Annotated in this window: 109 protein-coding genes and 13 tRNA genes (1 of these 122 running past the window's edge); 70 read left to right on the forward strand and 52 right to left on the reverse strand. The window is 64.1% G+C overall.

Features of this window, described 5'->3' with window-relative positions:
- Nucleotides 1–20: the 5' end (the start) of an endopeptidase La gene (lon, locus tag U8L64_RS03990; protein WP_138300302.1), read on the reverse strand. Its footprint begins 2,368 nt before the window's first position; the window shows 20 of its 2,388 coding nt (coding positions 1–20); the start codon lies at nt 18–20; its stop codon lies off the left edge, out of view.
- Between the two features lie 201 nt (nt 21–221).
- On the opposite strand from lon, the gene U8L64_RS03995 reads away from it, so the two are divergent.
- The 3 genes from U8L64_RS03995 to putP all read left to right on the forward strand — a co-directional run bounded on the left by U8L64_RS03995 (nt 222) and on the right by putP (nt 6,137).
- Nucleotides 222–977 carry an AraC family transcriptional regulator gene (locus tag U8L64_RS03995; RefSeq protein ID WP_003290113.1) on the forward strand — a complete coding sequence of 252 codons (756 nt, stop codon included), beginning with the start codon at nt 222–224 and terminating at the stop codon, nt 975–977.
- A gap of 261 nt (nt 978–1,238) precedes the next feature.
- Nucleotides 1,239–4,400, forward strand: coding sequence for a bifunctional proline dehydrogenase/L-glutamate gamma-semialdehyde dehydrogenase PutA (gene putA / locus U8L64_RS04000; protein ID WP_333394235.1), 3,162 nt, complete (start codon nt 1,239–1,241; stop codon nt 4,398–4,400).
- A gap of 252 nt (nt 4,401–4,652) precedes the next feature.
- Complete coding sequence (putP, locus tag U8L64_RS04005; RefSeq protein WP_333394237.1) at nt 4,653–6,137, forward strand: sodium/proline symporter PutP; 1,485 nt, start codon at nt 4,653–4,655, stop codon at nt 6,135–6,137.
- A 128-nt stretch (nt 6,138–6,265) separates the two neighbouring features.
- On the opposite strand, the gene guaD is transcribed toward putP, so the two are convergent.
- The 9 genes from guaD to arsC form a co-directional block, all read right to left on the reverse strand.
- Nucleotides 6,266–7,570 carry a guanine deaminase gene (gene guaD / locus U8L64_RS04010; RefSeq protein ID WP_333394239.1) on the reverse strand — a complete coding sequence of 435 codons (1,305 nt, stop codon included), beginning with the start codon at nt 7,568–7,570 and terminating at the stop codon, nt 6,266–6,268.
- A 106-nt stretch (nt 7,571–7,676) separates the two neighbouring features.
- Nucleotides 7,677–8,519 (reverse strand): xanthine dehydrogenase accessory protein XdhC, encoded by an 843-nt coding sequence (gene xdhC, locus U8L64_RS04015; protein WP_175415099.1) that lies wholly within the window; start codon nt 8,517–8,519, stop codon nt 7,677–7,679.
- A gap of 124 nt (nt 8,520–8,643) precedes the next feature.
- On the reverse strand, nt 8,644–11,043 hold the full coding sequence (gene xdhB / locus U8L64_RS04020) for a xanthine dehydrogenase molybdopterin binding subunit (protein WP_333394242.1): 2,400 nt from the start codon (nt 11,041–11,043) through the stop codon (nt 8,644–8,646).
- On the reverse strand, nt 11,036–12,484 hold the full coding sequence (xdhA, locus tag U8L64_RS04025; protein WP_077683779.1) for a xanthine dehydrogenase small subunit: 1,449 nt from the start codon (nt 12,482–12,484) through the stop codon (nt 11,036–11,038). The genes xdhB and xdhA overlap by 8 nt, the downstream gene beginning before the upstream one ends.
- A 267-nt stretch (nt 12,485–12,751) precedes the next feature.
- Nucleotides 12,752–14,107 carry an 8-oxoguanine deaminase gene (locus U8L64_RS04030; RefSeq protein WP_333394244.1) on the reverse strand — a complete coding sequence of 452 codons (1,356 nt, stop codon included), beginning with the start codon at nt 14,105–14,107 and terminating at the stop codon, nt 12,752–12,754.
- 185 nt (nt 14,108–14,292) lie between these two features.
- A complete protein-coding gene (locus U8L64_RS04035) occupies nt 14,293–14,973 on the reverse strand; it encodes an SDR family oxidoreductase (protein WP_333394246.1) in 681 nt (226 codons plus the stop codon).
- A gap of 104 nt (nt 14,974–15,077) precedes the next feature.
- Nucleotides 15,078–15,488: a DUF2069 domain-containing protein gene (locus U8L64_RS04040; RefSeq protein WP_054094993.1), complete on the reverse strand. Its 411-nt coding sequence runs from the start codon at nt 15,486–15,488 to the stop codon at nt 15,078–15,080.
- Nucleotides 15,481–16,086, reverse strand: coding sequence for an NAD(P)H:quinone oxidoreductase (gene wrbA / locus U8L64_RS04045; protein WP_333394250.1), 606 nt, complete (start codon nt 16,084–16,086; stop codon nt 15,481–15,483). Before wrbA ends, U8L64_RS04040 begins: the two co-directional genes overlap by 8 nt.
- Nucleotides 16,083–16,436, reverse strand: coding sequence for an arsenate reductase (glutaredoxin) (gene arsC / locus U8L64_RS04050; protein WP_043297776.1), 354 nt, complete (start codon nt 16,434–16,436; stop codon nt 16,083–16,085). Before arsC ends, wrbA begins: the two co-directional genes overlap by 4 nt.
- Before the next feature lie 86 nt (nt 16,437–16,522).
- On the opposite strand from arsC, the gene U8L64_RS04055 reads away from it, so the two are divergent.
- Together U8L64_RS04055 and U8L64_RS04060 are read left to right on the forward strand one after the other, a co-directional pair.
- Nucleotides 16,523–17,755 carry a virulence factor BrkB family protein gene (locus tag U8L64_RS04055; protein WP_043297567.1) on the forward strand — a complete coding sequence of 411 codons (1,233 nt, stop codon included), beginning with the start codon at nt 16,523–16,525 and terminating at the stop codon, nt 17,753–17,755.
- A gap of 144 nt (nt 17,756–17,899) precedes the next feature.
- On the forward strand, nt 17,900–18,082 hold the full coding sequence (locus U8L64_RS04060) for a hypothetical protein (RefSeq protein ID WP_138300295.1): 183 nt from the start codon (nt 17,900–17,902) through the stop codon (nt 18,080–18,082).
- Between the two features lie 2 nt (nt 18,083–18,084).
- Here the strand turns inward: U8L64_RS04060 and U8L64_RS04065 are convergent, their stop codons facing one another.
- On the reverse strand, nt 18,085–18,477 hold the full coding sequence (locus U8L64_RS04065) for a hypothetical protein (RefSeq protein ID WP_054094992.1): 393 nt from the start codon (nt 18,475–18,477) through the stop codon (nt 18,085–18,087).
- Between the two features lie 257 nt (nt 18,478–18,734).
- Here U8L64_RS04065 and U8L64_RS04070 point away from each other — a divergent pair, with 257 nt between their 5' ends.
- Nucleotides 18,735–19,166, forward strand: a complete 432-nt coding sequence (locus U8L64_RS04070) for a TlpA family protein disulfide reductase (RefSeq protein WP_043297777.1) — start codon at nt 18,735–18,737, stop codon at nt 19,164–19,166.
- A gap of 11 nt (nt 19,167–19,177) precedes the next feature.
- On the opposite strand, the gene U8L64_RS04075 is transcribed toward U8L64_RS04070, so the two are convergent.
- The 4 genes from U8L64_RS04075 to U8L64_RS04090 form a co-directional block, all read right to left on the reverse strand.
- Nucleotides 19,178–19,750, reverse strand: a complete 573-nt coding sequence (locus tag U8L64_RS04075; protein WP_043297571.1) for a lytic transglycosylase domain-containing protein — start codon at nt 19,748–19,750, stop codon at nt 19,178–19,180.
- A gap of 4 nt (nt 19,751–19,754) precedes the next feature.
- Nucleotides 19,755–20,705, reverse strand: coding sequence for a hypothetical protein (locus U8L64_RS04080; protein WP_043297573.1), 951 nt, complete (start codon nt 20,703–20,705; stop codon nt 19,755–19,757).
- 9 nt (nt 20,706–20,714) lie between these two features.
- Entirely contained in the window at nt 20,715–22,430 is a 1,716-nt protein-coding gene (locus tag U8L64_RS04085) for a proline--tRNA ligase (protein WP_043297574.1), read from the reverse strand.
- Between the two features lie 166 nt (nt 22,431–22,596).
- The gene (locus U8L64_RS04090) at nt 22,597–23,835 is read right to left on the reverse strand and encodes an OprD family porin (protein WP_043297576.1); all 1,239 of its coding nucleotides are present in this window, start codon (nt 23,833–23,835) and stop codon (nt 22,597–22,599) included.
- Nucleotides 23,836–24,242: 407 nt separating this feature from the next.
- On the opposite strand from U8L64_RS04090, the gene U8L64_RS04095 reads away from it, so the two are divergent.
- Together U8L64_RS04095 and U8L64_RS04100 are read left to right on the forward strand one after the other, a co-directional pair.
- A complete protein-coding gene (locus tag U8L64_RS04095; RefSeq protein WP_054094991.1) occupies nt 24,243–24,665 on the forward strand; it encodes an HIT family protein in 423 nt (140 codons plus the stop codon).
- A gap of 3 nt (nt 24,666–24,668) precedes the next feature.
- Entirely contained in the window at nt 24,669–24,875 is a 207-nt protein-coding gene (locus tag U8L64_RS04100) for a SlyX family protein (protein ID WP_054094990.1), read from the forward strand.
- A 49-nt stretch (nt 24,876–24,924) separates the two neighbouring features.
- Here U8L64_RS04100 and U8L64_RS04105 read toward each other — a convergent pair whose 3' ends face one another.
- Nucleotides 24,925–25,536: a cold shock domain-containing protein gene (locus U8L64_RS04105; RefSeq protein WP_102828758.1), complete on the reverse strand. Its 612-nt coding sequence runs from the start codon at nt 25,534–25,536 to the stop codon at nt 24,925–24,927.
- 245 nt (nt 25,537–25,781) lie between these two features.
- The gene (locus tag U8L64_RS04110) at nt 25,782–26,252 is read right to left on the reverse strand and encodes a Dps family protein (protein ID WP_008567659.1); all 471 of its coding nucleotides are present in this window, start codon (nt 26,250–26,252) and stop codon (nt 25,782–25,784) included.
- A 301-nt stretch (nt 26,253–26,553) separates the two neighbouring features.
- Here U8L64_RS04110 and aspS point away from each other — a divergent pair, with 301 nt between their 5' ends.
- From aspS to nadA, 16 genes are all read left to right on the forward strand, one after another.
- Nucleotides 26,554–28,329 (forward strand): aspartate--tRNA ligase, encoded by a 1,776-nt coding sequence (aspS, locus tag U8L64_RS04115; protein ID WP_333394265.1) that lies wholly within the window; start codon nt 26,554–26,556, stop codon nt 28,327–28,329.
- Nucleotides 28,330–28,458: 129 nt separating this feature from the next.
- Complete coding sequence (locus U8L64_RS04120) at nt 28,459–29,208, forward strand: YebC/PmpR family DNA-binding transcriptional regulator (protein WP_043297581.1); 750 nt, start codon at nt 28,459–28,461, stop codon at nt 29,206–29,208.
- 166 nt (nt 29,209–29,374) lie between these two features.
- Nucleotides 29,375–29,899, forward strand: a complete 525-nt coding sequence (gene ruvC / locus U8L64_RS04125) for a crossover junction endodeoxyribonuclease RuvC (RefSeq protein ID WP_003290080.1) — start codon at nt 29,375–29,377, stop codon at nt 29,897–29,899.
- A 71-nt stretch (nt 29,900–29,970) separates the two neighbouring features.
- On the forward strand, nt 29,971–30,576 hold the full coding sequence (gene ruvA, locus U8L64_RS04130) for a Holliday junction branch migration protein RuvA (RefSeq protein WP_054094987.1): 606 nt from the start codon (nt 29,971–29,973) through the stop codon (nt 30,574–30,576).
- A 4-nt stretch (nt 30,577–30,580) separates the two neighbouring features.
- Nucleotides 30,581–31,633, forward strand: a complete 1,053-nt coding sequence (gene ruvB, locus U8L64_RS04135; RefSeq protein WP_043297584.1) for a Holliday junction branch migration DNA helicase RuvB — start codon at nt 30,581–30,583, stop codon at nt 31,631–31,633.
- 51 nt (nt 31,634–31,684) lie between these two features.
- Nucleotides 31,685–32,128 carry a tol-pal system-associated acyl-CoA thioesterase gene (gene ybgC / locus U8L64_RS04140; RefSeq protein WP_054094986.1) on the forward strand — a complete coding sequence of 148 codons (444 nt, stop codon included), beginning with the start codon at nt 31,685–31,687 and terminating at the stop codon, nt 32,126–32,128.
- 2 nt (nt 32,129–32,130) lie between these two features.
- Entirely contained in the window at nt 32,131–32,823 is a 693-nt protein-coding gene (gene tolQ, locus U8L64_RS04145; protein WP_008567652.1) for a protein TolQ, read from the forward strand.
- A gap of 11 nt (nt 32,824–32,834) precedes the next feature.
- Entirely contained in the window at nt 32,835–33,287 is a 453-nt protein-coding gene (gene tolR, locus U8L64_RS04150) for a protein TolR (protein WP_054094985.1), read from the forward strand.
- Nucleotides 33,287–34,288: a cell envelope integrity protein TolA gene (gene tolA / locus U8L64_RS04155; RefSeq protein ID WP_043297587.1), complete on the forward strand. Its 1,002-nt coding sequence runs from the start codon at nt 33,287–33,289 to the stop codon at nt 34,286–34,288. Before tolR ends, tolA begins: the two co-directional genes overlap by 1 nt.
- Nucleotides 34,285–35,586, forward strand: coding sequence for a Tol-Pal system beta propeller repeat protein TolB (gene tolB, locus U8L64_RS04160; protein WP_054094983.1), 1,302 nt, complete (start codon nt 34,285–34,287; stop codon nt 35,584–35,586). The genes tolA and tolB overlap by 4 nt, the downstream gene beginning before the upstream one ends.
- Nucleotides 35,587–35,644: 58 nt before the next feature.
- Nucleotides 35,645–36,148: a peptidoglycan-associated lipoprotein Pal gene (gene pal / locus U8L64_RS04165; protein WP_008567647.1), complete on the forward strand. Its 504-nt coding sequence runs from the start codon at nt 35,645–35,647 to the stop codon at nt 36,146–36,148.
- 6 nt (nt 36,149–36,154) lie between these two features.
- Nucleotides 36,155–36,973 carry a tol-pal system protein YbgF gene (ybgF, locus tag U8L64_RS04170; RefSeq protein WP_333394275.1) on the forward strand — a complete coding sequence of 273 codons (819 nt, stop codon included), beginning with the start codon at nt 36,155–36,157 and terminating at the stop codon, nt 36,971–36,973.
- 113 nt (nt 36,974–37,086) lie between these two features.
- On the forward strand, nt 37,087–37,734 hold the full coding sequence (gene queE, locus U8L64_RS04175; protein ID WP_054094982.1) for a 7-carboxy-7-deazaguanine synthase QueE: 648 nt from the start codon (nt 37,087–37,089) through the stop codon (nt 37,732–37,734).
- A gap of 46 nt (nt 37,735–37,780) precedes the next feature.
- Nucleotides 37,781–38,455, forward strand: coding sequence for a 7-cyano-7-deazaguanine synthase QueC (queC, locus tag U8L64_RS04180; RefSeq protein ID WP_054094981.1), 675 nt, complete (start codon nt 37,781–37,783; stop codon nt 38,453–38,455).
- A 59-nt stretch (nt 38,456–38,514) separates the two neighbouring features.
- A tRNA-Lys gene (locus U8L64_RS04185) sits at nt 38,515–38,590 on the forward strand.
- A gap of 237 nt (nt 38,591–38,827) precedes the next feature.
- On the forward strand, nt 38,828–39,886 hold the full coding sequence (gene nadA, locus U8L64_RS04190; RefSeq protein ID WP_333394278.1) for a quinolinate synthase NadA: 1,059 nt from the start codon (nt 38,828–38,830) through the stop codon (nt 39,884–39,886).
- A gap of 84 nt (nt 39,887–39,970) precedes the next feature.
- Here the strand turns inward: nadA and U8L64_RS04195 are convergent, their stop codons facing one another.
- The gene (locus U8L64_RS04195; protein ID WP_054094979.1) at nt 39,971–41,401 is read right to left on the reverse strand and encodes a M48 family metalloprotease; all 1,431 of its coding nucleotides are present in this window, start codon (nt 41,399–41,401) and stop codon (nt 39,971–39,973) included.
- Nucleotides 41,402–41,508: 107 nt separating this feature from the next.
- Here U8L64_RS04195 and U8L64_RS04200 point away from each other — a divergent pair, with 107 nt between their 5' ends.
- Nucleotides 41,509–41,760 (forward strand): sulfurtransferase TusA family protein, encoded by a 252-nt coding sequence (locus U8L64_RS04200; RefSeq protein WP_043297597.1) that lies wholly within the window; start codon nt 41,509–41,511, stop codon nt 41,758–41,760.
- Nucleotides 41,761–41,808: 48 nt separating this feature from the next.
- Here U8L64_RS04200 and U8L64_RS04205 read toward each other — a convergent pair whose 3' ends face one another.
- Nucleotides 41,809–42,282, reverse strand: a complete 474-nt coding sequence (locus U8L64_RS04205; RefSeq protein WP_054094978.1) for a peroxiredoxin — start codon at nt 42,280–42,282, stop codon at nt 41,809–41,811.
- Nucleotides 42,283–42,293: 11 nt separating this feature from the next.
- On the reverse strand, nt 42,294–42,854 hold the full coding sequence (locus U8L64_RS04210) for a glycine cleavage system protein R (RefSeq protein ID WP_043297601.1): 561 nt from the start codon (nt 42,852–42,854) through the stop codon (nt 42,294–42,296).
- Between the two features lie 222 nt (nt 42,855–43,076).
- Here U8L64_RS04210 and dapA point away from each other — a divergent pair, with 222 nt between their 5' ends.
- The 4 genes from dapA to U8L64_RS04230 all read left to right on the forward strand — a co-directional run bounded on the left by dapA (nt 43,077) and on the right by U8L64_RS04230 (nt 46,229).
- Nucleotides 43,077–43,955, forward strand: a complete 879-nt coding sequence (dapA, locus tag U8L64_RS04215; RefSeq protein WP_054094977.1) for a 4-hydroxy-tetrahydrodipicolinate synthase — start codon at nt 43,077–43,079, stop codon at nt 43,953–43,955.
- 17 nt (nt 43,956–43,972) lie between these two features.
- On the forward strand, nt 43,973–45,070 hold the full coding sequence (gene bamC, locus U8L64_RS04220; protein WP_054094976.1) for an outer membrane protein assembly factor BamC: 1,098 nt from the start codon (nt 43,973–43,975) through the stop codon (nt 45,068–45,070).
- A gap of 91 nt (nt 45,071–45,161) precedes the next feature.
- The gene (locus U8L64_RS04225) at nt 45,162–46,031 is read left to right on the forward strand and encodes a phosphoribosylaminoimidazolesuccinocarboxamide synthase (protein WP_054094975.1); all 870 of its coding nucleotides are present in this window, start codon (nt 45,162–45,164) and stop codon (nt 46,029–46,031) included.
- 108 nt (nt 46,032–46,139) lie between these two features.
- Nucleotides 46,140–46,229 (forward strand) — tRNA-Ser (locus U8L64_RS04230).
- A 126-nt stretch (nt 46,230–46,355) separates the two neighbouring features.
- Here U8L64_RS04230 and U8L64_RS04235 read toward each other — a convergent pair.
- Nucleotides 46,356–46,904 carry a cysteine hydrolase family protein gene (locus U8L64_RS04235; RefSeq protein WP_077683802.1) on the reverse strand — a complete coding sequence of 183 codons (549 nt, stop codon included), beginning with the start codon at nt 46,902–46,904 and terminating at the stop codon, nt 46,356–46,358.
- 106 nt (nt 46,905–47,010) lie between these two features.
- On the opposite strand from U8L64_RS04235, the gene U8L64_RS04240 reads away from it, so the two are divergent.
- The gene (locus U8L64_RS04240; protein ID WP_273527032.1) at nt 47,011–47,982 is read left to right on the forward strand and encodes a GlxA family transcriptional regulator; all 972 of its coding nucleotides are present in this window, start codon (nt 47,011–47,013) and stop codon (nt 47,980–47,982) included.
- A 51-nt stretch (nt 47,983–48,033) separates the two neighbouring features.
- Nucleotides 48,034–50,400 (forward strand): DNA polymerase II, encoded by a 2,367-nt coding sequence (locus tag U8L64_RS04245; protein ID WP_333394293.1) that lies wholly within the window; start codon nt 48,034–48,036, stop codon nt 50,398–50,400.
- A 40-nt stretch (nt 50,401–50,440) separates the two neighbouring features.
- Here U8L64_RS04245 and U8L64_RS04250 read toward each other — a convergent pair whose 3' ends face one another.
- From U8L64_RS04250 to U8L64_RS04265, 4 genes are read right to left on the reverse strand one after another with little or no spacing between them, the layout of a single operon-like run.
- Entirely contained in the window at nt 50,441–51,985 is a 1,545-nt protein-coding gene (locus tag U8L64_RS04250; RefSeq protein ID WP_333394295.1) for a phospholipase D family protein, read from the reverse strand.
- 49 nt (nt 51,986–52,034) lie between these two features.
- Nucleotides 52,035–52,379 (reverse strand): YdbL family protein, encoded by a 345-nt coding sequence (locus tag U8L64_RS04255; protein ID WP_043297611.1) that lies wholly within the window; start codon nt 52,377–52,379, stop codon nt 52,035–52,037.
- A gap of 8 nt (nt 52,380–52,387) precedes the next feature.
- Nucleotides 52,388–52,579: a YnbE family lipoprotein gene (locus U8L64_RS04260; RefSeq protein ID WP_008567630.1), complete on the reverse strand. Its 192-nt coding sequence runs from the start codon at nt 52,577–52,579 to the stop codon at nt 52,388–52,390.
- 35 nt (nt 52,580–52,614) lie between these two features.
- Nucleotides 52,615–55,176: a YdbH domain-containing protein gene (locus tag U8L64_RS04265; protein ID WP_333394299.1), complete on the reverse strand. Its 2,562-nt coding sequence runs from the start codon at nt 55,174–55,176 to the stop codon at nt 52,615–52,617.
- Nucleotides 55,177–55,724: 548 nt separating this feature from the next.
- Here U8L64_RS04265 and U8L64_RS04270 point away from each other — a divergent pair.
- Together U8L64_RS04270 and rmuC are read left to right on the forward strand one after the other, a co-directional pair.
- Nucleotides 55,725–56,078, forward strand: coding sequence for a tetratricopeptide repeat protein (locus U8L64_RS04270; RefSeq protein WP_008567628.1), 354 nt, complete (start codon nt 55,725–55,727; stop codon nt 56,076–56,078).
- Nucleotides 56,079–56,234: 156 nt separating this feature from the next.
- A complete protein-coding gene (gene rmuC / locus U8L64_RS04275) occupies nt 56,235–57,587 on the forward strand; it encodes a DNA recombination protein RmuC (protein WP_442965265.1) in 1,353 nt (450 codons plus the stop codon).
- A 6-nt stretch (nt 57,588–57,593) separates the two neighbouring features.
- On the opposite strand, the gene U8L64_RS04280 is transcribed toward rmuC, so the two are convergent.
- On the reverse strand, nt 57,594–58,841 hold the full coding sequence (locus tag U8L64_RS04280) for an MgtC/SapB family protein (RefSeq protein WP_333394304.1): 1,248 nt from the start codon (nt 58,839–58,841) through the stop codon (nt 57,594–57,596).
- Nucleotides 58,842–58,914: 73 nt separating this feature from the next.
- Nucleotides 58,915–62,382, reverse strand: a complete 3,468-nt coding sequence (locus U8L64_RS04285) for a hybrid sensor histidine kinase/response regulator (RefSeq protein WP_054095164.1) — start codon at nt 62,380–62,382, stop codon at nt 58,915–58,917.
- A gap of 279 nt (nt 62,383–62,661) precedes the next feature.
- Between U8L64_RS04285 and U8L64_RS04290 the strand changes: the two genes are divergently transcribed.
- The 4 genes from U8L64_RS04290 (at nt 62,662) to U8L64_RS04305 (ending at nt 65,806) form a co-directional block, all read left to right on the forward strand.
- Entirely contained in the window at nt 62,662–63,222 is a 561-nt protein-coding gene (locus tag U8L64_RS04290) for a GNAT family N-acetyltransferase (RefSeq protein WP_043297616.1), read from the forward strand.
- Between the two features lie 175 nt (nt 63,223–63,397).
- Entirely contained in the window at nt 63,398–64,114 is a 717-nt protein-coding gene (locus tag U8L64_RS04295) for an AzlC family ABC transporter permease (protein ID WP_043297617.1), read from the forward strand.
- Complete coding sequence (locus U8L64_RS04300) at nt 64,111–64,437, forward strand: AzlD domain-containing protein (protein ID WP_008567622.1); 327 nt, start codon at nt 64,111–64,113, stop codon at nt 64,435–64,437. Before U8L64_RS04295 ends, U8L64_RS04300 begins: the two co-directional genes overlap by 4 nt.
- Nucleotides 64,438–64,444: 7 nt before the next feature.
- On the forward strand, nt 64,445–65,806 hold the full coding sequence (locus U8L64_RS04305) for an MFS transporter (protein ID WP_156715148.1): 1,362 nt from the start codon (nt 64,445–64,447) through the stop codon (nt 65,804–65,806).
- Nucleotides 65,807–65,860: 54 nt separating this feature from the next.
- Here U8L64_RS04305 and rdgC read toward each other — a convergent pair whose 3' ends face one another.
- The gene (rdgC, locus tag U8L64_RS04310; protein ID WP_008567620.1) at nt 65,861–66,781 is read right to left on the reverse strand and encodes a recombination-associated protein RdgC; all 921 of its coding nucleotides are present in this window, start codon (nt 66,779–66,781) and stop codon (nt 65,861–65,863) included.
- A gap of 211 nt (nt 66,782–66,992) precedes the next feature.
- Here rdgC and U8L64_RS04315 point away from each other — a divergent pair.
- The 4 genes from U8L64_RS04315 to U8L64_RS04330 all read left to right on the forward strand — a co-directional run bounded on the left by U8L64_RS04315 (nt 66,993) and on the right by U8L64_RS04330 (nt 68,738).
- Nucleotides 66,993–67,068: transfer RNA gene (locus tag U8L64_RS04315), tRNA-Val, on the forward strand.
- A gap of 13 nt (nt 67,069–67,081) precedes the next feature.
- Nucleotides 67,082–67,158: transfer RNA gene (locus tag U8L64_RS04320), tRNA-Asp, on the forward strand.
- A gap of 259 nt (nt 67,159–67,417) precedes the next feature.
- A complete protein-coding gene (locus U8L64_RS04325) occupies nt 67,418–68,176 on the forward strand; it encodes an FKBP-type peptidyl-prolyl cis-trans isomerase (protein WP_167137867.1) in 759 nt (252 codons plus the stop codon).
- Between the two features lie 199 nt (nt 68,177–68,375).
- The gene (locus tag U8L64_RS04330; RefSeq protein WP_333394315.1) at nt 68,376–68,738 is read left to right on the forward strand and encodes a VanZ family protein; all 363 of its coding nucleotides are present in this window, start codon (nt 68,376–68,378) and stop codon (nt 68,736–68,738) included.
- Nucleotides 68,739–68,997: 259 nt separating this feature from the next.
- Here U8L64_RS04330 and U8L64_RS04335 read toward each other — a convergent pair.
- A tRNA-Asn gene (locus U8L64_RS04335) sits at nt 68,998–69,073 on the reverse strand.
- A gap of 101 nt (nt 69,074–69,174) precedes the next feature.
- A complete protein-coding gene (locus tag U8L64_RS04340) occupies nt 69,175–70,371 on the reverse strand; it encodes an amino acid aminotransferase (protein ID WP_234302687.1) in 1,197 nt (398 codons plus the stop codon).
- Nucleotides 70,372–70,580: 209 nt separating this feature from the next.
- On the opposite strand from U8L64_RS04340, the gene uvrB reads away from it, so the two are divergent.
- The 8 genes from uvrB to dinB all read left to right on the forward strand — a co-directional run bounded on the left by uvrB (nt 70,581) and on the right by dinB (nt 76,624).
- Nucleotides 70,581–72,596: an excinuclease ABC subunit UvrB gene (uvrB, locus tag U8L64_RS04345; protein WP_043299175.1), complete on the forward strand. Its 2,016-nt coding sequence runs from the start codon at nt 70,581–70,583 to the stop codon at nt 72,594–72,596.
- A 102-nt stretch (nt 72,597–72,698) separates the two neighbouring features.
- A complete protein-coding gene (gene gltX, locus U8L64_RS04350; RefSeq protein WP_333394322.1) occupies nt 72,699–74,180 on the forward strand; it encodes a glutamate--tRNA ligase in 1,482 nt (493 codons plus the stop codon).
- A gap of 178 nt (nt 74,181–74,358) precedes the next feature.
- Nucleotides 74,359–74,434: transfer RNA gene (locus U8L64_RS04355), tRNA-Ala, on the forward strand.
- Nucleotides 74,435–74,484: 50 nt separating this feature from the next.
- Nucleotides 74,485–74,560, forward strand: a tRNA-Glu gene (locus U8L64_RS04360).
- Nucleotides 74,561–74,610: 50 nt separating this feature from the next.
- Nucleotides 74,611–74,686: transfer RNA gene (locus U8L64_RS04365), tRNA-Ala, on the forward strand.
- Nucleotides 74,687–74,731: 45 nt separating this feature from the next.
- Nucleotides 74,732–74,807, forward strand: a tRNA-Glu gene (locus U8L64_RS04370).
- A gap of 213 nt (nt 74,808–75,020) precedes the next feature.
- On the forward strand, nt 75,021–75,470 hold the full coding sequence (locus U8L64_RS04375; protein WP_043299178.1) for an acyl-CoA thioesterase: 450 nt from the start codon (nt 75,021–75,023) through the stop codon (nt 75,468–75,470).
- Nucleotides 75,471–75,559: 89 nt separating this feature from the next.
- A complete protein-coding gene (gene dinB / locus U8L64_RS04380; RefSeq protein ID WP_054095172.1) occupies nt 75,560–76,624 on the forward strand; it encodes a DNA polymerase IV in 1,065 nt (354 codons plus the stop codon).
- Nucleotides 76,625–76,830: 206 nt separating this feature from the next.
- Here dinB and U8L64_RS04385 read toward each other — a convergent pair whose 3' ends face one another.
- From U8L64_RS04385 to U8L64_RS04440, 12 genes are all read right to left on the reverse strand, one after another.
- A complete protein-coding gene (locus U8L64_RS04385) occupies nt 76,831–77,238 on the reverse strand; it encodes an META domain-containing protein (RefSeq protein ID WP_043299179.1) in 408 nt (135 codons plus the stop codon).
- On the reverse strand, nt 77,235–77,669 hold the full coding sequence (locus U8L64_RS04390; protein WP_054095158.1) for a hypothetical protein: 435 nt from the start codon (nt 77,667–77,669) through the stop codon (nt 77,235–77,237). The genes U8L64_RS04385 and U8L64_RS04390 overlap by 4 nt, the downstream gene beginning before the upstream one ends.
- 77 nt (nt 77,670–77,746) lie before the next feature.
- Nucleotides 77,747–78,553 carry a dienelactone hydrolase family protein gene (locus U8L64_RS04395; RefSeq protein ID WP_333394330.1) on the reverse strand — a complete coding sequence of 269 codons (807 nt, stop codon included), beginning with the start codon at nt 78,551–78,553 and terminating at the stop codon, nt 77,747–77,749.
- A gap of 131 nt (nt 78,554–78,684) precedes the next feature.
- The gene (locus U8L64_RS04400) at nt 78,685–79,281 is read right to left on the reverse strand and encodes a cytochrome c3 family protein (RefSeq protein WP_054095156.1); all 597 of its coding nucleotides are present in this window, start codon (nt 79,279–79,281) and stop codon (nt 78,685–78,687) included.
- A 10-nt stretch (nt 79,282–79,291) separates the two neighbouring features.
- Nucleotides 79,292–79,780 carry a nitrate reductase cytochrome c-type subunit gene (locus U8L64_RS04405; RefSeq protein ID WP_054095155.1) on the reverse strand — a complete coding sequence of 163 codons (489 nt, stop codon included), beginning with the start codon at nt 79,778–79,780 and terminating at the stop codon, nt 79,292–79,294.
- 11 nt (nt 79,781–79,791) lie between these two features.
- A complete protein-coding gene (gene napA, locus U8L64_RS04410) occupies nt 79,792–82,296 on the reverse strand; it encodes a nitrate reductase catalytic subunit NapA (RefSeq protein WP_138300269.1) in 2,505 nt (834 codons plus the stop codon).
- Nucleotides 82,296–82,556, reverse strand: coding sequence for a chaperone NapD (locus U8L64_RS04415; protein WP_333394335.1), 261 nt, complete (start codon nt 82,554–82,556; stop codon nt 82,296–82,298). The genes napA and U8L64_RS04415 overlap by 1 nt, the downstream gene beginning before the upstream one ends.
- 72 nt (nt 82,557–82,628) lie before the next feature.
- Nucleotides 82,629–82,805, reverse strand: a complete 177-nt coding sequence (gene napE / locus U8L64_RS04420; protein ID WP_008569939.1) for a periplasmic nitrate reductase, NapE protein — start codon at nt 82,803–82,805, stop codon at nt 82,629–82,631.
- 276 nt (nt 82,806–83,081) lie between these two features.
- A complete protein-coding gene (locus tag U8L64_RS04425) occupies nt 83,082–83,576 on the reverse strand; it encodes a SprT family zinc-dependent metalloprotease (RefSeq protein WP_043299191.1) in 495 nt (164 codons plus the stop codon).
- 41 nt (nt 83,577–83,617) lie between these two features.
- On the reverse strand, nt 83,618–84,289 hold the full coding sequence (locus U8L64_RS04430; RefSeq protein WP_138300266.1) for a Yip1 family protein: 672 nt from the start codon (nt 84,287–84,289) through the stop codon (nt 83,618–83,620).
- A 148-nt stretch (nt 84,290–84,437) separates the two neighbouring features.
- Complete coding sequence (locus tag U8L64_RS04435; protein ID WP_043299194.1) at nt 84,438–85,037, reverse strand: Yip1 family protein; 600 nt, start codon at nt 85,035–85,037, stop codon at nt 84,438–84,440.
- 140 nt (nt 85,038–85,177) lie between these two features.
- A complete protein-coding gene (locus tag U8L64_RS04440; protein WP_043299196.1) occupies nt 85,178–85,771 on the reverse strand; it encodes a DNA-J related domain-containing protein in 594 nt (197 codons plus the stop codon).
- Between the two features lie 133 nt (nt 85,772–85,904).
- Here U8L64_RS04440 and ttcA point away from each other — a divergent pair, with 133 nt between their 5' ends.
- Entirely contained in the window at nt 85,905–86,729 is an 825-nt protein-coding gene (ttcA, locus tag U8L64_RS04445; protein ID WP_008569930.1) for a tRNA 2-thiocytidine(32) synthetase TtcA, read from the forward strand.
- Between the two features lie 30 nt (nt 86,730–86,759).
- On the opposite strand, the gene U8L64_RS04450 is transcribed toward ttcA, so the two are convergent.
- On the reverse strand, nt 86,760–87,452 hold the full coding sequence (locus U8L64_RS04450; protein WP_138300264.1) for an MOSC domain-containing protein: 693 nt from the start codon (nt 87,450–87,452) through the stop codon (nt 86,760–86,762).
- 105 nt (nt 87,453–87,557) lie between these two features.
- Between U8L64_RS04450 and U8L64_RS04455 the strand changes: the two genes are divergently transcribed.
- From U8L64_RS04455 to U8L64_RS04470, 4 genes are all read left to right on the forward strand, one after another.
- On the forward strand, nt 87,558–88,001 hold the full coding sequence (locus tag U8L64_RS04455) for an HIT family protein (RefSeq protein WP_043299199.1): 444 nt from the start codon (nt 87,558–87,560) through the stop codon (nt 87,999–88,001).
- Between the two features lie 99 nt (nt 88,002–88,100).
- Nucleotides 88,101–89,066, forward strand: a complete 966-nt coding sequence (locus tag U8L64_RS04460) for an ABC transporter substrate-binding protein (protein WP_189328030.1) — start codon at nt 88,101–88,103, stop codon at nt 89,064–89,066.
- Nucleotides 89,063–89,824, forward strand: a complete 762-nt coding sequence (locus tag U8L64_RS04465; RefSeq protein ID WP_333394347.1) for an ABC transporter permease — start codon at nt 89,063–89,065, stop codon at nt 89,822–89,824. Before U8L64_RS04460 ends, U8L64_RS04465 begins: the two co-directional genes overlap by 4 nt.
- Nucleotides 89,817–90,470: an ABC transporter ATP-binding protein gene (locus tag U8L64_RS04470; RefSeq protein ID WP_054095146.1), complete on the forward strand. Its 654-nt coding sequence runs from the start codon at nt 89,817–89,819 to the stop codon at nt 90,468–90,470. The genes U8L64_RS04465 and U8L64_RS04470 overlap by 8 nt, the downstream gene beginning before the upstream one ends.
- Before the next feature lie 6 nt (nt 90,471–90,476).
- Here the strand turns inward: U8L64_RS04470 and U8L64_RS04475 are convergent, their stop codons facing one another.
- Both U8L64_RS04475 and U8L64_RS04480 read right to left on the reverse strand, forming a co-directional pair.
- Nucleotides 90,477–91,742, reverse strand: coding sequence for a DUF445 domain-containing protein (locus U8L64_RS04475; protein WP_138300263.1), 1,266 nt, complete (start codon nt 91,740–91,742; stop codon nt 90,477–90,479).
- A gap of 230 nt (nt 91,743–91,972) precedes the next feature.
- A complete protein-coding gene (locus U8L64_RS04480) occupies nt 91,973–92,371 on the reverse strand; it encodes a hypothetical protein (protein ID WP_043299208.1) in 399 nt (132 codons plus the stop codon).
- A 332-nt stretch (nt 92,372–92,703) separates the two neighbouring features.
- Here U8L64_RS04480 and U8L64_RS04485 point away from each other — a divergent pair, with 332 nt between their 5' ends.
- Together U8L64_RS04485 and U8L64_RS04490 are read left to right on the forward strand one after the other, a co-directional pair.
- A complete protein-coding gene (locus tag U8L64_RS04485; RefSeq protein ID WP_138300262.1) occupies nt 92,704–92,895 on the forward strand; it encodes a hypothetical protein in 192 nt (63 codons plus the stop codon).
- 110 nt (nt 92,896–93,005) lie between these two features.
- The gene (locus tag U8L64_RS04490) at nt 93,006–93,443 is read left to right on the forward strand and encodes a hypothetical protein (protein ID WP_043299212.1); all 438 of its coding nucleotides are present in this window, start codon (nt 93,006–93,008) and stop codon (nt 93,441–93,443) included.
- 50 nt (nt 93,444–93,493) lie between these two features.
- Here the strand turns inward: U8L64_RS04490 and U8L64_RS04495 are convergent, their stop codons facing one another.
- Nucleotides 93,494–93,865, reverse strand: coding sequence for a DUF6746 family protein (locus U8L64_RS04495; RefSeq protein ID WP_043299214.1), 372 nt, complete (start codon nt 93,863–93,865; stop codon nt 93,494–93,496).
- 212 nt (nt 93,866–94,077) lie between these two features.
- On the opposite strand from U8L64_RS04495, the gene U8L64_RS04500 reads away from it, so the two are divergent.
- Nucleotides 94,078–94,626, forward strand: a complete 549-nt coding sequence (locus U8L64_RS04500; RefSeq protein WP_043299216.1) for a glutathione peroxidase — start codon at nt 94,078–94,080, stop codon at nt 94,624–94,626.
- Between the two features lie 37 nt (nt 94,627–94,663).
- On the opposite strand, the gene U8L64_RS04505 is transcribed toward U8L64_RS04500, so the two are convergent.
- Together U8L64_RS04505 and U8L64_RS04510 are read right to left on the reverse strand one after the other, a co-directional pair.
- Nucleotides 94,664–95,962, reverse strand: coding sequence for an OmpP1/FadL family transporter (locus tag U8L64_RS04505; RefSeq protein WP_333394360.1), 1,299 nt, complete (start codon nt 95,960–95,962; stop codon nt 94,664–94,666).
- A gap of 171 nt (nt 95,963–96,133) precedes the next feature.
- Complete coding sequence (locus tag U8L64_RS04510; protein ID WP_333394363.1) at nt 96,134–96,976, reverse strand: sulfurtransferase; 843 nt, start codon at nt 96,974–96,976, stop codon at nt 96,134–96,136.
- Nucleotides 96,977–97,120: 144 nt separating this feature from the next.
- Between U8L64_RS04510 and rnd the strand changes: the two genes are divergently transcribed.
- From rnd to U8L64_RS04565, 11 genes are all read left to right on the forward strand, one after another.
- Nucleotides 97,121–98,248, forward strand: coding sequence for a ribonuclease D (gene rnd / locus U8L64_RS04515; protein ID WP_175415044.1), 1,128 nt, complete (start codon nt 97,121–97,123; stop codon nt 98,246–98,248).
- Complete coding sequence (locus U8L64_RS04520; RefSeq protein ID WP_054095139.1) at nt 98,245–98,538, forward strand: YcgL domain-containing protein; 294 nt, start codon at nt 98,245–98,247, stop codon at nt 98,536–98,538. Before rnd ends, U8L64_RS04520 begins: the two co-directional genes overlap by 4 nt.
- 89 nt (nt 98,539–98,627) lie before the next feature.
- On the forward strand, nt 98,628–99,023 hold the full coding sequence (locus U8L64_RS04525) for a hypothetical protein (protein ID WP_333394368.1): 396 nt from the start codon (nt 98,628–98,630) through the stop codon (nt 99,021–99,023).
- A 118-nt stretch (nt 99,024–99,141) separates the two neighbouring features.
- On the forward strand, nt 99,142–99,591 hold the full coding sequence (locus U8L64_RS04530; protein ID WP_054095138.1) for a YcgN family cysteine cluster protein: 450 nt from the start codon (nt 99,142–99,144) through the stop codon (nt 99,589–99,591).
- Nucleotides 99,592–99,647: 56 nt separating this feature from the next.
- Nucleotides 99,648–100,868, forward strand: a complete 1,221-nt coding sequence (locus U8L64_RS04535) for a hypothetical protein (RefSeq protein ID WP_054095137.1) — start codon at nt 99,648–99,650, stop codon at nt 100,866–100,868.
- Between the two features lie 199 nt (nt 100,869–101,067).
- Nucleotides 101,068–103,692 carry an alanine--tRNA ligase gene (gene alaS / locus U8L64_RS04540; protein WP_333394371.1) on the forward strand — a complete coding sequence of 875 codons (2,625 nt, stop codon included), beginning with the start codon at nt 101,068–101,070 and terminating at the stop codon, nt 103,690–103,692.
- Between the two features lie 52 nt (nt 103,693–103,744).
- The gene (locus tag U8L64_RS04545) at nt 103,745–104,983 is read left to right on the forward strand and encodes an aspartate kinase (RefSeq protein WP_054095135.1); all 1,239 of its coding nucleotides are present in this window, start codon (nt 103,745–103,747) and stop codon (nt 104,981–104,983) included.
- Nucleotides 104,984–105,163: 180 nt separating this feature from the next.
- Nucleotides 105,164–105,349 (forward strand): carbon storage regulator CsrA, encoded by a 186-nt coding sequence (gene csrA / locus U8L64_RS04550; protein WP_003283978.1) that lies wholly within the window; start codon nt 105,164–105,166, stop codon nt 105,347–105,349.
- A gap of 62 nt (nt 105,350–105,411) precedes the next feature.
- Nucleotides 105,412–105,502 (forward strand) — tRNA-Ser (locus U8L64_RS04555).
- A 107-nt stretch (nt 105,503–105,609) separates the two neighbouring features.
- Nucleotides 105,610–105,686, forward strand: a tRNA-Arg gene (locus U8L64_RS04560).
- A 70-nt stretch (nt 105,687–105,756) separates the two neighbouring features.
- Nucleotides 105,757–105,833, forward strand: a tRNA-Arg gene (locus U8L64_RS04565).
- A 51-nt stretch (nt 105,834–105,884) separates the two neighbouring features.
- On the opposite strand, the gene U8L64_RS04570 is transcribed toward U8L64_RS04565, so the two are convergent.
- Nucleotides 105,885–106,385: a DUF4124 domain-containing protein gene (locus U8L64_RS04570; protein ID WP_054095134.1), complete on the reverse strand. Its 501-nt coding sequence runs from the start codon at nt 106,383–106,385 to the stop codon at nt 105,885–105,887.
- Nucleotides 106,386–106,718: 333 nt separating this feature from the next.
- Here U8L64_RS04570 and mgtE point away from each other — a divergent pair, with 333 nt between their 5' ends.
- A complete protein-coding gene (mgtE, locus tag U8L64_RS04575) occupies nt 106,719–108,161 on the forward strand; it encodes a magnesium transporter (protein ID WP_333394414.1) in 1,443 nt (480 codons plus the stop codon).
- A 106-nt stretch (nt 108,162–108,267) separates the two neighbouring features.
- On the opposite strand, the gene U8L64_RS04580 is transcribed toward mgtE, so the two are convergent.
- The 3 genes from U8L64_RS04580 to U8L64_RS04590 form a co-directional block, all read right to left on the reverse strand.
- Nucleotides 108,268–108,594: an Arc family DNA-binding protein gene (locus U8L64_RS04580; RefSeq protein ID WP_003287433.1), complete on the reverse strand. Its 327-nt coding sequence runs from the start codon at nt 108,592–108,594 to the stop codon at nt 108,268–108,270.
- A gap of 226 nt (nt 108,595–108,820) precedes the next feature.
- Nucleotides 108,821–109,009, reverse strand: coding sequence for a PA3371 family protein (locus tag U8L64_RS04585; RefSeq protein WP_043299236.1), 189 nt, complete (start codon nt 109,007–109,009; stop codon nt 108,821–108,823).
- A gap of 37 nt (nt 109,010–109,046) precedes the next feature.
- The gene (locus U8L64_RS04590) at nt 109,047–109,253 is read right to left on the reverse strand and encodes a hypothetical protein (protein ID WP_156715116.1); all 207 of its coding nucleotides are present in this window, start codon (nt 109,251–109,253) and stop codon (nt 109,047–109,049) included.
- Between the two features lie 221 nt (nt 109,254–109,474).
- On the opposite strand from U8L64_RS04590, the gene U8L64_RS04595 reads away from it, so the two are divergent.
- A tRNA-Arg gene (locus tag U8L64_RS04595) sits at nt 109,475–109,551 on the forward strand.
- Nucleotides 109,552–109,600: the final 49 nt, after the last annotated feature.

Here is a 109,600-nt window from a genome sequence, read left to right on the forward strand (position 1 = left end):
TGATTGACGTCGTCGTTCATGCGGCACCCGTTGCGATTACTTGCGGGATACATGGTGGCCGTCCGGCCGATTTCAATCCCGCCGGCCGGGGCTGGGCGGCGTCCGCCGGCTTCGGGTAGAGTGCTGCATGCCGTTTGCGTCACCTTGCGGTCGCGAACGAGCGCGCCGGGCGCCCGACGCAACGGCGCCCGGCGCATCGGCGCCCGCTTCAGGTACTCGTCATGCTCAACGCCCGTTTGCTTCGCCTGGATGACCAGATTCACCAGCACGCCCACGACTATCACCAGCTGGTGCTGTCGCTGGCGGGCCGCGCCGAATTCGAGGTGGATGGTTCGGGCGGCGAGGTCTGCCGGATGCGCGCCTGCCTGGTGCCGGGCGACGCCGATCACGGCTTTGCCGGCATGGGCGACAACCGCATGCTGATCATCGATCTGGATGAGCAGGACGCCTGCCTAGATGACCCCGCGTTGCTCGCCCGGCTGTTCGAGGCGCCGCGCTACCCGGCGCTGGATGCCGATTTCCAGAATCTCCTGGCTTACGCCGGTGCCGAGCTGGCGCGCTATGGCAGCGATCCGTTGCTGGCACGAGCGCTTGGCGGCGTGCTGCTGCGCGCGCTGCACCTGCGCCTGTTCGGCGAAGCGCCGCAGCGCCCGAGCGGGCCGCTGGATTTGCAGCGGCTGGATGCGCACATCCAGGACAACCTGGCGCGACGCATCACGGTGGCCGAGCTGGCGCAGGTCGCCTGCCTGAGCCCCAGCCACTTCCACGTGCAGTTCAAGGACAGCGTCGGCCTCACGCCGCACCAGTATCTGCTCAAGAGCCGTCTCGACCGCGCCGCGCGGCTGCTGCGTGAATCGCCACTGCCGCTGGTGCGCATCGCCGAGGAGTGCGGTTTTTCCAGCCAGAGCGCACTGACCACCGCGACGCGCCGCTACCTCGGCCTGACCCCGCGCAAGCTGCGCCAGACCGACGACTGATCCCCACGCCGCGCCCGCTTTGCGCCCTTGCGGCCTGGCCGCTGGCGAAGCGCGCGCCAGTGTGCGGCGCCTTCGTGACGCTGCGGTTTCAGCGCGCCGCAATCGTAGCGTTTCGTAAAACTTCCGTAGTTTCCTGCAAGAAGTCGCGCCGGCGCTGCCCCTACATTCCGTCTCCGCCCCGACCCATCGTCGTGTATCGCGCCGAGGGCCGGGCCGTGAACTACACCTAATAAGCAGACACACCCTCAGAGGAGCGGCGCGATGTTCAAGGCCGGTCACGTGCTGGATGGCGCCTTTGCCAGCCAGAAAGCCGCAGAATTCTTTCCCACCATCAGCGCCAACTACAGCGTCGACGAAGCGGGCTATCTCACCGAACTGTTGCAGCTGGCCGATCCCGGCGAGGCGGGCATCGCCGCCATTCGTGAGCGCGCGCGCACGCTGATCGAGACCGTGCGCGGCCGCGAGAATGCCGTCGACACGCTCGATGCGCTGCTGCGCCAGTACAGCCTGGACACTCAGGAAGGGCTGATGCTGATGTGCCTGGCCGAAGCGCTGCTGCGCGTGCCGGACGCTGCCACGGCTGACGCGCTGATCCGCGACAAGCTCAATGCCGCCGAGTGGGAGCGCCACCTCGGCCAGAGCGACAACGTGCTGGTCAACTTCGCCGCCTGGGGGTTGGTGATGACCGGCAAGGTGGTCGATCCGGACACCGCCGACGGCCGCCCGAAAAATGTCATCGGCCGCCTGCTCAAGCGCTCCGGCGAGCCGGTGATCCGTGCCGCGATGAACCAGGCGATGAAGCTGATGGGCAAGCAGTTCGTGCTCGGCCGCACCATCGCCGAAGCGCTGAAGAACGGCCGGCCCGAGCGTGAGAAGGGCTACACCTATTCCTTCGACATGCTCGGCGAGGCGGCGCTGACCGCCGAGGACGCGGCCAAGTACATGGCCGATTACCGCCGCGCCGTGGAAACCGTCGGCGCCGAGCCGCAGGTCGGCCCCGGCCCGCGACCGTCGGTGTCGATCAAGCTGTCGGCGCTGCATCCGCGTTACGAAGTCGCCCAGCGCGAGCGCGTACTCAGCGAGCTGTTCGCCAACGTCCGTGAGCTGGCTGTGCTGGCGCGCCAGCGCGACGTCGGCATCACCATCGACGCCGAGGAGGCCGACCGCCTCGAACTGTCGCTGGAACTGTACGAAAAACTCCTGCGCGATCCGGCCATCGCCGGCTGGGGTGAGTTCGGTCTGGTGATCCAGGCCTATTCCAAGCGCTGCCTGCCGGTGCTGGTGTGGCTGACCCTGCTCGGCCGCGAGCTGGGCGCGCGCATCCCGCTGCGGTTGGTCAAGGGCGCCTACTGGGACAGCGAGATCAAGCAGTGTCAGGTGCAGGGTCTGGAGGGCTACCCGGTGTTCACCCGCAAGGAAGGTACCGACACCTCGTACCTCGCCTGCGCACGCTACCTGCTGTCCGAGCACACCCGCGGCGTGATCTACCCGCAGTTCGCCAGCCACAACGCACACACCGTCAGCTGCATCCTGGCGATGGCCGAGCAGACCGCCACGCCGCGCGAGTTCGAGTTCCAGCGCCTGCACGGCATGGGCGATGCGCTGTACGACACGGTGATCGAGAAGTACCGCAAGAACGTGCGCATCTACGCGCCGGTCGGTGCGCACAAGGACCTGCTGCCCTATCTGGTGCGGCGCCTGCTGGAGAACGGTGCCAACTCCTCGTTCGTCCACCAGCTGGTCGACCCGCGCGTGCCGGTGGATTCGCTGATCGATCACCCGGTGAGCCAGCTGCGCCAGTTTGCGGCGCTCGGCAACCCGCGCATTCCGCTGCCCCCGGCGCTGTATGGCAATCGCAAGAACTCCCAAGGGATCAACATGAATATCCAACAACAATGGAACGAACTGGCCAGCGCCTACCAACCCTTCCTCGACCGCCAGTGGCAGGCCATGCCGGTGATCGGCGGCCAGCGTCTGGGCGGTAGCGCCAGCGAAGTGCGTTGCCCCTACGACCTGAACAAGGTCGTCGGCACGGCGCAGTTCGCCAGCGCCGAGCAGGCGCGCCAGGCCATCGACGCGCTGGCGGCCTACTGGCCGACCTGGAACGCGACGCCGGTGGACAGCCGCGCGGCGATCCTCGAACGCCTGGCCGAGCTGCTGGAGCGCAACCGCGCCGAGCTGATGGCACTGTGCACCGTGGAAGCCGGCAAGTCGCTACAGGACGGCATCGACGAAGTGCGCGAGGCGGTGGACTTCTGCCGCTACTACGCGCAGCAGGCGCGCCTGAAACTGGGCCGCGAAGAGCTGAAAGGCCCGACTGGCGAGCGCAACGAGCTGTTCCATGAAGGCCGCGGCGTGTTCGTCTGCGTCAGCCCGTGGAACTTCCCGCTGGCCATCTACCTCGGCCAGATCAGCGCGGCGCTGGTCGCCGGCAACACCGTGCTGGCCAAGCCGGCCGAGCAGACCAGCCTGATCGCCGCGCGCGCGCTGGAGCTGATGTTCGAGGCCGGCCTGCCGAAGGACGCCATCGCGCTGCTGCCGGGCGACGGCGCCACGCTGGGCGGTGTGTTCTGCCGCGATCCGCGGGTGGTCGGCGTGTGCTTCACCGGCTCCACCGACACCGCGCGGATCATCAATCGCCAGCTGGCCGAAAAGGAAGGCCCGATCGCCACGCTGATCGCCGAAACCGGCGGACAGAACGCGATGATCGTCGACTCCACCGCGCTGCCCGAGCAGGTGATCAAGGATGCCGTCAGCTCCGCCTTCACCAGCGCCGGCCAGCGCTGCTCGGCCCTGCGCGTGCTCTACGTGCAGCGCGATATCGCCGACCGCGTCATCGAGCTGCTCAAGGGCGCGATGGCCGAGCTGAAGGTCGGCCCCACCCATCTGCGCGAAAACGATATCGGGCCGGTGATCGATGAGGAGGCGCGCGACGGCCTGCTGGCGCATATCCAGCAGCTGAAGAACGAAGGCCGGCTGATCGCCGAAGCGACCCTGCCGGCTGGCCTCAACGGCCATTTCGTAGCGCCGGTGGCCTTCGAGATCGAGGGCATCGAACAGCTCAAGAAAGAGCATTTCGGCCCGGTTCTGCATGTCGTGCGCTACGATGCCGCCGATCTGGAAAAGGTCGTCGCGGCGATCAACGGCACCGGCTACGGCCTGACCCTCGGCGTGCACAGCCGCAACGAGGAAACCGCCGAACGCATCGAGCAGCTGGCGCGGGTCGGCAACGTCTACGTCAACCGTAACCAGATCGGCGCGGTGGTCGGCGTACAGCCCTTCGGCGGCTGCGGGCTGTCCGGCACCGGGCCGAAGGCCGGCGGGCCGAGCTACCTGCTGCGTTTCACCAACGAGCGCACCACTTCGACCAACACCACGGCGGTGGGCGGTAACGCCTCGCTGCTGTCGCTCGGCGACGACTGAGCACGGTGAGCGCATGGCAATCGCCGCCGCAAACCGCACGGCGATTTTCCATGTGACGGGCACCAGCGGTACCCTCGGCGGCTTTGGCAGCCGGGGCACAACAATAACGGACAGATGGCGGACGCTCTTCCGCCACTGACGGGCCGGTTTCGGACCTGTCGCAGGTGATGGCGCCAGTGCCATCGCCCTCTGCCAAGGGCGCGACGCGATCTGCTCGCGGTGCGCCGGACAACAACTAACGAGGGATACACAATGAGCGCCAGTACACCCACCCTGATCACGTTCGTGGTCTACATCGCGGCGATGATCTTCATCGGTTTCGCCGCCTATCGCGCCACCAAGAACTTCGACGACTACATCCTCGGCGGCCGCAGCCTCGGCAGTTTCGTCACCGCCTTGTCGGCCGGCGCCTCGGACATGAGCGGCTGGCTGCTGATGGGCCTGCCGGGGGCGATCTTCGTCGCCGGCCTGTCGGAGAGCTGGATCGCCATCGGCCTGATCATCGGCGCCTGGCTCAACTGGCTGTTCGTCGCCGGGCGGCTGCGCGTGCACACCGAGCACAACCACAACGCGCTGACCCTGCCGGACTACTTCACCCACCGCTTCGAGGACACCAGCCGCCTGCTGCGCATCTTCTCGGCGCTGGTGATCCTGGTGTTCTTCACCATCTACTGCGCCTCCGGCGTGGTGGCCGGTGCGCGGCTGTTCGAGTCCACCTTCGGCGTGCCCTATGACCTGGCGCTGTGGATCGGGGCGGCGGCGACCATTCTCTATGTGTTCATCGGCGGCTTCCTCGCGGTGAGCTGGACCGACACCGTGCAGGCGACGCTGATGATCTTCGCGCTGCTGGTCACGCCGCTGTTCGTCATCCTGGCGCTGGGCGACATGGGTAGCGTGATGGCCACCATCGAGGCGCAGAATCCGGCCAACTTCGACATGTTCCGCGGGCTGTCCTTCGTTGCGATCATCTCGCTGCTGGCCTGGGGCCTGGGCTACTTCGGCCAGCCGCACATTCTGGTGCGCTTCATGGCGGCCGACTCGGTCAAGACCATCCCCAACGCCCGTCGTATCGGCATGGCCTGGATGATTCTGTGCCTGGGCGGCGCGGTGGCGGTGGGCTTCTTCGGTATCGCCTACTTCGCCGGGCACCCGGAGCTGGCCGGCCCGGTGAGCGAGAACGGCGAGCGGGTGTTCCTCGAGCTGGTGAAGATCCTGTTCAACCCGTGGGTCGCCGGCCTGATTCTCTCCGGCGTGCTGGCGGCGGTGATGAGCACTCTGAGCGCGCAGCTGCTGGTCAGCTCCAGCGCGCTGACCCAGGACTTCTACAAGGCGATGCTGCGCAAGAACGCCTCGCAGACCGAGTTGGTCTGGGTCGGCCGCGCCATGGTGCTGCTGATCGCGCTGGTCGCCATCGGCATCGCCTCCAACCCGGAGAGCAAGGTGCTGGGCCTGGTGTCCTACGCCTGGGCCGGATTCGGCGCGGCATTCGGTCCGGTGGTGCTGATCTCGCTGCTGTGGAAGCGCATGACCCGCAACGGCGCGCTGGCCGGCATGCTGGTCGGTGCCATCACCGTGGTGGTGTGGAAGGAGTTCATCGGTCTGGGGCTGTACGAGATCATCCCCGGCTTCATCCTCGCCAGCCTGGCGATCTTCGTGGTCAGCCTGATGGGCGCCGAGCCCGCGCCGAGCATCGTCAAGCGCTTCGAGGAAGCCGACGCGGATTACCACGCCGGTTGAACCAGCGGGTAGGGTGGATGGCCGCAGCCATCCACCTTCTGGCAAGTGCTGGTGGAAAATCGCTACGCGAGTTTTCCACCCTACGGATGAAAGGCCGCTCTTGCGCAATGCAGAGCGGCTTTTTCGCTTCAGGCTTTGCGGTGCACCGACACGCCGGCGGCGTAGGTTTCCTTCACGGCGCGGTCGTCGCCGAGCATCATCAGGGCGAAGAGTTTTTCTTCCAGCGTCTTGGCCTGGCGCAGGCGGTAGTCGATCAGCGGCGTGGCCTGGTAATCGAGCACCACGAAGTCGGCGTCCTTGCCCGGTTGCAGGTTGCCGATCTGGTCGTCCAGATACAGCGCCCGCGCGCCGCCGAGGGTGGCGAGATACAGGGACTTGAACGGATCGAGCTTCTTGCCCTGCAGCTGCATCACCTTGTAGGCCTCGTTCAGCGACTGCAGCTGCGAGAAGCTGGTGCCGGCGCCGACATCGGTGCCCAGGCCGACGCGCACGCCGAAGCCCTCGACCTTTTCCAGATCGAACAGGCCGCTGCCGAGGAACAGGTTGGAGGTCGGGCAGAACGCCACCGCCGAACCGGTTTCGCCCAGGCGCCGGCACTCGTCGTCGCACAGGTGCACGCCGTGGGCGAATACCGCGCGCGCGCCGATCAGCCCGTGGTGGTCGTAGACGTCCAGGTAGCCCTTGCGCGCCGGGAACAGCTCGCGCACCCATTCGATCTCCTTGCGGTTCTCGGAGAGGTGGGTGTGCATGTAGAGGCCCTGGTATTCCTTGAACAGCTGGCCGGCCAGCGCCAGTTGCTCCGGCGTGCTGGTCGGCGCGAAGCGCGGGGTGACGGCGTAGTGCAGGCGGCCCTTGCCGTGCCAGCGCTCGATCAGCTCGCGGCTGTCGGCATAGCCCGATTCGGCGGTGTCGGTCAGGTAGTCCGGGGCGTTGCGGTCCATCAGCACCTTGCCGGCGATCATCCGCAGGTTGCGCTTCTCGCAGGCCGCGAAGAAGGCATCCACCGACTGCTTGTGCACGCTGCCGAACACCAGCGCAGTGGTGGTGCCGTTGCGCAGCAGTTCGTTCAGGAAGACCTCGGCGACCTCGCCGGCGTGAGCCGGGTCGGCGAAGGCGCGTTCGGTGGGGAAGGTGTAGGTGTTGAGCCAGTCCAGCAGCTGCTCGCCGTAGGAGGCGATCATGCCGGTCTGCGGGTAGTGGATGTGGGTGTCGATGAAGCCCGGGGTGATCAGCGCGTTCGGGTATTCGATGACTTCGCTGCCCGCCGGCAGCGCCGGCAGCAGTTCGCTGGCGGCGCCGATGCGCGCGACCTTGCCGTCCTCGACGACCAGCAGGCCGTCCTCGAAGTATTCGTGGGATTGCTCGATGCCCACTTCGCGTGGGTCGGCGAGGCAGTGGAGCAGGGCGGCACGGTAGGCTTGGGTGCGGGACATGGTGTTCTCTTCGCTGTCGTTCTTCTGCACGCGCGGCAGCGTCCTGACGTGACGGGCGCCAGCCTGTTCACGCGCAAGTCCGCTGCCGCCGGTAGCGTTTGTGGATTCAGCCGCGGCGCGAGGCCGGGACCAGCATGGGGATGGGTTTTTCGCCGCCTTCGCGCTTCTCGCCGCGCTTTTCACCGAAATGCGCGTTGTAGGTGGCGATCACCTCGCCGGCGATGGACACGGCGATCTCCACCGGCAGCTTGCCCTTAACCTCGGCGATACCCATCGGGCAGCGCATGCGTTGCACGGTTTCCGGCTGGAAGCCGCGGTCGCGCAGGCGATGCTCGAACTTGGCGCGCTTGCTCTGCGAGCCGATCAGCCCGTAGTAGGTGAAATCGTTGCGTTCGAGGATGGCCGCGGTCAGCTCCAGATCGAGCTGGTGATTATGCGTCATGACGATGAAATAGCTGCCGGGAGGCATGTCGTCGACTTCCTCGACCACATCGTCGTTGACCACCTTTTCCACACCGCGCGGAATTTCGGCGGGGAATTCGTTCTCGCGCGAGTCGATCCAGCGCACCTTGCACGGCAGGCTGGCCAGCAACGGCACCAGCGCGCGGCCGACATGGCCGGCACCGAACACGGCAATGTGCGCCTGCGGCTGCCCCATCGGCTCGAACAGCACGACGGCCGCTCCGCCGCAGCACTGGCCGAGGCTGGCGCCGAGAGCGAAGCGCTCCAGGCGCGTCTCGCGACTGCGGCTTGCCAGCATCTCGCGGGCAATCTGCTGCACGCGGTATTCCAGGTGGCCGCCGCCGATGGTGTCGTACAGGCGCTCGCCGGTGACCACCATCTTCGAGCCGGCATTGCGCGGCGTCGAGCCGCGCTCCTCGACGATGGTGACCAGCACGCAGGGTTCGCCTTTTTGTTGCAGTTCGGCGAGTGCGTCGATCCAGGACAGGTTGCTCATTGCTTGGTCCTTCGTAGTGCAGGTGGCCGCCCCGTGGAAAACCGCGAAGCGTTTTCCACCGGAACATTCGTGTTGCGACCGTGGTGGACAAGCGGAGCGTTGTCCACCCTACGGGTCAGTGCGCGGCTTCCATTGCAGGCTCCGGTATGGACGCCGCCTGTTGCTTCAACTTGCGCATCTGCTCCACGCCCCAGAGCACGCGCTCGGGCGTCGCCGGGGCGTCGATCTGCGGCTGCGCCCGGTAGTCGGCCAGGCTCGCCACGGCATCCTTGATCGCGCACCAGACCGAGATGCCGAGCATGAACGGCGGCTCGCCGACGGCCTTGGAGTGGAACACGGTGTCTTCGGGGTTCTTGCGGTTCTCCACCAGCTTGACGCGCAGGTCCAGCGGCATGTCGGCGACCGCCGGGATCTTGTAGCTCGCCGGGCCGTTGGTCATCAGCTTGCCCTTGTCGTTCCACACCAGCTCTTCCATGGTCAGCCAACCCAGGCCCTGGACGAAGCCGCCTTCGACCTGGCCGATGTCGATGGCCGGGTTCAGCGAGGCGCCGACGTCATGCAGGATGTCGCTGCGCAGCATCTTGTATTCGCCGGTCAGGGTATCGACGATCACTTCCGAGCAGGCCGCACCATAGGCGAAGTAGTAGAACGGCCGCCCGCGCGCCTGGCTGCGGTCGTAGTAGATCTTCGGCGTGCGGTAGAAGCCGGTGGACGACAGCGAGACCTGGCCGAAATAGGCCTGCTGGATCAACTCCTCGAACGACACGTACTGGTCGCGGATGCGTACCTGGCCGTTACGGAATTCGACATCCTCCTCGGTGACGTTCCAGTGCCGCGCGGCGAACTCGACCAGCCGTTGCTTGATGGTCAGCGCCGCGTTCTGCGCCGCCTTGCCGTTGAGGTCGGCGCCGCTGGAGGCGGCCGTCGGCGAGGTGTTGGGCACCTTGTCGGTGTTGGTGGCGGTGATCTGGATGCGCTCGATGTCGACCTGGAACACCTCGGCCACCACCTGCGCGACCTTGGTGTTGAGGCCCTGGCCCATCTCGGTGCCGCCGTGGTTCAGGTGGATGCTGCCGTCGGTGTAGACGTGCACCAGCGCGCCGGCCTGGTTGAGGAAGCTCGCGGTGAAGCTGATTCCGAACTTCACCGGGGTCAGCGCCAGGCCCTTCTTCAGGATCGGGCTTGTGGCATTGAACGCGCGGATCTCTTCGCGGCGGCGGGTGTACTCGCTGCTGGCCTCCAGCTCGGCGGTCATCTCCTCGAGCATGTTGTGCTCGACGGTCTGGTAATAGGGCGTAACGTTGCGTTCGGTCTTGCCGTAGTAGTTGCGCTTGCGCACGTCGAGCGGGTCCTTGCCCAGCTCGCGGGCGATAGCGTCCATGATCTCCTCGATGGCTACCATCCCTTGCGGGCCGCCGAAGCCGCGGTAGGCGGTGTTCGAGGCGAGGTTGGTCTTGCAGCGGTGGCCGTGGATGGTGGCATCGCCCAGGTAATAGGCGTTGTCGGAGTGGAACATGGCGCGGTCGACGATCGAACCGGACAGATCCGGCGAGTAGCCGCAGTTGCCGGCAAGATCGATCTGGATGCCGTGCAGCAGGCCGTCGTCGTCGAAGCCGACGTCGTACTCGACATAGAACGGGTGGCGCTTGCCGGTCATGGTCATGTCTTCCATGCGCGGCAGGCGCATCTTGGTCGGCCGACCGGTGAGGTACGCGATCACCGCGCACAGGCAGGCCGGCATCGAGGCCTGGGTTTCCTTGCCGCCGAAGCCGCCGCCCATGCGGCGCATGTCGATGACGATCTTGTTCATCGGCACGCCGAGCACTTCGGCCACAAGCTTCTGCACCTCGGTGGGGTTCTGCGTCGAGGTGTAGACGATCATGCCGCCATCCTCGGTGGGCATCACCGAGGAAATCTGCGTCTCCAGGTAGAAGTGCTCCTGACCGCCGATGTGCAGCGTGCCCTGCAGCCGGCGCGGTGCGCTGGCCAGGGCGCTGGCCGAGTCGCCGCGCTGGTGGGTGTGACTATCCAGTACGAAGTGCTTCTTGCGCAGCGCCTCGACCACGTCGAGCACCGGCTCCAGATCCTCGTATTCGATGATTGCGGCCATGGCCGCCTTGCGCGCGGTTTCCAGGCTGTCGGCAGCCACGGCGATCACCGGCTGGCCGATGTACTCCACCTTGCCGTCGGCCAGCAGCGGGTCGCCGGCGACCACCGGGCCGATGTCCAGCTGACCGGGGACGTCCTCGGCGGTGATGGCGATGGCCACGCCCGGAATCTGGTAGCAGGGCGAAGTGTCGATGCGCACGATACGGGCATGGGCACGGTCGCTCATGCGGGCATAGACGTGCAGCTGGTTGGGGAACTCCAGGCGGTCGTCGACGTACACCGCTTCGCCGGAGACGTGCTTGGGTGCGCTGTCGTGCTTGACGCTGCGACCGACACCGGTGACCAGGTCCTGCTTGAACAGGGCGATGAGTTCTTCCTGGGTCTTGGCAAGGCTGTGGTTAGACATATGCGGTCACCCTCGTCTCGGTCTTGGACGCTTGTTGTTCGAGGAAACATTTGCGCAGCAGGTTCTGCGCCACCAGCAGGCGGTACTCGCGGCTGGCACGGAAGTCGGTCAGCGGGGTGAAGTCTTCGGCCAGCGCATCGCAGGCCGCCTCCACGGTCTGCTGGTTCCACGGTGCGCCCTTGAGCGTCGCCTCGCAGGCCGCAGCGCGTTTGGGAATCGCCGCCATGCCGCCGAAGGCGACGCGGGCATCGGCGATCACGCCGCCTTCGAGCTGCAGATCGAAGGCGGCGCAGACGGCGGAAATGTCGTCGTCCAGGCGCTTGGAGACCTTGTACGCGCGGAACAGCCGCTGCGGCGTCGCGCGCGGCACCCGCACCTTCTCGATGAACTCGCCGGGCTGACGCGCGGTGACCTTGTAGTCGAGGAAGAAATCCTGCAGCGGCAAGGTGCGCGTGTCGGCGCCGTGGCGCAGGACAATCTCGGCGCCGAGGGCGATCAGCAGCGGCGGCGAATCGCCGATGGGCGAGGCGTTGCCGATGTTGCCGCCCAGCGTACCCTGGTTGCGGATCTGCAGGGAGGCAAAGCGTTGCAGCAGCTCGCCGAAATCCGGGTAGTCGGCGGCCAGCGCGGCGTAGCAGTCGGTCAGCGGCGCGGCGGCGCCGATCTCGATATGGCGGTCGGTGATTACCACCTGCTTCATCTCGGCGACCTGACCGACGTGGATCAGCAGCGGCAGCGCGCGATGGAACTGGGTGACTTCCAGCGCCAGGTCGGTGCCTCCGGCAAGCAGTCGCGCGTCCGGGTTGGCGGCGTAGACCTCGGCCAATTCGGCGACGGTCAGTGGCGACAGGCAGCGCTTGTCGCCATCGCTGAGCTCGGCCATTTCACGCGGCGCGATGGCCTTGAGCTGAGCGATGGTCTCGGCTTCTTCTGCGTCGAACTGGTCCGCCTCGGGATGGGTGCAGGCCTGTTCGGCGGCGGCGAGGATCGGCCGGTAGCCGGTGCAGCGGCAAAGGTTGCCGGCCAGCGCTTCGTGGGTCTGGTGGGGGTCGTACTCGTTCACCGCGGCGGCATTCTTCTGCAAGGCGAACAGGCTCATGACGAAGCCCGGCGTGCAGAAGCCGCACTGCGAGCCGTGGCAGTCGACCATCGCCTGCTGCACGCTGTGCAGACGGCCCTGGTGCTTGAGATCCTCGACGCTGATCAGCTGCTTGCCGTGCAGCGCGGAGACGAAGGTCAGGCAGGAGTTGAGGGTGCGGTAGCGCAGGCGTTCACCGACCAGTTCGCCGACCACCACGGTGCAGGCGCCACAGTCGCCGGAGGCGCAGCCCTCCTTGGTACCGGTCTTGCCACGGTGCTCGCGCAGGTATTGCAGCACCGTGGTGTTGGGGTCGAGCGTGCGCTCGCTGCGCAGCTCGCGATTGAGCAGAAACTGGATCAAGGTAGACCTCCGCTTTCTTGTTCTTGGCTCTCGGATAGCGCCTGGAGCGAAAAATTAGTATTAACTGACTTTTCGGTCAAGAAAAATTGACTGAAAAGTCAATGTGACGGACGAGCGCACCTGGCGGCCAACAGCCATACAGCAGTGGACGAGCGTTACTAACAGCAAGTAAAGCCGTCTGCGCCACGTCGGTGACGGCTTTTGACAGCAGGTCCGCAACCGCGAGCGAACGCCATGCCGACGTCGTCCCGGTTGCGGAGTGCGTGGTCAGTCGGCGATCAGCTCGCGCGCCGCCTGGCGGTGATCGGCGATCAGCCCGGCGACATCCAGACCTTCGATCTGACCGTCGATCACCCGCCAGCGGCCGCCGACCATCACCCGGTCGGCGCGATCGGCCGCGCACAGCAGCAGCGCGGCGATGGGATCGTGGCTGCCGGAGAAGCGCAGTTCGTCGAGCTTGAACAGGGCGAGGTCGGCCTGCTTGCCGACCGCCAGCTCGCCGATGTCGTTGCGTCCGAGCAGCCGCGCCGAACCGCGCGTCGCCCAGCCGAGCACCTTCTCGGGCGTGATCTTCGCCGCACCGTAGCGCAGGCGTCCGATGAACAGCGCCTGGCGCGCTTCGAGCATCATGTTGGAGGCGTCGTTGGAGGCCGAGCCGTCGACGCCCAGGCCGATGATGGCGCCCTTGTCTTCCAGCTCCAGCGTGTGGCAGATGCCCGAGGCCAGGCGCATGTTGGAGCTCGGGCAATGACAGATGCCGACACCGGCCGCGCCCAGGCGATGGATTTCCACCTGGTTGAAATGGATGCCATGCGCCAGCCAGGTCCTCGGGCCGAGCCAGCCGACACTCTGCAGGTAGTCCACGGTGCGCATGCCGAAGCGCTGCGCGCAGAACTCCTGCTCGTCCAGCGTCTCGGCCAGGTGGGTATGCAGGCGCACGTCGCGGGCCTCTGCCAGCTCGGCGCAGGCGCGCATGATGTCGGTGGTCACCGAGAACGGCGAGCAGGGTGCCAGGGCAATCTGAATCTGCGCGCCGTCGCCGCGCTCGTGGTAGCGCTCGATCAGTCGCTCGCTGTCGGCGAGGATCGTTTCGGCATCCTGCACCACGCTCTTGCACGGCAGGCCGCCGTTCTCCTTGGACAGGTTCATCGAGCCGCGCGTCAGCATGGCGCGCATGCCCAGCTCGCGGACGGACTCGACCTGGATGTCGATCGCCTCCTCGAGCCCCGCCGGGAACAGGTAGTGGTGGTCGGCGGCGGTGGTGCAGCCGGACAACAGCAGTTCGGCCAGCGCCACCTTGCTTGCCAGCTCCAGCGCTCGCGGCGTGAGCCGGGCCCAGACCGGGTAGAGCGTCAGCAGCCAGTTGAACAGCGGCTCGTTGACCACCGGCCCCCAGGCACGGGTGAGCGTCTGGTAGAAGTGGTGATGGGTGTTGACCAGCCCCGGCAGCACGACGTGCTCGCGGGCATCGAAGGTCTCGCTCACCGGCTGCGCCGGCGAGGCCCCGGCGGCGAGCATTTCGACGATGACGCCGTTTTCGACCACCAGCCCGCCGGGGGCCTGGCTATCGTTGGCGGTGAACAGGGCGAGGGGATTCTTGATCCAGATACGGTCAGCAGGCATGGCCGGCTTTCTCCTGAAGGGTTGAGTTCAGAGTAGCCAGCTCAGTTATGCCCTGTCTGCTGATCCAGGGGGTGTCGCCGTGGCGAGCATCCGGGGGCGAACGATAGCCGCGGTGTACGGACTTGTCGACCGTCGGTGCCAGGGTAGGGGAGGCTGCGACCGGACCGCGTCCGGTCGCGAGCGAATCACCAGGGTAGCGGATTGCCCTGGAAGTCGAGGTAGCGATGACCGCCCTGGCCGATGGCGCGGATTACCTGCTCGGTCATGCCGCGCGTGCTGGTCTCGATATCCAGCGGCGCCTCGCTGCCGCCCATGTCGGTCTTCACCCAGCCCGGATGCATCGACAGCACCGTCAGCGTGCTTTCGCCCAGGCCGGCGACGAAGGAACGCGTCAGGTGGTTGAGTGCGGCCTTGCTGGCGCCGTACAGCGGCATGCCCATGCCGGGGCCGGTTTCGACGCTGCCGAGGATGGAACTCATGAAGACGATGACGCCCTGTTTCTGCTCCACCAGCGGCAGCAGCCGCTCGGCCAGGCGCACCGGCGCGACCGCATTGGTGAAGAACAGCTGGCCGACTTCCATCTGGCTGGCCGCGGTGGCGGGCTTGCCCTGCGGGCCGGCGATACCGGCGTTGACGTAGAGCACATCGAGCTGCGTGCCCGCCAGACGCTGTGCGAGTCGTTCGAGGCTGTCGGCATCGTCCAGCTCCAGCGCTTCGATCCGCACGCCGGCCAGCGCCTTGAGCGCATCGGCGCGTGCCGGATCGCGCACGGTGGCGATCACTTGCCAGCCCTGGCTGGAGAACTGCCGCGCCAGGCCGAGACCGAGGCCGCGCGAGGCGCCGACGATGAGAATGGTTCTGCTCATGGAATGCTCCGGGCGATTGAGGGAATTTGCAGTCTGGCGCGCCGCCGTGCCGATGGCGAGTGCCATGCGGCAGCCGCCCGCCGCAGCCGATGTTCAGCAGCCTGTCAGGGTTCGCCGGCCAGCTTGCGTTGGTACTGGTAGGCCCAGCGCGTATACAGCAGCGCCGAGGTGAACAGGGTCAGACTGAGCAGTGCCTCCAGCCAGCCGTAGAGCATGCGATGCGGATCGATTGCGGCGAGCACACCCTGGAGGAAGTAGATATTCACGATGAAGCAGGTCCAGGCGTGCGCCCGTGGGCTGCCGAGGATCATGCCCGGTGCGACCAGCAGCAGCGGGAGCAGCTGGATGCCGATCACCACCCAGGTGCGCGCGCCGTGCAGGTCGGCGAAGACGAGGTTCCAGATCGTCAGCAGCGCCGCGAGGGCGACAAAGCTGGCGAGACTGGCGACGCGGGCGAACTTCAGTCGTGGCGCCAGCCAATCGAGGGCCGGCAGGGGCTTGCGCGCTTTAGCCACGGGATGCCTCCAGACGCTGTGCAGTCTGCGCCAGGCGCTGGCCGAGTGCGCGGCAGAGGGCGGTTTCATGCGTATCGAGCGCCCGCTTGCCGTCGGCACCGGCATGGTGGCTGGCGCCATATGGCGTGCCGCCGCCACGGGTTTCCAGCAGGGCGTTCTCGCTGTAGGGCAGGCCCAGAACCAGCATGCCGTGATGCAGCAGCGGCAGCAGCATCGACAGCAGCGTGCTCTCCTGGCCGCCGTGCAGGCTGGCGGTGGAGGTGAACACTGCGGCGGGCTTGCCGACCAGCTCGCCGGTCAGCCACAGGCTGCTGGTGCCGTCGAGGAAGTACTTGAGCGGGGCGGCCATGTTGCCAAAGCGCGTCGGGCTGCCGAGCGCAACGCCGGCGCAGTGCTTCAGATCGTCCAGCGTGGCGTAGAGCGCGCCGTCGTGCGGAATGCTCGGCGCCACCGCTTCGCATTCGCTGGATATCGCCGGCACCGTGCGCAGACGCGCCTCGAGTCCGGTCATTTCGATACCGCGGGCGATCTGCCGAGCCATCTCGGCGGTGGCGCCGTGACGGCTGTAATAGAGCACGAGGATGTACGGCGCACTCACGGCAGGATCTCCAGCACGCGTTCCGGCGGGCGTCCGACCACGGCTTTGTCGCCGGCGATTAGGATCGGCCGCTCGATCAGTCGCGGATGGGCGACCATTGCCTCGATCAGCTGTGTGTCGCTGAGGTTCGGGTCGGCCAGGCCGAGGCTCTGGTATTCCTCTTCGCCGCTGCGCAGCAGTTGCCGCGCGCTCAGTCCGAGCTTGGCCAGCAGGGCCCGCAGTTCGGTGGCGCTGGGCGGGGTTTCCAGGTAGCGCACGATGTGCGGCTCGAGCCCGCGGGCTTCGAGCAATTCCAGCGCGCCGCGCGATTTCGAGCAGCGCGGGTTGTGATAGAGGGTAAGTTCGGTCATTTTGGGTTGCGCCTCGCCGATGAAGGCGGCCATTCTAACCCTCCCGGGGGGACGGTTCGAAACGACCGGTTGGCTAAGGAGCGGGGATGCAGCAGCGCATCGACAATCTGATGGAGTTCTGTCGCTTTCTGGTGCAGCGTTTCGTCGCCGACCGCGGCCCGAACAGTGCGGCGGCGCTGACCTACACCACCCTGTTCGCGGTGGTGCCGATGATGACCGTCACCTTCGCCATGCTTTCTGCGATTCCGGCGTTCCAGGGCGTCGGCGAACAGATCCAGCTGTATATCTTCAAGAACTTCATTCCCTCCACCGGAGCGACGATTCAGGAATACCTGATTGCGTTCACCAGCCAGGCGCGCCAGCTGACCTGGTTCGGCGTCGGATTCCTGATGGTGACCGCGCTGATGATGCTGCTCACCATCGAGAAGGCCTTCAACACCATCTGGCGCGTGCGCCAGCCGCGGCGCGGGGTGTCGAGCTTCCTGCTGTACTGGGCGATTCTCAGCCTCGGCCCGCTGCTCCTCGGTGCGGGGTTTGCGACCAGTACCTACATCGCCTCGCTGGCACTGATCTCGGGGCCGCATGCGTTGCTCGGCGCGGGCACGCTGCTGAAGGCGATGCCGCTGGTGCTCAGCATCCTGGCCTTCACCTTGCTCTACGCGGCGGTGCCCAATACCCGGGTGCCGCTGCGCCATGCGCTGGCGGGCGGGCTGTTCGCCGCGGTGCTGTTCGAGGCGGCCAAGCAACTGTTCGGCCTGTATGTCAGCTATTTCCCGAGTTACCAGCTGATCTATGGTGCTTTCGCGGCGGTGCCGTTGTTCCTGCTGTGGATTTACCTGTCGTGGATGATCGTGCTGTTCGGCGCCGAGCTGGTCTGCGGCCTCTCCTCGTCGCAGCAGTGGCGCCGCCGACGCCTGCCGCGTCTGCTGGTGATGTTGGTGCTGCTGCGGTTGCTCTATGACCGCCAGCAGGAAGGGCGCGAGCTCGCGCTGCGTGACATGCACCGCGCCGGCTGGCACCTGCCCGAAGACGAGTGGGACGAGCTGCTGGAATTCTTCGAGCGCGAACAGCTGGTCTGCCGCACGGGATCGGGCGGTTGGGTGCTGTGTCGCGACCTCAGTCATTACAGCCTCGACCAGCTGTTGCGCCACAACCCGTGGCCGTTGTCTGGGCTGGAGCGGCTGCCCGAGACGTTGTCGGAAGCCTGGTATCCGACTCTGCGGCGCTCTCTGGAGCTGCTGCAGCAGGAGCAGCTCAATCTGTTCGGTGGCAGTCTGGCCGACTGGCTGAGCGTCGGTGGTGACAAAAACGGTCAGTAGCTGAGCGATTCCGCCTTCGTGCCATAGCACTTTGGCATCTCGGTTGTGTTGAACGTTGCTAATGCACGGAGGTGGAGCACGGCAGAGCCAGGCTGGCACGTTTCTAGCTGAGGCTTGCACTGAGGCGAAGGAAGGAATGTGGCCGTGAAGACCGAACGCAATACTGTCATCCATCTGCACCAACGGGCTCCGGAGGTGGCGTTGCAGTCGCTCAACCGCCTGACTGGCCTGACCTTCAGCCACTGGCCCGAATCGCTCGTCCTCCTGTGCAAGCAGGACGAGCCCGTCGAGCGGGATTCGCCTGCGGCGGAAAAGCGGGCGCGCTAAACCTACGCTTGTATCAGCTGTGCTGGCGCTTCGATCCGTTCGGCGGCCTGCACGAAGAGTTCCTCGACCTTCATCTGCTCGATCTCCACGCCGGCGCGCAGGTACACCTGCAGATCTTCGATCCGGCTTCTGACGATCAGGCGCGCGACGCCAGACAGCAAGATCCTGCCGTTGCTATCGGTACGCCCGTGATCCACGGCGGCTTCGCGTCGCTGTTGGCCGTCGCGGTATTTCATCACCAGGGAAACGCTCAATCCGGCCTGCCCGTGCAGCTGCAGCCAGCTGGCGATGTTGAACTCGGCGACGCGGCCCTCATAGGCCGTGAGTGCGAGGGGCGCCTGGTCGACGATGTGAGAAGGCACAGGGCTAATCAGTTTGTCATGGAGCTGGGACATGGCTTCGCTGCAGGCAGGGAGGATGGTAGGTGCGAAATTATAGGCAGCACCTTGGCGGCAAAACTGTGCACGTTGCCGACGCCAGGCGTGACTAGGCTCCCAGTTCGGCGAAGACGCCGGTTCGCTGGCAGCAGTCGGCGGAGCCGACATAAAGGTGGCGCGCATGGTTGCCTTGCGGCGCTTGCATGGGTCAGGCTAGCGGCATCGAATATTCTGGCGGGGTACCGGACGTGGGCAAGTTCAGAGGCCTGTTGTTGATGCTGCTGGGCGGCCTGCTGGTCAGCGGCTGCGAGCAGGACTGGGGTGTGGATCAGCACGGGCAACTGGTGGCCGCCGAGCAATTGCAGGGGCGCTGGCTGCTGATCAATTACTGGGCGGAGTGGTGCGGCCCGTGTCGTACCGAAATTCCCGAGCTGAATCGTTTGGCCGAATCCCGCACGGACCTGCATGTGCTTGGCGTCAACTTCGACGAGCTGCGGGGAGAGGAGCTGGCGCAGGCGGCCGAGGCGCTGGGAATCCGTTTTCGCGTGCTCAGCGAGGATCCAGCCGAGCGGCTGCGACTGTCGCGCAGCGCGGTACTGCCGGTGACCTATCTGGTCGACGACACGGGCAAGGTGCGCGAGCAACTGGTTGGCGAGCAGACTGCTGACAAGCTGTTGGCCCGGCTCGAGCAACTGCGTGATGAGTAGAGCGCCGGCGCTCAGGGGCGCACGTACCAGAAGTCCTGCCAGAAACCAATCACTTTCGCCGGGTAGCGCTGCTGGCCGAGGCTGCCGTTGTAGCGGGCGAGCGCACGGCTGATGTCGCCCTTCTCCTTGCGCAGGTAGTAGCTAAGGATCGTGCAGCCGTAGCGCAGGTTGGTGGCGTTGTCGGTGAGGTTGTCCTGCGGGCGCCCGAGTTCGGCTTTCCAGAACGGCATCACCTGCATCATGCCCTGAGCGCCGACGCTGGAAATCGCGAAGCGGTCGAAGCGGCTCTCGGCGTGGATCAGCGCCATGACCAGATCGGGACGCAGCCCGGCCTTGGTCGCCTCGCGGTGTACCAGGCGCAGCAGGGTGAGGCGTTCCTCGGTGTCGGCGATGTAGCGCTTGAGGCGGGTGGACATGTCGAGCAGCCAGACCTCGGCCTCGAAACGGTCCTGAAAGCTGTCCGCCTCGGCGACCGTGCGCTGCATCAGCTCGCGCAGTTCGGGCTCCGGAGCCTGGCGGATGCTGGCCTGGAGCGGGCATGCCAGGAGCAGGAGCGCCGACAGCAGCCAGCAGCGCCATGGCATGGTGTCAGTTGTCCACCGACGAGGCGGTGCGCCCGGCGTCCTGCATCAGGCGCTGGAGAAACTCCTGCTGCAGTTCGGGATCATGCCGCGTCAGCTCGATCAGGCTCTGCTCCAGCTCGCTGGCTTCTTCCTCCAGCCCCAGCTCGGACAGGCGTTTGACGCGATGAACCCACTGCGCCACGTCGTCACCTTCGAGATCGTCGAAGATCAGGTCGTGGGCTTCCAGCAGCTTGCCGCGCAAGTTGTGGCTGACCAGCAATACGGCGTCGGCGCGCGTGCCGTCCTGCTCATCCTCGACGCTCAGCAGCAGCTTGCCGATGGGGCCGATGTCCTGCTCGGCAAACGGTCCGTCGAGCAGGTTGAGGTGCAACACGCCGTTGCGGTCGGTGTTCAGCTCGTGGAGCTGTTCGCCCGCGCTGACCCGCACCGGACGTTCGGCCCAGGGCAGGCTGGTGTATTCCAGGCGGGTATCACGGCGCTGTTCGTCGAGACTGGCGAGGTTCTGCTGCGAGCGCCCGTTGGACTCGACGTTGAGGAAGGGGTTGAGGCCGGCGAAACCGTAGCTGATCCAGCCGCGGGTGGCGCTCTCCGGCACGTTGCCCAACAGTACGACGTTGACCACGTTGGCGCCGATGCCGGCGACCACGGCGACCGCCCCGAGTGGTATCTCGTACAGCTCGCGCCAGGCTTGGTAGGGCGTGTAGCGATCGTAACGGCGGGTGACCTCGAAATCGGTAACCTCGAAGGTCCGCTGTTCCTGGATGCGGACGCGCCGTTGCGGCAACTCCAGCACCGGCGGCTCGCCGACCTCGATGCGCAGGCTGTGGTCGAGCGGTTTACGCTCGGTCCTGGCCTCGTGCTCGCTGCGCTGCGGCAGATGGTTGGCGCAGCCGCCAAGCAGTAGCGCCGCGCAGAGCGCGGCGCCGGTTGAAACTACAACACGTCGGTTGAGCATGGTTTCCGATCAGCGTGCGACACGCGAATTGATGAAAGACAGGATGTCAGCGGCAGCGACCGCCTGCGGTTCGGCATCGCGACGGTGCTTGTACTCCAGGGTGCCGTCGGCCAGGCCGCGATCGCCGATGACGATGCGATGCGGAATGCCGATCAGCTCCATGTCGGCGAATTTGACGCCCGGACTGGTCTTCTTGTCACGGTCGTCAAGCAGCACTTCGTAACCGGCGGCAGTCAGGTCGGCGTAGAGCTTGTCGGTCGCCTCGCGCACGGCCTCGTTCTCATACTTCATCGGCACGAGAGCGATCTGGAACGGCGCCAGGGCGTCCGGCCAGAGAATGCCGCGCTCGTCGTAGTTCTGCTCGATGGCCGCGGCGACGACGCGGGACACGCCGATGCCGTAGCAGCCCATGATCAGCGTGGCCGGCTTGCCGTTCTCGCCCATGACCTGGCAGTTCATGGCCTCGCTGTACTTGGTGCCCAGCTGGAAGATGTGACCGACCTCGATGCCGCGCTTGATCACCAGGCTGCCCTGGCCGTCCGGGCTCGGGTCGCCGGCAACCACATTGCGCAGATCAGCGACCTCAGGCAGCGGCAGATCGCGCTCCCAGTTCAGACCGAAGTAGTGCTTGTCGTCGACGTTAGCGCCGGCGCCGAAGTCGCTCATCAGCGCGACCGATCGGTCGATGACGCATGGAATCGGCAGGTTCAGCGGGCCCAGCGAGCCGGGGCCTGCACCGATGGCTGCGCGGATCTCGGCTTCCGAGGCGAACACCAGCGGGCTCGCGACCTGCGCCAGATTCGCGGCCTTGATCTCGTTGAGTTCGTGATCGCCACGCACGATCAGGGCGATCAGCTGGCCTTTCTCGAGACCATGTACGACCAGCGTCTTGACGGTCTTCTCGATGGCCAGACCGAACCGCTCGACCAGCTCGGCGATGGTCTTGGCATTCGGCGTGTCGACCAGCCGCAGCTCCTCGGTAGGTGCGGCGCGCTCGCTCTCGCGCGGGATGGCCTCGGCCTTCTCGATGTTAGCGGCGTAGTCGGAGGTGTCGCTGAAGGCGATATCGTCTTCGCCGGATTCGGCCAGCACGTGGAACTCGTGCGAGCCCGTGCCGCCGATGGAGCCGGTATCGGCCTGCACCGGGCGGAAGTTCAGGCCCAGACGGGTGAAGATGTTGCAGTATGCCTGGTGCATACGGTCATACGTTTCCTGCAGCGATTCCTGGCTCAGGTGGAAGGAGTAGGCGTCCTTCATCAGGAATTCGCGGCCACGCATCAGGCCGAAGCGTGGGCGGATTTCGTCGCGGAACTTGGTCTGGATCTGGAAGAAGTTGATCGGCAGCTGCTTGTAGCTGTTCAGCTCGTTGCGCGCCAGGTCGGTGATGACTTCTTCGTGGGTCGGGCCGACGCAGAACTCGCGCCCATGACGGTCCTTCAGGCGCAGCAGCTCGGGGCCGTACTGCTCCCAGCGCCCGGATTCCTGCCACAGCTCGGCTGGCTGGATCGCCGGCATCAGCACTTCCAGGGCCCCGGCCTTGTTCATCTCGTCACGCACGATAGCCTCGGCCTTGCGCAGCGCGCGCAGCCCCATCGGCATCCAGGTATAGAGCCCCGAAGCCAGCTTGCGGATCATCCCGGCGCGCAGCATCAGCTGGTGACTGATCACCACTGCATCGGACGGGGTTTCTTTGAGGGTCGAGAGCAGGAACTGACTGGTGCGCATGTGGCCGTTATGTCCTTGCAGAGGCTGGAATTTGGCCCGGCATTGTACGGCCGCGGCAAAGAAGCGTACAGAAGCCGGCCCGCGTGAGTGGACGCGTGGGGCTGCCGTATGAAAAAGAAGAGCCCGGCCAATTGGCCGGGCTCCGGGGTGTTGCGATGAATGCCGATTACAGGATGCTGATCGGATAGATGGCGTACAGGCGCCATTCGTTCACGTCGTTCCAGGCCGGGTTGTTGGTGCGCAGGATGGAGTTGCGTGCGCGCAGGGTCAGGTCCTTGGCCGCGCCATCCTGGAAGGTGTAGGAAACCTGGTTGAAGATTTCACGCTCGGTCGCCTCGCCTTCACCGCCGTAATAGGCAGCATCGATGTTATCGCCGCGCACATAGGCGGTCTTCCACTGCAGGCCGGCTACGCCATAGCTGCTGAAGTCCAACTCGTAGCTGGCTTGCCAGGAACGCTCGTCCTTGAAGTTGAAGTCGGAGAGGTAGGAGTTGGCTACCCAAATGGAGCCGCCGCCGTCGCCGTTGTCGTACAGGTAGCCGGTATCGCCGGAGACGCGCTGGTGCGCGAGGATGAACGCGTGGGCACCGACTGCATACTTGGCCGACAAACTCCAGATGGTGTTGTCATCGACTTTCGAGCCGTCTTCGCTGAAGTCTTGATTGATGTCGTCGGTCTTGTAGTAGTTGAGGTCGAAGGTCAGCGATTGATCATCTGCCAGCGGCATCACGTAATTAACGTTGGCGTACTTCTTGTCGTAAGTGTCTTCGACATCGGAGAAGTACAGCGAGGCGCTGAGATTATCGGTGAACGCATAAGTACCGCCGAAGACGTCGAGACTCTTCAGGCCGAAGTCGTCACGTGCGGGGGAGCCCATCGGGCTGTCAGCGGTGAAGTGACCGGCGTTCAGTTCAAGCCCTTCGATTTCGCTGCTGGTGATCATGGTGCCGGTGAAGGCTTCAGGCAGCAGGCGGGAGTCGTCGGAGGCGATGACCGGAAGATTGACGAACTGATTGCCGTACTTGAGCGTGGTGTTGGAAAGGCGGAATTTCACCGCCGCGCCCGCTTCGGAGAGATCGTCTTCCCAATTCTTAGGCTCTCCGGGGAACATGTCGCCCTGGCCGCCGTCGAGCTTGACACCCAGCAGCCCGTAGGCATCGATGCCTACGCCGATAGTGCCTTGGGTAAAGCCGGACTCGAACGTGGTGATGAAGCCCTGCGCCCAGGTGTTGCGGTCGTCTACCCCATCTTTGTGGTCACGGTTCCAATACGTGTTGCGCAGCAACAGATCCAGCTTGGCATCCTCGACGAAGCCTTTGGCTTCCGACTGCTGGCTGGCCAGCGCCATCTGGGATGTGCCCGCCGCAACGGCAAGGGCAATTACGCTCCACTTCATCACTTTCATCGTGATTTGCTCCATTGGTTCAAAACGGTGCTTGCTCTCGTGTCGACGCACGCAGAGATCGCTTCTTGTTATCCGAATCTGGCCCGATTTCGGCGTATTACGCTTCTTCGTATCGAGCCATTCGCAGAATGTACTGTTTAGCTGCGTCGATAGGCTAGAGCAAGTTTGCCAAGCCTGCTTTCGGCTTACGTGCAGGACTTAACCAATCACGGTCTAGCAAGAAGCGTACTCAAGTCGTGTCGGCCTGAAGCTGCGCGAATGCTCACCTGGGCAGGCGGTAGCATGTGCTGCATGGTGGGGCATGCGCGCTTGACTCTGCTCCGACAGGGCGCAGACCTGCGCGCAAGGGTATTCTTGGCGTCAGCGTGGGTTCGACCGCGCCTGACTTGTCATACAGGAGCGCCGTTATGTTCATTCTCGATTCGCGTCTGGAGCAGGACACATTGCCGATTGGCGACTTTCCGTTGTGTCGGCTACTGCTGATGAATGATGCACAGTATCCGTGGTTCATCCTGGTGCCGCGGCGTGAGGCGGTCAGCGAGCTGTTTCAGCTGGACGCGGCGGACCAGCAGAAGTTGTGGCATGAAACCACCGCGCTTGCAGAAATCGTCAAGGACAGTTTTGGCGCGGACAAGATGAATGTCGCGACGTTGGGCAACGTCGTCAGCCAGCTGCATATGCACGTCATTGCCCGCTCCCGCGATGATGCGGCGTGGCCGGCGCCGGTGTGGGGGCGGCATCAGCCCAAGCCGTATACGCAGGATCAGGCGGCGGCGATCAGGGCCCGCCTCAAGACTGTGTTGACCGATCAGTTTCGCTTCGGAGAGTGAGTTATGAACGTGGAATCGCGAATCGCCGATCTGGAGGCGCGACTGGCATTTCAGGACGATACGATCCAGACGTTGAACGATGTGCTGGTCGAGCAGCGGCGTCTGGTTGATCGAATGCAGCTGCAGTTGCAGGCATTGGCCAGGCGGCTGGAAGAAATGCAGAGCAGCATCGGGGGCGAGGGAGACGAGGCGCCGCCACCGCATTACTGACGGGTGGAGCGCAAGAGGCCGGCAGGGCCTGCGCCTGCCGGCATCGCACTTACAACGTGACCACGTCCTCGGCCTGTAGGCCCTTGTCACGCAACATGATGGTGAATTCGACGCGCTGTCCTTCGGTCAGCACGCGATGGCCCTCGCCGCGAATCGCGCGGAAATGCACGAACACGTCGTCGCCGCTATCGCGGGAAATGAAGCCGAAACCTTTGGACGTGTTGAACCACTTCACCGTACCGGTTTCCCGGCCGGCGCCGCTGACGCTGGCGGCGGGTGCGCGCTGCTGCCGCGGGCGTTCGCGCTGCGGCTGGCGCTGGGTGCGAGTAGCCGCCAGGTGCAGGAGCACGGCGACGAATACCAGCAGCAGGCTGGCGAGCGTGGCCGGTTGGCCGGCGATCTGCTCCAGCGGCAGTAGCAGGATGAGAGCCTGGGCTGCGGCGGCCAGCACCAGCAGCACTGATACGCCGAGCAGAACGGGACGGGCGCGCGGATCGGTGTTCGCGGTAATCGACGGAATGAACTGGATATTCAGCAGGCCGATCATCAGCAGGCAGAGTGCGGCTGGTTGCAGGAGAAGCGGCAGATCGCCGCGCAGGCTGGGGACGAATGACAGCAGTAAGGCGAGGACGCCGGTTAATACATGGACGATCTTGAGCATTCTTATGACTCGTAGTGGATACACGACAGGAAAAGGCGGCGGCAGGCGAGTGCCTGGGGAATGAGCTAGCAGACGTGCAGATGCCTGACTGGCGAAGAGACTCGGCGCCGCAGCGCGGCCGTATTTAACAGCAAAGGCCGGTGGCGCTCAAATGAGCCTTGGCCGGGCGCACACTGACGGTGCGCCCGGGGGAGGGAGCCTGCAGCCGAGGCGGGTGGCATGGCGACCGCCTCGGCGAGGATGACTCAGGCTGCCAGCAGGCTGCGCAGCATCCAGGCGGTCTTTTCGTGGATCTGCATGCGCTGGGTCAACAGGTCGGCAGTCGGCTCGTCGCTGACCTTATCCAGCAGCGGGAAGATGCCACGTGCGGTGCGCACGACCGCTTCCTGGCCTTCGACCAGCAGCTTGATCATCTGCTCGGCAGATGGCACGCCTTCGTCTTCCTTGATCGACGACAGGCGCGCATAGGCAGCGTAGGTTCCCGGCGCCGGGAAGCCGAGAGCGCGGATACGCTCGGCGATCTCATCCACGGCGAGCGCCAGTTCGGTGTACTGAGTCTCGAACATGGTATGCAGCGTGTTGAACATCGGCCCGGTGACGTTCCAGTGGAAGTTGTGGGTCTTCAAGTACAGCGTATAGGTGTCGGCGAGCAGACGAGACAGCCCTTCTGCGATGGCGGCACGGTCCTGTTCGGCGATGCCGATATCGATTTCCATGGTCGTTCTCCTTGGTGAGTGATCCGGTTGCAGTTATGCCAGAAAAACCGCGTCGTTTGTTGCTGATGTGGCGCCGCGGCAGGCCACCTGGCTTTGGAAGGGGCTCTTCGCCGTGGGTTCCCTGCGAGCGAATGCCCGGGCTCGGTTGCCGGGCAACGGCTGCGTCGGGACGATTATGCGGATATAATCCCGCGCTTGTGCCCGGCGGCTCGATAGCCAGGAGGCGGCGCCCGGCAATGGTGCGCCGGCACCGCGGCTCCAGCGACCTAACGAATCAAAGATACGAGAAGCGAACACCACCATGATGCGCAGCCACTATTGCGGCCAACTCAATGAAAGCCTGGATGGCCAGGAAATCACTCTCTGCGGCTGGGTACATCGCCGTCGCGACCATGGCGGGGTGATTTTCCTCGACATTCGTGATCGTGAAGGTCTGGCCCAGGTGGTATTCGATCCGGATCGCGCGGAAACCTTCGCCGTCGCCGACCGCGTGCGCAGCGAGTTCGTCGTATGCATTCGCGGCAAGGTGCGTCTGCGTCCGGCTGGTGCGGTTAACCCGAACATCGCCTCCGGCGCCATCGAGGTGCTGGGCTACGAGCTGGACGTGCTGAACGAGGCGGAAACCCCGCCGTTCCCGCTCAACGAATATAGCGACGTGGGTGAGGAAACTCGTCTGCGCTATCGTTTCATCGATCTGCGCCGCCCGGAGATGGCCGAGAAGCTCAAGCTGCGCTCGCGCATCACCGCCAGCATCCGTCGCTATCTCGACGAGAACGGCTTCCTCGACGTCGAGACGCCGATCCTCGGCCGCCCGACCCCCGAGGGCGCGCGCGACTACCTCGTGCCGAGCCGCACCCATGCGGGCAACTTCTTCGCTCTGCCGCAATCGCCGCAGCTGTTCAAGCAGCTGCTGATGGTGGCGGGATTCGATCGCTACTACCAGATCGCCAAGTGCTTCCGCGACGAAGACCTGCGCGCCGACCGCCAGCCGGAATTCACCCAGATCGACATCGAGACCAGCTTCCTCGAGGAGGCGGACATCATCGCCATCACCGAGGGCATGATCCGCAAGCTGTTCAAGGAAGTGCTGGGCGTGGAATTTGGCGAGTTCCCGCACATGCCGTTCGAGGAGGCCATGCGCCGCTATGGCTCGGACAAGCCCGATCTGCGCATCCCGCTGGAACTGGTGGACGTCGCCGATCAGCTCAACGCGGTCGAGTTCAAGGTCTTCTCCGGTCCGGCCAACGATCCGAAGGGCCGCGTCGCCGCGCTGCGCGTGCCGGGTGCGGCGAGCATGCCGCGCAGCCAGATCGACGACTACACCAAGTTCGTCGGCATCTACGGCGCCAAGGGCCTGGCCTACATCAAGGTCAACGAGCGTGCCAAGGGTGTCGAAGGTCTGCAGTCGCCGATCGTCAAGTTCATCCCGGAAGACAACCTCAACGTCATCCTCGATCGCGTCGGTGCGCAGGATGGCGACATCGTCTTCTTCGGCGCCGATAAGGCGAAAATCGTCTCCGAAGCGTTGGGCGCACTGCGCATCAAGCTCGGCCATGATCTCAAGCTGCTGACCTGCGAATGGGCGCCGCTGTGGGTGGTGGATTTCCCGATGTTCGAGGAGAACGACGACGGCTCGCTGAGCGCGCTGCACCACCCGTTCACGGCGCCGAAGTGCACGCCGCAGGAACTCGAGGCGAACCCCAGCGCTGCGCTGTCGCGCGCCTACGACATGGTGCTCAACGGTACCGAACTGGGCGGCGGTTCCATCCGTATCCATCGCAAGGAAATGCAGCAGGCGGTGTTCCGCATTCTCGGTATCGACGAGGCCGAGCAGGAAGAGAAGTTCGGCTTCCTGCTCGATGCACTGAAGTTCGGTGCACCGCCGCACGGCGGTCTGGCCTTCGGCCTGGACCGGCTGGTCATGCTGATGACCGGCGCGCAGTCGATCCGCGAAGTGATCGCCTTCCCGAAAACCCAGAGTGCTGCGGACGTGATGACCCAGGCGCCGGGTGCGGTGGACAACAAGGCGCTGCGCGATCTGCATATTCGCCTGCGCGAGCAGCCCAAGGCGGAATAAGCACCATCGGAAGCCTGGTTTTGCCAGGCTTCTTCGTCTTGGCAGTAGCGGTTTGCCAGGCGATTCGGCGAAGCCCGCTCGTGTCTGGGCTTTAGAACTTCTGATTCAGTTGAAGAAATGGAGTGAGTTATGGCTGGTCATTCCAAATGGGCCAACATCAAGCACCGCAAGGAGCGTCAGGACGCCAAGCGGGGCAAGATCTTCACCAAGCTGATCCGCGAACTGACCGTGGCGGCCAAGCACGGCGGTGGCGTACCCGCGGACAATCCGCGCCTGCGCCTGGCGGTGGACAAGGCGCTGACCGCCAACATGTCGCGCGACGTCATCGATCGCGCCATCGCCCGTGGTGCTGGTTCCAACGAAGCCGACAACATGACCGAGCTGACCTATGAGGGCTACGCACCGAGCGGCGTGGCTATCATCATCGAGGCTATGACCGATAACCGGAACCGTACTGCGGCCGAGGTGCGTCACGCTTTCAGCAAGAATGGCGGCAACCTCGGCACCGATGGTTCCGTGGCTTACATGTTCGATCGCAAAGGGCAGATCAGCTACGCGCCGGGTGTCGACGAGGACGCGCTGATGGAGGCAGCGCTGGAGGCGGGCGCCGATGACGTGGTCAGCCAGGAGGACGGCTCGGTAGAGATCTACACCAGCTTCGCCGACTTCCTGTCGGTCAACGAGGCGCTAACCCAAGCCGGCTTCAAGGGCGATGAGGCTGAAGTCGCGATGATCCCCTCGATCACCGCTCCGATCACCGATGTCGAGACTGCGCAGAAGGTGCTGCGCCTGATCGATGCGCTGGAGGATCTGGACGACGTGCAGAACGTCTACCACAACGCCGAGATCGCCGACGAGATCATGGAACAGCTCGGCTGACGGCGTCTGGAAGAAGCAGGCCGGAAGACGTCCAGCGGCGCTTCCGGCTTTTTTTTATGTGCGCCGATCTGACGAAATCGTGGGCATGAATGGGCTCTGCGGTGGCGCGTCGGGAGGCGCAGCCGTATACTCGCGCACTGGATAAATAGACAGCGCGACCACGGGCATGACGCTGATTTTGGGAATCGACCCCGGCTCGCGAATTACCGGCTATGGGGTGGTGCGTGACACCGGGCGCGGCTGCGAGTACGTCGCTTCAGGCTGCATTCGCACCGGCAGCGGCGAGCTGGCCGAGCGGCTGCGGGCTGTATTCAGCGGCGTCAGCGAGGTGATCCGAACCTACGGGCCGGTGACGATGGGCATCGAGCAGGTGTTCATGGCGCGCAACGCCGATTCGGCGCTCAAGCTCGGCCAGGCTCGCGGCGCGGCCATCGTCGCCGGCGCCGAGGCCGGCCTGCAAATCGCCGAGTACACGGCGACCCAGGTCAAGCAGGCAATCGCCGGAACCGGTGGGGCGGACAAGCAGCAGGTCCAGATGATGGTCATGCACCTGCTCAAGCTGCTGGAAAAGCCGCAGATCGATGCGTCCGATGCGTTGGCCATCGCGCTGTGCCATGCGCATCATCGGCAGAGCCTGATTCCGCACGGTTTGAGTGGCGCCAAGCGCCGGGGTGGACGTCTGCGCTTGTAGCCACGGTCGGAGCGGTAGGACAGTTTTGGCAGTCGCCGAGAGTGATCGGCGACGTTGGAGGAAGCGGAATCGTGATCGGACGTTTGCGTGGCACCCTGGCGGAAAAGCAGCCGCCTCATCTGCTTCTCGATGCGAACGGCGTCGGCTATGAGGTCGAGGTGCCGATGACCACGCTCTATCGCCTGCCCGGCGTTGGCGAAAGCGTCACGCTGCACACCCATCTGGTGGTGCGCGAAGACGCCCAGCTGCTCTACGGTTTCTTCGAGAAACGTGAGCGCGAGCTGTTCCGCGAACTGATTCGTCTCAATGGCGTAGGGCCGAAGCTGGCGCTGGCGCTAATGTCCGGACTGGAGGTGGACGAGCTGGTGCGTTGCGTGCAGGCGCAGGACACGTCGACCCTGGTGAGAATCCCCGGAGTCGGCAAGAAGACCGCCGAGCGTCTGCTGGTCGAGCTCAAGGATCGCTTCAAGGCTTGGGAAACCATGCCCTCGATCGCCACGCTGGTGGTTGAACCTCGCGGCGCCGGGGCAGTCACAAGCGCCGAGAACGATGCGGTCAGCGCCCTCATTTCGTTGGGGTTCAAGCCGCAGGAAGCCAGTCGGGCAGTCGGCGCCATACAGGAAGACGGTTTGAGCAGTGAAGAATTGATTCGCCGTGCCCTCAAGGGCATGGTGTAGCGCCATGATCGAAGCCGACCGCCTGATCACCGCCAGCAGTCGTGACCGCGACGAGCAGCTGGACCGCGCCATCCGCCCGTTACGGCTTGCCGAATACATCGGCCAGCCGGTGGTGCGCGAGCAGATGGACCTGTTCATCCGCGCCGCCAAGGGCCGCGGCGAAGCGCTGGACCACACCCTGATTTTCGGCCCGCCGGGCCTTGGCAAGACCACCCTGGCGAACATCATTGCCGAAGAGATGGGTGTCTCGATCAAGAGTACGTCCGGCCCGGTCCTCGAGCGTCCGGGCGATCTGGCCGCGTTGCTGACCAATCTGGAGGCGGGCGATGTGCTGTTCGTCGACGAGATCCATCGTCTCTCCCCGATCGTCGAGGAAGTGCTGTATCCGGCAATGGAGGATTTTCAGCTCGACATCATGATCGGCGAGGGACCGGCTGCGCGCTCGATCAAGCTCGATCTGCCGCCCTTCACCCTGGTCGGTGCAACCACTCGCGCCGGCATGCTGACCAATCCGCTGCGCGACCGTTTCGGTATCGTGCAGCGCCTGGAGTTCTACTCGACCGAGGACCTGGCGACCATTGTCAGTCGCTCGGCAGGCATCCTCGGGTTGCCGACCGAGGCGGCGGGAGCTTTCGAGATCGCCCGTCGCGCGCGCGGCACTCCGCGCATCGCCAACCGCCTGCTGCGCCGTGTCCGCGATTTCGCGGAAGTACGCGGGCGTGGCGAGATCACCCGTGAGATTGCCGACCTGGCGTTGAATATGCTGGATGTCGACGAGCGTGGCTTCGATCACCAGGATCGTCGCCTGCTACTGGCGCTGATCGAGAAGTTCGACGGCGGGCCGGTTGGCGTCGACAGCCTGGCTGCGGCCATCAGTGAAGAGCGCCATACCATCGAGGATGTGCTCGAGCCCTACCTGATCCAGCAGGGTTACATCATGCGTACGCCTCGTGGGCGCGTGGTCACGCGACACGCTTATCTGCACTTTGGTCTGAATCTGCCGCGGCGTCTGGCCGAATCGCCCACGCCGGACCTGTTCAGCGGCGACACGGATTGATGAAAATATTGTTCACCCACCCAATTGGCATTTTCCAGGCCGGGCACTAGTATGCGCGCGCGAATCAACGCTGAGCCGTTCGTCCATCGCTGTCGGGTCTATTACGAGGACACCGACGCGGGCGGCATCGTCTACTACGTCAACTACCTCAAGTTCATGGAACGGGCTCGTACCGAACGCCTGCGCGATCTGGGTTTCGACCAGTCGCAGCTCGTCGGGGAGGACCTGCTATTCGTTGTGCATTCGTGCGAGGCGCGTTATCACGCCCCGGCGCGACTGGACGACGAGCTGCTGGTGAGTGCCGAGGTGGTTGAAATGAAGCGTGCCAGCCTGCGTTTCAATCAGCAGGTCAAGTGTGCCGCGGATGGGCGATTACTGTGTGAAGGTCAGGTCCTGGTGGCCTGCGTGCGTGCCGAAAGTCTGAAACCCCGAGTCATTCCCGAAGCGCTGCGCGAAGCCTTCGCCGGCTCGGGTCTATCCCCTGCAGGAGAGTAAGCGTGGAAGCCAACGTCGATCATATGTCCATGTGGAGCCTGATCAGCAACGCCAGCTTCGTGGTGCAGCTGGTCATGCTGATCCTTGTGGGGGCCTCGGTCACCTCATGGATCATGATTTTCCAGCGTGGCAATCTGCTGCGTGCCGCCAAGCGTTCATTGGATGCCTTCGAGGAGCGCTTCTGGTCGGGCATCGATCTGTCCAAGCTGTACCGCCAGGCCGGTAGCAATCCCGATCCGGACTCGGGCGTTGAGCAGATTTTTCGCGCCGGTTTCAAGGAGTTTTCCCGGCTGCGCCAGCAGCAGGGCGTTGATCCCGATGCGGTGATGGACGGCGTCAATCGTGCGATGCGCGTGGCCATTTCCCGTGAGGAAGAAAAGCTCGAGCAGAGCCTGCCGTTTCTCGCCACCGTCGGTTCGACCAGTCCCTACATCGGCCTGTTCGGTACCGTGTGGGGCATCATGAATTCTTTTCGTGGCCTGGCCCAAGTGCAGCAGGCCACCCTGGCGACCGTGGCCCCGGGTATCGCCGAGGCGCTGATCGCCACCGCTATCGGCTTGTTCGCCGCAATTCCGGCGGTTATCGCATATAACCGTTTCTCCGCTCGTGGCGAGATGCTGATCGGGCGCTACTACACCTTTGCCGACGAGTTCCAGGCGATCCTGCATCGCAAAGTTCACACCACCGAAGATTGAGGCCTCACGTAATGGCCAGAATTCGCAACAGACGCAAGCCCGTCGCCGAGATGAACGTGGTGCCCTACATCGACGTGATGCTGGTGCTGCTGGTGATCTTCATGGTGACCGCGCCCATGCTCAACCAGGGCGTGAAGGTCGATCTGCCCAAGGTCAGCAGCGAGGCGCTGCCGCAGGACAACAACGCCCAGGTGCTGACCATTTCGATCAAGGCCGACAAGACCTATTACTGGAATATGGGCAGCGAGGTGGACACCGATACCGTGCAGGATCGTGCGCTGACGCTTGACGAAATGACCAGGGCGGTCACGGCGATCATGAATCAGAACCGCAGCCAGGGTAAGCAGATCCAGGTATTCGTGCGCGGTGACAAGGCGGTCGATTACGGCTCGGTCATGGCCGCGATGGGTGGGCTGCAGGAAGCGGGCGTGGGCAACGTCGGCCTGATCACCGAGGCGCCCTGATGCAGCACGCTGAACGCTCTCCTGCGGAAAGCTACTTCTGGCCCGTCGTTCTGGCGGTAGGCCTGCATGTCATCATCTTCGGCCTGCTTTTCGTCAGCTTCGCCATGACGCCCGATTTGCCGCCATCCAAGCCCATCGTCCAGGCCACGCTGTATCAGCTGAAGTCGCAAAGCCAGGCAACGACCCAGACTAATCAAAAGATCGCTGGCGAAGCCAAGAAGACCGCTGCCAAGCAGTACGAGACCGAGCAGATGGAGCAGCGCAAGGTCGAGCAGCAGAAGCAGGCGGCGGCCAAGGCTGCGGAACAAAAGAAGGCCGAGCAGGCTCGAAAGGCCGAAGCGGAGAAAGCGGCTGCTGCCAAGAAGGCTGCCGAGGCGAAGAAGGCTGACGAAGCCAAGAAGGTCGAACAGCAGAAACAGGCCGATATCGCCAAGAAGAAGGCGGCCGAAGAGGCGAAGAAAAAAGCAGCTGAAGAGGCCAAGAAGAAGGCTGCCGAGGAAGCGAAGAAAAAGGCGGCGGCTGAGCAGGCGAAGAAGAAAGCGGCTGAAGACGCGAAGAAAAAGGCGGCGGCCGAAGCGGCGAAAAAGAAGGCTGCGGCAGAGGCTGCGCGTAAAGCGGCCGAGGAGAAGAAGGCGCAGGCATTGGCTGAGCTGCTATCGGACACGACTGAGCGCCAGCAGGCGTTGGCCGACAGTCAGGGTGATCAGGTGGCGGGCAACTTCGATGACCTGATTCGCCTGCGTGCTGCCGAAGGCTGGACGCGTCCGCCTTCGGCGCGTAACAACATGTCGGTGCAATTGCAGGTGAACATGTTGCCTGATGGCACCATTACCGGAGTCAGCGTGGCGAGGTCGAGCGGCGATGTGCCATTCGACAACTCCGCGGTCGCTGCAGTGAGGAATATTGGTCGGTTGACGGAGATGCAGGGGCTCAGCCCGCAGGATTTCCAACCCTACCGGTCGTTCAAAATGACGTTTACGCCAGAGGATCTAGCGTTGTGATCAACTCCCTTCGAGGTTTACTCGTCCTTCTCTGCTGCCTGCTGGGAACGGCGGTGGCGCAGGAGAAGAACATCGTCGTCACCAGCGGTACCGATCGCGCCATTCCGGTGGCAGTGGTTCCGTTCGGCTGGCAGGGTGGCACCGTGTTGCCCGAGGACATGGCCGATATCATCGGCAATGACTTGCGTAATTCCGGAATTTTCCAGCCGATCCCGCGGCAGAATATGATCAGCATGCCGACCCGCGGCAGCGAGATCATCTACCGTGACTGGAAGGCACTTGGCGCCCAGTATGTCGTGGTGGGTAATATCCAGCCGGCCGGTGGCCGTCTGCAGGTGCAGTTCGGTGTATTCAACGTGACCACCGAGCAGCAGGTCATGACCGGCAGTGTCGGTGGTTCTCCGGATCAGCTGCGCGACATGGCGCACTACGTCTCCGACCAGGCGTTCGAAAAGCTCACAGGCATCAAGGGCGCCTTTTCTACCCGTTTGTTGTACGTGACGGCGGAGCGTCTTGGTGGCGCAAACACCCGCTACACCCTGCAGCGCTCTGACTATGATGGCGCGCGCGCGGTGACGCTGCTGCAGTCGCGCGAACCGATCCTGTCGCCGCGCTACTCGCCTGACGGTCGGCGCATCGCCTATGTTTCGTTCGAGCAGAAGCGGCCGCGCATTTTCATCCAGCACATCGACACCGGTCGGCGCGAGCAAGTCACCGGTTTCGAAGGGTTGAACGGTGCCCCGGCATTCTCGCCGGACGGCAATCGCTTAGCATTTGTGCTGTCCAAAGACGGCAATCCGGAAATCTATGTGATGGATCTGGGTTCGCGGCAGCTGCAGCGGTTGACCAACCACTATTCGATCGACACCGAGCCGTTCTGGGGGGCTGATGGCCAGACCATCTATTTCACCTCCGACCGCGCTGGCAAGCCGCAGATCTACAAGCAGCGACTGGGCAGCGGTGCGGCTGAGCGGGTTACGTTCGTCGGTAACTACAACGCCAACCCGAAACTGTCGGCTGACGAAAAGACGCTGGTAATGATTCATCGGCAGGATGGTTACACCAACTTCAAAGTTGCCGCTCAGGACCTTCAGCGGGGCAGCCTGCGCCTGCTGTCGGAGACCACTCTGGACGAGTCGCCCACTGTTGCGCCTAATGGCACCATGCTAATCTACGCAACCCGCCAGCAGGGCCGGGGAGTCCTGATGCTCGTGTCCATCAATGGGCGAGTGAGGCTCCCGCTTCCTACTGCTCAAGGCGAAGTCCGAGAGCCATCCTGGTCCCCTTACCTGAACTGATGCGGTACCAACGCTTTTTTAACCAACAAACCAAAAACCACACCTGGGGTTGTTACAGATGGAAATGCTGAAATTCGGTAAGTTCACCGCGCTGGCTCTGGCCATGGCTGTCGCTGTTGGCTGTTCCTCCAAGGGCGGCGACGATTCCGGCGAAGGCTCGGGCGCTATCGATCCTAACGCTGGCTACGGTGCGGACGCTGGTTCCGTTGACGGCAGCATGAGCGAAGAAGCTGCTCTGCGCGCCATCACCACCTTCTACTTCGAATACGACAGCTCCGACCTCAAGCCGGAAGCCATGCGTGCCCTCGACGTACACGCCAAGGACCTGAAAGGCAACGGCGCTCGCGTCGTTCTGGAAGGCCACACCGACGAGCGCGGCACCCGTGAGTACAACATGGCTCTGGGCGAGCGTCGCTCCAAGGCCGTTCAGCGCTACCTGGTGCTGCAAGGTGTTTCCCCGGCTCAGCTGGAACTGGTTTCCTACGGCGAAGAGCGTCCGGTTGCCATGGGCAACGACGAGCAGTCCTGGGCTCAGAACCGCCGCGTCGAACTGCGTAAGTAATTTGTCATGCGCAAGTACCGCCACGCTCTGAGTTTCGCAGTATTCGGAATGCCGCTGATCGCGGTTGCCCAGGTGCCGGTAGTTGAGAGTGATTTGGGAGCCGCTTACGGCAACTCGGGTTATTCCACGGCCGCACCGGAGAGTGGTGGTGCCTATGTCGGGGGTGGAGCCGCTGCTCCAGCCTCGGCACAGGGCATGATCTTCCAGCAGCTGCAGCAGATGCAGGAAGAAATCGCGCAATTGCGCGGCATGCTCGAGGAGCAGCAGAACCAGATCCAGCGCCTGCAACAGGAAGGACTGGAACGTTACCAGGATCTCGATCGTCGCTTAGCCAGTGGTGCCGCTGGTAGTGCCGCGTCAGGTCAGAATTCCGTTGCCGATGCTGGTCAGAGCGCCAGCGGCGGCAGTGTTGCACCAAATGCCCCGGCGCCCTCGGGCGATTCGGCAGGCGATCCGGCGAAGGAGAAGCTGTACTACGACGCTGCCTTCGATCTGATCAAGGCCAAGGATTTCGACAAGGCCAGCCAGGCATTCGGTGCTTTTTTGCGCAAGTATCCGAACAGTCAGTATGCGGGCAATGCCCAGTACTGGTTGGGCGAGGTTAATCTTGCAAAAGGCGACCTGCAGGGAGCCGGGCAGGCTTTTGCCAAGGTCAGTCAGCTTTATCCGCAGCACAACAAAGTGCCTGATTCGCTGTACAAGCTCGCCGATGTCGAGTTGAGACTGGGCAACCGTGACAAGGCGCAGGGTATTCTGCGGCAGGTCATTGCTCAGTTTCCGAACAGCTCGGCGGCGCAGCTGGCGCAGCGACAGCTCAACCGCTGATTGCTCGATCAAACGAAACCCGCACGCAAGGCGGGTTTTTTCGTTAGAATCGGCGCCCCCTTTACCTGCAACGGAGGCGGATGGCCTGTTTAGCCGTCACGCCCGTGGCTGATATGCACCAGACCCTGCGAATTACCGAGATTTTTTACTCGCTGCAGGGGGAGACGCGCACCAGTGGCCTACCCACGGTGTTCGTTCGCCTGACCGGCTGTCCCCTGCGCTGTCAGTACTGCGATACCGCGTACGCCTTCAACGGTGGTGAGCTGATGACGCTCGAGGCGATCCTCGAGGGTGTCGCCGCCTACTCGCCGCGTTATGTCTGCGTCACTGGCGGCGAACCGCTAGCTCAACCCAATTGTCTGCCGCTGCTGCAACGACTGTGCGATGCCGGTTACGGCGTGTCGCTGGAAACCAGCGGAGCGCTGGACATCGCCGGCGTGGACGAACGGGTGAGTCGCGTGCTCGACCTGAAGACGCCGGGCTCCGCCGAAGTCGCGCGCAACCGCTACGAGAACATTGCGCTGCTTACCCCGAACGATCAGGTGAAGTTCGTTATCTGTTCGCGCGAAGACTATGACTGGGCGGTGTCGAAGCTGATCGAGTACCGGCTGGAGCGGCGTGCGGGCGAGGTGCTGTTCTCGCCCAGTCATGGGCAGGTCGATGTGCGTGCGTTGGCGGACTGGATCGTCAACGACAATCTGCCGGTGCGCCTGCAGCTACAGCTGCACAAGATCATCTGGAACGACGCGCCCGGACATTGAGTTCCGGCGCTGCTGCGGCCGACTATCAACCCTTTGAGGAATAGGCATGGGCGAGAAAAGAGCGGTCATTCTATTGTCGGGTGGCCTCGATTCGGCGACGGTCGTGGCAATCGCCCGCGACCAGGGCTATAGCTGTTACACGATGAGCTTCGACTATGGGCAGCGTCACCGCGCTGAGTTGCAGGCTGCCGAGCGAGTCGCGCACCAGCTTGGCGCGGTCGAGCACAAGGTTATCGGGCTGAATCTCGATGGCATCGGCGGTTCGGCGCTCACCGATAACCGCATCGAGGTGCCCGAGCTCCCCGGCGAGGGTATTCCGGTTACCTACGTGCCGGCACGCAACACAGTTTTCCTTTCACTAGCGCTCGGCTGGGCGGAAGTGCTGGATGCCCATGACATCTTCATCGGGGTCAATGCGATCGATTACTCGGGTTATCCGGACTGCCGGCCAGAGTTCGTCGAGGCATTCGAGCGGCTGGCCAATCTCGCGACCAAGGCTGGCGTCGAGGGCCGCGGGTTCCACATCCGGGCGCCATTGCAGCAGTTGAGCAAGGCGCAGATCGTGCAGGAAGGAGCGCGCCTGGGCGTGGACTATGCGATGACTGTGTCCTGCTATCAGGCAGATGATGATGGGCGCGCCTGCGGCAAATGTGACAGCTGTCGTTTGCGGGCAGCCGGATTTGCTGCCGCCGGAATCGCCGATCCGACGCGTTATCGGTGAAGAAAAAAATAAAAAAGTCGTTGATTTCATCAATCAAATCAGTATCATGCGCCCGCATCGGGTCGTTAGCTCAGTTGGTAGAGCAGTTGGCTTTTAACCAATTGGTCGTAGGTTCGAATCCTACACGACCCACCAGATTCTCTCTTAAGAGAGCCATGAAGCCGGAGACCGCTAGGGTCGCCGGCTTTTTTGTTTCTGCGTGACTCGATTAGCGCTTTTGCGGTGATTGGGTGGCCGAAGCGCATGACGGGGCGCGCGGCTGCTGCGCCAGCATCTGCTCGCTTAAGTGCTTTAATGGCGCCAACTGCCGAATCCGTTCGATGCCCGGGTATACTCGGCGCTTCACGCAAATGTGCACGCAGGACCCGCAACATGACGCAAATACCCGAACGCATTCTTGTGCAGGCTCATCTCGCGGCCAAGCAGCCCAAGCCGCTGTCGCCCGAGCAGGAGGCGCAACTACGCAGCGAGATCGCCGCCGAGCTGAAGAAGCAGAACGCGATCCTGGTTGCGCACTACTACACCGACCCGGTTATCCAGGCGTTGGCCGAGGAGACTGGCGGCTGTGTTTCCGACTCGCTGGAAATGGCGCGCTTCGGCAACGAGCATCCGGCGCAGACAGTGGTGGTCGCCGGTGTCAAATTCATGGGGGAGACGGCGAAGATTCTCAATCCCGAGAAGCGCGTGCTGATGCCGACGCTGGATGCCACCTGTTCGCTCGACCTTGGTTGTCCGGTCGAGGAGTTCGCGGCCTTCTGCGATCAGCACCCGGAGCGTACCGTGGTGGTTTATGCCAATACTTCAGCCGCGGTCAAGGCGCGTGCCGACTGGGTGGTCACCTCCAGCTGCGCGCTGGAGATCGTCGAAAGCCTGATGGATAACGGCGAGAAGATTATCTGGGCGCCGGACAAGCATCTGGGAAGCTACGTGCAGCGTGAAACCGGTGCGGACATGCTGCTGTGGGATGGCGCCTGTATCGTTCACGAGGAGTTCAAGGCGCGGCAGCTAGCAGACATGAAGGCGCTATATCCGGATGCGGCGATTCTCGTGCATCCCGAGTCGCCAGAAGCGGTAATCGAGCTGGCTGATGCCGTAGGCTCGACCAGTCAGCTGATCAAGGCGGCACAGACGCTGCCGAACACATCGTTTATCGTCGCGACCGACCGTGGCATCTTCTACAAGATGCAGCAGCTGTGTCCTGGCAAGACCTTCATCGAGGCGCCTACTGCCGGCCAAGGCGCGACCTGCCGCAGCTGCGCGCACTGTCCGTGGATGGCGATGAATACCCTTGAGCGCACGCTTGATTGCCTACGCCAAGGCAGCAACGAGATTCGCGTGGATCCGGCGCTGATTCCGCGTGCGGTCAGGCCGCTTAAACGCATGCTCGACTTCACCCAGGCGGCGCGCCTGCGCCAGGCTGGCAACGCCTAAGCGACCGTCGCGAAGAGGGTGCTAAGGCGCGAGTTGGAGGAGAGGCGAATTCGTCCAGTCGGCGAGTTCGCCCCGGTACGGCGATCAGCGCAGCATGTCCTCGACCATGCGTTTTTCTTCCATCAGCCGTTGCTGGCGGGCATCGATTCGAGAGGCGAGCTGGAAGTTGCTGGAGCGCCGCTTGGCGAAATCCAGCTGCTCGATAGCCTGGTCGTAATCGCCAACCAGCGCGAAATACTCGGCACGGGCTTCGTGAACGCCAACGATGTTGCCCGTCAGCCCGCGAATCTCGGCGACCTGATACCAGATGTCCGGGTCGGCGCTGCGTTGTGCAGCCAACTGATCGAGTTCCTTGGCTGCCTGGGTGGTCTGTCCCTGCTTGATCAGCAGATCGATGCGTGCCTGGCGCAACGGGTAGCTGCCCGGGTACTGGCGCAACATGCGCTGCAGGTATTGCTCCGCCTGAGGCAGACGGTTGGCGGTGATCTCCAGTTCGATCTGGGCGAGGTTGTAGATCAATTCGTCCGGTGCCTTGTTCAGCAACGGCGCGAGGGTGCTGCGCGCTTCATCCAGTTGCCCGCCCTTGATCTGTGCCAGCGCCAGGCCATAGCGCGCGGCGTCGAGGTCGGCATTCTCGTTGAGCTGTGCGCGGAAGCGTTTGGCGCCGAGGCCGGGCGTGGTTTCGAAACGCAGCTGTGTGCGCGCGCGGATCAGCTGGTAACGCAGGCTGTCCTCGATGCCGCCGTTGGCGAGCTGCTCGGCGCGGTTGGTGGTGTCGGCGATGCGCGATTCGGTAACCGGGTGCGTCAGCAGAAATTCCGGCGGTTTCTGGTCGTAGCGATACTGACGCATCAGGCGGGCGAACATTTGTGGCATGGCGCGTGGATCGTAGCCGGCCTTCTCAAGGTTGAGAATGCCGATGCGGTCTGCTTCCTGCTCGTTCTGCCGTGAAAAGCGGCGCTGTGCCTGGATCGCCGCAGCCTGGGTCGAGACGATCGCGGCGATGCCGGCATCGCCGGCTCCGGCCGCGGCAGCCACCACACCGGCAAGCATGGCAGCCATCATCGGTATTTGCATGCGTTGCTGCGCTTCCAGGCCGCGAGCGAAGTGTCGCTGCGACAGGTGCGCCAGTTCGTGTGCCATCACCGAGGCGTACTCGGCCTCCGTCTGTGCATGAATGAACAGGCCGCCGTTGACACCAATGATTCCACCCGGTGCGGCGAAAGCGTTGAGGTGCGGGCTCTCGAGCAGAACGAACTCGAGGCGGCGATCCTGCAGCTGGCTGGTTTCCGCCAGGCGGTAGACGCTGCTTTCCACATAATCCTTGAGCAACGGATCGGATAGCTGCCGGACCTGTCCGCGCAGCAGGCTGAGCCAGGCGCGGCCCAGGAGGTACTCCTGCTCGGGTGAAACGATGCTCGAGCTGGCATCGCCCAGCGACGGCAGATCGCTGGCGGGTAGCGGGGAGGCGAGCAGGCAGGCGAGCGTCAGCAGGGTCGGGCGCAGCAGATTCATCCAGGCGGGCTCATCGTAGTGGAGTGCTACTGTAGCCTTGTGTTCGGGCGGCTGGCCAGAGGGCGTCCGTGCTCGGTATTCTGCGTTCCTTTTGCGGAGGCTGGACCATGACCGAGGCGAACGAACCGACTCTTGCTTTCGACGCCGAGCTGGATGCGGTAGGGCTCGCCTGTCCGATGCCGTTGCTCAAGGCCAAGCTGGAGCTCAACGGCCTGCCCAGTGGTGCGGTGCTGAAGGTGATCGCCAGCGATCCGGGCTCGCAACGGGACTTTCGCAGTTTCGCCAGGCTGGCCGGGCACGCATTGCTGCACGAGGAGGAACAGGACGGTCTTTATCGCTACTGGCTGAGGAAGGCCTGAGGGCCGAGTGATCAACGTTGTGAGGGGCGAAAAATCGCCCCGTTCGGTTCAGGCGTCGTTCAGCGCCTGGGCAGCCTGCAGGACCGCCTCGGCATGTCCCGGAACCTTGACGCCGCGCCATTGCTGGCGCAGCACGCCGTTGCGGTCGATCAGAAAGGTGCTGCGATCGATGCCCAGATATTCCTTGCCGTAGAGCTTCTTCAGCTTGATCACTTCGAACAGTTGGCAGAGTTGCTCGTCCTGATCGCTGATCAGCTCGAAGGGGAAGCCCTGCTTGTTTTTAAAGTTCTCGTGAGTCTTCAGGCTGTCGCGCGAGACGCCGAACACCCGCGTGTTGACCGCGCGGAAGGCCTCATAGCGGTCTCGGAAATCCTGTCCTTCGGTGGTGCAGCCCGGCGTGTTGTCCTTGGGGTAGAAGTACAGCACGACCTGTTCGCCCTTCAGCGCGGCAAGATCGACCTGCAAGCCGCCAGTGGCTTGTGCCTGGAAGGTCGCGACGGGTTGGTCGAGTTCGATTGCCATATCGGAATTCCTTACGGGTTTTGCGGGCGCCACGGCTCGATCAGCGCATCGAGATTCAGCGCATCGGCGAAGTCGAGAAACTGATCCCGCAGCCAGCTGATCTGGGTGCCGGCGGGAAGGGTAACGGTCAGTGTCGCATTGAGCATGGTGCCGCCGGTCTGCGGTGCCTCGTAGGTATCGCAGGTCAGGTTTTCCAGCTCAACGCGGTGATCGATAAAGAACTGGCACAGTTCGTTGAGGATATCCGGTCGGTACACGGCGCTGACATAGGCGACGTACGGCAGCGCCTGCGGGCGGCTTTCCAGGGCCTCGCTACGCACTACGCTGGCGGTAAAGCCGTGCTTCTTGGCCAGGCTGGGCAGGGCGGTTTCCATGCGCGCAAGGGCGTCCCAGCTGCCGGTGATCTCCAGCACCAGCGCGCTGCAGGCGCCGTGGCGAGTCAGCCGCGTGCTGACGACGGCGCAACGGTTCTCGTTGCTGGCCCGGCAGAGCACATTGGTCAGCTCCATGGGACTTGCGCCCAGGGCGCTGATGACGAGGAACTGTTCGCGGGGTACTGGAGGGGTGGACATGCAACATTCCTGGCGGTGATGAATCGGGTCGGCCAGCCAAGCCGAAAACGGCTAAGAGTAGCGAAAAGCGCTGCGTGTGGGAATGTGTCCTGCCGTTGGTGGGCGTGGAAGCGCGGGCTGGCGAGTGCATCCGGTCATTGCGTTCGGACTACGCGGTGTGCTCGCAAAGCGCAATAGAGCCTTGTACCATTACGCCTCTCTTTTTCCGGCAGGAGCGGTTGCATGATTGCGGGCAGTATGGTGGCGCTGGTCACCCCCATGGACGCACAGGGTGGTCTGGATTGGGATAGCCTGAGCAAACTCGTCGACTTCCATTTGCAGGAAGGTACGAATGCAATCGTTGCCGTCGGAACGACCGGTGAATCGGCGACCCTCAGCGTGGCTGAGCATATCGAGGTAATACGTCGCGTCGTTGACCAGGTTGCCGGCCGTATTCCTGTCATCGCCGGCACTGGCGCCAACTCCACCAGCGAGGCCGTCGAGCTGACGGAAAACGCCCGTGCCGCCGGTGCCGATGCCTGCCTGCTGGTCACACCGTATTACAACAAGCCGACCCAGGAAGGCCTGTACCAGCATTTCAAGCACATCGCCGAAGCAGTAGCGATTCCGCAGATTCTCTACAACGTGCCGGGCCGCACCGTGTGCGACATGCTGCCGGAGACGGTCGAGCGTTTGTCCAAGGTGGCGAACATCATCGGCATCAAGGAAGCGACCGGCGATCTCAAGCGCGGCCAGGAAGTACTGGATCGGGTCGGCAAGGATTTTCTGGTGTATTCCGGCGACGATCCTACCGCCGTCGAGCTGATGCTGCTCGGTGGCAAGGGCAACATCTCGGTGACCGCCAACGTGGCACCTCGTGCTATGAGCGATCTCTGTGCCGCGGCGATGGCCGGCGATGCGGTGACGGCCCGCGCCATCAACGAGCGCCTGATGCCTCTGCACCGTGCGTTGTTCCTTGAGTCGAATCCGATTCCGGTGAAGTGGGCGCTGCATGAAATGGGTCTGATGGGCAATGGCATTCGCCTGCCACTGACCTGGCTGAGTGCGTGCTACCAGGAACCGCTACGCCAGGCAATGCGCCAGACCGGCGTGCTGGCTTGAACAACAAAGGAATACGCATGAAGCGACTGGCCGGACTCTCGACCCTAGCCCTGATCATCTCTGCTACCAGCGGCTGCGGCTGGCTGTGGGGCGAAGACGGATATTTCCGCGATCGCGGCAGCGATTATCTTTCAGCGCGCCAGGTCGCGCCGATGCAGGTGCCGGTAGAAGGCCAGATCCGCCCGCTCGATCCGCTGCTGCCGATCCCGAGCCAGGTCGCTGACTCCACGCATACCGGCGAATACGAAGTACCGCGTCCGCAGCGTCTGCAGGTGGCGGCACAGGTCAGCGATTTCAGCATCCAGAGCTCCGAGGACGCCCGCTGGCTGGTCGCCCAGCGCGCGCCAGCCCAGGTGTGGGCGGCGACGCGGCAGTTTTTCGTCCAAAACGGCTTCGACATCGCCGACGAACGTCCGCAGACCGGCGAATTCAGCACCGCTTGGCAACGTGGCGATCAGCTCGATCCAGCCGTCGCGCGCAATCTTGGCCTGCAGGACGATGAAGCGCGGGTGCGCGTGCGTGTCGAGCCCGGCGTGCAGCGCAACACCAGCGAAGTCTACCTGCTCAGCGTGAAGCGCCCACTCGGCAGCAGCGAGGAGATTGCCTGGCCGCAGACCGCCAGCAACCCGGAGCTTGATCGCGTACTGCTGGACGAACTGCATGCCAAGCTGGCCAGCAGCGCCGAGCAGGGCGGCTCCGTGTCGTTGCTCGCCGAACGCGACTTCGACGCGCCCAGCCGTGTCACGCTTAGCGACGACGGTGCAGGTATTCCGGTGCTGCAGCTGGAGACCGACTTCGACCGCGCCTGGTCAAGTGTCGGTCGTGCGCTGCAGGCTGGCGACGTGCGGGTCGATGACCTGGATCGCAGCCTGGGCGTCTATTACGTCAACCTCGCCGAAGGCGCGAAGGACCCACAGGAAAAGCCGGGCTTCTTCGGACGGTTGTTCGGCGGAGAAGACAAGGAAGAGATCGAGGCGCGTGCCGAGCGTTATCAGCTGCGTTTGACTCGCGCAGGCAACAAGGTGCTGGTGACGCTGGACAAGGGTATCGACGCCGTGGCTCCAGCCGATGTGGCGCGCCGCGTACTGTCGCTGATCAAGGACAACCTGGGCTAAAGGAAGCCGGCAGCCCTGTACCGATCCCAATAGGCGAAACTTCGGTTTCGCCTGTTTTGTTTTGACGACCTGCCAACAGCGGAATCTCCCTATGACCACTCCCTCCACCCTGAGCCTGAAGAAGATCTATTCGGGCAAGGTCCGTGATCTCTACGCGATCGATGACAAGCGCATGCTCATGGTCGCCACCGATCGTCTCTCGGCATTCGACGTGATTCTCGCCGAGCCGATTCCCGAAAAGGGCAAGATTCTCACGGCTATTTCCAACTTCTGGTTCGACAAGCTAAAAGACTTAGTGCCCAATCATTTCACCGGCGATCGCGTCGAGGATGTGGTTCCGCCCGCTGAGCTGCCGTTGGTGGAGGGCCGTGCGGTCGTGGCCAAACGCCTGAAGCCGGTTGCGGTGGAAGCCATTGTTCGCGGCTATATCGCCGGCTCCGGCTGGAAGGAATATCAGAAGAGCGGCACCGTCTGCGGTATCCCGCTGCCGACAGGACTCAAGGAGGCGGCCAAACTGCCGCAGCCGATCTTCACGCCTTCGACCAAGGCGGCCGTGGGCGATCATGACGAAAACATCTCCTTCGCCCAATGCGAAGCCATTATCGGCGCAGAGCTGGCCGCACAGGTGCGTGACGTTTCCATCGCGCTCTACAGCGCCGCCGTCGAGTATGCAGCCACCCGCGGCATCATCATCGCGGACACCAAGTTCGAGTTCGGCCTCGACGAAAACGGCACACTGACGCTGATGGACGAGGTACTGACGCCTGACTCCAGTCGCTTCTGGCCAGCCGACAGTTACGCTGAAGGTAGCAATCCGCCGAGCTTCGACAAGCAGTTCGTTCGCGACTGGTTGGAGTCCACCGGCTGGAACAAGGAGCCGCCGGCGCCGGCGCTGCCTGCTGAGGTCGCACGCAAGACCGCGGACAAATACCGCGAGGCCCTGACCCGCCTTACCGCCTGAACGCGTGGCGAATCGGGGTGGCGAATGCGCAAGATGCTGAAAAGTTGAAAAAAATGTCTCCAGCTGGGGTTCGCCAACGGGAACCGAGCTGCTATCATGCGCGCCGCTGGAGAGATGCCGGAGTGGCCGAACGGGACGGATTCGAAATCCGTTGTACCCTCGCGGGTACCTAGGGTTCAAATCCCTATCTCTCCGCCATTATATCGATGCACGAAACCCCTGATTTCTTTGAGGAATCAGGGGTTTCGTGTTTTTGCGTGCTCGATTTACAGTGACGAGATGCGAAGGTCGTCGCGTTCGGGGACGGTCTCTTCCTCGGTCATCTCAAACGAACAGGTATTCGTCGGTCGAGCGGATGGTGGCGTAGGCGAAGCCGAGCGCTGCCATCATAGCGGCGTGGACCTGTGCGGCCGGTACTGTTATGCCGCCGAATTCCAGATCGAGGGTGGCGCAGGCGTCGTGTAGCACGGTGACCGTGTAGCCGAGGTCTGCCGCGGCGCGTACCGCCGCATCGATGCACATGTGGGTCATGGCGCCGACAACGACCAGTTCCCGCACATTTTGCTCATCGAGCAGGCGCTGCAGCGGTGTCTCGCGGAAGGCATTGACATGGTTCTTGACGACGACCGGCTCGCCTTCGCGCGGTGCGACTTCAGGCTGTATCAGCACGCCATTGGTGCCGGGTGTGAACGCTGGTTTTTCGCCGTGGGCAAATTCGTGGCGGACGTGGATGACTGCGATGCCCTTGGCACGGGCATCGTCGATAACCCGCGCGGCGTTGGCGACGGCGGCCTCGATGCCCGTCAGAGGCAGCTTGCCCGTTGCGGTGTATTCGTTCTGCAGGTCGATGACGATAACGGCACGTGTGCTCATGCGGGAATTCCTTTGCGTTCGGGTGAAAAAGGGTTTGGCTATCCTTGGCCAGCGACGGCACGCTGCGAAGTGTCGTGATCGACAACTTGCGGGGTGATAGAGACATATGGCGCAGGAAAACAGCATCGAGATCGGGATATTGCTGTACCCCGGCGCGCAGATGGCGGCCGTGCTCGGGCTGAGCGATCTATTCGCGATTGCCCAGCGCATCGCCGACGAGCAGCCCCTGCCCGGCGCCTTGCTGCGTGTCAGTCATTGGCAGCGACAGGCCGGCGACGATGCGCCGGTGCGCATCCGCGATTCGTTGCCGGGCGGGTGCGGCGCGCCGAAAGTACTGATCCTGCCGCCCAGTCTGGAAGAGCCGCTTTCATCCGAGGCGGCAGCGCCTTACCGGGACTGGCTACGGGCGCAGCATGCGGCGGGCACGACGCTGGCATCGGTGTGCGCCGGCGCCTTCCTGCTTGGCGAAACCGGCTTGCTCGGCGGCCGCACCGTTACCACTCACTGGAACTACGCGCAGCGACTGCTGGCCCGTTTTGCGGACGTTCGGGTGGATGTCGACCAGCTCATCATCGATGCCGATGACATCATCACCGCCGGCGGCATCATGGCCTGGACCGACCTGGGACTGCGCCTGGTGGACCGCTATCTCGGCGCGGCGATCATGATCGACACCGCGCGGATGTTGCTGGTCGATCCGCCGGGGCGCCAGCAGCGCTATTACAGCGCTTTCGCGCCGCGGCTGACGCATGGCGACGACGCCGTGCTCGCCGTGCAGCACTGGCTTGCCGAAACCGACGCCAAGGACGTTGTGCTCGCCGACCTGGCACGCCGCGCCGGGCTGGAGGCCCGCACCTTCCTGCGGCGCTTCCAGAAGGCCACTGGCATGACCACCACCGAATACTGCCAGCGCCTGCGCGTCGGGCGAGCGCGGGAGATGCTGCAGGCCGGCCGCCTGCCCGTCGAGCGGGTCGCCTGGGAGGTCGGTTATGGCGACCCGGGGGCGTTTCGCAAGGTCTTCACGCGTATCGTCGGGCTGACCCCGGGCGAGTATCGCCAGCGCTTTCAGGCCGGCTGATCGCCACGCACTGACGTAGAATTCGCCTTTGCCTGAGCGACCGAGAGACTGATGCCGGATCTACCGCAGGGCTTCATTCTGACCCGGCACTGGCGCGACACCGCCGAGGGCTGCGAGATCAGCTTCTGGCTCGCCACCGATGCCGGCGCGCGACTGGTGCGTGTTCCCAGCCGGCCGGTGGTCGCCTTTATCCCGGCGCACGAGCGCGCACGCGCCGAGGCGCTGCTGCGGCGCGAAGCCGATGTCCAACTGAGCCCGCTGGCGCTGCGCGATTTCCACCAGCGGCCGGTGCTGGGCCTGTATTGCCGACAATACAGGCGCCTGCTCGATTGCGCGCGGCTGCTGCGCGATGCCGGTCTGGATGTGTACGAGGCCGACATCCGCCCGCCGGAGCGCTACCTGATGGAGCGTTTCATCACCGCGCCAGTGTGCTTCAGCGGCAAGCCTGCCGGCGATGAGGGCCTGACCGACGCGCGGCTCAAACCGGCCGCCGACTACCGGCCCCGCTTGCGGCTGGTCTCGCTGGACATCGAAACCAATGCCCGCGGCGATCTCTACTCCATCGCGCTGGAGGGCTGCGGCCAGCGGCAGGTCTACATGCTCGGGCCAGCGAACGGGCCGGACGCCGAAGTGGATTTTCGCCTCGACTACTGCCAGAGCCGCGCCGAGCTGCTCGAGCGCCTGAACGCCTGGCTGGCGACGCACGACCCGGATGCGATCATCGGCTGGAACCTCGTGCAGTTCGACCTGCGTGTGCTGCACGAGCACGCCCAGCGCCTGCAGATTCCGCTGCGCCTGGGCCGCGGCGGGGCGGAAATGGAGTGGCGCGAGCACGGCCAGCGGCGTAACCACTTCTTCGCCGCGGCGGCGGGGCGGCTGCTCATCGACGGCATCGAGGCGCTGCGTTCGGCGACCTGGAGCTTCCCCTCGTTCAGTCTGGAAAACGTCGCCCAGAGCCTGCTCGGCGAGGGCAAGGCGATCGACAACCCCTACCAGCGCATGGCCGAAATCGACCGCATGTTCGCCGAGGACAAGCCGGCCCTGGCCCGCTACAACCTCAAGGACTGCGAGCTGGTCACGCGCATCTTCGCCCATGCCGAACTGCTGGACTTCCTGCTCGAGCGGGCGAGCGTCACCGGCTTGGCGGCTGACCGCAGCGGTGGCTCGGTGGCTGCGTTCGAGCATCTGTACCTGCCGCTGATGCATCGCCAGGGCTTCGTCGCGCCGAACCTCGGCGAGCGCGAGCCGCAAGCCAGCCCGGGCGGCTTCGTGATGGATTCGCGGCCGGGGCTGTACGAATCGGTGCTGGTGCTCGATTACAAGAGCCTGTACCCCTCGATCATCCGCACCTTCCTGATCGATCCGGTCGGACTGATCGAGGGGCTGCGCCAGCCGGCCGACGAGACCTCGGTGCCGGGTTTTCGCGGCGCACGCTTCTCGCGTACCCGGCATTGCCTGCCGGCAATCGTCGAGCGCATCTGGCAGGGGCGCGAGGCGGCCAAGCGTGCGCGCAACAAGCCACTGGCGCAGGCGCTGAAGATCATCATGAACGCCTTCTACGGCGTGCTCGGCTCCAGCGGCTGCCGCTTCTTCGATCCGCGTCTGGCGTCGTCGATCACCCTGCGCGGGCACCAGATCATGCGGCGCACCCGCGAGCTGATCGAGGCGCAGGGCCACACGGTGATCTACGGCGACACCGACTCCACCTTCGTCTGGTTGCGCCGCGCGCATTCCGACGAGGAGGCCGCGCGCATCGGCCGCGCGCTGGTGCAGCAGATCAACGATGACTGGCGCGCCCAGCTGCGTGCGGAGTTCGGCCTGGAGAGCGCGCTGGAGCTGCAGTTCGAGACGCACTTCCGGCGCTTCCTGATGCCGACCATCCGCGGCGCCGAGGAGGGCAGCAAGAAGCGCTACGCCGGCCTCGTCACGCTGCCGGACGGCAGCGACGGTCTGGTCTTCAAGGGGCTGGAAACGGTGCGCACCGATTGGTCGCCGCTGGCCCAGCGTTTCCAGCAGGAGCTGTACCGACGCATCTTTCATCGCCAGCCGTATCGGGACTTCGTGCGCGATTACGTGCAGCGCACGCTGGCGGGCGAATTCGACGAGCTGCTGATCTACCGCAAGCGCCTGCGCCGCCGGCTTGCCGATTACCAGCGCAACGTGCCGCCACATGTGCGCGCGGCGCGCCTGGCCGACGAGTACAACGATCGCCTGGGCCGACCGCGGCAGTATCAGAACGGTGGCTGGATTCGATACGTGATTACCGTCGCCGGCCCCGAGCCGCTGGAAGTCCGCCGTGCCGTGATCGACTACGACCACTACCTGACGCGCCAGCTGCAGCCGGTGGCCGAGGCGATTCTGCCGTTCGTCGGCGATGATTTCTCCGCGCTGATCGACGGGCAGCTCGAGCTGTTCTGAGCGCGCCCGCGTTTGCGCAGGTCGAGCGAACCTCAGTGGTTCACAGCAGCCACTCGATCGGCAGCCAGGACAGCAGCGCCACCGAGGCGCGCCGCCAGAAGCCGGCTTGCGGCTCGCTGTCGTGGCGGACGGTGCTGCCGTTGCGGCGCTCCAGCCAGTAGAGTCGGCCGTCATCGGCCAGGCGCACCTCGTAGGCGCTGGCAGGAATCTGCCCGTCGAACATCGCTTCGATGCGTGCGGCGAGCTGCGGGCTGTCGATGACGAAGCCCAATTCCGTGTTCAAGTGCGCCGAGCGCGGATCGAAGTTGAACGAGCCGACGAAGACCCGCTCGCGATCCACGGCGAAGGTCTTGGCGTGCAGGCTGGAGCCGGAGCTGCCGAACGGGCCGGCCTTGTCTTTCGGCTCGTTGTCATCGGCCAGCCGACGCAGCTCGTAGAGCACGATGCCGGCCTGCAGCAGGTCCTTGCGGCGCTTGGCGTAGCCGGCATGCACGGCGGCGACGTCGGTGGCGTCCAGCGAGTTGGTCAGGATACGCACCTTCACGCCCATGCCCGCCAGCGCGGCGAAGGCCTCGGTACCGGTCGCGGTGGGTACGAAATAGGGCGAGACCAGCTCGACGTCACGGCGCGGCTCGCCGAGGATCTGGCCCAGCTGGTAGGTCAGCAGGCCCTCGCCATCGGCCAGGCCGAGGCCTTTGGCCGGATCGTCGCTGACCATGCGCGTGGTCGCCCATTCGAACGGCAGGTGGCCGGCGAGCAGGTCGCGGATGAACGCGGAATCGCGCAGCGCCTCGATGTAGCGGCCGGCGGCCGGGTCGCGCTCGATGATCGATGCCTGCGCGGACAGCTCGTCCAGGGCCGTCTCGCTTGCCGCGGACAGGATGCCGGTCACCGGGTAGGCGGAGTCGCTGGCCCAGTAGCGGTCGAAATCGCGCGAGACTTCATCGACCACCGGGCCGACCGCCAGTACGTCCAGATCGGCGAAGAGCATGCCCTCGCTGGCGGCGAAATATTCGTCGCCGATATTGCGGCCACCGACGATGGTGGCCTGGTTGTCGCTGGTGAACGACTTGTTGTGCATGCGCCGGTTGGCGCGGGAGAAATCGCTGAGGTAGCCGATGGCCTTCGGCTGGCGCAGCACGAAGGGATTGAACAGCCGCACCTCGATCAGCGGATGCGCATCGAGCGTCGCCAGTCGGTGGTCGAGGCCGCTGGTGCCGTTGTCGTCCAGCAGCAGGCGGACCCTGACGCCGCGGTCGGCGGCATCGTGCAGCGCTTCGAACAGCAGCGTGCCGGTGAGATCGTTGCGCCAGATGTAGTACTGCACGTCGAGCGTGCGCTCGGCGGCGTTGGCCAGCATCGCGCGCGCGGCGAACGCATCGCGCGGGTCGCTCAGCGGATGGATGCCGCTGCGCCCCGGATGTGCAGCGATCAGCGGAGCGAGTGCGCGGCCCAGTGGCGTGTCGGCGGTTTCGGCCGCGCTCGGCGCGCTGGAGTGGGTGCGCCCCTCCAGCGGCGGCAGCGTGCAGCCGGCCAGCAGCAGGCTGCAGAGCAGGGCGAGACGCAGATGCAGGCTGGACGTCATCGGTACGGGCGCCAGCCCCGCCCGCAGGCGGCAGCCCGTGGCCGACCGATCATTTGCGAACCCAGCTGCCGTTCAGCTGGATGATCTGCCCGGGCGGGGTTCTCTCGATGGCCTTCTTGCCGGCGATGGCTTCGACGTCACCAACGCTGACTCCGTTCTGCTTGGCCACGCGGTGGTATTCGGCCCGGCGTGCCTGGTTGATCTGGCTGGCGATCTCCTCGGCATCGCCGCGCGATTCGACCACGCCCAGATATCCGTCGGGCTTCTCGCCAAGCAGGCCGGCGGCCTTGGCGGTTCCCAGCGCCGACATGGCTTCGTTGAGCGTCATGGCGGCAGCCGGCAGCGCCAGACCGAGTGCGAGCAGCAGGCTGGCCAGTTTCAGGTAGGTTTTCATGGCTTTCCTCAGAACAGTCCGCTGTCTTCGTTGATGATCGAATCGAGCTGCTTGTCGACCTTGATGTAGATCTCGTGCTCGATCTTCACGTTCAGGTTGATGTTGATCGGCTCGTTCGGCACGGCCAGCTCCACACGGGGCGTGCAGGCACTGGCGAGCAGGACCAGTGTCAGGAGGATCGGCGGGTGGTGCGCGCGCATGGCGACTTCTCCTGTGGTATCGCGGCTGCCGCGCCTCACTGGAGGCGTTCACGCACCCGCCGTTGAATGGTTTCGCTGACCCGGTCGCTCAGTTGCAGGCTGGTCAGCAGCGCCGGGATGTCCTCTTCGAGATTGATCGAGAAGTTGATCGGCCGGCCGCCTTCCAGGCCCGGATTGCGGCCGTGCAGACGCAGCCCGAGGTTCAGCTTGCCGTTGGCATCATAGCGGACGTCGCTGGCCAACAGATCGTAATGGAAGTCGTGCAGGGCGTCGGCGACGATCTTCATCGCCGGATTGGCCTGGGCGAGGGCATCGATCTTCGGCGACCGGAAGCGCAGCACGCCACCGGGCGCCCGCGCGGCGAGCTGGCCATCGTCGATCACCAGCCCCGCAGGCAGGTAGCGCAGCTGCAGGCTGCCATCGAGGATGCCGCTGCCGCTCAGCCCTTCGGTCGGGTAGGCGGCCAGCAGCGTCGGCAGTTGCAGGCCTTCCAGTCGGGCCTGTAGTGGCTGCGGCTGGCCGGCGAGATCGAGGCTGCCGGGTTGCAGCCACAGGTGGCCATCGAACAGCCGGGTTTCCGCCGTTTGCCAACTGAGCCGGCCCTGCGCCGGTTGCGCGAGGTTGGCCTGGTAGTCGCCACGCAGGCGCAGCGGGCCGAAGTCGAAGCCGGGATTGGCGCGCTGCAGCTGCAGTTCGGGAAGTTCCAGGCGCAGCTGCTCGCGCGCCAGACTCAGGGTGAGCTGCAGATCCAGACCGCTCAGTTCGGTACGGTCGTAGATGCCTGCCAGCCCGTTGCCGCGCAGTGCCAGGCTGGCCGCAAGCGGCGCGTTGCCGGCGGGCACGGTCAGGCGGCCGTCCGCCTGCAGCCGGCCGCTGTCGAGCTGCAGCAGCGTGGGCCAGTCGGCCAGGGTGCCGGCGAGCGGATTGCCGGCGCGCAGAAATACCTCCGGCAGCTTGCCGTCGATCTGCAGCGCGCCGTTCCAGGCCTGCTCTAGCTCGATGTCGAGCGCCAGCCCGGCGGCATTGCCCAGCGCGCCGCTGGCGCGCAGGCGATTGGCGTCGAGGTCGAGCCGACCGTTCCATTGCCAGCCCTGGGCAACCAGCTGCGGCTGTTGCAGGCGTGCCAGTCGCAGACTGGCGGGGCCGTACAGACGTAGTTGCGGGATGGTGTCGGCAGTGGCGCCGAACTGCAGTTGCAGGCCGGCGAGTTCGGCGTCGAGCTGGTGCGCCAGCAGCGTACCGGCGGCCAGTCGCTCGATGTTCAGCCGTGAATTTGCTCCGAGGTTCAGCTCGCTGTGTGCGGCAGCGATGCGCCCGTGCAGGCGCAGGTCGGCCTGCAGGTTGCGCAGATCGAGCGCCGCCTGCGCGAGGTGCGGGCTGCGCAGTTGGAGACGGGCATCCTCTACGACGAGGCCGGGCTCCGCTACGCCGGTCTCGACCTGCAGTTGCGCCTGCAGGGTGGCCGGGCTGGCGCCTTCGCCTTCCAGCCGCAGCTGCAGCGTCAGTGGGGCGCCGGGCTGTGCGTTGCCGGCAGGCGTGATGGCCAGGCGCAGCAGGTCCGGCCGCAGCGTTTCCGGCAGCGTTTGCAGCAGCCGCGCGCCGGGGCGCATCTGCAGATCGGCGGTCAATGAAGTTGGCAGCCAGAGGCCAGCGCTGGCGCGTGCGCCGAGGTCGAGCCGGCCGCGCAGCTCGCCGAGGTCGAGCAGTGGCCAGAACAGTGGCAGATCGGTCGACAGCTGCAGCTCACCGCTCAGCTGGCGCCAGTCGTCCAGGGCAGCGCTCGCCGGTCGCGCCAGCGCCCAGCCGACACCGAGGCGCATGTCGCTGGGCAGCTCGCCGAACGCTGCGGGGTCGTACTCCAGCCAGGTTCCGAGCCATTCCAGCACCCAGGGCGCCTCGGGCAGGCCGCTCAGGGCCAGCGTGCCGCGCCAGTGCTGCTGTGTGTCGTCGCGCGTCGCCTGACTGTCGAGGCTCAGGCGTGGCTGATCGTCGAGCAGCAATCGTGCCTGCGCGCGGATCGCGACGCCCTCGGCCATGGCCTCGATCAGCAGGGTCGCCCGATGATCGCCACGCGACAGCGTCAGCTCGCCACTCAGCGGCAGCAGCTCGGCGCCGGTGCGCTGCAGGCGCAGGCGCGCCTGTTCCTGGCAGGTTCCGCTGGCACAGGGCAGGCGCAGCTGCAGGTCGTGAATGGTCAGCGTGTGCGGCAGCCAGGCGGCCCAGCGGCGCAGTTGCGCAGCGCTCGGCGCAGTGTTCGCTGTCGCCGGAGGGGGGGAGGCAGGCGCTTGCCAGTCCAGTTCGAGCTGGGCGACCTCCAGCGCTTGCGGGGGCAGGCCGCGCAGCAGACCGGCCAAACGCAGCGAAACGCCTTCAGCGTGCAGCGCGAGTCGGCCCCCGCCACTCGTCTGCTGGGCATAGCTCAGGCGTTGCAGCGACAATCCGTCGCGCGCGAGTGCCAGACCCTGCCAGTGCAGGGTTTCGATGCCCTGCGCCCGCGCCAGCTGCTGCCAGCGATGCTGGGCATAGATGAATGCCGCGCCGACCACCAGCAGCAGGCCCAATGACATCCAGAGCCAGCGCTTGCGCCTTCTGCTCATTGCTCCCGATCCGTGCTCGTTCCGACGGCACAGCATAGCCGCAAAAGATGTATGCAATCGTGCCGGCGACGTTGTGCGCCGAGGACCGGGAGGGCGCGGAAAAGTTCCCGCAGGGCGATCTGCCGGAGCCGCGCAAACCCTCGCGCCAAGGCTCTCGCAGCCCTTTACCGCAGACTTGTGCACATTCGCCGGGCAGCTTTGTCAAGCGCTTATGACAAACTGTCGCAAACCCGCGTGCTAGCTGGGATTCAGCGTAACCAATTGAATTTAAAGGATAATTTTTTGTGGTGAAAAAAACGCCAGTTTAACCGCAGGCCCCGAAACACCGGGCTTGCGGAGATTTGTTCGCCGATTGTCCACCGAGTTATCCACAGGTTCTGTGGATGAAAAACAGAATGTGACCTAGATCGTGTTTTGCCGCTTTTGGCAAGACTTCAACTCTTGGCAAAAAGGTGTAGAGTGCGCGCCCTCATCCTCTGCCGCGCCTTCGATCCATGACGATGCGTCCTACCACCGTTCCTTCCGCCGGCTCGCCGCTGCCGGTGCGCATGGCCGTCTGGCTGCTCGACAGCGAGCGTCTGGGGCGCGCCGTTGGCGTCAAACGGATCGCCGGGCGGCTGCTCAAGCAGCCGGCGCGCGAAGGCGTGATCGAGGCGCAGAGCCGCCTGGGGCAGTTGCTCTGCCGGGATTGCGATAGCCAGCGCGACCGACGCATCGGTTTCGAGCTGCTGCGCCAGGCCGCTCGCGCGGGCGACTGCCAGGCTCAGCTGGAGCTGGGACGGCTGTACTGCCAACCGCAGCACCGCGAGCCGGCCAAGGCGCGGCTCTGGCTGGAGCAGGCCGCGGCGCAGGGCTCGCAGGATGCTGCCCGCTGGCTTCAGCGCTTGTCGCAGCGCGCCTGACGGCCGCTCGCTATACTGCCCGGCATTTTGCCGGAGCCCTTCATGTCTCTCGATTCCGATTTCCTGCTGGCCGGGCTGGCGTTCGTTTGCGTCTGCGCGGTGGTCGCTGCGTTCTATCTGCAGCGCCGCTTGTCGGCGGCCGAGGCTGCGCGGGCACTGCTCGACGAGCGGCTGACCCAGGCCGCGCTGGCACAGGAAGGGCTGAGCGCGCAGCTGGAAAGCGTCCGCCTGGAACAGGCCGAGCTGCAGGAGATCAAGGCGGCGCAGCAGGCCGAACTTGCGGCCCTGCGGCGCGAGGCGCAGTGGCTGCAGAGCCGTCATGGCGACGACCGCGACCGGCTCGATGAACTGCAGGTCGAGCGCGACACCCAGCAGGCCGAACTGCTCCGCCTGAGCGCGGCGCATGCGGCGGTTACCGCGGAGCTGCGCGAGCAACAGGCGGCGCATCAGCAGCGCCTGCAGGCCCTGCAGGCGGCGCGCGATGAGCTGCGTTCGCAATTCGCCGAGCTGGCCGGGAAAATCTTCGACGAGCGCGAGCAGCGCTTCGCCGACACCAGCCATGAGCGCCTCGGCCAGTTGCTCGATCCGCTGAAGGAGCGCATCCAGGCGTTCGAGAAACGCGTCGAGGAGAGCTACCAGAGCGAGGCGCGCGAGCGCTTCTCGCTGGCACGCGAGCTGGAGCGTCTGCAACAGCTCAACCAGCGCCTCGGCGACGAGGCGACCAACCTCACCCGTGCGCTGCAAGGGCAGAAGACCCAGGGCAATTGGGGCGAGCTGGTGCTCGAGCGGGTGCTGGAGCACGCCGGGCTGGAGAAGGGCCGCGAATACCATACGCAGGTCAGCCTGAAGAGTGCCGATGGCGAGCGCTTCCAGCCGGACGTGCTGATCCGACTGCCCGGCGACAAGCAGGTGGTGGTCGACGCCAAGGTCAGTCTGACCGCCTACCAGGCGCTGACCTGTGCCGAAGACGAGAACAGCCGGGCGCTGGCGCTCAAGCAGCACGTGCTGTCGCTGCGTAATCACCTCAAGGGTCTTTCGCTCAAGGACTACCAGCGTCTGGAGGGTTTGCAGAGCCTGGATTTCGTGCTGCTGTTCGTGCCGATCGAAGCGGCGTTCGCTGCCGCGCTGCAGGCTGATCCCGACTTGTTCCAGGAAGCGTTCGGACGGCACGTGGTGATCGTCAGCCCGACCACGCTGCTGGCCACGCTGCGGGTCATCGACAGTCTCTGGCGGCAGGAGCGGCAGAATCAGAACGCGCGCGAGATCGCCGAGAAGGCCGGGGCGCTGTACGACAAGTTCACCGCCTTCCTGCAGGATCTGGACGAAGTCGGCAGCCGCCTGCAGCAGCTCGACCGGGCCTATCTCGCCGCGCGCGGCAAGCTCACCGAGGGGCGTGGCAACCTGGTCGGGCGCGCCGAGCAGCTGAAGGCGCTGGGCGCCCGGGCGAGCAAGCGCCTGCCTGGCGACTGGCTGGAGCGTGCCGGGGCTCTCGGCGAGACGGGCGAATAACGCCGCTCACACCAGCATCAGCACCGCCAGACCACAGAGCAGGCCGCCCAGCATCACCGGCACGGTGCGCAGGGCGAGTGCCCGACCGCCGACGAGGGCGATCAGCACGGCCTTGACCAGGCTGTTGCTCAGCGCCGCGAGGAAGATCCCGCGTACGGCGATATGCGCATCGAGGTCGGCCTGCGCGCTGTTGGCGAGGGACAGGGTGATCGCATCCACGTCGCTCATCCCGGAGAGCAGGGCGACCAGGTAGACGCCGATATCGCCCAGCCAACGGCGAGCCCCTTCGACCATCACCAGGATCGCCACCAGCAGCGCAGCGAAGCGCAGTGCCGGGCCGAGCTCGAAGGGGTTCTTCAGTGGCGGCTCGGTGTTGATGTCCGGTTGTTGAGCAGCGCGCAGGTAGTACACCAGCGCGCCGCCGGCATAAATGCCACCCGCCGCCAGCATCGGCGCCAGCAGGGACGGCAGCAACGCCGCGTTGACCACGCCGACCTCCAGCAGCACGCGCGGAAACATCAGCGCCGAGGTGGCCAGCAGCCCGGCCGCCAGCGCGCAGCGCAGCTTGGGGGTATCCAGCCGGGCCAGGGTCAGCGTCATCGCCGTGGACGACACCATACCGCCGAGTATCGCTGTGACCAGCAGGCCGTGGCGGGCGCCGAACAGGCGGATCGCCACGTAGGCGGCGAAGCCGATGCCGGTGATCAGCACCACCATCAGCCAGGTGGTGTACGGATTGAGCGCCTGCCAGGGACCATAGCCCTGGTTGGGCAGCGCCGGCAGCAGCACCACGGAGATGAAAAGCAGCTTCAGTGCGCCACCCAGCTCTGCCTCGTTGAGTTGCTGCAGGGCGCCGTGCAGGCGCGCCTTCAGGCTCAGCAGCAAAGCCACCACGATGGCGAACGAGGCCGCCAGCAGGCGGCTTTCGGCTACCGCCAGGCTGCCGAGCAGGAAGGTCACCAGCAGCGCCACTTCGGTGGTCATGCCGTGGTCGCCGCTGCGTTGCGCGTCGAGCAGGTAGCCGACGATCACCAGCAGGGCAAACATGACGAACAGGGCGATCCACACCGTCGCGCCGAAATGCGTCACGCCCAGCGCCGCTAGTCCGCCGAGCAGGCCGCCGAGGCCGAAGGTGCGCAGCCCGGCGACCAGTTCGCCACCAGCCTGCTGGCGATTGTTCCAGTCGCGTTCGGTGCCGATCAGCAGGCCGACACCCAGTGCGGTGGCGAGGTTGAGTAGAAGTTCGGAGTTCATGGCTACCTGGCCGTTGCAGCAAACGGCCATCAGTGTAACCGCGGCGGCCGGCGAGAGCTGCCCGCGCGCGGCCTCAGTTAAGCGTGAGGTGACGGCTCATCAGCGCACGCAGGGCAGCGGGCTTCACCGGTTTGGCGAGGAAATCCAGGCCGCTGGCGTGGATTTCCGCCACCAGTTCGGGGCGTGCGTCGGCGCTGATCACCACGCCCGGTATCGGCTCGCCGAGGCGGGTGCGCAGCCAGGCCATCAGCTCGGTGCCGGTCTGGCCGTGATCGAGGTGATAGTCGACCAGCACCAGCTGCGGACGCACATCCTCTGCCAGCAGGCTTTCGCATTCGGCGCGGTCACGCGCGGTCCAGACCTGGCAGCCCCAGCGCGTGAGCAGGCTGTTCATGCCGATCAGGATGCTGTCCTCGTTGTCGATGCACAACACCTGGGTGCCGGTCAGCGCGGTGTGCTGGACGTCGCGCGGTCCTTTCACCTGGCGTGGCTTGGCGTTCTGGGCGATCGGCACGGTCACGCTGAACACGCTGCCCACGCCCGGCCAAGAGCGGACCTCCAGCGGATGGTGCAGTACCTGGCACAGGCCGTCGGCGATCGCCAGCCCCAGGCCCAGGCCTTTCTCGGCGCGGGTCTGGTGGCTGTCCAGACGCTTGAACTCCTCGAAGATCACCTTCAGTTTGTCTTTCGGAATGCCCGGGCCGCGATCCCATACCTCCAGACGCAGGTGCTTGCCCTGGCGACGCACGCCGAGCACCACGCGGCCCTTGGCGTAGCGGAAGGCGTTGGTCAGGAAGTTCTGCAACACCCGGCGCAGCAGGCGGATGTCGCTGTCGATGCGCAGCCGGCTCCCGTGTACACGGAAATCCACGCCCTGTTCGCGCGCCAGCACCGTGAATTCGGTGGTCAGCGTGTCGAACAGCGAGGCGAGTGGGAACGCGTTGCGGTCCGGCATGATTCGCCCGCCTTCCAGACGCGAGATGTCCAGCAGGTCGGTGATCAGGTCCTCGGCCGAGCGCAGCGAGCTGTCGAGGTGGCGCACCAGCTCCTGAGCCTCTTCCGGCAGGGCGTTCTGCTGGTGGGAGAGGGCAGCGGAGAACAGTCGCGCGGCGTTGAGCGGCTGCATCAGGTCGTGGCTGACGGCGGCGAGGAAGCGCGTCTTCGATTGGTTGGCCGCCTCCGCGGTGCTCTTGGCCTCGATCAGCGCCTGGTTGAGCTGCGACAGCTCCTGCGTGCGCTCGCTGACGCGCTGTTCCAGACCCTCGTTGGCGTCCTTCAGCGCGCGCTCGGCCTCGCGGTAGGCGGTGATGTCCGAGAAGCTCATGACGAAACCGCCGCCGGGCATCGGGTTGCCGATCAGTTCGACCACCCGGCCGTTGGGGAACAGCCGTTCGGAGGTATGCGCGCGGCCCTGACGCATCCAGTACAGGCGCTTGGCGACATGGGTGTCGGGGTCGCCCGGGCCGCACAGGCCGCGTTCGGCGTTGTAGCGGATGATGTCGGCGATGGGCCGGCCGATGTACACCAGTCCGTCCGGATACTCGAACAGCTCGAGGTAGCGGTGGTTCCAGGCCACCAGTCGCAGCGACTGGTCGACCACGCTGATGCCCTGGGTGATGTTCTCGATCGCGCCCTGCAGCAGCGCGCGGTTGAACTGCAGCACTTCCGAGGCTTCGCCGACGATGCGCACCACGTCGTCGACCTGCATGTCGCGGCCTTCCAGCGCGGCTTTGACCACCGCGCGGGTGGAGGAGGCGCCGAGCACGCCGGCGAGCAGCCGCTCGGTGTGCGCGATCCACTGGCCGTCGGCCTGCTGGCGGCGCGAGAGGTCCTGGCCATGACGCCGGGCGAAGCGCTGAAAGCTGCTTTCGGCACGTTCAGCGCCGACGAAGCGCGAGGCGAGCGTCAGCAGGTCCTCGACCTGCACGGCGAGCAGGCGCCGGTTGCTGCTCGGCGAGGTGACCTCCTGGCCGATGAAGCGCCCCGCCTGCCAGTGCTCGGCGACGCGGGTCTGGGTGAGGATCGAGACCCAGAAGAACAGGGTCGCGTTACCCATCAGCGACAGCGTGACGCCCAGCGTCAGCGGGCTGATGTCGAAGCCGATGGAGCCGCTGTACATCCATACCAGCCCCGGGAACATCTCCAGCGGCCAGCCGAGCAGCGGCAGGATCAGCGTGTAGAACCAGATCGCCGCGCCCGCGGCGAGGCCGGCGAACACGCCGCGACGGTTGGCCTGTTTCCAGTACAGCGCGCCGACCATCGCCGGTGCCAGCTGGGTGATGGCGGCGAAGGCGATCTGGCCGATGGTGGCGAGGCTGGCGTTGGGGCCGAGCAGGCGATAGCTGACGTAAGCCAGCAGCAGGATGGCGACGATGCTGATGCGACGCACCGACAGCATCCAATGGCGGAAGGCCTCGAACGGCTGTTCGGTTTCCTGGCGGCGCAGCAGCCAGGGCAGCAGCATGTCGTTGGAGACCATCGTCGACAGGGCCACGCTGGCGACGATCACCATGCCGGTGGCGGCCGAGGCGCCACCGATGAAGGCCAGCAGGGCAAGCCCGGGATGCGCCTCGGCCAGCGGCAGACTGATGACGAAGGAATCCGGCGAGATGCCGGCGGGCAGCAGCACCTGTCCGGCCAGGGCGATCGGCACGACGAACACCGCTGCCAGTATCAGATAGATGGGAAACACCCAGCGCGCCAGTCGGAAGTCGCGCGGCTCGATGTTCTCCACCACCGCGACGTGAAACTGCCGCGGCAGGCAGACGATGGCCATCATCGCCACGGCGGTCTGCACCAGCATCGACGGCCAGTTGACCGTCTCGGCCCAGTAATCGGCCAGCTCGGCCGAGTCGTGGGCGTGGTTGAACAGGTCGCCGAAGCCGTTGAACAGGCCGAAGGTGACGAAGACGCCGACCGCCAGGAACGCCAGCAGTTTGACCAGCGATTCAAAGGCAATCGCCAGCACCATGCCGCGGTGATGCTCGGTGACGTCCAGGTTGCGCGTGCCGAAGAGGATGGTGAACAGCGCCAGCGCGATGGAAACGATCAGCGCCGTGTCGCTGGTACCGGTGCCGGTGGCATCGATGTTGGTGCCGATCAGCAGGTTGACGCCGAGCACGATGCCTTTGAGCTGCAGCGCAATGTAGGGCACCACGCCGACCAGGCAGAACAGCGTGACGACGACGGCCAGCAGCTGCGACTTGCCGTAGCGGGCGGCGATGAAATCGGCGATCGAGGTGATGTTCTCCTGCTTGCTGATCACGATCATCTTCTGAATCACGTGAGGGGCGAACAGCAGCAGCAGGATCGGGCCCAGGTAGATCGGCAGAAACGCCCACAGCTGCTCGGCGGCCTGGCCGACTGCGCCAAAGAAGGTCCAGCTGGTGCAGTACACCGCCAGCGAGAGGCTGTAGACCCAGGCGCGCAGACGCGGCGACATCGACGACTCGCGCTTGCGATCGCCGTAGAAGGCGATGGCGAACAGAATGGTCATGTAGATGAGGGCGACCAGTGCGATCAGCCCGCCAGACAGGGTCATGCCAGCTCCGAACGATGAAGTAGCGACAGGCCAGCGGGGCGGCGACGGCAATCGTGCCGAACGCTCAAGACCGGGGGCTGCCGGGTTGTCAGTATGATGAATCGGCGCAGTTTCGCAGCATTCGTGCAGCCCGTGTCGCAGCGTGCGACCAAGGTCGCATGGGGTTGGCACGGCCCTGGCGGCAGCATCGCCGGCGGCTCTGCGTGGTGCACTTGGCGTCGCGTCGCTGTCTGAATCTGGCTGGCATCGACCAGCCTGTCCACTACCGGGAGATCATGCATGTTCACGCCGCGTCCGCTCATGCTCCAACGCGGAGCCTTGCGCCTGGAGCCGATGGTCGAAGCCGACATCCCACAGCTGGTGTCGCTGGCCGAAGCGAATCGCGACGAGCTGATTTACATGAACGGGCCGTTGCGCCCGGATTGGTATCGCCTCGCGCTGGCCGAGCAGCGCGAGGAGCGCGCCGTGGTGTTCACCGTGCGGCTGGCCGAACGCATCGTCGGCACCACCCGCTTCGCCGACTTCATGCCCAGCCTGCCGGCCGCCGAACTCGGCTGGACCTGGCTCGACCGTGCCGAGCACGGTAGCGGCCTGAATGCTTCGGTCAAGGCGCTGCTGCTGCGTCACGCGTTCGAGGACTGGCAGCTGGTACGCCTGCAACTGAAGACGGCCGCGCGCAACCTGCGCTCGCAGCGTGCCATCGAGAAGCTCGGCGCGCAGCGCGAAGGGCTGCTGCGCAATCATCGGCGGCTAGCCGACGGCCGGCTCGACGACACGGTGCTGTACAGCATCACCGATCAGGAATGGCCGGCGCTCAAGGCGCAAATGACAGCCGGCTGATTTGCCTTCCGCGTGGCGCGTGCAGGCCGTCGCCCCTGCGGCGGACTTTGCGGTAAGGTTCGTCCTTTGCCGGGCCGTCGCTCCGGTCATTCAACTGTCCCGACTGTCCGTTACGCTCGCCCGACCGGCGCAGCGTCGCTGCAGTCGTTGTGCCTTGTCATCGTCAGGAGATTCGATGTCGCGTTCGCAAGAGTTCCTCCACGGTTGTCGCGATATCCTGCCGCTGGTGCTCGGTGCGATCCCCTTCGGCATCATCTTCGGCACCCTGTCCATCGCCGCGGGCCTGTCGTTCTGGCAGACGCTCGGCATGTCGGCGCTGGTGTTCGCCGGCTCGGCACAGTTCATCGCCGTGACCCTGATCAGCGGCGGCGTGGGCGCGGCGGTGGTGTTGCTGACCACCTTCGTGGTGAACCTGCGCCATGCACTCTACAGCGCGGCACTGCAGCCGTTCGTACGCCACCTGTCGGGCCGCTGGCGCGCGCCGCTGGCCTTCCTGCTGACCGATGAGGCGTTCGCCGTGGTGCAGCAGCGCTATGCCCGCGACGATGCCTCGCCGCACAAGCACTGGTTCTTCCTCGGCGCGGCGCTGACGATGTTCATCAACTGGCAGCTGTCGACCCTGGTCGGCGTACTGTTCGGCCAGGCGGTGCCGGATGTGGCGAGCTGGGGGCTGGATTTCGCGATGATCGCTACCTTCATCGGCATCGCTGTGCCGATGATGACCACCCGCCCGCAAGTGGCCTCGGCAGTGTGCGCCGGCATCGTCGCGCTGCTGACCTGGGAGCTGCCGTACAAGCTCGGGCTGATCGCCGCCGCGCTGGCGGGCATCGTCGTCGGCGTCTGGCTGGAGCAGCGCGCCGAAGCGGCCGCGCGTGCCCGGGGGGAACTATGAATACCTGGCTGCTCATCTTCGGCATGCTCGCCATCACCTTCCTGACGCGCTATGCCTTCTTCGCCTGGCCGAACCTGCGTTTCCCACGGCTGGTGGAGCAGGGGCTGCACTATGTGCCGGTGGCGGTGCTGACGGCCATCGTCGTGCCCGGCATGCTGCTGCCCGAAGGCGAGTGGGCGTTGCACTGGCGCAACGCCTACCTGCTGGCCGGTGTGCTGGCGATCGCGATTGCGGTGCTGACGCGCAACCTGTTGGCGACCATCGCCGGCGGGCTGCTGTGCTTCTTCCTGCTGCGCTGGGCTTTCGGCCAGCTGACCCTGTGAGCCGGCGATGAGCATGCATTCGCAATTCACTCTGCTCGGCAAGCGGCGTTTCCTGCCGTTCTTCCTGACGCAGCTGCTCGGCGCGTTCAACGACAACGTGTTCAAGCAGGCGCTGGTTCTGGCGATTCTGTTCCGCCTCGCCGGCGGCGCGGACAAGAGCTTGCTGGTCAATCTCTGCGCGTTGCTGTTCATCCTGCCGTTCTTTCTGTTCTCCGCGCTGGGCGGGCAGTTCGGCGAGAAGTTCGAGAAGGCCTGGCTGATTCGCCGCATCAAGTTCGCCGAGATTCCGATCATGCTCGCCGGCGCCTGCGGCCTGCTGCTGGGCAATCTGCCGTTGCTGCTGCTGGTGCTGTTCTGCATGGGCACGCAGTCGGCGCTGTTCGGTCCGGTGAAGTACTCGATCCTGCCGCAGCAGCTCGATGACGACGAGCTGGTGGGCGGCAACGCCCTGGTGGAGATGGGAACCTTCCTGGCGATTCTCGGCGGCACGCTCTGCGCAGGGCTGCTGATGGCCAACGAGCATTACGTCGCTCTGGTGTCGTTCAGTGTGGTGGCCCTGGCGCTGGCGGGCTATCTCGCCAGCCTCGGCATTCCGCGGACCGCGGCGGCGCTGCCGCAGTTGAAGCTCGACTGGAACGTGCTGCGCCAGTCATGGCGGGTGATGCGTCTGGGGCTCGGCCAGCAGCGCGCGGTTTCGCACGCCATGCTCGGCAATTCCTGGTTCTGGTTCCTCGGCGCGACCTATCTGACGCAGATTCCGGCGTTCGCCAAGGAGCTGCTGCACGGTGACGAAAGCGTGGTGACGCTGATCCTCACGCTGTTTTCGGTGGGCATCGCGCTGGGTTCGCTGTTGTGCGAGCGGCTGTCGCGGCATCACGTCGAGCTTGGCCTGGTGCCCTTCGGCGCGCTGGGTCTGAGCCTGTGCGGATTATTGCTGTGGTGGCACGCGGCGGCGTTTCCGGCGGTCGCTGGCACGCAGGATTGGCTGACGCTGTTGGACGAGCCGCTGGCCTGGCTGATCCTGGCGGACATTCTCGGGCTGGGCATGTTCGGCGGGCTGTACATCGTGCCGCTGTATGCGCTGATCCAGTCGCGCAGCGTGGCTCACGAGCGCTCTCGGGTGGTGGCGGCGAACAACATCCTCAATGCGCTGTTCATGGTCGCGTCGGCGCTGGTGGCCATCGTGCTGCTGGTGCTGTTGCAACTGACGATTCCGCAGCTGTTTCTCGTCGTTTCGCTGCTGAGCCTCGCGGTGACCGGCGCGCTGTTCCTGTCGGTGCCGGAGTTCATCGAGCGGTTTCTGCTATGGCTGCTGGGCACGCGCCGGGGTGGCGCGTTGGCGCTGCGCTTGCGCGTGCGCCGAGGCTAGAGCGGGCGGGAACTGCCGCTGTCGGCCAGCGGCGCCCCGTCCGCGCGGGGCGGTTCAGATGCCCTGCGGAATCTCTTCGCCGCCGAGTGCCTCGAACAGTGCCGGGAGGAACTCGCGGAAGGTCATCATCATCAGCAGGAAGCTGGCGTCCTGCTGGGCCAGGGCGTCGTCGCCGCCATCCTGTTCGGCCTGATCCTGCAGCAGTTCCTCGAAGCGCAGGCGCTTGATCACCGTCTTGTCGTCGAGCACGAAGGACAGCTTGTCCTGCCAGGCCAGCGCCAGCTGGGTCACCTGCTTGCCGGCCTCCAGGTGTTGCTGGATCTCGTCGCTGGTAAGGTCCTGACGCTTGCAGCGCACCGTGCCGCCATCCTCGTGGGTGTCGCGCAGCTCGCATTCGTCCAGCACGAAGAAGTCATCCGCAGCCTTCTGCGCTTTTACCCATTCGGTAAGCGTGGCGCTGGGCGCGATTTTCACCGTCAGCGGGCGCACCGGCAGCGAGCCGATGGCTTCGCGAAGGGTCGACAGCAGGTCCTCGGCTTTCTTCGGGCTTGCGGAGTTCACCAGGATCAAGCCGCGCTCGGCGTCGATCGCCGCGAAGGTGCCGGACTTGCGGATGAAGGCGCGCGGCAGGAAGGTTTGGATGATCTCGTCCTTTATCTGGTCGCGCTCCTTCTTGTAGACCTTGCGCATCTGCTCGGCTTCGATCTCGTCGACCTTCTCCTTCAGCGCGTCCTTGACCACGCTGCCCGGCAGGATGCGTTCCTCCTTACGCGTGGCGATCAGCAGGAAACCCTGGCTGGCATGCACCAGCGGGGCATCCTCGCCCTTGCCGAACGGCGCGACGAAGCCATAGGTACTCAGTTCCTGGCTGGCGCAGGGGCGGGCAGGCTTGGCGGCGAGTGCGGTTTCGAGTGTCTCGGGATCGAAAGGAACATTCTGGGTGAGACGGTAGACGAGCAGGTTGCGAAACCACATGGCAGGGTGACTCTCCGAAAGCAAAGCGCGCATTATTCCTCCCCGCGGATCACAGGCCAACCCTGTCGGTCGGCCCGGCCTGTACAAAAGAGAATTACGGCAGCAAACCTAGGCTTTTCCTAAGTCTTTGGAACGCCTGCAATTTTTTTTTCATAAGGGGCTTGCCAAGGATCGGATGCCTCTCTAGAATGCGCCCCACTTCGAGAGCAAAGGGTGATTAGCTCAGCCGGGAGAGCATCTGCCTTACAAGCAGAGGGTCGGCGGTTCGATCCCGTCATCACCCACCACTCGAGGTTAAGCGCAGCGGTAGTTCAGTCGGTTAGAATACCGGCCTGTCACGCCGGGGGTCGCGGGTTCGAGTCCCGTCCGCTGCGCCATATTCGCTTCATGGGTCCACTGAACGCCCGGAAGCATCGAAAGAAGCGGCCTTGATGGCCGCTTTTTTTATGTCCGCCGTTTGCTCAGCGAGCACAGCCCGCCGCCGTGATCTCTTCTGCATCGATGCTGATGCCCGCGTCTCTCTTTGCACTCTCTTTACTATCCCGGCCAGGGTGCGCGGTAGCCAGTGTTTGCGCGCGCCTGCTAAGCTCGACGTCTTTTCGGGGCCTGTCCCTGCCAGAGTAAAAAGGAAACAGCATGAGACTGAGACATCATCGTTTGGCATCAGCGGTCGCCCTGGTTGGCCTGGTATTGGCCGGCTGCGACTCGCAGACCAGTGTCAAGCTGGAAACTCCTGCGCAGAAGGCGTCCTACGGGATCGGCCTGAATATGGGCAAGAGCCTGGCGCAGGAGGGAATGGATGATCTCGACTCGCAGGCAGTGGCGCAGGGCATCGAAGATGCCATCGGCAAGCAGGAGCAGAAGCTGACCGACGAGCAGCTGATGGAGGCGTTTGCCTTCCTGCAGAAGCGTTCGGAAGAGCGCATGGCTGAAATGAACGCCAAGGCGGTCGAGTCCGGCAAGAAATTCCTCGAGGAAAATGCCAAGCGCGAAGGCGTGAAGACCACCGAGTCCGGCTTGCAGTACGAAGTGATCAAGGCTTCCGAGGGTGCGCAGCCGACGGCCGACGACATCGTCACCGTGCATTACGAGGGCAGCCTGACCGACGGCACCGTGTTCGATAGCTCGATCAAGCGTGGCAGCCCGATCGATCTGCCGGTCGGCGGCGTGATTCCGGGCTGGGTCGAAGGCCTGCAGCTGATGCACGTCGGCGAGAAGTACAAGCTCTACATCCCGAGCGAGCTGGCTTACGGCGAGCAGAGCCCCAGCCCGCTGATTCCGGCCAACTCGGTACTGGTCTTCGAGCTAGAACTGCTCGGGATCAAGGGTGATGACGCGGCATCGGCGGCCGAAGAGGCTCCCGCTGGTGCGGCGGATGCTGCCAGCAAAGAGTGATCGCAACAGCCATCCCTCTGGAACGCCCCCCTCGTGGGGCGTTTCTGTTTGTGCCGCATGCTTGCGTCGATCGAATGTCGTTCGGTTGATTGATCGATATGCAGATTCCGTGGTCTGTGTCCTGGTCGTCGCCGTTCCTGCGTTGATGGCAGGATGGACGAACCGACCACGGTCTTGATCAAGAGGGCTTCCCTGTTCCATGTCGTACTTGCGTGTGTTGCCTTTTTTGATTGTGCTGGCGGTGGTGCTGGCAAGTGGGTTGCGACCGGAACCGGTACCGCAGTTGTTTGACCAGCAGGACAAGCTGCATCACCTGCTCGGGTTTGCCGCGCTGGCCTTCACACTGCGCCTGGCGTTTGCCCGGCTTTCGTTTCTGTGGGGCTTCGGTTTCGCAGTCGCCGCGGCGTTGCTGATCGAGTTGGCGCAGAGCCTGCTTCCGCATCGCATGGCGTCACGCTGGGACATGCTGGCCAACGTGCTGGGCGTGCTGCTGGGGTGGGGGTGCTCGTTGCTAGTACAGGGCTGGCTGCGCCTGCGCGCTGAACAGCCGCTCATAGAGTGACGAGGGGCGGTTCGCGGCGGGTGTGCGGGAGTTTGCAGGGCCGCAGCCCGTGGTGCGATTTCGGCAGGCACAAAAAAGCCCGGTTTTAACCGAGGCTTTCGAACTTAGCTCCGCGACCTGGACTCGACTGCGCCAGCAGAACGCGCTTCAGCGCGGCCCCGAAGGGGTGAGGCCGTAGGCCGAATAACCTGGGACGCAGTCCCTGGTGAGAGTCCGGCGGCCACAAAAAAGCCCCGGTTCTAACCGAGGCTTTCGAATTTGGCTCCGCGACCTGGACTCGAACCAGGGACCCAATGATTAACAGTCATTTGCTCTACCGACTGAGCTATCGCGGAACAACGGTGCGTATCCTACTGTTTGGAAAGGAGAAGTCAACCCCTCCGGGTTGCCTCTCAACGCCATGGGCAGGCCAGGTGGTGCCTGCCCATGGCGACCTTCACAGAACCTGAACGATGGCGTCGGTGACGATATCCAGATTGTTGCGGTTCAGTGCGGCGGCGCAGATGCGGCCGGTGCTGATGGCGTAGACGCCGAAGTCGGCGCGCAGGCGTTCGACCTGCTCCGCCGTGAGTCCCGAATAGGAGAACATCCCGCGCTGGGCGGCGACGAAACTGAAGTCGATCTTCGCGCCCTTGGCAGCCAATTGCTTGACCATGCCGAGGCGCATCTCGCGGATACGCTCGCGCATCTCGGCCAGCTCGGCTTCCCACATGGCGCGCAGCTCCGGACTGTTGAGCACCGAGGCGACGATGGTTGCGCCGTGGGTTGGCGGGTTGGAGTAATTGGTGCGGATCACACGCTTGACCTGCGACAGCACACGCGCCGACTCCTCGCGGTTCTGGGTGACCATCGACAGCGCACCGACCCGCTCGCCATACAGCGAGAAGGATTTGGAGAACGAGCTGGACACGAAGAAGGTCATGCCCGAGGCGGCGAACAGGCGCACGGCCGCGGCATCTTCCTCGATGCTGTCGCCGAAGCCCTGATAGGCGATGTCGAGGAACGGGATGTGTCCGCGCGCCTGAAGCACGTCGAGAATCTGTTTCCAGTCCTCCAGCGTGAGATCGACGCCGGTCGGGTTGTGGCAGCAGGCGTGCAGCACCACGATGGAACGCGCCGGCAGGCTCTGCAGGTCGGCGAGCAGGCCGTCACGGTCGATACCGTGGGTGGCGGCGTCGTAGTAACGGTAGTTCTGCACCAGGAAACCAGCGGATTCGAACAGTGCGCGATGGTTTTCCCAGCTCGGATTGCTGATCGCCACGGTGGCGTCGGGCAGCAGTCGCTTGAGGAAGTCGGCGCCGACCTTCAGTGCGCCGGTGCCGCCCAGGGCTTGGGCCGTGACCACGCGACCCTCGGCGAGGAGTGCCGAATCGTTGCCGAACAGCAGTTTCTGTACTGCCGAGTCATAGGCGGCAATGCCTTCGATTGGCAGATAACCACGCGGTGCATGTGCGGCGATGCGTGCCTGTTCGGCCTCGGCGACGGCGCGCAGCAGCGGAATGCGGCCTTCTTCGTTGTAATAGACACCGACACCGAGGTTGACCTTGTTCTGCCGCGTGTCGGCATTGAAGGCTTCATTGAGGCCGAGGATGGGATCACGCGGCGCCATTTCGACAGCAGAGAACAAACTCATGGTGAGGGGGCTCGAAAGACAAGAGTGGCGGAAACATCGACCCCCGCGCTGGCGCGCAGGGGGATGCGCAAACGGGGCGGTAGTATAGCGGTCACTCCGGCAGCCTGCGATATGCTTAAGTGGTTTTCTGCCCCGCGCGGCTCGTGCTCCGACAGCCTGTTGGCGGGGTGCGAATCCTGGGATCACGCATGTTTTTTCAGAGGGGCGAGATGTCCAAGTTCGAGTTGGTCACGCGATTCAAGCCGGCTGGCGATCAGCCGGAGGCCATCCGCCTGATGGTCGAGGGTATCGAGGCTGGGCTGTCGCATCAGACGCTGCTGGGGGTGACCGGTTCGGGCAAGACCTTCAGCATCGCTAATGTCATCGCCCAGGTGCAGCGCCCGACGATGGTGCTGGCGCCAAACAAGACGCTGGCGGCCCAGCTGTATGGCGAATTCAAAGCGTTCTTCCCGAACAATGCGGTGGAGTACTTCGTTTCCTATTACGACTACTACCAGCCCGAAGCCTATGTGCCCTCGTCGGATACCTTCATCGAGAAAGACGCCTCGATCAACGACCATATCGAGCAGATGCGCCTGTCGGCGACCAAGGCGCTGCTGGAGCGACCGGACGCGATCATCGTCACTACCGTCTCCTGCATCTACGGCCTCGGCGATCCGCAGTCCTACCTGAAAATGGTGCTGCACGTCGATCGTGGCGATCGCCTCGACCAGCGCGAGCTGTTGCGCCGGCTGACTGGCTTGCAGTACACGCGCAACGACATGGATTTCGCCCGCGCGACTTTCCGTGTGCGCGGTGACGTGATCGACGTGTTTCCGGCCGAATCGGAGCTCGAGGCGGTGCGCATCGAGCTGTTCGACGACGAAGTGGAGAGCCTGTCGGCGTTCGATCCGCTGACCGGCGAGGTGATCCGCAAGCTGCCGCGCTTTACCTTCTACCCCAAGAGCCACTATGTGACCCCGCGCGAGACGCTGCTCGGTGCCATCGACAAGATCAAGGACGAGCTGCGCGAGCGGCTCGACTACCTGCGCGGACAGAACAAGCTGGTGGAGGCGCAGCGCCTGGAGCAGCGCACGCGCTTCGATCTGGAAATGATCATGGAGCTGGGCTACTGCAACGGCATCGAAAACTACTCGCGCTACCTCTCCGGGCGCGAGGCGGGCGAGCCGCCACCGACGCTGTTCGACTACCTGCCGCCCAATGCGCTGCTGGTGATCGACGAGTCGCACGTCTCGGTGCCGCAGGTCGGCGCGATGTACAAGGGCGACCGTTCGCGCAAGGAAACCCTGGTGGAGTACGGCTTCCGCCTGCCATCGGCGCTGGACAACCGACCGATGCGCTTCGACGAGTGGGAGGCGATCTGTCCGCAGACCATCTTCGTTTCCGCCACGCCTGGCCCATACGAGGCCGAGCATGCAGGCCGCGTGGTCGAGCAGGTGGTGCGGCCGACCGGTCTGGTCGATCCGCAGATCGAGGTGCGCCCGGCGCTGACCCAGGTCGACGACCTGCTGTCGGAAATCCGCAAGTGCGTCGCCAAGGAAGAGCGCGTGCTCGTCACCACGCTGACCAAGCGCATGGCCGAGGACCTCACCGATTACCTCGGCGACCATGACGTGCGCGTCCGCTATCTGCATTCGGACATCGATACCGTGGAGCGCGTAGAAATCATCCGCGACCTACGCCTGGGCACTTTCGATGTGCTGGTGGGTATCAACCTGCTGCGCGAGGGGCTGGATATGCCGGAAGTCTCGCTGGTGGCCGTGCTCGACGCCGACAAGGAAGGCTTCCTGCGCTCCGAGCGTTCGCTGATCCAGACCATCGGCCGCGCCGCGCGCAACCTCAACGGTCGCGCCATTCTCTACGCCGACAACATCACCGGCTCGATGCAGCGCGCCATCGACGAAACCGAGCGGCGCCGGGCCAAGCAGATCGCCTTCAACGAAGCTCACGGCATCGTGCCCAAGGGCGTGAAGAAGGATGTGCAGGACATTCTCGAAGGCGCCACCGTGCCCGGATCGCGCAGCCGCAAACGGCGCAGCGAGGCCAAGGCCGCGGAGGAAAGCGCGCGCTACGAGAACGAGCTGCGCTCGCCGAGCGAGATCACCAAGCGCATCCGCCAGCTGGAAGAAAAGATGCTGCTGCTGGCGCGCGATCTGGAATTCGAGGCTGCGGCGGAGGCCCGCGACGAGATTCACAAGTTGCGCGAGCGCCTGCTGCAGGTGTAGCCGCCGCGCCGTGCTGCCAGGGGCGAACTGGAGCAGCCGGCGCCGCGCCTGCTAACATTCGCGTCTTCGATTTTTCCGTCCGTCCTTCGTTCGAGAGCTTCCATGACCACGGTCCGCACCCGCATCGCGCCATCTCCGACCGGCGATCCCCACGTCGGCACTGCCTATATCGCGCTGTTCAACCTGTGCTTCGCGCGGCAGCACGGCGGCCAGTTCATCCTGCGCATCGAGGACACCGATCAGGTACGTTCGACCCGCGAGTCCGAGCAGCAGATCTATGACGCGCTGCGCTGGCTGGGTATCGAGTGGGACGAGGGGCCGGACGTCGGCGGTCCGCACGGTCCGTACCGGCAGAGCGAGCGGGGCGCGATCTACAAGCAGTATTCGGACGAGTTGGTCGCCAAGGGCCACGCCTTCCCGTGCTTCTGCTCCGCCGAGCGTCTGGATGCGGTGCGCGCCGAGCAGATGGCCAACAAGGAAACCCCGCGCTACGACGGTCACTGTATGCACATTGCGCCGGAAGAGGCGCAGCGTCGCGTGGCCGCCGGCGAATCGCACGTGGTTCGCATGAAGGTGCCGAGCGATGGCGTCTGCGTGGTCAAGGATATGCTGCGCGGCGAAGTGGAGATCGGCTGGGACCGCATCGACATGCAGGTGCTGATGAAGGCCGACGGCCTACCCACTTACTTTCTCGCCAACGTGGTGGATGACCATCTGATGGGCATCACCCACGTGCTGCGCGGCGAAGAGTGGCTACCGTCCGCGCCCAAGCTGCTCAAGCTGTACGAGTACTTCGGTTGGGAAGCGCCGGTGAACTGCTACATGCCGCTGCTGCGCAATCCGGACAAGAGCAAGCTTTCCAAGCGCAAGAACCCCACCTCGATCACCTTCTACCAGCGCATGGGTTTCCTGCCGCAGGCGATGCTCAACTACCTGGGCCGCATGGGCTGGTCGATGCCCGACGAGCGCGAGAAGTTCACCCTGCGGGAGATGATCGAGCACTTCGATATCCTGCGCGTATCCCTCGGCGGGCCGATCTTCGATTTGGAAAAACTCTCCTGGCTGAACGGCCAGTGGCTGCGCGAGCTGCCGGTGGAGCGCTTCGCCGAAGAAGTGCAGAAGTGGGCGTTCAATCCCGCGTATCTGATGAAGATCGCACCGCACGTGCAGCAGCGCGTGGAGACCTTCAGTCAGATCGCACCGCTGGCCGGTTTCTTCTTTTCCGGCGCGCTGAGCCTCGATAGCGCGTTGTTCGCGCATAAGAAACTGGATGAAGCCCAGGTGCGTCAGGTGCTGCAGTTGATCCTCTGGAAGCTGGAGGCGCTACGGCATTGGGAGAAGGAGCGCATCACCGGCTGTATCACGCAGGTCGCCGAGCACCTCGGTCTCAAGCTGCGCGATGTGATGCCGTTGATGTTCGCGGCGATTACCGGGCAGGCGAGTTCGGTGTCGGTGCTCGATGCCATGGAAATCATCGGGCCGGATCTGACCCGCTTCCGGCTGCGCAATGCGTTGGAGCTGCTTGGCGGCGCGTCGAAGAAAGAAGCCAAAGAGTGGGAGAAGCTGCTCGCGGTGATCGGCTGATCGCCCCGCAGATCGAGGCCGCGCCCCGTTACGCGGGCGCGGCATGCGAGGGCGGCGGCATGGCGCCATTCGTCGGCGTTAAGTATTTGTTCCTGTTGCCAAAAACTTCGAGGTCGCGGTCGAAAATAATGTTGACACTGCCTAGGTGCGCCCCTAATATGCGCCCCGTCCTCGAGATGGGGCTATAGCTCAGCTGGGAGAGCGCTTGCATGGCATGCAAGAGGTCGACGGTTCGATCCCGTCTAGCTCCACCAATCTCGATTGCCACGCCGGTCATTTGATCGGTCGCCTTTGAAGGGCTTGCGTCCCCTTCGTCTAGTGGCCTAGGACACCGCCCTTTCACGGCGGTAACAGGGGTTCGAGTCCCCTAGGGGACGCCATTTTTCAGCTGCTGCACGATGTGTAGCGCACGTCGCGAGACGCTAAATCCGGGGCTATAGCTCAGCTGGGAGAGCGCTTGCATGGCATGCAAGAGGTCGACGGTTCGATCCCGTCTAGCTCCACCAATTCCACGCGCTTCGGCAAATTTGCCGGATCGTATCGAAGGTTTCGTCCCCTTCGTCTAGTGGCCTAGGACACCGCCCTTTCACGGCGGTAACAGGGGTTCGAGTCCCCTAGGGGACGCCATTTTATTGCCCGTCTTGGGCTTCAAGGGGTCATTCCATCATGGAGTGGCCCTTTTGTTTTTTGGCGTCGAAAAAACTCCGTCCCGTCTCTGCGTCATTTTTCTGCATACTTCGGCGTTCTGAATGGCAGGGCATAGCGGTGCCTTGCTAGGGGTGACAGCGGGGCTCGGCTGGTTTTTCATGCACACTGCGGCGTTAACGCAAGGGGAACATCATGGGGTGGGATCTGGCGGATGCGTTCGTCATCGAGCTGGATGTCGGCGCCGAACATATCGACGAACTCGGTCATGCCAACAATGCGGTCTACGTGTCGTGGTTGGAAAGCTGCGCCTGGCAGCATTCGCGTAGCCTGGGGCTCGGCCTGGAAGACTACCGCCGGCTGAATCGCGCAATGGCGGTGCTGCGCCATGAGATTGATTATCTGGCCGCCGCGTATCAGGGCGATCATCTGTGCTTGGCAACCTGGATCGTCGAGTCCGATCAGCGGTTGAAGATGAAGCGGCATTTCCAGCTCGTACGGCTGGCGGACGGGGTGACGCTGCTGCGCGCGCAGACTACGTTCGTGTGCATCGAGATGTCCACTGGCAAGCCAAAGCGCATGCCGGCGGAGTTCATCCAAGGCTATGGCCGCGCGTTGATCGAACCCTATCCGCTCGGGCTCTGACCGGAAGCAGGCTCGCCCAGTCACGGTGTTGCTCGTATGATGCAGCGCCGACCGTGGTGGTCGCTTCCTTCGTCGGTAACTTCGCTGCCGTGAGCCAGAGCAAGTCCCGCAAGATCATCCATATCGATTGCGATTGCTTCTATGCCGCGATCGAGATGCGTGACGACCCGGCATTGGCCAATCGGCCGCTGGCGGTCGGCGGTGCCGCCGATCGGCGCGGAGTCATCGCGACGTGCAACTACGAGGCGCGCGCCTACGGCGTGCGCTCGGCGATGGCTTCGGCGCATGCGCTAAAGCTCTGTCCCGACCTGCTCATTCTGCGCCCGCGGATGGATGCCTACCGGGAGGCCTCGCGGGAAATCCATACGATCTTTCGTACCTATACCGACCTGATCGAGCCGCTGTCACTGGACGAGGCGTATCTAGACGTATCGGCCTGTGAGCATTTCTCCGGCAGTGCCACGCGCATTGCTCAGGACATTCGCCGTCGCGTCTGGCAGCAGCTGCGCATCACCGTCTCGGCCGGCGTGGCGCCGAACAAGTTCCTGGCCAAGATCGCCAGCGACTGGAACAAGCCTGATGGGCTGTTCGTGATCACGCCGGGCGAGGTGGAAGATTTCGTCAGGGAGCTGCCAGTCAATCGTCTGCACGGCGTCGGCCGGGTGACTGCCGAGAAGCTCGCCCGACTAGGCATTCGCAGCTGCGGCGATCTGCTTGCCTGGGACAAGCTGCAGCTGGTGCGTGAGTTCGGCGCCTTCGGCGAGCGGCTGTGGCACCTCGCTCGGGGGATCGATGAACGCCCCGTGCAGGTGGAAAGCCGACGGCAATCGGTCAGCGTCGAGCAGACCTACGATCAGGACCTGCCGGATCTCGCCGCCTGCCGTGCACAGCTGCCCGAACTGCTGGCGCAGCTCGAGCGACGGATGGCGCGGCTGGACAGCGGCTACCGGGCGGGTAAACCGTTCGTCAAACTTAAGTTCCACGACTTCACTCAAACCACCCTGGAGCAGGCCGGCGCCGGCCTGGCGCTGGAGGATTACGCCGATCTGCTTGCCGGCGCATTCGCCCGCGGGGCGCGGCCGGTTCGGCTGATCGGCGTCGGGGTGCGGCTGATCGATCTGCGCGCGGGCTTCGAACAGTTGAAACTGTTCTGACCGTCATTGCGGTCGCGGCGGCGAATTAAAGGGGGGATTGCCCGGCCTGCCTGTACCGAGGTCCCCGAAACTGTCTGAGGACGTTCTGCACAGTCTGTGCCAGCAGGTTGAGCGCGGCGTGGAGCGGGCGTTCAGGTCGACGCGAGCGCGTTGGCGCGCGCGAGGTTGGTGCGCAGACCGGCTGATCTGCGCGGTTTTGGCACAGCTCAGCCTTGTTCGGGCCAGAAACGTACCGCGGTGCCGTCACTGGGCCACAGGCGCAGCTGGTCGATGTTAGAGACATCCCAGCGTTCTACGCGCGAGAGGACGTCGAGGAAGTGCTGTTCCTGCTCCATGATCTCTTCGGCGCATAGCTTGCGCGTGCTGCCCAGATTGCTGAAGCGAATCCGCTGACCGTCGAGTTCATAGCTGCCGAACCAGTGGTTGCAGCCGGCATTGCCGTACGCGCGACCGTCGCTGAGCGTGAGTGAGACGGGCGTGCGTCCGATCACCGGGTCGTCGCCGATCCATTCGGCGATGTAGGTGACGTCCTTCTGCAGCTTCAAGGGCTCGACGGCGCAGCCCGCGAGACCCACGGCGAGCAGGGTAGCGGTAAGGGTGTGCGAAACGTTCATTTGGCCTCCTGGCAGTTCGAGCAAAAATGGCCGCCGTCCCGTTCGCGCCAACCGAGCTCGACGATGCGCGCCTGCGCCGCCGGTGCGCGCGCCGACTCGCCGAGCGCGGCGTCCACGGCGAATTCGAAGTCGAGACGTTTGCCGCAGCCGTCGCAATCGACCTGCCAGTTGAGGATCGCCAGCTCGCGGAACACTGGGCCGCGGCAGACCGCTACCCATTGCCCGGGCGGGCTGATCAGGTGGCGGACTTTGTCCACGGTCAGGCGTTGCGACAGATCGCGGCTGCCCTTGAGTGTGACGATCAGTACGTCGCCAGTGCGGATCGAGCCACCGTTGCCGGTGACCTGGTAGCGGCCCGGCGCCAGGGCGCGGCATTCAGTGAGGGTGTGCGCGGGATTGAGCAGGGTGTAGCGGAAGTCGTGTTCGGCCATGACTCGGGATCGGCAAGAGAATCAGGCGGCCATGCTACCACGTCGCCCCGCCGCGCCGGGCGGTGGGGCGAGCGGGGTCATTGCGCTGTGGCGGCTTGCGCGGTACCGAAGGTCTGCTCGAAGAAGCGCTGCATGTCCGCCCAGGAGCGTTCGTCCGCAGCCTTCTGGTAGGCCACGTCGAGGCCGTCTTTCTGGTGCGTGTCGGCAGCCGGGTTGCTGAAGCCGTGCTTCGCGCCGGGCAAGCTGACGAACTGGTAGTCGGCGCCGGCCTTGACCATTTCCACGTTCAGCGCGGCGATGTCATCGGTGCTGATCATGCTGTCCTCGCTGCCATGCTCGACCAGCACGCGCGCCTTGATGCTGCCCGGTACGGCGCGGGTCTCGGTGGCGAGCGCGCCGTGGAAGCTGACCACGCCTTCCAGCGGTACGCCCTGGCGTGCCATGTCCAACACCACCTTGCCGCCGAAGCAGTAGCCGATGGCGCCGAGCTTGGCGGTGTCGGTCTGCGGTTGCGCCTTGAGCAGGTCGAGCCCGGCGACGAAGCGGTTCCGGGCGACGTCGGCATCCTTCAGTGCGGCCTGCATGAAGGCCATCGCGTCCTTGGGGTGTTCGGTGTTCTTGCCCTCGCCGTACATGTCGATGGCCAGAGCGCTGTAGCCGAGTTCGGCGAGATCGCGCGCGCGGCGCTTGGCGTAGTCGTTGAGCCCCCACCATTCATGCACCACCACGATGCCCGGCCGCGGGCCGTCAATGGCGTCGTCATAGGCGAAGTAGCCCTTCATCTGCGTGCCGTCGGCGGCGGTGTAGGGGATTTCCTGGGTCTGGACCGCGGCGTTGGCGGTGAGGCTGGCGACCATGAGCAGGCCGAACAGGCTATGGCGCATCGGGGACTCCTTGACGGGCGAGCGGATGGGCAATGGGTGGTGTGTCACAAGAATAGCGGCTGTTGGACTGACTGCGGGCGCAACGGTTCGGCAGGCACCAGGCCGTAGCCTGGAACCTGCGCGTCGTGCGCTTACCAGCCCGGTACGCCGTGCATGTCCGGCAGTTTGTGGGCGATGCCCTTGTGGCAGTCGATGCAGGTGGCCTCGCCGCTGGCCAGCGCGGTGGAGTGGAACTTGGCGGCGCGCGGGCTCTGACGGGTGAAGTCCATGTAATCGAAGTCGTGGCAGTTGCGGCACTCCAGCGAATCGTTGGCCTTCAGCCGCGCCCACTCGTGCTCGGCCAGCTCGCGGCGCTTGTCGAGGAACTTCTCGCGGGTGCTGATGGTGCCGAAGATCTTGCCCCAGACCTCCTTGGACGCTTGCATCTTGCGCGCGATCTTGTCGGTCCATTCATGCGGCACGTGGCAGTCCGGACAGGTCGCGCGCACGCCGGAGCGGTTGCTGTAGTGGATGGTGTCCTTGATCTCCACGTAGACATTGTCTTCCATCTCGTGACAGGAGATGCAGAAGGCCTCGGTGTTGGTGGCTTCCAGCGCGGTGTTGAAGCCGCCCCAGAACACGATGCCGGCGATGAACCCGCCGAGCACCAGCGCGCCCAGGCTGTAATGCACGCTCGGGCGGCGCAGGACGGTCCAGTAGCGCTTGAGAAACGGCAGTATCGACTTCATCGGCGGGCCCTCACGGTGTGTTGCCGGGTTGCGAGGTTTCCCGGTACAGCAGTTCGTCGATGTTCTTGAACTCGTTCTCCACCAGCGGCTTCACGTCCTGCTGCGGTACGTGGCACTGCGTGCAGAAGTAGCGCCGTGGCGCCACGGCGGCCAGGGTCTGTGCGTCGCGGTCGGTGTAGTGGGTGATGCTGATCATCGGCGACTGAGTGCGCGCGCTGTTCTCCCGGCTGTGGCAGGACAGGCATTTGTTGGCGTTCTTGTCGACGTGATAGCCGCGAATGGTATGCGGGATGGTCGGTGGCTGCTCAGGGTAGTTGCGCTCGCGGCGCAGGTCCTTGTTCTCCTCGTCGTGCAAGGGCGGCGGGGTGAACTCCTGGGTCAGCGTCCCGCCGGGACGACGCCCGTCCGGCGCGGGGGCGTCCAGCGGATAATTGGTTTCGGCGGCGATGGCCAGGCCGAACACCGCGAGCAGGCTCAGCGGCAGAAAACGGAATTTCATGGCGGCTCTCCTCAGGCGATGCTGACCACTTCGATCTTGACGGCGCATTTCTTGTAATCGGTCTGCTTGGAGATCGGGTCGGTGGCGTCGAGAGTGACTTTATTGATCAGTTTGTTGGCGTCGAAGAACGGCACGAACACCAGACCCTGCGGTGGTTTATTGCGCCCGCGGGTTTCCACCCGTGCCTGCATTTCGCCGCGCCGGCTGATCACTTTCACCACGCTGCCGCGCCGCGCGTTGAGCTTGCGTGCGTCCTCGGGGTGCATGTAGACGAGCGCGTCGGGTACCGCACGGTGCAGTTCGTCGACCCGCTGGGTCATGCTGCCGGTGTGCCAGTGTTCCAAGACGCGGCCGGTGCTGAGCCAGAACGGGTAGTCGGCGTCGGGCACCTCGGCGGGCACCTCGTAGGGCAGGGCGAAGATGATCGCCTTCTTGTCCGGGTAGCCGTAGAACTGCACGCCGCTGCCTTTCTCGACGTAGGGATCGTGGCCTTCGCGATAGCGCCAGCGGGTTTCCTTGCCGTCGACCACCGGCCAGCGCAGGCCTCGCTCTTCGTGGTAGGTGTCGAACGGCGCCAGGTCGTGACCGTGGCCGCGACCGAACTCGGCGTATTCCTCGAACAGGCCCTTCTGCAGGTAGAAGCCGAAGGCCTCCGCCTCGCGGTTGCGAAAGCCGGTGGCGATATCAGCGGCGGGGAAGCGGTCGACCTTGCCGTTCTTGAACAGCACGTCGAACAGCGTCTTGCCCTTGAGTTCCGGTGCTTTGGCCAGCAGTTCTGCGGGCCAGACCTCGTCGACGCTGAAGCGTTTGGAGAATTCCACCAGCTGCCAGAGATCCGAGCGCGCCTCGCCGGGCGCATCGACCAGCTGATGCCAGAACTGCGTGCGGCGCTCGGCGTTGCCGTAGGCGCCTTCCTTTTCTACCCACATGGCGCTCGGCAGGATCAGGTCGGCGGCCTGCGCCGAGACGGTCGGATAGACGTCGGAGACGATGACGAAGGTCTCGGGATTGCGCCAGCCCGGCAGGGTTTCCTGCATCAGGTTGGGGCCGGCCTGGATGTTGTTGGTGACCTGCGTCCAGTACACCTTGAGCTTGCCGTCCTTGAGCATGCGGCTCTGCTCGACGGCGTGGAAGCCGGGCTTTTCCTGGATGGTGCCTTCGGGCAGCTTCCAGATCTTCTCGGCGGTGGCGCGGTGCTTGGGATTGGCCACCGCCATGTCCGCCGGCAGACGATGGGAGAATGTGCCGACTTCGCGCGCGGTGCCGCACGCCGATGGCTGGCCGGTGAGCGAGAAGGGGCTGTTGCCCGGCTCGCTGATCTTCCCGGTGAGCAGATGGATGTTGTAGATCATGTTGTTCGCCCAGACACCGCGGGTGTGCTGGTTGAAACCCATCGTCCAGAACGACATGACTTTGGTCTTCGGGTCGGCGTACAGCTCGGCCAGCGCGCGCAGGCGCTCGGCCGGTACGCCGGATTCCTGTGCCGCGTGTTCCAGGGTGTAGGGTTTGAGGAACTCGGCGTAGTCCTCGAAGCTGATGTCGCTCCAAGTGTTGGCGACCTTGGCGTTCTCCGCCTTCAGCTCGCGCGGGTCGGTGGGGCGCAGGCCGTAACCGATGTTCTGCGCTCCCTTGGCGAAGCGGGTGTGCTTATCGATGAAGTCCTTGTTAACCGCGCCGCTCTGAATGATGTGGTTGGCGATGTAGTTGAGGATCACCAGGTCGGTCTGCGGGTTGAACACCATCGGGATGTCGGCGAGCTCGAAGCTGCGATGCTCGAAGGTCGACATCACCGCGACTTTCACGTGCGGCGCGCTCAGGCGGCGGTCGGTCACGCGCGTCCACAGCACCGGGTGCATCTCGGCCATGTTCGAGCCCCAGAGCACGAAGGCGTCGGCCACTTCGATGTCGTCGTAGCAGCCCATCGGTTCGTCCATTCCGAAGGTGCGCATGAAGCCGAACGCCGCCGAGGCCATGCAGTGGCGGGCGTTGGGGTCGATGTTGTTAGAACGAAAGCCGGCCTTCATCAGCTTGTTGGCGGCGTAGCCTTCCCAGATCGTCCACTGACCGGAGCCGAACATGCCGATGGCTTCCGGGCCGCCGGCCTTGAGTGCGGCCTTGTATTTCTCTTCCATGATGTCGAACGCCTGCTCCCAGCTGATCGGCTGGAACTCGCCCTGCTTGTCGAACTGGCCGTCCTTCATGCGCAGCAGGGGCTGGGTCAGGCGGTCGCTGCCGTACATGATCTTCGACAGGAAGTAGCCCTTGACGCAGTTGATGCCGCGGTTGACCTCGGCCTTGACGTCGCCGTGGGTGGCCACCACGCGGTTCTCCCGGGTGGCCACCATCACACTGCAGCCGGTGCCGCAGAAACGGCAGGGCGCCTTGTTCCAGTTCAGGTTGGTGGCGTCCGCTTCGGTGACGAGGTTGGCCGCGCTGGTGGCGATCGGCATGCCGGCGACGGTAGCGGCGATGGCAGCCGCGTTGGCCTTGGCGAATTGACGACGGGTCATGCTCATCAGGCTTCTCCTTCGAGGCCGAGAAGTTCTTCGTGGTAGATCAGGGCGGCGTTGAGTACGCCTGGCAGCTGCTGGATCTGGTCGATGGCGTTCAGGATGTGGCGTTCATGCTCGGCTTCGAGCACCACCACCAGCTTGCCGGCAGTGCTTTCCTGGTGCAGTTCGAGGTTCGGCAGGCGGCGCAGGTTGGCCTTGACCGCCGGCAGCACTTCGGGGCGGCAATGCACCAGCAGGCTGGCGATATGCAGGGTGTGATCCATCGGTAATGTTCCGGCTGATCGATGAGTTCGGGACGCGAGCCCCGGCGAGAAACACGGATAGCGCGGCGCTTGTCAGGCCGGTCCCGGCGGACCGAAGAACATCTGCGAAATCCAGACGATGAAGCCGTACCCGCTGACCAGCGCGATGCTCAGCAAGGGGAACAGGAAGACGATGAGGAAGATGAACAGGCGGGTTTCATCGCGCTTCTGCGAGGGCGACGAGTCAGGCGTATCGGGTGTTGTTGTCATTTTCGTACTCCGAACCGACGTGCAAGGCAGTCTAGTCAGTGACCTCCGGATGGCAATCGGCGTTCATCCGATTAGCGCGCGTCGCACGCTCCGCCGCGTGAACAGCAGTGGGCGCGCAGATTAATCCTGACAGCGCAATGTTGCGACTTTTCGACGCAGGGGCGAGGGGTTTTATCGGATTCGCGCGACGTGGTGCCGCTTTGGTCACGGTTACATTCGGTAATGCATTCTCGGGCGCGACGGGCAGGGAACGGTCGCCGGAGCGGCGCTGCGCCGTTACTCGACGCGTTGCTGGCCGGTGAAGACCAGCGTCGTCCGGCAACTGCGGCAGATGTAGCGACGGCCCTTGCGCACCAGGGCATGGCGTTGTGCGGTGAAGGGGAAGTCGCGCTCCGTGCACGCGCAGCGATACAGGTACAGCGTGCGCTGGCGTCGGACGATCGTGTAGCTGTGGCAGCGCTCCGGCGGTAGTTCGTAGACCCCCTGCATGATCAGCCGCCACTCCGCGCCATGTGGCTGAATGTTCGGGCCGAAGACGCGGTGGGCAATCAGGTGGGCAACTTCGTGGGCAACGGTCTGCCGGAGAAAGTGCTCGCTGTTCTCCCGGTACAGCTGCGGATTGAAGCGCAGCAGATTTTCCTGCAGGTGCGCCACGCCGGCCTTCTGTCCGCGCAGGCGGAAGCTCACCTGCGGGCGTTCGAAGCGTTGCTTGAAAAAGGCCTCGGCTTGCTGGTAACAGGCTTCGACACGGGCGTTGAGTCGTTCGGGCATGGGGGCTCCACCGCGGGTGGGGCATTATGCCAAAGCCGGCTTCAGCGCTGCAGGCCCGGCGGCTCCTGGCGCGGACGCTCCTCCTGGGTGCCGTAGCTCTGATCCTGCACCAGATCGCGCTCGTAGTTCGGGTCGAGTACCAGCATCCAGAACAGGATCATCGGTATCTTGATGTTGACCAGCACCAGCAGGCCGACGCCCCAAGCGCTGGCGGCATAGAGAAAGCTGTTGCGGCTGTCGAGGCGCATGAACGTCGGCAGGCCGACCAGCAACAGATAAGTCGCATAGAGTCCGGCGGCAATCAGCACGACGAGCGCGAGCCAGCGCGTCGGATACAGCGCGCCCAGGCCGGCGAGGAAGAATGGCGTGATGACGTAGGCGGTGAAGCCGACGCATTGGTTGAATGTCGGTCGCGCCTCGAACGAGCGTGACATCCAGCGCAGAAACCAGCCCATGACAAAGGTGCCGAGGATGATGCTCAGGTAGATCACCACGCTCAGTTGCAGCGCGCTGCGTGTATCCAGGCGGATGCGCTCGTCCTCGACCAGGCTCCAGCCCACCAGACGTGTACCGATGAACATGCAGACCGCCGGCAGCAGGGCGAACAGCAGCAGATGCAGCAGATAGTTGGAACTGTTACTGGCCTCGTCGCGCCGGATGTCGGTCCACGCCTTGTCAGGGCGGGTCAGCAAGGTGAACAGGTGCGGGGTCATACCGAGTCTCCATCTGCGTGCGGGAGAGGCCGGCCGCCGTAGCGGGCGCGGTCGCGTTACAGATGTAGAACGGCGGATGCCGCAAGGGTTTCGCCACCATACATGCAAGGGCCGCCCACGGCGGCCCCTGTTGGATGCCGCTGAACGCTCAGCGCACGTAGACCGGCCCGAAGCCCATGCCCCAGGTGATCACCGAGATCGCGATGATCGCCACCAGCACTACCAGCCCGACGGCCAGCACCGAGCTGGAGAACATGAAGCCCTCGTCCTCCGGGATGTTCATGAACTTCGGCAACCCGACGTAGAGTAGGTAGGCGGTGTAGCAGATCGCCGCGGTGCCCACCAGCATGAACAGCCAGACATGCGGGTATAGCCCCGCCAGACCGCCAATGAACAGCGGCGTTGCGGTGTAGGCGGCGAAGGCGATGCATTGGCTGAGGGTCGGACTGGCGTCATAGGTACGCGCCATCCAGTGGATGAAACCACCCATGACCGCGACGCCCGCGAGCATGGCGAGGTACGAGAGGATCACCAATTGCAGACAGCTCGCTTCGGTCAGCCTGACCGGCTCGCCACCGCCGATGCTCCAGCCGACCTGGGTGGCGCCGATGAAGGCGGATATCGCGGGAATGGCCGCCAGTAGCAGCACATGTCCCAGGTACATACGGCCTATGGATTCATTCTCGCCGCGGATCTCACGCCATTCCTGACCGGGATGGGTGAACAGGCCCCACACGTGATTGATCATGCCAGCGTCTCCTCTGCTATTGGTCGGCCGCGGCGCCTGGCAATTCGTCCGAGCGACGGCAACGTGCGACCTTATGCCGCAGTATAGGGAGGCATGCCGAGGATGCAGGCGCTTGGTTAGAGCGAATCGAAGCTAGGTGGTCAACGGTAATAGCGTTGCAGAATTTCCAGCGCCAGATTGATCGATTGCAGGCGCTGCGTGCTGCCGCCGCGGTCGGGATGATGCTGGCTCACCAGCTGGCGGTAGCGCTGCTTGATGATGTGCATGTCCAGCGGCTGGGCGAGGCGATCCAGCTCGAACAGCTCCAGCGCCGCGCGTTTGTCCTCGTCGCCCTGCATGCGGGTCCAGAAGCTGGCCAGCAGGCGTTCGACGGCGGGCTCGTCGGTGTCGCGCAGGTTGCTGAGGTCCAGGTAGTAGGCGCGCAGCGGGTCTTCTTCGACCAGCGCGTGGGTGCCGGCGTCGTAGGGATGCAGCTGGATGCAGAGCGCCGTGATGTGCAGATGGCCGCCGGCATCCCGCCAGAGCTGGTCGCGCAGTTGATAGAGCGCGTTGAACAGCAGAAAGTGGGTGCGGAACAGCACCAGCTTGTCGGTCAGCGGCAAGTGGGGAATGTGCGTGCAGTGGCGCCGCTTGAGCTGCTGGATCAGCTCGAATTCGCTGAAGCCTTGCGGCTGCTCGCGCAGCAGGATGAGCAGTTGCGCTGGCAGGTCCATCGCGGGGGAGAGGTCGTCCATGCGCGCAGCCTAGCACAGCGTATCCCCGGCCAAGTCTGCGGCGCTTCACAGCGTCGCGCCTGCCGGATGGGCTGGGGCCGCACGCGCTTTGCGCGTAAAATGCGCGGCTTTCGCATTCCTCCGGATTTCCAGCATGGGCACCCTTTCGGTCAACCAGAACAAACTGCAGAAGCGCCTGCGCCGCCTGGCCGGCGAGGCCGTCACCGACTTCAACATGATCGAGGACGGCGACAAGGTCATGGTCTGCCTGTCCGGCGGCAAGGACAGCTACACCATGCTCGACGTGCTGCTCTATCTGCAGAAGGTCGCGCCGATCAAGTTCGAGGTCGTGGCGGTCAACATGGACCAGAAGCAGCCGGGCTTCCCCGAACACGTGCTGCCCGAGTACCTGAAGGGCCTCGGCATCGAGTACCACATCATCGAGAAGGACACCTACTCGGTGGTGAAGGAGAAAATTCCGGAAGGCAAGACCACCTGCTCGCTGTGTTCGCGCCTGCGTCGCGGCACGCTGTATACCTTCGCCGACGAGATCGGGGCGACCAAAATGGCGCTCGGGCATCACCGCGACGACATCCTGGAAACCTTCTTCCTCAACATGTTCTACGGCGGCACGCTCAAGGCCATGCCGCCCAAGCTGCTCTCCGATGACGGCCGCAACGTGGTGATCCGTCCGCTGGCCTACTGCAACGAGGCGGATATCGAGGCCTACTCGAAGATGAAGGAGTTCCCGATCATCCCCTGCAACCTCTGTGGCTCGCAGGAAAACCTGCAGCGCCAGGTGGTCAAGGAGATGCTGCAGGAGTGGGAGCGCAAGTCGCCGGGGCGCACCGAGATCATGTTCCGTGCGCTGCAGAACGTGGTGCCCTCGCAGCTGGCCGACCGCAACCTGTTCGACTTCAAGAGCCTGCGCATCGACGACAGCGCCACACCGCGCTTCGTCGACGTGATGAGCCTGTAACCAGCGCCGTGCCTGCTCGCGCCGGGCCGCTCAGGCGTCCGGCGCGCCGTACAGTCGCTTGCTCCAGTCTTCCACCGCGTTGACCTCCAGCCGCCGCTCCACCAGCTTGCGCCAGTTCGGCACCAGCGGCAGCTCGGCCAGTTCCTGCAGGGCGGCGTGGTCGAGGGTGTGGCGGTAGAGCACGTCCATCACCCGCGTCAGCGACCAGCGCGGGTAGGGGCGCTGCTCCAGCATCAGGCTCTGTCCAGCCTGCAGCTCGCCGGGCTCCAGCACTTGGTAATACCAGCCGGTCATGCCGCTCTGCTGCACGCGCAGCGCCATGTCGGCGACACCGAAACGATCGTTGAGCTTCCAGCACGGCTGGCGCGACTGAGCCACCTGCAGCAGCACGTCGCCGCAGCGCAGCACGTCGCCCAGGCACAGATCGGCCTCGCTGAGCCCGCGGGTGCTGATGTTCTCGCCGAACGCACCGGGCTGTTCGAGCACCGGCAGTCGGCCGAGCTGCTCGATCCAGCGCCGGTAATGCTCGTAGGGATAATGATGCACGGCCTTGTGGATGCCGCCATGCACGCGTCGATCGCCCTGTTCGTCGCCAGTCAGCCCCTCGACACCGACTGCCAGCGGCCCGACTACCGGTAGCTTGGCGATGGCGCTGTGGCTGCCCGGACGGGTATATGGGACGGCCTTGCCGACGAGCACGTGTTCGATTCTGGCCAGTTGCATGCGCGGCTCCTTGGCTGAGTAGTAGGTCGGGCGGGCGCGGCGACGCTTGGCCTGGCCGCAGGCTCCGGCTATGGTCTGCGTTCGTCCTCAGCCTGGAGAAGTCCGGTGTCCCTGACCGCCAGTTACGACCCGCAGAACATTTTCGCTCAGATCATCCGCGGCGACGCGCCCTGCTACAAGCTCTACGAGGATGACGAGGTGCTCGCCTTTCTCGATCTGTTTCCGCAATCGTTCGGCCACACGCTGGTGATCCCCAAGCGCTCGGCGGCGTGCAACATCCTCGACGTGGACAGCGATGCGCTGGCGGCCGTGATGCGCGTGGTGCAGCAGCTGACCCGCGCGATCGTCGCCGAGCTGCAGCCGGACGGCGTGCAGGTCGCGCAGTTCAACGGCGCCCCGGCGGGGCAGACGGTGTTCCACATCCACATGCACATCGTCCCGCGCTACGCCGGCGAGGGGCTCGGCATCCACGCCGCAGGCAAGGCCGATCCGGCCGAGCTGGAAAAACTGCAGGTGCGTCTGCAGCGGCGCATCGCCGCGCTGGCCTGAGTCATGCGGCGAGGGTCGTGGCGCGGGGCGACCATCGCAGCAGGCAACAGGCACCAAAGTACTATTCGTGCCCCACGGGTGGCTTCGTAACCTGCGGGCATGATGCCTTCATTGCCCGCCCTCATCCGATCCCTTCTGCGCCTGACGCTGGTGCTGCTGCCGCTGTGCGCGCAGGCGCAGGAGCTGCCGGTGCTGACCCTCAGCGTGCTGCAGTTCGGCACGCCGCACTGGGAGCTGGAGCACCTCAAGCGCCAGCAGCTGGACCGAGCCAACGGCTTCGAGCTGCGGGTGCGGTTGGTGGCCGATGTGCCTGCCTCGCGGCTGGCGCTGTCCAGTGGCAGCGCCGACGGCGCGGTGAGCGACCTGCTCTGGGCCCAGGCGCGCTTTGAAGCCGGCGCGGCCTACCGCTACCTGCCGTTTTCCGCGCAGATCGGCGAAGTGCTGGTGCCCGCCGGTAGCGCCATACACCAGCTGGCGGACCTGCGCGGCAAGCGCCTCGGTGTTGCCGGTGGCCCCGACGGGCTGGGCTGGCGGTTGTTGCAGCAGGCGGCGGTAAGGCAGGGTATCGATCTGGCTCGGGAGGCGCAGGTGCAGTACGCCGCACCGCCGCTGCTCGGTCAGGCACTGCGCCGCGGTCAGCTGGACGCGCTGCTGACCTTCTGGCATTTCTCCGCGCGCATGCGTGGCGAGGGCGGGGTGCAGAGCGCATTCGGTCTGGCCGACCTGATGAAGTCGTTTGAGCTTGATACGCACTTGCCGGTACTCGGCTATCTGTTCCCCGAGCCCTGGGCGCAGAGCCACGAAGACCTGCTGCAGCGCTTCGCCCGCGCACTGCGCCAGACCAAGAACGAATTGGCTCGCGAGCCGGAACACTGGCAGGCGCTGCGTCCGCTGATGCGCGCCGAGAGCGACGCGGTGTTCGCCGCCTTGCGTGGCAGCTTTGTCGAAGGCATTCCGCCGCCATTGGATGCGGCGCGCCTCGCCGACCTGCAGCGACTGCTGGTGCTGACCGGCGCCGATCCGGCGAGGCTGATGCCAGCCACGGCGTTCCAGAGCGTGCCATGAGCGGCTCGCGCTGGGCCTGCTGGATCGCCCTGCCGGTGCTGCTGGCACTCTGGGCGGCGGTGGCGCTGGCGGTGCAGACGCCCTTGCTGCCGAGTCCGGCGGCGGTGCTCGATACCTTCCGGCAGGCCGTGCAGAGCGGCGAGCTGCCCGAACACCTGCTGGTGACCCTGCGCCGTGTGCTGTTCAGCTTCGCCCTGGCGATGACGCTGGGCACGCTGCTCGGCGTGTGGATGGGCCGTTCGCGGCTGGCCAATGCGCTGCTCGATCCGCTGCTGGTGCTGTTTCTCAACCTGCCGGCGCTGGTCACCATCATCCTGCTGTATGTCTGGTTCGGCCTGGTGGAGGCGGCGGCGGTGCTGGCGGTGGTGGTCAATAAGGTGCCGAACGTGGCGGTGACGGTGCGCGAAGGCGCGCGCAGCCTCGATCCCAAGCTTGAACAGATGGCGCGGGTCTATGGCTTCAGCCGCTGGCAGCGGGTCGTCGATGTCTGGCTGCCGCAGCTGTTTCCCTACCTGATGGCGGCGACGCGCGGCGGGCTGGCGCTGATCTGGAAGATTGTGCTGGTGGTGGAGCTGCTTGGGCGTTCGGATGGTATCGGCTTTCAGCTGCACATGGCCTTCCAGGTATTCGACGTGGCCAGCATCCTCGCCTACAGCCTGGCCTTCATCGCCGTGGTGCAGCTGATCGAGCTGGCGCTGCTGCAACCGTTGGAGCGGCGCGCCTCGGCCTGGCGCGAAGCGGGCGTGCGTCATGCTTGATCTACGCCTGGACGGCCCCGGCGTCGGCCATCCGGTACTCGGCGTGATCGAGGCCGAGGTGCGCGCCGGCGACCGCATCTGTCTGCTCGGCCCATCCGGTGTCGGCAAGACCACGCTGCTCAACGCCATTGCCGGTCTCGATCCGCAGCTCAGCTCGCTGATCCGCCGTCGTGTGGAGCTGCGCGTCGGCTATTTGTTTCAGGAGCATCGCCTGCTGCCCTGGCGCACGGTGCGGCAGAACCTTGCAATGGTCGGTGCCAGTGCAGCGGACAGCGAGCGGCTGCTGGCCGAGGTGGGGCTTGTTGGCGCTGGCGATTGCTTCCCGGAGCAGCTGTCGCTGGGCATGGCGCGCCGCGCGGCGCTGGCGCGCAGCCTGGCGATCAAACCCGACCTGCTGCTGCTCGACGAGCCCTTTGCCTCGCTGGACGCCGAACGCGCCGGCGAGCTGCGCCAGCTGATCACCCGTCTGCTGGATCAGCATCCCGACATGGCGATGATCTGCGTGACCCACGACCCGCGCGATGCGGATGAGCTGGCCAACCGCCTGTGGTACCTGAGCGGTACGCCGGCGACGCTGCGCTGTGACGAGCGCCTCTCCGGTTCGGCCAGCGCCAGCCAGATCAGCGCGCGGCTGCGCAGCGCCTGACGCGCTTCAACCGGCGACGAGCTGCGTCAGCGCATGCAGCAGCAGCCCGACCAGCCCGCCGACCAGCGTGCCGTTGATGCGGATGTACTGCAGGTCCTTGCCGACGCTCTGCTCCAGCTGCTCGACCAGCTCGCGGCTTTCCCAGTTCTCCACGCGTTCGGCGATGTAGGTGCCGATCTGCCCGCGATAGCGTTCCAGCAGGCCGGGTGCGGCGGCCAGCAGTTGTTCGTTGATCCAGTTGCGCATGGCCTGGTCGGCCGCCAGACCGTCGCCCAGGCCGCGGCACAGCGCGACGATGCGTCGGCCGATGCGAGAGTCGGTGCTAGCCAGATCGCTTTCCAGCCATTGCGTCAGCTCCGCCCAGAGGTCGCGGAAATAGGCGCTGGTGGCCGGGTGGTCCAGCAGCTGCGCGAGGATGCGTTCGACTTCCAGCGCATAATCCGGGTCCTGTTCCAGGCGCTCGATGTATTCGCCGACGTGCTCGTCGAAGCGCTGGCGGATTAGATGTTCCGGGTCGGCGGCGATTTCGGCGATCAGCGCGGACAGACCGTCTACGAACTTGTTGGCTGACCAGCCGCTGACCGGGCGACTCAGGCCCAGATAGCGCAGCGTGCGGATCTCCCGGCTGATGGCGTCCGCCACAAGCGCGCGGGTGTCCTCGTCCTGCATGATCGAATCCAGGCGCAACATCAGCTCGTCGAGCATCGCCTGATGCCGGCCCTGGCTGGTCAGCACGCGCAGCGCCTGGGCCAGCGGCGGGGCGAGGTCGAACTTGCGGACGCGGCCGATGACCTTGGCTTCGACGAAGGCGCGCACGCGCTCATCATGCAGCGCGGCGATGCCGAAATGCGCAACCCCGGTGAGCTGGCGGCCGACCGCTTCGGCATTCGCCGGATGGCGCAGCCAACCCGCCAGGCGCGCGGCGAGGTCCAGTTCCTGCAGCTTGGCCAGCACCAGCGGTGTGGCGAGGAAATGCGTGGTGATGAAACCCGACAGGCTCTGCCCGATGCGTGCCTTGCTGCGCGGAATGATCGCCGTGTGCGGGATCGGCAGGCCGAGCGGATGGCGAAACAATGCGGTGACGGCGAACCAGTCGGCGATTGCGCCGACCATTGCCGCTTCGGCGAACGAGGCGAGGTAGCCCCAGGCGGGATGCGCGGCCTCGAAGTGGGTCGCGATGACGTAGAGCAGGGCGGCCAACAGCAGCAGAAGGCCGGCGACCAGCTTCATGCGAGAAACCGGCGATTGCCAGGCGCTGATCAACAAACGCATGGGATTCCTCGTCGTTGATGGTGGGGCAGGTATGCAATAGACAGTGAAGCAGGGTTACGCGGTCGGTACGGGTAGCCGAAGGGCGTACCGCTTCGAAGGACGGATTCAGTCGGCCGGTAGTGTTGCGGTTCATGGGTGGGCTGAAGCCCACCCTACGGTCCGTTGTGAACCCGTAGGGTGGATGCCGCTTTTTACATCCACCGAAATGCCGAACGGCGGACGCGGTGTGATCAGAGCTGCTCTTCTTCCTCGCGGATCAGGACGTACTGACCTTCGGCGTCGCTCAGGCAGTCCCAGACATAGAACATCGAGACCTTGCCCGGCTGCTCGGTGACGGCCGCATAGTCGCCAGGCACGACGGTGAAGTAGGCGCCGGAGCCAGGCGCGGCTTCGCAGGCGATGCGAGCGACGACAAAGGCTTCCGGCGCGGTACCGTCGAAATAGTCGTCACGGTCCTTGGCGTCCCATTCGGCAGGTGCTTCAAAGGGGCCGCTAATGATGATGCGCGCGTCCCCGAGGTCCTGTTCTTCCGCTTCCTCGTCGTATTCGTCGGGGCGGTACAGGGTGCATTCCAGGGCGTCCGGGTTTTCGAGAATGGCCGCGCGGGATTGGGGGGTGAGTGTCTGCATGGAATCTCCGACTGCGGTTGGGTGTGAGCGGCCAGTGTGGTGGAGCCGCCAGGGCAGTGCAATCGGAAGCGTGGTCGCACGTTCCGGCCAAACCCCGCAGCGTCGGTGCAGCCCGGCGCCACGTGTGGCTTGCCTCGTCTGCCTTCAGGCGTGGAAATGGTCGACTTGGGTAATTCGCGGCCAGCAGACTGCCGCCCGCAGCGCTTTAGTCCTGATCGGCGAGACGTCGCAAGCGGCAGCCTTCTGACCGCCGGCAGGAGGCATGCCGAACGTCGCGCGGTTTGCCGTCTCCAATGGCTATCGACAGCCGAACCCGCAGACCCGAGGACGCCATGAGTCGCAACGACGATCAGCCGAACGAAGAACCCGATGTAACGATGACGAACGCCGGCGAGAAAAATCCCGGTGAGGATCCGGATTTCGACGACAAGCCGTCTCCTCCGATCGAGGATGATCGCGAGCCCGAAGTGCTGCCGGACGATCCCGATATCCTCGGCAACGATGGTTCCAGCGGGCCCGGCTGACGTCGCGTGCCTGACCTCTGGTAACGCGCAGAGCGGTCGCGCTTTTTGCGTGCTGGCGATCAATGCTTGGCCTAGGCTTGTCGCTTCGCTGTGTCGCCGAGGATTCGCCCATGCGCCTGCTGTCTGCCGTTTCCTGCCTGCTGATGCTGGCGGGCTGCTCGTCGTGGCAACCGCAACCGGAAGAAATCAAGCCGGTGCCCGCGGAGCGCGTCCTGGCCTTCCAGCAACCACTGGATAATGCCGGCGAGATAGTGGTCACACGGGATTTCGGCTGGCGCGGTGGCGGTTGTTACATCGCGCTGCTGATCGACAGAGAGCTGGCGGCGCGCATTCATGTCGGTGAGCGGGTGCGCTTTCAGGTGCCAGCGGGCGCTCGTATCGTCGGCATCGGCACTGACCCGCTGGATGACAGTCTGTGCGGCAAGCTGAGTCTACGCCGCGAGAAGCTGGCGAAGGTCGTGGCAGGGCAAACGCTGGAATTTCGTGTTATCAGCGGTAACGATGTCGGCTTCGACATCCTGCCCGTGGCCCCTGACGTCGGGCGCTAAGCTCGGAAGAAAAGCCCGTCAGATCGACGGGCTTTTTCATGCTGCTGCGCTTACTTGATAACGGTGCGTGCGGTCTTCAGGAATTCGGTCGCGTGCTCCCGTACCGCGTCGGCTTGTTGAGCTTCCGAGCTGATGTGAATCTCCTCAAGCGTGTCAGTCAGGCCGTCCATATCCTCGTTGATCTTTTCCAGCGCGTTTTGCAGCGTGTAGGTCAGCTCGTGGATTTCCTGCAGGCGTTCCGCTGTCGGTTCTTGTGCCAGGGCTTTTTCGAGTCGCTGGTTGTATTCGGAGAAATTGGCGACGGCCTCGGTCAGCGTGCGAGACGGAACGCCGTGAACCGGTGCGGCGCCGTCGTCGGCGAAGGTGCTGGAGGCGATGGTCGCGGCAAGTGCCAGAACGGCAGTCTGGATGAGCGTTTTCACGGCAGGTCCCTCTGGTAATGAGGGGCGCGAAAGTATCATCTGCCAATTCTGTCGCTGTGCAGCAGTGCACAGTTTGGCGCAGGCGAGCAGCCCTGGAGCGGGTGTCTAGCTGCTGCTCGATCGGTTTGGTCGCACCAGCGGCACGGTTGCTGCGATTTGCCCGTTAACCTGCGGCGGAGTAGCGTGGACATCCAACCCTGCGGAGATCAGCCATGAAGGCCCTGACCCTCGTCGCTTTGCTTGCACTGACATCACCCATTGTTCCGGCGGTGGCCAGTGAATGCCCGGCATTGCTGCAGCACGAACTGCCCAAGCTGCGTTCGAAGGAAACCATCGATCTTTGCCGGCAGTTCCAAGGTAAAGCGCTGGTCGTCGTCAATACCGCCAGCCACTGCGGTTTCACACCTCAGTTCAAGGGGCTCGAGGCGCTTTACCAGCGCTACAAAGGCCAGGGGCTGGAAGTGCTGGGCGTGCCGTCGGACGATTTCTTTCAGGAATCCGATGACGAGGCCGAGACGGCCGAGGTGTGCTATGTGAACTACGGCGTGACCTTCGCCATGACGCAGACGCAGCCGGTGCGCGGCAGCGATGCTACGCCGCTGTTTCGCCAACTCGCCGAACAGGCCGGCGTGGCGCCGCGCTGGAACTTCTACAAGTACGTCGTAGACCGCCACGGCCAGGTGGTGGCGTACTTTCCCAGCAAAGTGAAGCCAGACGACCCGCGTCTGCTGGCGGCGGTGGAGCAGGCGCTACAGCGCTGAAACAAAAAGCCCCGGTAGGACCGGGGCTTTTTTTGCATCAGAAGCGGTAGCTCAACGAAGCGCCAAAACCGTGGGCGCTGTTTTCGTAGGTGGCGTTGTAGTTTTGGACCAACGCCCCGTTCTGGTAAGACCTGCTCCGGTTGACCTTGGTGTCCTCCTCCCACAGGTAGGAGTAGGCCAGATCGACCGTGACGTCCTCGGTTGGGTACCAAGCCAGGCCGAAGCTAACCGCGGTGCGGTCGCCGGACGGGATGCGCGGCGAGCGATGGGTGTTGTTGGTCGGACTTTGGTCGAAGGCCAGGCCGGTGCGCAAGGTCCATTGCTGGTTCAGCTTGAAGGCTGCACCCAGCGCATAGGACCAGGTATCGTGCCAGTCCTGCTCCTCAACGATCGGCGCCAAGCTGCCTTGCAGGGGAGCCGGCACGCCTTCGTTCTCGATGATGATCGCCTCGAAGCGGCTCCAGCGCGTCCACATGGCGCCAGCATACAGGGTCCAACGGTCGTTCAACTCATGGGTGAGGGAGACGTCGACTGATTCCGGGGTGGTGAGGTCCAGCGATGCGTCGTACTTGCTGCCATTTGCCGCGCCAAAGCCCGCACCGCTGATCTTGGTGTCGCCTTCGAGGGTGTATTCGACCTTCGAGTGATAGGTCACGCCCATGCGCGTGTGCGGCGTGAACTCATAAAGCACGCCTGCGTTGAAGCCGACGGCAGTGTCGTCACCTTTGACCTTCACGCGCCCGTCGCCCGCCATACTGGGCGATGCGCTCTGCAGTTCACCGGTGATGCGGTTCAGTGTAGGGCCGAAGCCGACCGACAGCTTGTTATTGAAGCGGTAGCTGACGGTGGGTTGTACTGTGATTACGGCTACTTCGCTGTAATCGCCGAAGTAACGTCCTTGGAAGCCGCTTTCATAATCAGTCGCCAGGCCGAACGGCACATAGACGCCGACGCCCAGCGCCCATTTGTCATCGATAGGGTTGACGTAATAACCCATCGGCACTGCAGTGGCGGGCACCATGTCGCCGTCGTTGCTACCGGCAGTCGGTCCGTTTATCACGCCGCCGAGGGTAAAGGAGCCGGAAGCATCCTTAATATCTGTATTGGCCTTGATCGCCGCTGCGCCGAAGCTGACTTCTTCACGGGTCAGGCGGGACATGCCGGCCGGGTTGCCGAACAGGGTGGTGGCGTCGTCGGCCGAAGATGATCGGCCGGCGTAGGAGGTGCCCATGCCGCTGATGCTCTGTTCGTTCAGGGCGAAACCAGCGGCCATGGTCTGGCTGGACATTGCGCCCACGGCCAAGGCTAGAGCGGTCTTCAACCATGTTGTTTTCATTGTTGTACTCCTTAGAAAAAACGCGCCGGAACCTAGCAATCTTTTCTGACGAGCCGCAAATGAAACAGTGCAATTTTTCGTAAATCACACGACGATCGGTCGTGAAAAAACACGAGTTTAGGGTGAAAACCGAATATTCCGAACCTGACTGATCGGTCTGATGGCGCGCCGTCAGGCACGCGGCCGGGCGGGGTCGGTGATCCACTCGCTCCACGAGCCGGGATACAGGCGTCCCAGCGGATAACCCGCCAGACTCAGGGCGAACAGGTTGTGGCAGGCGGTCACGCCCGAGCCGCAGTAGGCGATCACCTCGCCGGTATAGCCGTGCAGCAGGCTTGCGAAGCGTTCGCGCAGCTGCGCCGGGCTAAGGAAGCGCCCGTCGGCCGCGAGGTTGTCGGTGAACGGCGCGCAGATCGCCCCGGGGATATGCCCGGCAACCGGGTCGATCGGCTCGACTTCGCCGCGAAAGCGCGGCAGCGCGCGCGCGTCCAGCAGTGGTTGGTCGAGCGTGTCGAGTTGGGCAAGCAGCTGCTGCGCCTCGATGATCAGACGATTGTCGGGCGCGCCGGAGAAGTTGCCGTTCCGTGCCATGGCTGGCTGTGTGTCGAGTGGCAGGCTGGCCGCGCTCCACGCCTTGAAGCCACCATCAAGCACGAACACGTCTTCGTGCTTGCCGAGCCAGGCCAGCAGCCACCAGGCGCGTGCGGCAAACGCGCCGGGGCCGTCGTCGTACAGCACGATCTGACTGTCGTTATCGATTCCCCAGCTGCGCAGGCGGGTGACGAGCTCCGCGGCGTCTGGCAGTGGATGGCGGCCGGTCACGCCGTTGATCGCCGGGCCGGAAAGGTCCTGCTCCAGATCGGCGAACTGCGCTCCCGGAATATGGCTCTGCGCATGGCTACGTCGGCCGTATGCCGGGTCCTCCAGCGCGAAGCGGCAGTCGAGAATGCGCAGTCGCGGCTGCTGCAGGCGTTCGGCCAGTTGCTGCGCGCTGATGAGTTGGGCAAGAGACATGGACGGGCTCCGGTCGGCGATGAGTGCTGCACACTAGCAGGCCGTGAGCGCCCGATGAATGCCCCCGGCGCGCGGCAGTCGCGATATATACTGCGCGCCTCGTTCGGCCGCGCGCCGGTCGTCAGCCGAATCAAGGAGGGCCGTGTGGCCATCGAAACTCAATGGGTACTGGATGATGCGCATCTGGCCCGCCTGTGCGCCGAGTGGCGGCAATTGCCCTTCGTGGCGCTCGATACCGAGTTCATGCGCGTCGACACCTTCTACCCGATCGCCGGTCTGGTGCAGATCGGCGATGGGCAATGCGCCTATCTGATCGATCCGCTGACAATAAAGGATTGGCAGCCGTTCGCCGGGCTGTTGCAGGACACTGCCGTGGTCAAGGTGTTGCACGCCTGCGGTGAGGACCTCGAGGTGCTGTCGCGTCTGACCGGGCAACTGCCGGCACCGCTGTTCGATACGCAGCTGGCCGGCGGCTACCTCAATCTCGGCTTTTCCATGGGCTATTCGCGCCTGGTGCACGCGGTGCTGGGACTTGATCTGCCGAAGGATGAAACCCGCTCCGACTGGCTGCAGCGCCCGCTGAGCGAGATGCAGATGCGCTACGCGGCGGAAGATGTGCAACATCTGGCCGAACTGTATGCCGCGCTGCTACCGCGCCTCAGCGAAGACAAGCGGCGCTGGGTGATGGAGGATGGCGCCGAGCTGGTTGCCAACCTGCAGCGTGAAACCGATCCGGACGAAGCGTATCGCGAGGTCAAACAGGCCTGGCGATTGCGACCGCAGCAACTTGCCGTGCTGCGTGTACTGACGGCCTGGCGCGAGCGACAGGCGCGTGCGCGCAATCAGCCGCGCAACCGCATCCTGCGCGAGGCGAGCCTGTGGCCGCTGGCGCGCACGCAACCGAAGGACTTGGTAGCGCTGGCGCGTATCGAAGACATGCATCCGCGCACGGTGCGCCAGGATGGCGAGGCGCTGCTCGAGCTGATTCGCCAGGCCGCCGCGCTGCCGGCGCAGGAATGGCCTGCCGCGTTACCCGAGCCGTTACCGCTGGAAGCGGCGTCCGTATTGAAGAAGCTGCGTGCGGTCGGCCAGCGCACGGCGAAGGAATTGGATATCGCGCCGGAGATCATGCTGCGCAAGAAAATTCTCGAGGCGCTGCTCAAGAGCGGCTATCCCGACGGTCCCTACAGTCTCCCCGAGTCGCTGCGCGGTTGGCGCCGCGAGCGCATGGGGCAGGCATTGCTCGACGTACTGGAAAAATCGCCATCATGAAACGCATCTGCTCCATCTATAAAAGTCTGCGCAAGAACGGGATGTACCTGTACGTCGACAAGCGCGACGCGCTCTCGCGCGTGCCCGAGGGGCTGCTCGCCGCATTCGGCACGCCACAGCTCGCGTTCGAACTGGTACTGACGCCGGAGCGCCAGCTGGCGCGCGAGGACATCGCCAAGGTGCTGGCCAATCTCGAGACGCAGGGCTACCACCTGCAGATGCCGCCGGCCGAAGACGATTACATCGAGCACCTGCCCGAAGAGCTGCTGCGCATGAATGATCCGCTGTGACAACGTTACGCAGTCGAGCTTGACCTGGATCGGGTTGCGAGCGGTTTTCCGGCCTATGCTGAAAGGCCCCTGAACAAAGGAGACGGTTCATGAACATCCAATCGTGGTTACTCGGTTCCCTGTTCGCTGGCCTGGCGCTGACGGCCCAGGCGCAAGACGCACCGGCCGCGGCCGAGAATTCCGCGGCCTGGCAGCAGCACTGGCAGCAGATGCAGGAGTATCGGCAGGCCTGGCAGGCGGCAAAGACCCCGCAGGAACGGCAGAAACTGCAGGCCGAACACTGGCAGAGCATGCAATCCGGCATGGGCATGATAGGCGGCTGCCCGATGGCTGGCGGTCCAGGCATGGGCATGAAGGGCGGCAAGGGCATGATGGGCGGGGGCATGATGGGCGCGCCGACCAAGGAGATGCTCGATCTGCGTATTCAGCACATGGAGCAGATGCTCGAGCAGATGCGCAGCCATCGTCAGATGCTCGACCAGTAATGATTCCGCGTGCTACCCGGACCGCGCCCTGCGGCCCGAGTAGCACGCCATCCGGCCGCGCTTGGCCCGCCACGGGCCAAGGGCTAGACTCGCAGTTTTGCCGGGAACCTCAGTCGTAATGGCCGCCAAAGTCGAACCCTTCTGGAAGCGCAAAACTCTTGCCGAACTCGATGCCGAGGAGTGGGAGTCGCTGTGCGACGGCTGTGGTCTGTGCTGCCTGCAGAAGCTCGAAGACGAGGAAGACGGCAGCGTCTACTACACGCGCATCGCCTGCAAGTTGCTGGATCTGGATAGCTGTCGCTGCAGCGATTACCCCAATCGCCGCGCCAGCGTGCCGGACTGCATCCAGCTCAATGCGCGGGATGCCGCGCAATTCAAATGGTTGCCGCCGACCTGCGCCTACCGTTTGGTCGCCGAGGGCAAGGATCTGCCGCTCTGGCACCACCTCGTCTGTGGCGACCGCAACGCGGTGCACGTCGAACGTATATCGCAAGCCGGTCGGATGCTCGCTGAAGGCAGCGTTGCCGAAGAGGATTGGGAGGATCACCTGATCTTCCGTGCCGGATGAGTCCGGCGCTTGTCTGATATCTATCTGTCCCCCCCAGTCCCGGAGTCACAGCCCCGATGCCCGTTCATCTGCTTTCCCTCCTTGCCGTTCTGCTGCTCGGCGCGACACCGGCGTGGGCCGGGCAGCGGGTCGATCTCGATTACCTCGTGCGTTTTTTCCCCGAGCAGGATCAGGCCGAAGTGCAATTGACGCTGGAGAAAGGCGAGGTAATACGCAGCCTCGATTTGAACCTCGGCGACGAGGGTTACTACAGCGACTTCCAGGCGGACGGCGAATGGCTGCAGCAGTCGCCTGAACGGGGCATCTGGCGGCCGGCCAAGGGTCAGGCCCGGCTGACCTACCGCGTGCGCATCAGCCATCCTCGCGACAATGGCCGTTTCGATGCGCGGATGACGGCGGATTGGGCGCTGTTTCGCGGCGATGATTTGGTGCCGGCGGCACGGCTCGATGAGGTGGAGGGTACGAAACTGGTTTCGCGCCTTAGCTTCGAGCTGCCGGAGGGTTGGAAAAGCGTGGAAACCGGCTGGCCGCGTATCGGCAAGAACCGCTTCCGTATCGACAACTCCGAGCGAATCTTCGATCGCCCCACCGGCTGGATGCTTGCCGGCAAGCTGGGCAGCCGCCGCGCACGGTTAGGCGAAACTGATGTCACGGTCGCCGCGCCGGTGGGCGAGGGCGTGCGGCGCATGGACATCCTCACACTGCTGACCTTCGTCTGGCCGGAGCTGCAGAACGTATTTCCGCGCGACCCGGACAAGCTGTTGATCGTCGGCGCCGGCGATCCGATGTGGCGTGGCGGGCTCTCCGCGCCGAATTCGCTTTACCTGCACGCCGACCGCCCGCTGGTCAGCGAGAATGGCACCAGCTCACTGGTTCATGAGCTGGTACACGTCTTCAGCCGCATCAGCGACACCGACCGCAGCGACTGGATCAGCGAAGGACTGGCCGAGTACTACGCGATCGAGCTGATGCGTCGTGCCGGCGGCATGAGCGAGGGGCGCTACCAGGCGGTGCGCGAGCACCTTGCGGAGTGGAGCCGCGGAATCACCAGTCTACGCACCGAGCGAGCCACCGGGCCGGTCACCGCCCGGGCGGTGCTGCTGCTGCAGGAGCTGGATCGGGAAATCCGCCAGCGCAGCAAGGGGCGGCATTCGCTGGACGATGTCAGTCGTGGGCTGATGCGTCTGGACAAGGTCAGCACCGATGATTTCATCGATATCACTGCGGCGCTACTCGGCGGTGCCTCCAAGGTGCTTGCCACGCCGCTGTTGCGTTGAGGTCGGCGCTGCGCAAACGCGCGTTGCGCCTGCGGTCAAATGGGTTGATTCAATCGCATTTATCCCCTATACCCGGTGCGCCGTGCCGATATAATGCGGCCCTTTGCCGATATCCGTTTGGATGGTTGCATAACAGCTCGCGGTGCCGTCGCACCGTGCCGTTTTGTGGCGTTCGGCCGCAGTCCTCTGGAAGAAATCTATGAAAAGCGCAGAAATCCGTGAAGCCTTCCTGAGCTTCTTCGAAGAGAAGGGGCACACCCGTGTGGCCTCCAGTTCGTTGATTCCGGCGAACGATCCGACGCTGCTGTTCACCAACGCCGGCATGAACCAGTTCAAGGACTGCTTTCTCGGCCTGGAGAAGCGCGCCTATACCCGCGCCACTACCAGCCAGAAATGCGTGCGTGCCGGCGGCAAGCACAACGATCTGGAAAACGTCGGCTACACCGCGCGGCACCACACGTTCTTCGAGATGCTCGGCAACTTCAGCTTCGGCGATTATTTCAAGCGCGACGCCATCACCTATGCCTGGGAATTCCTCACCTCCGAGAAGTGGCTGAACCTGCCCAAGGAAAAACTCTGGGTCACCGTCTACGCCACCGACGACGAGGCCTACGACATTTGGACTAAGGAAGTCGGGATTCCCGCCGAGCGCATGGTACGCATCGGTGACAACAAGGGTGCGCCTTACGCCTCGGACAATTTCTGGGCGATGGGCGATACCGGCCCGTGCGGCCCATGCACCGAGATTTTCTTCGACCACGGCGAGCATATCTGGGGCGGCCCGCCCGGCTCGCCGGAGGAAGATGGCGATCGCTACATCGAAATCTGGAACAACGTTTTCATGCAGTTCAACCGCACCGCGGACGGCGTCCTGCACCCGCTGCCGGCGCCGAGCGTGGATACCGGCATGGGGCTGGAACGCATCAGTGCCGTGCTGCAGCACGTCAACTCCAACTACGAAATCGACCTGTTCCAGCGTCTGCTCAACGCGGCAGCCGAGGCCATCGGTTGCGCCAACGAAGGCCAGGCTTCGCTCAAAGTGGTCGCGGACCACATCCGTTCCTGCGGCTTTCTGATCGCTGACGGGGTGACCCCGTCCAACGAGGGGCGCGGCTACGTGCTGCGGCGCATCATTCGCCGCGCCTGTCGCCACGGCAACAAGCTGGGCGCCAGAGGTAGCTTCTTCTATCGCATCGTTGCGGCGTTGGTTGCCGAAATGGGTGAGGCTTTCCCGGAACTGAAACAGCAGCAGGCGCATATCGAACGCGTGCTAAAAAACGAGGAAGAGCAGTTTGCCAAGACCCTCGAGCAGGGACTGAAGATTCTCGAGCAGGACTTGGCCGAACTGTCGGGCAGCATCATTCCGGGCGATGTGGTGTTCAAGCTGTACGACACCTATGGCTTCCCGGTGGACCTGACCGCGGATATTGCCCGCGAACGGGAGCTTACCCTTGATGAGGAAGGCTTCGAGCGCGAAATGCAGGCCCAGCGCGAGCGCGCCCGCTCGGCCAGTGCCTTCGGCATGGACTACAACAGCCTGGTCAAGGTCGAGGGCGAAACCCGTTTCACGGGCTACCAGGGTACGGTCGGTCAGGGCACGGTGTTGGCGTTGTTCAAGGAAGGCATGGCGGTGGATAGCCTGAGCGCGGGCGACGAGGGCGTGGTGGTTCTAGACCAGACGCCGTTCTATGCCGAATCGGGCGGTCAGGTCGGTGACTGCGGCTATCTCGCGGCCGAAGGCCTGCGCTTCGATGTGCGCGACACCAGCAAGGCCGGCGGGGCGTTTCTGCACCACGGCATACTCGACAGCGGCAACCTGCGCGTCGGCGCCAGCGTCGATGCGACTGTTGACGCCTCGGTGCGCCAGGCCACGGCGCTCAATCATTCGGCAACCCATTTGCTGCATGCCGCACTGCGCGAGACGCTCGGTGAGCATGTGAGTCAGAAGGGATCGCTGGTAGATAGCCAGCGGCTGCGCTTCGATTTCAGCCATTTCGAGGCAATCAAGCCCGCACAACTCAAGGCCCTCGAAGACAAGGTCAACGCCGAGATCCGCCGCAATACCGCAGTGGATATCGAGGAAACCGACATCGATACCGCCAAGGCGAAGGGCGCGATGGCGCTGTTCGGCGAGAAGTACGGCGACACCGTGCGGGTGCTGAGCATGGGTGGCGGTTTCTCGGTGGAACTGTGCGGCGGCACCCACGTGTCGCGTACAGGCGACATCGGCCTGTTCAAGATCGTCAGCGAAGGTGGCGTAGCTGCCGGGGTCCGGCGTATCGAGGCGGTGACTGGGGCGCAGGCGCTGGCATATCTGAACGATGCCGAGGAGCAGCTGAAAGAAGCGGCGAGCCTGGTCAAGGGCAGCCGGGAGAACCTACTCGACAAGCTGTCCGGTGTGCTTGAGCGCAACCGTCAGCTGGAAAAGGAGCTGGAGCAGCTCAAGGCCAAAGCGGCTAGTGCTGCTGGCGATGATCTTGCTGGTTCGGCAATCGAGCTGCAGGGCGTGCGAGTGCTGGCGTCGCGCCTGGATGGGCTGGATGGCAAGGCTCTGCTCGCGCTGGTCGATCAGCTCAAAAACAAGCTTGGCAGTGCAGTGATCCTGCTCGGTGGCGTGCAGGACGACAAAGTGGTCCTGGTGGCGGGCGTGACCCAGGATCTTACGGCTCGATTCAAAGCGGGCGACCTCATGAAGCAGGCCGCGGCAGCGGTGGGCGGCAAGGGCGGCGGGCGTCCGGATATGGCCCAGGGGGGCGGTAGCGAGCCTGGGCGGCTGGACGATGCCCTCGGTCTTGCGCGCTCTTTCGTCGAGCAGGGGCTCTGAGACGAGCTGGACAGTTAATGACTGCCCTTGATGGGGCGTAGGCGGTAGTGAAATGGCTTTGATCGTACAGAAATTTGGCGGCACGTCGGTCGGCTCCGTGGAGCGCATCGAGCAGGTGGCCGAGAAGATCAAGAAGTTCCGCGACGGCGGAGACGATATCGTCGTTGTGGTATCGGCCATGAGCGGTGAAACCAATCGTCTTATCGATCTGGCCAAGCAGATCAGTGATCAGCCGGTAGCGCGCGAGCTGGACGTGATGGTTTCCACCGGCGAGCAAGTAACGATCGCCTTGCTGGCTATGGCGTTGATCAAGCGCGGCGTGCCGGCGGTTTCGTTTACGGGCAATCAGGTGCGCATTCTGACTGACAGCGCACACACCAAGGCGCGCATCCTGCAGATCGATTCGCAGCGCATCCAGCGCGAGCTTAAGGCAGGTCGTGTGGTGGTGGTGGCAGGTTTCCAAGGGGTGGACGGGAAAGGCAATATCACCACGCTGGGTCGCGGCGGCTCGGATACTACGGGCGTGGCGCTGGCCGCCGCTCTCAAGGCCGATGAGTGCCAGATTTACACGGACGTCGACGGCGTCTATACCACCGATCCACGAGTCGTCGCCAAGGCTCGGCGCCTGGACAAGATCACCTTCGAGGAAATGCTCGAAATGGCCAGTCTGGGCTCGAAAGTGCTGCAGATCCGCGCCGTCGAGTTTGCCGGTAAGTACAGCGTGCCTCTGCGCGTGCTGCATAGCTTTCAGGAGGGTCCCGGGACCCTCATCACCCTTGATGAAGAGGAATCCATGGAACAGCCGATCATCTCAGGCATCGCCTTCAATCGCGACGAAGCCAAGCTGACCATCCGTGGGGTGCCGGACACGCCGGGCGTGGCCTTCAAGATTCTCGGTCCGATCAGTGCCGCCAATGTCGAAGTCGACATGATTGTGCAGAACGTGGCGCACGATAACACCACGGACTTCACCTTCACCGTGCATCGCAACGACTACAACAGCGCGTTGCAGATTCTGCAGACCATTGCGAACGAGATGGGGGCTCGGGAGGTAATCGGCGACACCGATATCGCCAAGGTATCGATCGTCGGGGTCGGCATGCGCTCGCACGCTGGCGTTGCGAGTCGTATGTTCGAGGCGCTGGCGAAGGAGAACATCAATATTCAGATGATCTCGACTTCCGAAATCAAGGTTTCGGTGGTGATCGAGGAAAAGTATCTCGAGCTCGCCGTGCGCGCGCTGCATACTGCATTTGAACTGGATGCCCCGGCTGCCAAAACAGCCGAGTGAAGCACAGAAGGCGCGTCTAGTACGCGCCTTCTGTCGTATTGGCTGTGGTCCGAGGAACTTTACCGCCTCGCCAGAAGGTCAATAGCTGGTGCAAGCTGTACGCTAAGCGTGTCGCGGCGCATTATCCGCCTTTTATTTTGCAGACTGCTTACTGACTGAATCCGTTTAAAGGAGAAAGGAATGCTGATTCTGACTCGCCGGGTCGGAGAGACCCTGATGGTGGGTGACGATGTGACTGTCACTGTTTTGGGTGTGAAGGGGAACCAGGTACGCATCGGTGTGAATGCACCCAAGGAGGTTGCAGTGCATCGCGAAGAGATTTATCAGCGCATCCAGAAAGAGAAGGACCAAGAACCAAGCCACTAATTTTTATGTAATTTCTGGCTTTGCAAACGGGGTAAAGATGGTTATGATGCGCCCCGTGTTGCGGAGAGGTGGCCGAGTGGCCGAAGGCGCTCCCCTGCTAAGGGAGTACACCTCAAAAGGGTGTCGGGGGTTCGAATCCCCCCTTCTCCGCCATTTTGCGTTACAGGGTTTTTGATTTGCGGATACCTGCCTTCGATTGAAGGCGCCAGGGTAAAATGCTTGACCGATATTCTCAACTCCCTATAATGCGCACGCTCAGCGCACTCATAGCTCAGCTGGATAGAGTACTCGGCTACGAACCGAGCGGTCGGAGGTTCGAATCCTCCTGAGTGCGCCATATGTAAGAAGCTTTGATTTCTCATCGAAGCTCCTGCAGCCAGAAGCGAACTGGCTTATCAAGCGCTTACGCACTCATAGCTCAGCTGGATAGAGTACTCGGCTACGAACCGAGCGGTCGGAGGTTCGAATCCTCCTGAGTGCGCCATACCAAAAAGGGTCTGCAGTAAATGCAGGCCCTTTTTCGTTTCTGAGCCGATCATCGTTTACCGGTAACGCAGCCGTTTTCATCGAAGGTTACGGTGCGTCCTCGGCCTTCGCTCTTCTCGTAGCGATAGCGAGTGCGACCATTGATGCTGACGACGCTATTGGGGCGTCCTAGGGCGCTCTCCACGTCTGAGCGGGTCATCCCGCTAAGTATCCGCTGTTTGATGATCGCGTCGCGGCGCTCTCCGCCGCTGATGCGGTTGCCGCAGCCATCGTGCCGTTCGGCAACGATGGTGAGCTGGTGGGTGGACGGAGGGCTTGCCTTGTGCGGATTGCGTGTCGGGTTGGTCGAAGCCATTCTCACCGCCTTGCCGCTACCTGGAGTGGGGTTGTAAGCCTGCTGCTTCTGTATGTTGGTGTCACCTGGACAGCCTTGCTGAGTGTAGGTGATTCGCCCAGTGGCGTCCGTACAGCGAAATACCGTTGCTGCGGCAGATGTCTGGCTGATCAGTACGGTGATGGTGAACAGGGTGGCGGAAAGGGGGGAGTGCATGTTCGTCCTCCGTGACGAAGAAAGGGCATAAGCCTAGGCGCAAAATTCTTCTTTGTGCAGCTGTGCCTCGCTGTGGCGTGAAGGCGTCGACAGATGGGCCTAGCTTGTTGTTGCCGATGTTCGGGGCTGTAGTGCCGCGCAAGCAGTTGTATCTGCAGTCATTTGAACAGCCTTGCCGAAAGAGCGGTGGTATCATTGCGGCGTTCGCCTTCGGGCTTGTGGAATCGAACCATCCCATGGACTTACCCAGTAGTCGCTTGAGAATCCTGCTTACCAATCACATGACTGATTGATCCTCTTGGCGTGCCCCTCGCGCTGAGGGTGGAGTGCGCCATGACAGAAGTAGAAGCAAAAAAAACGCAAGAAACGCTGCAGGATCGCCTGGCGCAGGTGATCGAGCTATTGCATCGGCACCGCGTGGTCGAGGATCTCACCCATCGCCAGGAGGGCGAGCATCAGGAGCTGGTGGAGAGCCTGGTGCATCGGCAGAATCTGGCGGAATTGCAGCGCAAGCTCGATGCGCTACATCCGGCTGACGTTGCGCATATTCTCGAGGCTCTTCCTCTCGACGATCGTCTTACCGTTTGGCAGCTGGTAAAAGCCGAGCGTGACGGCGACATCCTTCTCGAAGTTTCCGACGCGGTGCGAGAGACGCTGATCGCCGACATGGATGATCACGAGCTGCTCGCGGCCGCCAAGGAAATGGATGCCGATGAGCTGGCTGATCTCGCGCCCGAACTTCCACGAGATGTCGTTCACGAGCTGATGGAAACGCTCGACGCACAGCAGCGAGAGCGGGTTCGCTCGGCCTTGTCCTATGAGGAAGATCAGGTCGGTGCGCTGATGGACTTCGAGATGGTGACCATCCGCGAGGATGTCAGTCTGGAGGTCGTGCTGCGCTACCTGCGTCGCCTCAAGGAGCTGCCTGGTCATACTGACAAGCTGTTCGTGGTCGATTACGACGGTGTGCTCAAAGGGGTGCTGCCGATCAAGCGGCTGTTGGTCAATGACCCGGAAAAGCAGGTGGCCGAGGTCATGGCCAGCGATCCCGTGACCTTTCATCCGGACGAAGACGCCTACGAGGCGGCGCAAGCCTTTGAGCGCTATGACCTGGTTTCCACGCCTGTTGTTGACAAGGGTGGGAAGTTGATTGGGCGACTCACGATCGATGAGATGGTCGACCTGATTCGCGAAGAGAGCGAAAGCGAAGTGCTCAGCATGGCTGGTCTGCGCGAAGAGGAGGATATATTCGCGTCAGTGTGGAAATCAGTTCGCAACCGTTGGGCTTGGCTCGCGGTGAATCTGGTTACCGCGTTTATTGCTTCACGTGTGATCGGTCTCTTCGATGGCTCGATCGAGAAACTGGTGGCGCTTGCCGCGCTGATGCCGATTGTGGCTGGGATCGGTGGCAACTCGGGTAACCAGACAATCACCATGATCGTGCGCGCTATGGCGCTCGATCAGGTTGGTACCGGCAATACGGCCCGCTTGTTGCGCAAGGAGCTGGGGGTGGGCCTGGCCAATGGCGTGGTTTGGGGCGGGGTGATTGGCCTTGTGGCCTACTGGTTGTACGGCAGCTGGTCGCTGGGCGTGGTGATGACGGCCGCGATGACTCTGAATCTGCTTCTGGCTGCGCTGATGGGGGTACTTATTCCCATGACGCTTGCCCGTCTGGGGCGCGATCCGGCAATGGGGGCCAGTGTGATGATCACGGCTATGACCGACAGCGGTGGTTTTTTCATCTTTCTGGGGTTGGCGACAGTTTTCCTTCTCTAGTCCCGTCGTCCAGGCATAAAAAATCCGATGTCCTTGCGAAAGGGGCATCGGATTTTTTATTGGCACTCATCGCAACTAGCAAGGCCACCTTTGCGGCTGCTGGTACTCAGGCCTCTTCTTTAGCCAGTTCTGCGTCCTGAGCGATCAGGGCGATCAGGGCATTTTGTTGGCGATGCGTGAGCTGGCGGAAGCGCTGCAACAGCTCACGCTCGTGCATCGACAGTTCTGGGCTGTCCAGGCGCATGCTCAGGTCATCATCTAATGCGCCTTCCTGGAGGAGACTCTGCTCCAGGCGCGCAATAATTTCAGAGTTCATGCTGCGGTGGTGGTTGCGCGCGACGTCGGCAATGCGCTCACGCATGCCGTCGGGCAGTCGAACCACGAATTTGTCAGCCGTTCGGCTGGAATAAACTGCCTGCTTCATAGGGCGCATAATAAACCGGTTAGTCAGGTTGGCGTGGTGGCTTATTGCCGTGAAAGGTCATTGGTCTGACAACCGCCGTCCCGCGCTGTTCCGTGTGCGTAGAAAAACTTTTGGGACGGGTTGGTGGCGCCAATTGTACGGCGGTTATGCGAGGCGGGTAAAGGCATTTTGCTATTAGCACGCGCCGATTGTGATCCGCCGCACCCAGATAATTGCCAGGCAGGTGCGAATCATGTCAACGCAGCAAGGGGTCGAACTTGATGCGTCGCCCAATCAACATGGCGCCTAGAAAGGCTAGGCTGCAGATGCCTAGTCCTGCCTGCGCAGCGATGTACCAGCCTTTGGCGACTTGTGGATCGACGAGGATGAGAAAGGCGCCGAAGATTGCCCCAATGGCTAAATAGAAGATGGCGAAATAAGACATTGCGGCTCCCTCTAGGTTTAGTCGTTGGCTAAATCGATCAGAAGATCCATCGCTGTGGTTGGCTGACGCTCGCTGGGCCGATTCCGCTGATGTTCAAAACGCGTGCGGCAGGCGCTTCGAGGCTTAGCACGCCTGACTGCGCTGCATTCGCTGTTCTAAATTCGGTGCTGTGTTCCGTCGGAGGGTGTGTCATGGCTGCATCGACCGCGAGCGTCATGCCGAGCAGGCAAATCATTTTCCACATAATGCGTATCCTTCGCTGATGGGCTATCCCATAGTAAGCACACGTCATGCCAGTGGCTGGTTAAAATAAATGACTTTAAAATCAATAAGTTAGAATAACTATGAGACGGTGACGCATTGCAGGATGCATGATTTCAAAAATCGGAATTGCATTTTGCATGCTGGCTGATGGGTGACGTGACATGACAAAAACGGCTCGGCTCGCTAACATGCCGCGCGCACGTCCCAGTAGCTCAATTGGATAGAGCGTCCCCCTCCTAAGGGGAAGGTTGTGAGTTCGAACCTCGCCTGGGACGCCAGTCCTGCAGTAGCGCTGCTTCGCTACTTTCCTGTCTTGGAGCGAGACTC

It is taken from the genome of Pseudomonas sp. FIP_A4 (assembly GCF_036701605.1).
In the GTDB taxonomy this organism is placed as follows: Bacteria; Pseudomonadota; Gammaproteobacteria; order Pseudomonadales; family Pseudomonadaceae; genus Stutzerimonas; species Stutzerimonas phenolilytica.

Coding starts and splice junctions, on each gene's coding strand:
- U8L64_RS03995 (WP_003290113.1), top strand. CDS start 222: ATGCTCAACGCCCGTTTGCTTCGCCTGGATGACCAGATTCACCAGCAC.
- putA (WP_333394235.1), top strand. CDS start 1,239: ATGTTCAAGGCCGGTCACGTGCTGGATGGCGCCTTTGCCAGCCAGAAA.
- putP (WP_333394237.1), top strand. CDS start 4,653: ATGAGCGCCAGTACACCCACCCTGATCACGTTCGTGGTCTACATCGCG.
- guaD (WP_333394239.1), bottom strand. CDS start 7,570: ATGTCCCGCACCCAAGCCTACCGTGCCGCCCTGCTCCACTGCCTCGCC.
- xdhB (WP_333394242.1), bottom strand. CDS start 11,043: ATGTCTAACCACAGCCTTGCCAAGACCCAGGAAGAACTCATCGCCCTG.
- U8L64_RS04030 (WP_333394244.1), bottom strand. CDS start 14,107: ATGCCTGCTGACCGTATCTGGATCAAGAATCCCCTCGCCCTGTTCACC.
- U8L64_RS04035 (WP_333394246.1), bottom strand. CDS start 14,973: ATGAGCAGAACCATTCTCATCGTCGGCGCCTCGCGCGGCCTCGGTCTC.
- arsC (WP_043297776.1), bottom strand. CDS start 16,436: ATGACCGAACTTACCCTCTATCACAACCCGCGCTGCTCGAAATCGCGC.
- U8L64_RS04055 (WP_043297567.1), top strand. CDS start 16,523: ATGCAGCAGCGCATCGACAATCTGATGGAGTTCTGTCGCTTTCTGGTG.
- U8L64_RS04065 (WP_054094992.1), bottom strand. CDS start 18,477: ATGTCCCAGCTCCATGACAAACTGATTAGCCCTGTGCCTTCTCACATC.
- U8L64_RS04070 (WP_043297777.1), top strand. CDS start 18,735: ATGCTGCTGGGCGGCCTGCTGGTCAGCGGCTGCGAGCAGGACTGGGGT.
- U8L64_RS04075 (WP_043297571.1), bottom strand. CDS start 19,750: ATGCCATGGCGCTGCTGGCTGCTGTCGGCGCTCCTGCTCCTGGCATGC.
- U8L64_RS04080 (WP_043297573.1), bottom strand. CDS start 20,705: ATGCTCAACCGACGTGTTGTAGTTTCAACCGGCGCCGCGCTCTGCGCG.
- U8L64_RS04085 (WP_043297574.1), bottom strand. CDS start 22,430: ATGCGCACCAGTCAGTTCCTGCTCTCGACCCTCAAAGAAACCCCGTCC.
- U8L64_RS04090 (WP_043297576.1), bottom strand. CDS start 23,835: ATGAAAGTGATGAAGTGGAGCGTAATTGCCCTTGCCGTTGCGGCGGGC.
- U8L64_RS04095 (WP_054094991.1), top strand. CDS start 24,243: ATGTTCATTCTCGATTCGCGTCTGGAGCAGGACACATTGCCGATTGGC.
- U8L64_RS04100 (WP_054094990.1), top strand. CDS start 24,669: ATGAACGTGGAATCGCGAATCGCCGATCTGGAGGCGCGACTGGCATTT.
- U8L64_RS04105 (WP_102828758.1), bottom strand. CDS start 25,536: ATGCTCAAGATCGTCCATGTATTAACCGGCGTCCTCGCCTTACTGCTG.
- U8L64_RS04110 (WP_008567659.1), bottom strand. CDS start 26,252: ATGGAAATCGATATCGGCATCGCCGAACAGGACCGTGCCGCCATCGCA.
- aspS (WP_333394265.1), top strand. CDS start 26,554: ATGATGCGCAGCCACTATTGCGGCCAACTCAATGAAAGCCTGGATGGC.
- U8L64_RS04120 (WP_043297581.1), top strand. CDS start 28,459: ATGGCTGGTCATTCCAAATGGGCCAACATCAAGCACCGCAAGGAGCGT.
- ruvC (WP_003290080.1), top strand. CDS start 29,375: ATGACGCTGATTTTGGGAATCGACCCCGGCTCGCGAATTACCGGCTAT.
- ruvB (WP_043297584.1), top strand. CDS start 30,581: ATGATCGAAGCCGACCGCCTGATCACCGCCAGCAGTCGTGACCGCGAC.
- ybgC (WP_054094986.1), top strand. CDS start 31,685: ATGCGCGCGCGAATCAACGCTGAGCCGTTCGTCCATCGCTGTCGGGTC.
- tolR (WP_054094985.1), top strand. CDS start 32,835: ATGGCCAGAATTCGCAACAGACGCAAGCCCGTCGCCGAGATGAACGTG.
- tolA (WP_043297587.1), top strand. CDS start 33,287: ATGCAGCACGCTGAACGCTCTCCTGCGGAAAGCTACTTCTGGCCCGTC.
- pal (WP_008567647.1), top strand. CDS start 35,645: ATGGAAATGCTGAAATTCGGTAAGTTCACCGCGCTGGCTCTGGCCATG.
- ybgF (WP_333394275.1), top strand. CDS start 36,155: ATGCGCAAGTACCGCCACGCTCTGAGTTTCGCAGTATTCGGAATGCCG.
- queE (WP_054094982.1), top strand. CDS start 37,087: ATGCACCAGACCCTGCGAATTACCGAGATTTTTTACTCGCTGCAGGGG.
- queC (WP_054094981.1), top strand. CDS start 37,781: ATGGGCGAGAAAAGAGCGGTCATTCTATTGTCGGGTGGCCTCGATTCG.
- nadA (WP_333394278.1), top strand. CDS start 38,828: ATGACGCAAATACCCGAACGCATTCTTGTGCAGGCTCATCTCGCGGCC.
- U8L64_RS04195 (WP_054094979.1), bottom strand. CDS start 41,401: ATGAATCTGCTGCGCCCGACCCTGCTGACGCTCGCCTGCCTGCTCGCC.
- U8L64_RS04200 (WP_043297597.1), top strand. CDS start 41,509: ATGACCGAGGCGAACGAACCGACTCTTGCTTTCGACGCCGAGCTGGAT.
- U8L64_RS04205 (WP_054094978.1), bottom strand. CDS start 42,282: ATGGCAATCGAACTCGACCAACCCGTCGCGACCTTCCAGGCACAAGCC.
- U8L64_RS04210 (WP_043297601.1), bottom strand. CDS start 42,854: ATGTCCACCCCTCCAGTACCCCGCGAACAGTTCCTCGTCATCAGCGCC.
- dapA (WP_054094977.1), top strand. CDS start 43,077: ATGATTGCGGGCAGTATGGTGGCGCTGGTCACCCCCATGGACGCACAG.
- bamC (WP_054094976.1), top strand. CDS start 43,973: ATGAAGCGACTGGCCGGACTCTCGACCCTAGCCCTGATCATCTCTGCT.
- U8L64_RS04225 (WP_054094975.1), top strand. CDS start 45,162: ATGACCACTCCCTCCACCCTGAGCCTGAAGAAGATCTATTCGGGCAAG.
- U8L64_RS04235 (WP_077683802.1), bottom strand. CDS start 46,904: ATGAGCACACGTGCCGTTATCGTCATCGACCTGCAGAACGAATACACC.
- U8L64_RS04240 (WP_273527032.1), top strand. CDS start 47,011: ATGGCGCAGGAAAACAGCATCGAGATCGGGATATTGCTGTACCCCGGC.
- U8L64_RS04245 (WP_333394293.1), top strand. CDS start 48,034: ATGCCGGATCTACCGCAGGGCTTCATTCTGACCCGGCACTGGCGCGAC.
- U8L64_RS04250 (WP_333394295.1), bottom strand. CDS start 51,985: ATGACGTCCAGCCTGCATCTGCGTCTCGCCCTGCTCTGCAGCCTGCTG.
- U8L64_RS04255 (WP_043297611.1), bottom strand. CDS start 52,379: ATGAAAACCTACCTGAAACTGGCCAGCCTGCTGCTCGCACTCGGTCTG.
- U8L64_RS04260 (WP_008567630.1), bottom strand. CDS start 52,579: ATGCGCGCGCACCACCCGCCGATCCTCCTGACACTGGTCCTGCTCGCC.
- U8L64_RS04265 (WP_333394299.1), bottom strand. CDS start 55,176: ATGAGCAGAAGGCGCAAGCGCTGGCTCTGGATGTCATTGGGCCTGCTG.
- U8L64_RS04270 (WP_008567628.1), top strand. CDS start 55,725: ATGGCCGTCTGGCTGCTCGACAGCGAGCGTCTGGGGCGCGCCGTTGGC.
- U8L64_RS04280 (WP_333394304.1), bottom strand. CDS start 58,841: ATGAACTCCGAACTTCTACTCAACCTCGCCACCGCACTGGGTGTCGGC.
- U8L64_RS04285 (WP_054095164.1), bottom strand. CDS start 62,382: ATGACCCTGTCTGGCGGGCTGATCGCACTGGTCGCCCTCATCTACATG.
- U8L64_RS04290 (WP_043297616.1), top strand. CDS start 62,662: ATGTTCACGCCGCGTCCGCTCATGCTCCAACGCGGAGCCTTGCGCCTG.
- U8L64_RS04295 (WP_043297617.1), top strand. CDS start 63,398: ATGTCGCGTTCGCAAGAGTTCCTCCACGGTTGTCGCGATATCCTGCCG.
- U8L64_RS04300 (WP_008567622.1), top strand. CDS start 64,111: ATGAATACCTGGCTGCTCATCTTCGGCATGCTCGCCATCACCTTCCTG.
- U8L64_RS04305 (WP_156715148.1), top strand. CDS start 64,445: ATGAGCATGCATTCGCAATTCACTCTGCTCGGCAAGCGGCGTTTCCTG.
- rdgC (WP_008567620.1), bottom strand. CDS start 66,781: ATGTGGTTTCGCAACCTGCTCGTCTACCGTCTCACCCAGAATGTTCCT.
- U8L64_RS04325 (WP_167137867.1), top strand. CDS start 67,418: ATGAGACTGAGACATCATCGTTTGGCATCAGCGGTCGCCCTGGTTGGC.
- U8L64_RS04330 (WP_333394315.1), top strand. CDS start 68,376: ATGTCGTACTTGCGTGTGTTGCCTTTTTTGATTGTGCTGGCGGTGGTG.
- U8L64_RS04340 (WP_234302687.1), bottom strand. CDS start 70,371: ATGAGTTTGTTCTCTGCTGTCGAAATGGCGCCGCGTGATCCCATCCTC.
- uvrB (WP_043299175.1), top strand. CDS start 70,581: ATGTCCAAGTTCGAGTTGGTCACGCGATTCAAGCCGGCTGGCGATCAG.
- gltX (WP_333394322.1), top strand. CDS start 72,699: ATGACCACGGTCCGCACCCGCATCGCGCCATCTCCGACCGGCGATCCC.
- U8L64_RS04375 (WP_043299178.1), top strand. CDS start 75,021: ATGGGGTGGGATCTGGCGGATGCGTTCGTCATCGAGCTGGATGTCGGC.
- U8L64_RS04385 (WP_043299179.1), bottom strand. CDS start 77,238: ATGAACGTTTCGCACACCCTTACCGCTACCCTGCTCGCCGTGGGTCTC.
- U8L64_RS04390 (WP_054095158.1), bottom strand. CDS start 77,669: ATGGCCGAACACGACTTCCGCTACACCCTGCTCAATCCCGCGCACACC.
- U8L64_RS04395 (WP_333394330.1), bottom strand. CDS start 78,553: ATGCGCCATAGCCTGTTCGGCCTGCTCATGGTCGCCAGCCTCACCGCC.
- U8L64_RS04400 (WP_054095156.1), bottom strand. CDS start 79,281: ATGAAGTCGATACTGCCGTTTCTCAAGCGCTACTGGACCGTCCTGCGC.
- U8L64_RS04405 (WP_054095155.1), bottom strand. CDS start 79,780: ATGAAATTCCGTTTTCTGCCGCTGAGCCTGCTCGCGGTGTTCGGCCTG.
- napA (WP_138300269.1), bottom strand. CDS start 82,296: ATGAGCATGACCCGTCGTCAATTCGCCAAGGCCAACGCGGCTGCCATC.
- U8L64_RS04415 (WP_333394335.1), bottom strand. CDS start 82,556: ATGGATCACACCCTGCATATCGCCAGCCTGCTGGTGCATTGCCGCCCC.
- napE (WP_008569939.1), bottom strand. CDS start 82,805: ATGACAACAACACCCGATACGCCTGACTCGTCGCCCTCGCAGAAGCGC.
- U8L64_RS04425 (WP_043299191.1), bottom strand. CDS start 83,576: ATGCCCGAACGACTCAACGCCCGTGTCGAAGCCTGTTACCAGCAAGCC.
- U8L64_RS04430 (WP_138300266.1), bottom strand. CDS start 84,289: ATGACCCCGCACCTGTTCACCTTGCTGACCCGCCCTGACAAGGCGTGG.
- U8L64_RS04435 (WP_043299194.1), bottom strand. CDS start 85,037: ATGATCAATCACGTGTGGGGCCTGTTCACCCATCCCGGTCAGGAATGG.
- U8L64_RS04440 (WP_043299196.1), bottom strand. CDS start 85,771: ATGGACGACCTCTCCCCCGCGATGGACCTGCCAGCGCAACTGCTCATC.
- ttcA (WP_008569930.1), top strand. CDS start 85,905: ATGGGCACCCTTTCGGTCAACCAGAACAAACTGCAGAAGCGCCTGCGC.
- U8L64_RS04450 (WP_138300264.1), bottom strand. CDS start 87,452: ATGCAACTGGCCAGAATCGAACACGTGCTCGTCGGCAAGGCCGTCCCA.
- U8L64_RS04460 (WP_189328030.1), top strand. CDS start 88,101: ATGATGCCTTCATTGCCCGCCCTCATCCGATCCCTTCTGCGCCTGACG.
- U8L64_RS04465 (WP_333394347.1), top strand. CDS start 89,063: ATGAGCGGCTCGCGCTGGGCCTGCTGGATCGCCCTGCCGGTGCTGCTG.
- U8L64_RS04470 (WP_054095146.1), top strand. CDS start 89,817: ATGCTTGATCTACGCCTGGACGGCCCCGGCGTCGGCCATCCGGTACTC.
- U8L64_RS04475 (WP_138300263.1), bottom strand. CDS start 91,742: ATGCGTTTGTTGATCAGCGCCTGGCAATCGCCGGTTTCTCGCATGAAG.
- U8L64_RS04480 (WP_043299208.1), bottom strand. CDS start 92,371: ATGCAGACACTCACCCCCCAATCCCGCGCGGCCATTCTCGAAAACCCG.
- U8L64_RS04485 (WP_138300262.1), top strand. CDS start 92,704: ATGAGTCGCAACGACGATCAGCCGAACGAAGAACCCGATGTAACGATG.
- U8L64_RS04490 (WP_043299212.1), top strand. CDS start 93,006: ATGCGCCTGCTGTCTGCCGTTTCCTGCCTGCTGATGCTGGCGGGCTGC.
- U8L64_RS04500 (WP_043299216.1), top strand. CDS start 94,078: ATGAAGGCCCTGACCCTCGTCGCTTTGCTTGCACTGACATCACCCATT.
- U8L64_RS04505 (WP_333394360.1), bottom strand. CDS start 95,962: ATGAAAACAACATGGTTGAAGACCGCTCTAGCCTTGGCCGTGGGCGCA.
- U8L64_RS04510 (WP_333394363.1), bottom strand. CDS start 96,976: ATGTCTCTTGCCCAACTCATCAGCGCGCAGCAACTGGCCGAACGCCTG.
- U8L64_RS04520 (WP_054095139.1), top strand. CDS start 98,245: ATGAAACGCATCTGCTCCATCTATAAAAGTCTGCGCAAGAACGGGATG.
- U8L64_RS04525 (WP_333394368.1), top strand. CDS start 98,628: ATGAACATCCAATCGTGGTTACTCGGTTCCCTGTTCGCTGGCCTGGCG.
- U8L64_RS04530 (WP_054095138.1), top strand. CDS start 99,142: ATGGCCGCCAAAGTCGAACCCTTCTGGAAGCGCAAAACTCTTGCCGAA.
- U8L64_RS04535 (WP_054095137.1), top strand. CDS start 99,648: ATGCCCGTTCATCTGCTTTCCCTCCTTGCCGTTCTGCTGCTCGGCGCG.
- alaS (WP_333394371.1), top strand. CDS start 101,068: ATGAAAAGCGCAGAAATCCGTGAAGCCTTCCTGAGCTTCTTCGAAGAG.
- U8L64_RS04545 (WP_054095135.1), top strand. CDS start 103,745: ATGGCTTTGATCGTACAGAAATTTGGCGGCACGTCGGTCGGCTCCGTG.
- csrA (WP_003283978.1), top strand. CDS start 105,164: ATGCTGATTCTGACTCGCCGGGTCGGAGAGACCCTGATGGTGGGTGAC.
- U8L64_RS04570 (WP_054095134.1), bottom strand. CDS start 106,385: ATGCACTCCCCCCTTTCCGCCACCCTGTTCACCATCACCGTACTGATC.
- mgtE (WP_333394414.1), top strand. CDS start 106,719: ATGACAGAAGTAGAAGCAAAAAAAACGCAAGAAACGCTGCAGGATCGC.
- U8L64_RS04580 (WP_003287433.1), bottom strand. CDS start 108,594: ATGCGCCCTATGAAGCAGGCAGTTTATTCCAGCCGAACGGCTGACAAA.
- U8L64_RS04585 (WP_043299236.1), bottom strand. CDS start 109,009: ATGTCTTATTTCGCCATCTTCTATTTAGCCATTGGGGCAATCTTCGGC.
- U8L64_RS04590 (WP_156715116.1), bottom strand. CDS start 109,253: ATGTGGAAAATGATTTGCCTGCTCGGCATGACGCTCGCGGTCGATGCA.